At 68.6% G+C, this 113,895-nt stretch carries 103 protein-coding genes (2 of these 103 running past the window's edge); 63 read left to right on the top strand and 40 right to left on the bottom strand.

All coding sequences use genetic code 11. The features are described from left to right. Together DBV35_RS17915 and DBV35_RS17910 are read right to left on the bottom strand one after the other, a co-directional pair. Positions 1-957, bottom strand: partial view of an ABC transporter substrate-binding protein gene (locus DBV35_RS17915; protein ID WP_108661663.1) — the 5' portion only. 639 nt of this gene lie to the left of the window's left edge; only the first 957 of its 1,596 coding nucleotides appear in the window; the start codon lies at positions 955-957; its stop codon lies beyond the left edge, outside the window. A gap of 214 nt (positions 958-1,171) precedes the next feature. Continuing rightward, positions 1,172-2,149, bottom strand: a complete 978-nt coding sequence (locus tag DBV35_RS17910) for a response regulator (RefSeq protein ID WP_157961831.1) — start codon at positions 2,147-2,149, stop codon at positions 1,172-1,174. A gap of 874 nt (positions 2,150-3,023) precedes the next feature. Between DBV35_RS17910 and DBV35_RS30680 the strand changes: the two genes are divergently transcribed. Next, positions 3,024-3,170 carry a hypothetical protein gene (locus tag DBV35_RS30680; RefSeq protein WP_157961830.1) on the top strand — a complete coding sequence of 49 codons (147 nt, stop codon included), beginning with the start codon at positions 3,024-3,026 and terminating at the stop codon, positions 3,168-3,170. A gap of 2,159 nt (positions 3,171-5,329) precedes the next feature. Here DBV35_RS30680 and DBV35_RS17905 read toward each other — a convergent pair. Beyond that, positions 5,330-6,079 (bottom strand): response regulator transcription factor, encoded by a 750-nt coding sequence (locus DBV35_RS17905; protein ID WP_108661661.1) that lies wholly within the window; start codon positions 6,077-6,079, stop codon positions 5,330-5,332. A 375-nt stretch (positions 6,080-6,454) separates the two neighbouring features. On the opposite strand from DBV35_RS17905, the gene DBV35_RS17900 reads away from it, so the two are divergent. The 6 genes from DBV35_RS17900 to DBV35_RS17875 are packed head-to-tail and all read left to right on the top strand — an operon-like array spanning position 6,455 to position 14,036. Beyond that, positions 6,455-9,043 carry a PAS domain S-box protein gene (locus tag DBV35_RS17900; RefSeq protein ID WP_170134972.1) on the top strand — a complete coding sequence of 863 codons (2,589 nt, stop codon included), beginning with the start codon at positions 6,455-6,457 and terminating at the stop codon, positions 9,041-9,043. After that, complete coding sequence (locus DBV35_RS17895; RefSeq protein WP_108661659.1) at positions 9,040-9,510, top strand: response regulator; 471 nt, start codon at positions 9,040-9,042, stop codon at positions 9,508-9,510. Before DBV35_RS17900 ends, DBV35_RS17895 begins: the two co-directional genes overlap by 4 nt. Beyond that, a complete protein-coding gene (locus tag DBV35_RS17890) occupies positions 9,507-10,340 on the top strand; it encodes a response regulator (RefSeq protein ID WP_108661658.1) in 834 nt (277 codons plus the stop codon). Before DBV35_RS17895 ends, DBV35_RS17890 begins: the two co-directional genes overlap by 4 nt. After that, on the top strand, positions 10,337-10,642 hold the full coding sequence (gene kaiB / locus DBV35_RS17885) for a circadian clock protein KaiB (protein WP_108661657.1): 306 nt from the start codon (positions 10,337-10,339) through the stop codon (positions 10,640-10,642). Before DBV35_RS17890 ends, kaiB begins: the two co-directional genes overlap by 4 nt. Continuing rightward, a complete protein-coding gene (gene kaiC, locus DBV35_RS17880; RefSeq protein WP_108661656.1) occupies positions 10,642-12,171 on the top strand; it encodes a circadian clock protein KaiC in 1,530 nt (509 codons plus the stop codon). Before kaiB ends, kaiC begins: the two co-directional genes overlap by 1 nt. Positions 12,172-12,185: 14 nt before the next feature. Continuing rightward, on the top strand, positions 12,186-14,036 hold the full coding sequence (locus DBV35_RS17875; RefSeq protein ID WP_108661655.1) for an ATP-binding response regulator: 1,851 nt from the start codon (positions 12,186-12,188) through the stop codon (positions 14,034-14,036). Here DBV35_RS17875 and tpiA read toward each other — a convergent pair. Next, on the bottom strand, positions 14,027-14,770 hold the full coding sequence (gene tpiA / locus DBV35_RS17870; protein WP_108661654.1) for a triose-phosphate isomerase: 744 nt from the start codon (positions 14,768-14,770) through the stop codon (positions 14,027-14,029). The two genes, DBV35_RS17875 and tpiA, sit on opposite strands and share 10 nt — an antisense overlap. 112 nt (positions 14,771-14,882) lie before the next feature. Between tpiA and DBV35_RS17865 the strand changes: the two genes are divergently transcribed. The 5 genes from DBV35_RS17865 to lexA all read left to right on the top strand — a co-directional run bounded on the left by DBV35_RS17865 (position 14,883) and on the right by lexA (position 21,146). Beyond that, positions 14,883-16,766, top strand: a complete 1,884-nt coding sequence (locus DBV35_RS17865; protein ID WP_108661653.1) for a peptidylprolyl isomerase — start codon at positions 14,883-14,885, stop codon at positions 16,764-16,766. Between the two features lie 36 nt (positions 16,767-16,802). Then, entirely contained in the window at positions 16,803-17,825 is a 1,023-nt protein-coding gene (gene trpD, locus DBV35_RS17860; RefSeq protein ID WP_108661652.1) for an anthranilate phosphoribosyltransferase, read from the top strand. Next, positions 17,825-19,096, top strand: coding sequence for an indole-3-glycerol phosphate synthase TrpC (gene trpC / locus DBV35_RS31310; protein WP_108661651.1), 1,272 nt, complete (start codon positions 17,825-17,827; stop codon positions 19,094-19,096). The genes trpD and trpC overlap by 1 nt, the downstream gene beginning before the upstream one ends. Next, positions 19,093-20,262, top strand: a complete 1,170-nt coding sequence (locus tag DBV35_RS17850) for a molybdopterin molybdotransferase MoeA (RefSeq protein WP_108661650.1) — start codon at positions 19,093-19,095, stop codon at positions 20,260-20,262. Before trpC ends, DBV35_RS17850 begins: the two co-directional genes overlap by 4 nt. Positions 20,263-20,408: 146 nt before the next feature. Next, the gene (gene lexA, locus DBV35_RS17845; RefSeq protein WP_108661649.1) at positions 20,409-21,146 is read left to right on the top strand and encodes a transcriptional repressor LexA; all 738 of its coding nucleotides are present in this window, start codon (positions 20,409-20,411) and stop codon (positions 21,144-21,146) included. 416 nt (positions 21,147-21,562) lie between these two features. Here lexA and DBV35_RS17840 read toward each other — a convergent pair whose 3' ends face one another. The 6 genes from DBV35_RS17840 to parE form a co-directional block, all read right to left on the bottom strand. Next, positions 21,563-22,246: a ceramidase domain-containing protein gene (locus DBV35_RS17840; protein WP_108661998.1), complete on the bottom strand. Its 684-nt coding sequence runs from the start codon at positions 22,244-22,246 to the stop codon at positions 21,563-21,565. Positions 22,247-23,389: 1,143 nt separating this feature from the next. After that, positions 23,390-23,746 carry a transposase gene (locus tag DBV35_RS17835; RefSeq protein WP_157961829.1) on the bottom strand — a complete coding sequence of 119 codons (357 nt, stop codon included), beginning with the start codon at positions 23,744-23,746 and terminating at the stop codon, positions 23,390-23,392. Positions 23,747-24,192: 446 nt separating this feature from the next. After that, positions 24,193-24,345, bottom strand: a complete 153-nt coding sequence (locus tag DBV35_RS30285) for a hypothetical protein (protein WP_157961828.1) — start codon at positions 24,343-24,345, stop codon at positions 24,193-24,195. A gap of 438 nt (positions 24,346-24,783) precedes the next feature. Beyond that, entirely contained in the window at positions 24,784-26,619 is a 1,836-nt protein-coding gene (locus DBV35_RS17830; protein ID WP_170134971.1) for a tetratricopeptide repeat protein, read from the bottom strand. Between the two features lies 1 nt (position 26,620). Continuing rightward, positions 26,621-27,802, bottom strand: coding sequence for a radical SAM protein (locus tag DBV35_RS17825; RefSeq protein WP_157961826.1), 1,182 nt, complete (start codon positions 27,800-27,802; stop codon positions 26,621-26,623). Between the two features lie 263 nt (positions 27,803-28,065). Further along, a complete protein-coding gene (gene parE, locus DBV35_RS17820) occupies positions 28,066-30,135 on the bottom strand; it encodes a DNA topoisomerase IV subunit B (RefSeq protein WP_108661645.1) in 2,070 nt (689 codons plus the stop codon). Positions 30,136-30,243: 108 nt separating this feature from the next. Here parE and DBV35_RS17815 point away from each other — a divergent pair, with 108 nt between their 5' ends. Then, positions 30,244-30,789 carry a thioredoxin family protein gene (locus DBV35_RS17815; protein ID WP_108661644.1) on the top strand — a complete coding sequence of 182 codons (546 nt, stop codon included), beginning with the start codon at positions 30,244-30,246 and terminating at the stop codon, positions 30,787-30,789. 391 nt (positions 30,790-31,180) lie between these two features. On the opposite strand, the gene DBV35_RS17810 is transcribed toward DBV35_RS17815, so the two are convergent. Then, on the bottom strand, positions 31,181-31,531 hold the full coding sequence (locus DBV35_RS17810) for a DUF1428 domain-containing protein (protein WP_108661643.1): 351 nt from the start codon (positions 31,529-31,531) through the stop codon (positions 31,181-31,183). Positions 31,532-31,559: 28 nt separating this feature from the next. Next, a complete protein-coding gene (locus tag DBV35_RS17805; RefSeq protein WP_108661642.1) occupies positions 31,560-31,994 on the bottom strand; it encodes a VOC family protein in 435 nt (144 codons plus the stop codon). A gap of 77 nt (positions 31,995-32,071) precedes the next feature. Here DBV35_RS17805 and DBV35_RS17800 point away from each other — a divergent pair, with 77 nt between their 5' ends. Beyond that, on the top strand, positions 32,072-32,767 hold the full coding sequence (locus DBV35_RS17800; RefSeq protein ID WP_108661641.1) for a winged helix-turn-helix transcriptional regulator: 696 nt from the start codon (positions 32,072-32,074) through the stop codon (positions 32,765-32,767). A 144-nt stretch (positions 32,768-32,911) separates the two neighbouring features. Then, complete coding sequence (iaaH, locus tag DBV35_RS17795) at positions 32,912-34,315, top strand: indoleacetamide hydrolase (RefSeq protein ID WP_342752377.1); 1,404 nt, start codon at positions 32,912-32,914, stop codon at positions 34,313-34,315. Positions 34,316-34,736: 421 nt separating this feature from the next. Here iaaH and xth read toward each other — a convergent pair whose 3' ends face one another. Both xth and DBV35_RS17785 read right to left on the bottom strand, forming a co-directional pair. Further along, positions 34,737-35,576 carry an exodeoxyribonuclease III gene (xth, locus tag DBV35_RS17790; RefSeq protein WP_211099997.1) on the bottom strand — a complete coding sequence of 280 codons (840 nt, stop codon included), beginning with the start codon at positions 35,574-35,576 and terminating at the stop codon, positions 34,737-34,739. Then, a complete protein-coding gene (locus DBV35_RS17785; protein WP_108661638.1) occupies positions 35,530-35,862 on the bottom strand; it encodes a HesB/IscA family protein in 333 nt (110 codons plus the stop codon). Before DBV35_RS17785 ends, xth begins: the two co-directional genes overlap by 47 nt. Positions 35,863-35,936: 74 nt before the next feature. Between DBV35_RS17785 and DBV35_RS17780 the strand changes: the two genes are divergently transcribed. The 13 genes from DBV35_RS17780 to DBV35_RS17720 all read left to right on the top strand — a co-directional run bounded on the left by DBV35_RS17780 (position 35,937) and on the right by DBV35_RS17720 (position 50,463). After that, a complete protein-coding gene (locus DBV35_RS17780) occupies positions 35,937-37,112 on the top strand; it encodes a deoxyguanosinetriphosphate triphosphohydrolase (RefSeq protein WP_211100009.1) in 1,176 nt (391 codons plus the stop codon). Positions 37,113-37,194: 82 nt separating this feature from the next. Next, on the top strand, positions 37,195-38,922 hold the full coding sequence (gene argS / locus DBV35_RS17775) for an arginine--tRNA ligase (protein WP_108661636.1): 1,728 nt from the start codon (positions 37,195-37,197) through the stop codon (positions 38,920-38,922). Positions 38,923-39,036: 114 nt separating this feature from the next. Then, complete coding sequence (locus DBV35_RS17770; RefSeq protein WP_157961825.1) at positions 39,037-41,658, top strand: SPOR domain-containing protein; 2,622 nt, start codon at positions 39,037-39,039, stop codon at positions 41,656-41,658. 4 nt (positions 41,659-41,662) lie between these two features. Beyond that, a complete protein-coding gene (nagZ, locus tag DBV35_RS17765; RefSeq protein WP_108661634.1) occupies positions 41,663-42,664 on the top strand; it encodes a beta-N-acetylhexosaminidase in 1,002 nt (333 codons plus the stop codon). Continuing rightward, on the top strand, positions 42,661-43,494 hold the full coding sequence (locus tag DBV35_RS17760; RefSeq protein WP_245943973.1) for a segregation and condensation protein A: 834 nt from the start codon (positions 42,661-42,663) through the stop codon (positions 43,492-43,494). Before nagZ ends, DBV35_RS17760 begins: the two co-directional genes overlap by 4 nt. Continuing rightward, positions 43,487-44,140, top strand: coding sequence for an SMC-Scp complex subunit ScpB (gene scpB, locus DBV35_RS17755; protein WP_108661633.1), 654 nt, complete (start codon positions 43,487-43,489; stop codon positions 44,138-44,140). The genes DBV35_RS17760 and scpB overlap by 8 nt, the downstream gene beginning before the upstream one ends. After that, positions 44,115-45,209 carry an ABC transporter ATP-binding protein gene (locus tag DBV35_RS17750; protein ID WP_157961824.1) on the top strand — a complete coding sequence of 365 codons (1,095 nt, stop codon included), beginning with the start codon at positions 44,115-44,117 and terminating at the stop codon, positions 45,207-45,209. Before scpB ends, DBV35_RS17750 begins: the two co-directional genes overlap by 26 nt. A gap of 166 nt (positions 45,210-45,375) precedes the next feature. Beyond that, the gene (locus DBV35_RS17745) at positions 45,376-45,606 is read left to right on the top strand and encodes a twin-arginine translocase TatA/TatE family subunit (protein WP_108661631.1); all 231 of its coding nucleotides are present in this window, start codon (positions 45,376-45,378) and stop codon (positions 45,604-45,606) included. Positions 45,607-45,621: 15 nt separating this feature from the next. Then, positions 45,622-46,179: a Sec-independent protein translocase protein TatB gene (gene tatB / locus DBV35_RS17740; RefSeq protein ID WP_108661630.1), complete on the top strand. Its 558-nt coding sequence runs from the start codon at positions 45,622-45,624 to the stop codon at positions 46,177-46,179. Further along, the gene (gene tatC / locus DBV35_RS17735) at positions 46,176-46,979 is read left to right on the top strand and encodes a twin-arginine translocase subunit TatC (RefSeq protein WP_108661629.1); all 804 of its coding nucleotides are present in this window, start codon (positions 46,176-46,178) and stop codon (positions 46,977-46,979) included. Before tatB ends, tatC begins: the two co-directional genes overlap by 4 nt. A 188-nt stretch (positions 46,980-47,167) precedes the next feature. Next, complete coding sequence (serS, locus tag DBV35_RS17730) at positions 47,168-48,445, top strand: serine--tRNA ligase (RefSeq protein WP_108661628.1); 1,278 nt, start codon at positions 47,168-47,170, stop codon at positions 48,443-48,445. Continuing rightward, positions 48,442-49,092: a protein-L-isoaspartate(D-aspartate) O-methyltransferase gene (locus DBV35_RS17725; protein WP_108661627.1), complete on the top strand. Its 651-nt coding sequence runs from the start codon at positions 48,442-48,444 to the stop codon at positions 49,090-49,092. Before serS ends, DBV35_RS17725 begins: the two co-directional genes overlap by 4 nt. 246 nt (positions 49,093-49,338) lie before the next feature. Further along, positions 49,339-50,463 carry a peptidoglycan DD-metalloendopeptidase family protein gene (locus DBV35_RS17720; RefSeq protein ID WP_170134970.1) on the top strand — a complete coding sequence of 375 codons (1,125 nt, stop codon included), beginning with the start codon at positions 49,339-49,341 and terminating at the stop codon, positions 50,461-50,463. A gap of 95 nt (positions 50,464-50,558) precedes the next feature. On the opposite strand, the gene DBV35_RS17715 is transcribed toward DBV35_RS17720, so the two are convergent. From DBV35_RS17715 to folK, 3 genes are read right to left on the bottom strand one after another with little or no spacing between them, the layout of a single operon-like run. Further along, the gene (locus DBV35_RS17715) at positions 50,559-51,407 is read right to left on the bottom strand and encodes an ATP-binding protein (protein WP_108661625.1); all 849 of its coding nucleotides are present in this window, start codon (positions 51,405-51,407) and stop codon (positions 50,559-50,561) included. A gap of 30 nt (positions 51,408-51,437) precedes the next feature. Beyond that, positions 51,438-52,244 (bottom strand): dihydropteroate synthase, encoded by an 807-nt coding sequence (folP, locus tag DBV35_RS17710; RefSeq protein ID WP_108661624.1) that lies wholly within the window; start codon positions 52,242-52,244, stop codon positions 51,438-51,440. Beyond that, positions 52,241-52,729, bottom strand: coding sequence for a 2-amino-4-hydroxy-6-hydroxymethyldihydropteridine diphosphokinase (folK, locus tag DBV35_RS17705; RefSeq protein ID WP_108661623.1), 489 nt, complete (start codon positions 52,727-52,729; stop codon positions 52,241-52,243). The genes folP and folK overlap by 4 nt, the downstream gene beginning before the upstream one ends. A gap of 298 nt (positions 52,730-53,027) precedes the next feature. Between folK and yajC the strand changes: the two genes are divergently transcribed. From yajC to DBV35_RS17680, 5 genes are read left to right on the top strand one after another with little or no spacing between them, the layout of a single operon-like run. Beyond that, the gene (gene yajC / locus DBV35_RS17700; protein ID WP_108661622.1) at positions 53,028-53,363 is read left to right on the top strand and encodes a preprotein translocase subunit YajC; all 336 of its coding nucleotides are present in this window, start codon (positions 53,028-53,030) and stop codon (positions 53,361-53,363) included. Then, positions 53,363-54,982, top strand: coding sequence for a protein translocase subunit SecD (secD, locus tag DBV35_RS17695; RefSeq protein WP_108661621.1), 1,620 nt, complete (start codon positions 53,363-53,365; stop codon positions 54,980-54,982). The genes yajC and secD overlap by 1 nt, the downstream gene beginning before the upstream one ends. A 4-nt stretch (positions 54,983-54,986) precedes the next feature. Beyond that, positions 54,987-55,946, top strand: a complete 960-nt coding sequence (gene secF, locus DBV35_RS17690) for a protein translocase subunit SecF (protein ID WP_108661620.1) — start codon at positions 54,987-54,989, stop codon at positions 55,944-55,946. Continuing rightward, positions 55,946-56,335 (top strand): Mth938-like domain-containing protein, encoded by a 390-nt coding sequence (locus DBV35_RS17685; RefSeq protein WP_108661619.1) that lies wholly within the window; start codon positions 55,946-55,948, stop codon positions 56,333-56,335. Before secF ends, DBV35_RS17685 begins: the two co-directional genes overlap by 1 nt. Next, on the top strand, positions 56,335-57,189 hold the full coding sequence (locus DBV35_RS17680) for a squalene/phytoene synthase family protein (RefSeq protein ID WP_157961823.1): 855 nt from the start codon (positions 56,335-56,337) through the stop codon (positions 57,187-57,189). The genes DBV35_RS17685 and DBV35_RS17680 overlap by 1 nt, the downstream gene beginning before the upstream one ends. A gap of 6 nt (positions 57,190-57,195) precedes the next feature. Here the strand turns inward: DBV35_RS17680 and DBV35_RS17675 are convergent, their stop codons facing one another. Further along, a complete protein-coding gene (locus tag DBV35_RS17675) occupies positions 57,196-57,618 on the bottom strand; it encodes an acyl-CoA thioesterase (protein ID WP_108661617.1) in 423 nt (140 codons plus the stop codon). Positions 57,619-57,759: 141 nt separating this feature from the next. Between DBV35_RS17675 and DBV35_RS17670 the strand changes: the two genes are divergently transcribed. From DBV35_RS17670 to DBV35_RS17640, 7 genes are all read left to right on the top strand, one after another. Continuing rightward, on the top strand, positions 57,760-59,454 hold the full coding sequence (locus DBV35_RS17670; protein ID WP_108661616.1) for a thiamine pyrophosphate-binding protein: 1,695 nt from the start codon (positions 57,760-57,762) through the stop codon (positions 59,452-59,454). After that, entirely contained in the window at positions 59,451-60,581 is a 1,131-nt protein-coding gene (locus DBV35_RS17665; RefSeq protein ID WP_108661996.1) for an enolase C-terminal domain-like protein, read from the top strand. Before DBV35_RS17670 ends, DBV35_RS17665 begins: the two co-directional genes overlap by 4 nt. Then, positions 60,578-61,831, top strand: coding sequence for an NAD(P)/FAD-dependent oxidoreductase (locus DBV35_RS17660; RefSeq protein WP_108661615.1), 1,254 nt, complete (start codon positions 60,578-60,580; stop codon positions 61,829-61,831). The genes DBV35_RS17665 and DBV35_RS17660 overlap by 4 nt, the downstream gene beginning before the upstream one ends. Before the next feature lie 25 nt (positions 61,832-61,856). After that, positions 61,857-62,828, top strand: a complete 972-nt coding sequence (locus tag DBV35_RS17655) for a TRAP transporter substrate-binding protein (protein WP_108661614.1) — start codon at positions 61,857-61,859, stop codon at positions 62,826-62,828. A gap of 92 nt (positions 62,829-62,920) precedes the next feature. Continuing rightward, a complete protein-coding gene (locus DBV35_RS17650; protein WP_108661613.1) occupies positions 62,921-63,448 on the top strand; it encodes a TRAP transporter small permease in 528 nt (175 codons plus the stop codon). A gap of 5 nt (positions 63,449-63,453) precedes the next feature. Beyond that, complete coding sequence (locus DBV35_RS17645; RefSeq protein WP_108661612.1) at positions 63,454-64,773, top strand: TRAP transporter large permease; 1,320 nt, start codon at positions 63,454-63,456, stop codon at positions 64,771-64,773. 189 nt (positions 64,774-64,962) lie between these two features. Continuing rightward, entirely contained in the window at positions 64,963-65,943 is a 981-nt protein-coding gene (locus DBV35_RS17640) for a class I SAM-dependent methyltransferase (protein ID WP_108661611.1), read from the top strand. A gap of 58 nt (positions 65,944-66,001) precedes the next feature. On the opposite strand, the gene DBV35_RS17635 is transcribed toward DBV35_RS17640, so the two are convergent. From DBV35_RS17635 to ppc, 3 genes are all read right to left on the bottom strand, one after another. Beyond that, positions 66,002-67,555: a catalase gene (locus DBV35_RS17635; protein WP_108661610.1), complete on the bottom strand. Its 1,554-nt coding sequence runs from the start codon at positions 67,553-67,555 to the stop codon at positions 66,002-66,004. Positions 67,556-67,703: 148 nt separating this feature from the next. Next, on the bottom strand, positions 67,704-68,192 hold the full coding sequence (locus DBV35_RS17630) for a RidA family protein (RefSeq protein WP_170134969.1): 489 nt from the start codon (positions 68,190-68,192) through the stop codon (positions 67,704-67,706). A gap of 96 nt (positions 68,193-68,288) precedes the next feature. Further along, positions 68,289-71,033 (bottom strand): phosphoenolpyruvate carboxylase, encoded by a 2,745-nt coding sequence (gene ppc / locus DBV35_RS17625; RefSeq protein ID WP_108661608.1) that lies wholly within the window; start codon positions 71,031-71,033, stop codon positions 68,289-68,291. Between the two features lie 184 nt (positions 71,034-71,217). Here ppc and DBV35_RS17620 point away from each other — a divergent pair, with 184 nt between their 5' ends. The 6 genes from DBV35_RS17620 to DBV35_RS17595 all read left to right on the top strand — a co-directional run bounded on the left by DBV35_RS17620 (position 71,218) and on the right by DBV35_RS17595 (position 76,691). Further along, entirely contained in the window at positions 71,218-72,039 is an 822-nt protein-coding gene (locus DBV35_RS17620; protein ID WP_108661995.1) for an SDR family NAD(P)-dependent oxidoreductase, read from the top strand. Further along, positions 72,036-73,037, top strand: coding sequence for an NAD(P)H-dependent flavin oxidoreductase (locus DBV35_RS17615; RefSeq protein WP_211099995.1), 1,002 nt, complete (start codon positions 72,036-72,038; stop codon positions 73,035-73,037). The genes DBV35_RS17620 and DBV35_RS17615 overlap by 4 nt, the downstream gene beginning before the upstream one ends. Positions 73,038-73,047: 10 nt before the next feature. Continuing rightward, positions 73,048-74,283, top strand: a complete 1,236-nt coding sequence (locus tag DBV35_RS17610; protein WP_108661607.1) for an acyl-CoA dehydrogenase family protein — start codon at positions 73,048-73,050, stop codon at positions 74,281-74,283. A gap of 16 nt (positions 74,284-74,299) precedes the next feature. Next, positions 74,300-75,328 (top strand): phosphotransferase family protein, encoded by a 1,029-nt coding sequence (locus tag DBV35_RS17605; protein ID WP_108661606.1) that lies wholly within the window; start codon positions 74,300-74,302, stop codon positions 75,326-75,328. Positions 75,329-75,444: 116 nt separating this feature from the next. Beyond that, a complete protein-coding gene (locus tag DBV35_RS17600) occupies positions 75,445-76,278 on the top strand; it encodes an IclR family transcriptional regulator (RefSeq protein ID WP_108661993.1) in 834 nt (277 codons plus the stop codon). Next, on the top strand, positions 76,275-76,691 hold the full coding sequence (locus tag DBV35_RS17595; protein ID WP_108661605.1) for a PaaI family thioesterase: 417 nt from the start codon (positions 76,275-76,277) through the stop codon (positions 76,689-76,691). The genes DBV35_RS17600 and DBV35_RS17595 overlap by 4 nt, the downstream gene beginning before the upstream one ends. A 4-nt stretch (positions 76,692-76,695) precedes the next feature. On the opposite strand, the gene DBV35_RS17590 is transcribed toward DBV35_RS17595, so the two are convergent. Beyond that, the gene (locus tag DBV35_RS17590; protein WP_108661604.1) at positions 76,696-78,789 is read right to left on the bottom strand and encodes a 3-hydroxyacyl-CoA dehydrogenase NAD-binding domain-containing protein; all 2,094 of its coding nucleotides are present in this window, start codon (positions 78,787-78,789) and stop codon (positions 76,696-76,698) included. Between the two features lie 268 nt (positions 78,790-79,057). On the opposite strand from DBV35_RS17590, the gene DBV35_RS17585 reads away from it, so the two are divergent. Further along, complete coding sequence (locus DBV35_RS17585) at positions 79,058-80,215, top strand: patatin-like phospholipase family protein (RefSeq protein WP_108661603.1); 1,158 nt, start codon at positions 79,058-79,060, stop codon at positions 80,213-80,215. Positions 80,216-80,221: 6 nt separating this feature from the next. Here the strand turns inward: DBV35_RS17585 and DBV35_RS17580 are convergent, their stop codons facing one another. The 8 genes from DBV35_RS17580 to DBV35_RS17545 form a co-directional block, all read right to left on the bottom strand. Further along, the gene (locus DBV35_RS17580; RefSeq protein ID WP_425428483.1) at positions 80,222-81,349 is read right to left on the bottom strand and encodes an ABC transporter permease; all 1,128 of its coding nucleotides are present in this window, start codon (positions 81,347-81,349) and stop codon (positions 80,222-80,224) included. After that, positions 81,346-84,114 carry a ribosome-associated ATPase/putative transporter RbbA gene (rbbA, locus tag DBV35_RS17575; RefSeq protein WP_108661602.1) on the bottom strand — a complete coding sequence of 923 codons (2,769 nt, stop codon included), beginning with the start codon at positions 84,112-84,114 and terminating at the stop codon, positions 81,346-81,348. The genes DBV35_RS17580 and rbbA overlap by 4 nt, the downstream gene beginning before the upstream one ends. Further along, positions 84,111-85,181, bottom strand: coding sequence for an HlyD family secretion protein (locus DBV35_RS17570; protein ID WP_108661601.1), 1,071 nt, complete (start codon positions 85,179-85,181; stop codon positions 84,111-84,113). Before DBV35_RS17570 ends, rbbA begins: the two co-directional genes overlap by 4 nt. A gap of 108 nt (positions 85,182-85,289) precedes the next feature. Then, complete coding sequence (locus DBV35_RS17565; RefSeq protein WP_108661600.1) at positions 85,290-86,372, bottom strand: sensor domain-containing diguanylate cyclase; 1,083 nt, start codon at positions 86,370-86,372, stop codon at positions 85,290-85,292. A gap of 188 nt (positions 86,373-86,560) precedes the next feature. After that, a complete protein-coding gene (locus DBV35_RS17560) occupies positions 86,561-88,021 on the bottom strand; it encodes an amidohydrolase family protein (protein WP_157961820.1) in 1,461 nt (486 codons plus the stop codon). A 23-nt stretch (positions 88,022-88,044) separates the two neighbouring features. Further along, positions 88,045-88,833 (bottom strand): ABC transporter permease, encoded by a 789-nt coding sequence (locus DBV35_RS17555; RefSeq protein WP_108661598.1) that lies wholly within the window; start codon positions 88,831-88,833, stop codon positions 88,045-88,047. Next, the gene (locus tag DBV35_RS17550; protein ID WP_108661597.1) at positions 88,830-89,726 is read right to left on the bottom strand and encodes an ABC transporter permease; all 897 of its coding nucleotides are present in this window, start codon (positions 89,724-89,726) and stop codon (positions 88,830-88,832) included. Before DBV35_RS17550 ends, DBV35_RS17555 begins: the two co-directional genes overlap by 4 nt. Positions 89,727-89,780: 54 nt before the next feature. Continuing rightward, on the bottom strand, positions 89,781-90,893 hold the full coding sequence (locus DBV35_RS17545) for an ABC transporter substrate-binding protein (RefSeq protein ID WP_108661596.1): 1,113 nt from the start codon (positions 90,891-90,893) through the stop codon (positions 89,781-89,783). Between the two features lie 235 nt (positions 90,894-91,128). On the opposite strand from DBV35_RS17545, the gene DBV35_RS17540 reads away from it, so the two are divergent. Then, a complete protein-coding gene (locus DBV35_RS17540; protein ID WP_108661595.1) occupies positions 91,129-92,217 on the top strand; it encodes a LacI family DNA-binding transcriptional regulator in 1,089 nt (362 codons plus the stop codon). Between the two features lie 31 nt (positions 92,218-92,248). Here the strand turns inward: DBV35_RS17540 and DBV35_RS17535 are convergent, their stop codons facing one another. Then, positions 92,249-93,205 (bottom strand): isoaspartyl peptidase/L-asparaginase family protein, encoded by a 957-nt coding sequence (locus tag DBV35_RS17535; protein WP_108661594.1) that lies wholly within the window; start codon positions 93,203-93,205, stop codon positions 92,249-92,251. Positions 93,206-93,299: 94 nt separating this feature from the next. Beyond that, the gene (locus tag DBV35_RS17530; RefSeq protein WP_108661593.1) at positions 93,300-94,157 is read right to left on the bottom strand and encodes an isocitrate lyase/PEP mutase family protein; all 858 of its coding nucleotides are present in this window, start codon (positions 94,155-94,157) and stop codon (positions 93,300-93,302) included. A gap of 167 nt (positions 94,158-94,324) precedes the next feature. Between DBV35_RS17530 and DBV35_RS17525 the strand changes: the two genes are divergently transcribed. After that, positions 94,325-94,999, top strand: coding sequence for a GntR family transcriptional regulator (locus DBV35_RS17525; protein WP_108661592.1), 675 nt, complete (start codon positions 94,325-94,327; stop codon positions 94,997-94,999). Positions 95,000-95,002: 3 nt separating this feature from the next. Here DBV35_RS17525 and DBV35_RS17520 read toward each other — a convergent pair whose 3' ends face one another. Continuing rightward, positions 95,003-95,464 (bottom strand): PaaI family thioesterase, encoded by a 462-nt coding sequence (locus DBV35_RS17520; RefSeq protein WP_108661591.1) that lies wholly within the window; start codon positions 95,462-95,464, stop codon positions 95,003-95,005. A gap of 112 nt (positions 95,465-95,576) precedes the next feature. Between DBV35_RS17520 and DBV35_RS17515 the strand changes: the two genes are divergently transcribed. Beyond that, positions 95,577-96,029 carry an HIT family protein gene (locus DBV35_RS17515; protein ID WP_108661590.1) on the top strand — a complete coding sequence of 151 codons (453 nt, stop codon included), beginning with the start codon at positions 95,577-95,579 and terminating at the stop codon, positions 96,027-96,029. 60 nt (positions 96,030-96,089) lie between these two features. Here the strand turns inward: DBV35_RS17515 and DBV35_RS17510 are convergent, their stop codons facing one another. The 3 genes from DBV35_RS17510 to DBV35_RS17500 all read right to left on the bottom strand — a co-directional run bounded on the left by DBV35_RS17510 (position 96,090) and on the right by DBV35_RS17500 (position 99,124). Next, positions 96,090-97,577 (bottom strand): tripartite tricarboxylate transporter permease, encoded by a 1,488-nt coding sequence (locus DBV35_RS17510; RefSeq protein ID WP_108661589.1) that lies wholly within the window; start codon positions 97,575-97,577, stop codon positions 96,090-96,092. A gap of 7 nt (positions 97,578-97,584) precedes the next feature. Continuing rightward, the gene (locus DBV35_RS17505) at positions 97,585-98,058 is read right to left on the bottom strand and encodes a tripartite tricarboxylate transporter TctB family protein (RefSeq protein ID WP_108661588.1); all 474 of its coding nucleotides are present in this window, start codon (positions 98,056-98,058) and stop codon (positions 97,585-97,587) included. A gap of 79 nt (positions 98,059-98,137) precedes the next feature. Next, positions 98,138-99,124 carry a tripartite tricarboxylate transporter substrate binding protein gene (locus DBV35_RS17500; protein ID WP_108661587.1) on the bottom strand — a complete coding sequence of 329 codons (987 nt, stop codon included), beginning with the start codon at positions 99,122-99,124 and terminating at the stop codon, positions 98,138-98,140. Between the two features lie 413 nt (positions 99,125-99,537). Between DBV35_RS17500 and DBV35_RS17495 the strand changes: the two genes are divergently transcribed. The 6 genes from DBV35_RS17495 (at position 99,538) to DBV35_RS17470 (ending at position 104,647) form a co-directional block, all read left to right on the top strand. Continuing rightward, the gene (locus DBV35_RS17495) at positions 99,538-100,023 is read left to right on the top strand and encodes a 2,4'-dihydroxyacetophenone dioxygenase family protein (RefSeq protein ID WP_108661991.1); all 486 of its coding nucleotides are present in this window, start codon (positions 99,538-99,540) and stop codon (positions 100,021-100,023) included. Between the two features lie 19 nt (positions 100,024-100,042). Next, entirely contained in the window at positions 100,043-100,825 is a 783-nt protein-coding gene (locus DBV35_RS17490; RefSeq protein ID WP_108661586.1) for an SDR family NAD(P)-dependent oxidoreductase, read from the top strand. Beyond that, complete coding sequence (locus DBV35_RS17485) at positions 100,812-101,351, top strand: TRAP transporter small permease (protein ID WP_157961819.1); 540 nt, start codon at positions 100,812-100,814, stop codon at positions 101,349-101,351. The genes DBV35_RS17490 and DBV35_RS17485 overlap by 14 nt, the downstream gene beginning before the upstream one ends. Positions 101,352-101,353: 2 nt before the next feature. Further along, entirely contained in the window at positions 101,354-102,640 is a 1,287-nt protein-coding gene (locus DBV35_RS17480) for a TRAP transporter large permease (protein ID WP_108661584.1), read from the top strand. A 23-nt stretch (positions 102,641-102,663) separates the two neighbouring features. After that, complete coding sequence (locus DBV35_RS17475; RefSeq protein ID WP_170134968.1) at positions 102,664-103,683, top strand: DctP family TRAP transporter solute-binding subunit; 1,020 nt, start codon at positions 102,664-102,666, stop codon at positions 103,681-103,683. A 259-nt stretch (positions 103,684-103,942) separates the two neighbouring features. Then, positions 103,943-104,647, top strand: coding sequence for a GntR family transcriptional regulator (locus DBV35_RS17470; protein WP_108661583.1), 705 nt, complete (start codon positions 103,943-103,945; stop codon positions 104,645-104,647). Here the strand turns inward: DBV35_RS17470 and DBV35_RS17465 are convergent, their stop codons facing one another. Next, positions 104,648-105,508, bottom strand: a complete 861-nt coding sequence (locus tag DBV35_RS17465) for an NAD(P)-dependent oxidoreductase (protein WP_108661582.1) — start codon at positions 105,506-105,508, stop codon at positions 104,648-104,650. Between the two features lie 25 nt (positions 105,509-105,533). Then, complete coding sequence (locus DBV35_RS17460) at positions 105,534-106,463, bottom strand: amidohydrolase family protein (protein ID WP_245943971.1); 930 nt, start codon at positions 106,461-106,463, stop codon at positions 105,534-105,536. Positions 106,464-106,582: 119 nt separating this feature from the next. On the opposite strand from DBV35_RS17460, the gene DBV35_RS17455 reads away from it, so the two are divergent. The 6 genes from DBV35_RS17455 (at position 106,583) to DBV35_RS17430 (ending at position 112,737) form a co-directional block, all read left to right on the top strand. Continuing rightward, the gene (locus DBV35_RS17455; RefSeq protein WP_170134967.1) at positions 106,583-107,584 is read left to right on the top strand and encodes a TRAP transporter substrate-binding protein; all 1,002 of its coding nucleotides are present in this window, start codon (positions 106,583-106,585) and stop codon (positions 107,582-107,584) included. A 66-nt stretch (positions 107,585-107,650) separates the two neighbouring features. After that, a complete protein-coding gene (locus DBV35_RS17450) occupies positions 107,651-108,229 on the top strand; it encodes a TRAP transporter small permease (RefSeq protein WP_108661580.1) in 579 nt (192 codons plus the stop codon). Between the two features lie 53 nt (positions 108,230-108,282). After that, positions 108,283-109,557, top strand: coding sequence for a TRAP transporter large permease (locus tag DBV35_RS17445; RefSeq protein WP_108661579.1), 1,275 nt, complete (start codon positions 108,283-108,285; stop codon positions 109,555-109,557). A gap of 49 nt (positions 109,558-109,606) precedes the next feature. After that, the gene (locus DBV35_RS17440; protein ID WP_108661578.1) at positions 109,607-110,800 is read left to right on the top strand and encodes a CaiB/BaiF CoA transferase family protein; all 1,194 of its coding nucleotides are present in this window, start codon (positions 109,607-109,609) and stop codon (positions 110,798-110,800) included. Continuing rightward, positions 110,797-111,573, top strand: a complete 777-nt coding sequence (locus DBV35_RS17435; protein WP_108661577.1) for an enoyl-CoA hydratase/isomerase family protein — start codon at positions 110,797-110,799, stop codon at positions 111,571-111,573. The genes DBV35_RS17440 and DBV35_RS17435 overlap by 4 nt, the downstream gene beginning before the upstream one ends. A gap of 132 nt (positions 111,574-111,705) precedes the next feature. Continuing rightward, entirely contained in the window at positions 111,706-112,737 is a 1,032-nt protein-coding gene (locus DBV35_RS17430; RefSeq protein ID WP_108661576.1) for a L,D-transpeptidase, read from the top strand. On the opposite strand, the gene DBV35_RS17425 is transcribed toward DBV35_RS17430, so the two are convergent. Then, positions 112,734-113,297 carry a DUF2239 family protein gene (locus DBV35_RS17425; protein WP_108661575.1) on the bottom strand — a complete coding sequence of 188 codons (564 nt, stop codon included), beginning with the start codon at positions 113,295-113,297 and terminating at the stop codon, positions 112,734-112,736. The two genes, DBV35_RS17430 and DBV35_RS17425, sit on opposite strands and share 4 nt — an antisense overlap. Before the next feature lie 80 nt (positions 113,298-113,377). Between DBV35_RS17425 and DBV35_RS17420 the strand changes: the two genes are divergently transcribed. Continuing rightward, entirely contained in the window at positions 113,378-113,713 is a 336-nt protein-coding gene (locus DBV35_RS17420) for a GIY-YIG nuclease family protein (protein ID WP_108661574.1), read from the top strand. Position 113,714: 1 nt separating this feature from the next. Here the strand turns inward: DBV35_RS17420 and DBV35_RS17415 are convergent, their stop codons facing one another. Next, a protein-coding gene (locus tag DBV35_RS17415; protein WP_108661573.1) for a polyhydroxyalkanoate depolymerase crosses the window boundary here: on the bottom strand, positions 113,715-113,895 show its end. The gene runs 1,034 nt beyond the window's last position; 181 of the gene's 1,215 nt are visible here — the last part of the coding sequence; the start codon falls outside the window, past its right edge — the gene reads right to left on this strand; its stop codon occupies positions 113,715-113,717.

The raw sequence follows: 113,895 nt of genomic DNA, 5'->3' as shown, positions 1-113,895 counted from the left end.
GAGGATGGCCTCCTTGTTGATCGCCATGTTGAGGGCCTTGCGGACCTTCGGATTGTCGAACGGGGCCTGCTTGGTGTTGTAGGCGAGGTAGCCGACGTTGAGGCCCTGCTGCTCCATGACGTTGAGCTTGTCGTTCGCCTTCAGCGCCTCGATGTCGGCCGGGGCCGGATACGGCATCACCTGGCACTCGCCCGCCTCGAGCTTCTGGCGGCGCACGCCCGCATCGACCGTGATCGAGAAGACGAGATTCTTGATGGGCTGCTCGCCCTTGAAATAGTCCGGGAAGGCCTGGTAGCGGATCGCCGCGTCCTGCTGGTAGGCGACGAAGTTGAAGGGGCCCGTGCCGATCGGCTGCTGGTTGAGGAGCTCCATCGAGCCGGCCGCTTCGAGCTGGTCGGCATATTCCTTCGACAGGATGGACGCGAAATCCATCGCCATGTTGGCGATGAAGGGCGCTTCGGGGCGGTTCAGCACGAACTTGACGGTATAGTCGTCGACCTTCTCGATGCTCTTGATGAGATCGGGCATCGACATGCTATTGAAATATTCCCACGAAATGCCGGGGCTGTATTCAAACCAGGGGCTGTCTTTGACGCGCTGGCGGTCGAAGGTGAAGATGACGTCGTCGGCGTTGAAGTCGCGCGTCGGCGTGAAATAGCTGGTGGTGTGGAAGGGAACACCTTGGCGCAGCTTGAAGGTGTACTCGGTGCCGTCCTCGGAGACCTCCCAGCTCTCGGCGAGGCCGGGCTCGGTTTCGGACGTGCCGCGCTTGAACTCGACGAGGCGGTTGTAGATCGGCTTGGAGGAGGCGTCGAAGGTGGTGCCGGCGGTGTAGGGCGCCGGGTCGAACCCTTCAGGTGAGCCTTCCGAACAGTAGACGAGCGTTTGGGCGAAGGCCGAACCCGACGCGGCCCATACGAAGGCGGCGCTGGCCAGCAGCAATGACGTTCTGCGCATTATTGTTCATCCCTAAAAGTTGCTCCCCCTCCTGCCGATCGGCTTAACGCAGCGTCACAGAAGCGGTCTCTTGGGATGCAAACAGCAATTGATCCGAGCGTCAATCTAACCGTTCAGGTGACACGCGGTCGGACGGCGGGCCGCGGTGTCGCGGGGGATCGGCGCCGGCACGCGCGCGTTTGTGCGCCCGCGTGGTGCGCCGATCGTGCACCCGTCAGTTGATCGCGCCCGAGGGCGATCGCAGCGCTTCACGCACCTTTGTGGTCAGCTCCTCGCGCCGGTAGGGCTTCGGCAGGAGGAGGCTGAACGGGTCGAGGTCGAGATCGTCCCCGATCCGCTCGTCGGCGAAGCCGGAGGTGAAGAGGACGGGGATGTTGGGGCGGCCGGCGCGCACCGCGTCGGCGAGCTGCTTGCCGTTCACCCCGCCCGGCAGGATGAGGTCGGTGAGGAGGAGGTCGATTCGCTCCGCCGATTCCAGCACGTCGAGCGCGTGCGGGCCGCTCACCGCGTCGATCACCGCATAGCCCTGGCTCGTCAGCGCGTGGCGCGTGTAGTGGCGCACCGCGTCGTCGTCCTCCACGAGGAGGATGGTCTCGCGCACCGGCTCGCTCGCGGTGATGGAGGAGGGCGTCGCCTCCAGCGCGCGGGGCAGGAAGAGGGAGTGGCCGAGCCCGTGCGTGTGCGCCGGGTAGAGCGCGAAGGCGGCGCCGATCGCGATGAGGTGGCGGGCGGACGGGGGGATGGCGCGCGCGCCGGGGCGCGGGGGCGCCTCGGTGCGCACATCGACCCGCACATAGTCGCCGGGCGGGATGCCGAGCCGGGCGGCCTCGGACGTCGGCTCGATCGGCGCGTTGGTCGCCTCGATGCGGTGGGTGGCGTCCGGATCGTCCGCGGCGGCGATCGCGTCGAGCGTGACGGCGAGGATCGCGTCCTCCACCGGGATCGCGCCGCACCCCGCGGCCCACAGCCCGGCTGCCGCCGACTGGCGCGTGACGATGTGGCGCCCGATGGTGTGGCTGAGAAGGGTCGCGATGTCGCCGAGGAGGAGGCCGAGCTCGGCGCAGGGTGCGGGGTCCTGAGAGGGCGCCGGCCGGCGGGCGGCTGCGTCGCCCTTGCGGGGCGCGTGGCGGCCTTGCGGGGCGGGGGACGCTGCGACGGCGTCGCCTGCAGTTGCGGCCGGCGTGGCTGACACGGGGCCGCGCGGTGGGGTGGGCGTGCCCCTCGCGTCGCGCCGTGGGGTGTGCGTGCCCTGCGCGCCGGGTGATGAGGCGGGCGTGCCCCACGCGTCGCCCAGAGGGGTGGTCTTCCCCCGCGCGTCGCGCGGTGTGGTGGAGCTTCTGGCATGCTGCGGGGTGGCGACGCCCGGCGCACTGCGGGATGAGGCGGAGCCTGGGGCGTGCGGGGATCCGGCGATGCTCGGCGCATGCCCTGCCGAGGAGGAGCTGGGTTCTTGCGACGGCGGGGCGACGCCGGGCGCATTGCCCGGTGAGGCGGTGCCACGTCCATCCGGCGCGGTGGTGGAGGAGGCGAGGCCGTCTGTGCCCGGCGGGCCGCCGGCTGTGGTGGAGGCATTGCTACGCCGCTTCGCGGACCCTGAGGCGGGGTTGCTCCGCGGGGCGGATGCGGAGGCGGCGGTGCCCCGCAGGTCGCCTGACGGGGTGGGGCAGGATCCGCGCGGCGTGGCCGAAGCGGCCGCCGCTTTGCCCACCCACGCGCCGGGTATCGCGGACTCGAAACCACCCAGCAAGGTGACGGCGGAAGGGACGTCGCGCCGCGACGGGGATGCAGCGCCGGCTTTGCCCGGCGGGTTATCAGACTCGGTGAGACCGACAGGCGTGGCCGAGTTGCTCGCGATGTTGGCGGGAGCGGCAGGCTCGAGGCCAGCCAGTGAGATGGCGGCAGATGGGGTTCCACGCCGCGGCGTGGACGCGCCCGTGGCAATGCCCGGCCGGTTGCCCGATCCGGCGAAACCGCGAGGCGCGGCCGAATAGCTCGCGCGCTCGCTGGGGGCGGCTGGGTCGGGGGCAGCCAGTGAGGTGGCGGCCGATGGGGTTCCGCGCCGCGTCGTGGACGCGCGCGTGGCATTGCCCGGCGTGTTGTCCGATCCGACGAACCTGACCGGCGTGGTCGAAACGTCGACCGCGGCGCCCACCAAGTCGCCGGGCGTGGAAGAGGCGGGGCCGTCCGGCTGGATCAAGCCGGAGCCGAGATGAGGGATGCTCGGCGGGGCGGAGACTGAGCCGCCATGCGTGGCGCAGGCCGAGGCGGCGGGGACCGCGGCGTTGCCCGACGCGAAGGAGGCGCGGCCGCGCTGCTGGGTGGAGGCGGGGTCACGTCTGCGCTGCGATGTCGATGCGGAGGTGGGCTGAGGGGCTCCCGGCGCGGCCATGCCGGCGCCGTTCGGCGCGGCAGTGGCGGTGGCCGTCGGGCACACCCGGATGCCGGACGCGGACGCGGCGGCCGCTTCGCTGGATGCGGGGGAGGCGGGGCGGTGCGCCTGTGGGGCGCCTTTCGCGGCGGCGCCCGGCGTGCCGGCCAGCGGGCCGGCCGGGGGGCGGGTGTGCGGGGGGGCGGCCGCGTCGCCGTCGGGTGTTTCTGCGGCCTCGGCCCGTCTCGCGGCCTTCATCTTGTCGAGGAGGTCGCGCGTCTCGTCGAGGGTGCGCCGGAGGATGCGGTTGATACGGGAAACCGTCTCATCGAGTTCTTCGGTGGCGAGCGTCACGTCCTGCTCCACAGTTCGAATCGCATGTCTTCGCAGCGCCCGAGCGAATTCGATAGGGAGAAAAGCAGATTGTCGCCGGATGATCAGTCGTACAAATGTTGATGTTGTCCAGAAATTGTCGGGGTGTATTTTGGTAATGGAAGATAGACCGTAATGAATATTCAAAATTAGTTCAATAATATCGAGATAAGCGGTCGTATTGAGGGGAATAAAAACGAAGGGCCGATCCGATGCGCGCACCGCGCACGATGAATGCGGCGTCGCTTTGCATTGGTCGGGCCGTCGCCGTTTCGCTCGATCACCCCGTCGCACTCGCTAGGCGCGCCACCCGATCGCGTCAGGTATCGCGGCGCGCGCCCCGTTGCGCCGCGTCGCGCCCAAGCCTCATGTGCGGGCCGTGCCGCGTGCCGTGACGCCGAACAAGCCGGCGGACCAATGCTTCGTCGAGGCACGTGCCGCCGTGCTGCGAGCGTCACCGGGGTGCATCCGCCAACGGCGGAGACGCCGCCGGGCTGCCGGCACCGCCACTGCGTGCACGCCGCGCACTCGCGAACGCCGCACGCATGCAGGCCGCCGCGGGACCGTGTGCGCCGCCGGTTTCGATGCGCCGCGAAGCTGGTTGCTGTACCGTGCGTGAGCGGACGAGCCTCGACTTTCGCTGATCGTGCGCGCCTCTGCTCGAATTTTCAGCGTGCGAGCGCAATGGGCTGTGTCCGCGGCCAGGCCGCATACACCGCCGGGGCGATCGGTCGCCCAAGCGCAAGGCCTCCGGGCCGTGCGAACCTGCCAACGTCGTCCCCGCGAAGCCATCGTCGGTAGGGACCGTCTCCGGCGAAGCCAGAATCGATGCCGCTATAAGCGAGCCTCCGGTTTGCAAGTGCGCCGCCTGTGCTTCCACTTGGCGGTCGCCGCCGGTCGCCGCCGGTCGCCGCCGGTCGCCGCCGGTCGCTGGCGTCGCCGCATCGCATCCGTGGTCGGGGCGCTTCACGCGCGGACGTCGCCAGTCCTGCGCGAGGTGCCAGGCTTCCACCGCGTCGCCGCATCGCGCGAAGAGACCAGCGGCGCCGAAAGGCACATGTCCACTACCGTGCATCCACTGCGGCGTCAGGGGGAGGCTGTCCCACCGCCTCGACCGAATGTATGGCGTCTCCGACGCGGGGGACTGTGCGGAGTGCATGGCGCGGGAAGACCCGCCGTACCCACTCGCACGCGCGCGGCACCGACGCGTCCGACGGCAACGCGACCTCCGGCCCCCGCGCGCCACCTCAGTCGATCGTGTCTCCGAGCGTTGGGCGGTGCGGAACGCATGGCGCGCGACGTTCCACCGTGCCCACAAGCACCCGCGCCCCTCCGTCGCCGCGGTCGACTGAGGTCCCTCCGTTCCCCACGCACCGCAGCAATCGGTGGCGTGTCCGACGCGATGGACCTTGCGGAATGCGCGGCGCCCGAAGATCCGCCGTGCCCACAAGCATTCGCGTCCCTCAGCCGCCGCTCCCGACCGGAGCACGCTCATCCAACACGACCCGCCTCCATCGAAGTCGCAGCCGACGCGGTGGACTTTGCGGATCGCACGGCACGGGAAGATCCAACGTCCTTACAGGCGCCCGCGCCCCGCCGTCTCCGGCGGGAACCCGTCCCTCGCACTCCGCCTCAATCGATGATGTAGCCGACGCGGTGGACCGTGCGGATGCCGTCATTGTTCGACAGCTTTAGCTTCTTGCGGATGCTGGAGACGTGGACGTCGATCCGGCGGTCGAGCGGGTCGCGGATGCAGGGGCCGACGACGTGGGCGAAAAGCTCGTCGCGTGTCATGACGCAGCCGCGATGGTGGAGGAGGCAGGCGAGCGTCCGGAACTCCGAATCGGAGAGGTTCGCCGGGATGCCGGCCGCGTTCACCATCGCGTGGCGTGCCTCGTCGAGCGTCCACTGGCCGAGGCGCAGGCCGTGCTGCGTCGCGGGGCGGCCGCCGCGCGTGTCCCGGATGGTGCGGATGCGGGCGGCATGCCGCTTCACCCGCGCCACGAGCTCGCGGCTGTTGAAGGGCTTCGTGATGTAGTCGTCCGCCCCGATCTCGATCCCGATGATCCGGTCGGTCGAATGGGTCTTGCCCGACATGATGACGACGCCGGTGGTGGGCGTGCCGGCAAGGTTGCGCACGAGCTTCATCCCGTCCTCTCCGCGCAGGAGAAGGTCGACGATGACGAGCATCACCTCCGATTTCGCGAGGATCGCCTCGGCCGCCTTCAGCGAACCCGCGACCTCGACGACGAAACCCTCGCGCGCCAGCATCATGCGCACGGTCTCGCGCACATCGTCATCATCCTCGACGACGAGGATCCGTTCCGCCGGTAGGTACGTCCTGTCCTGCTCTGCGAGGAACTCGTGATTTGTCATCTGCATCGCAGCGCATCTTCCCCATGATCGCCTGTCGCCGGGTCAATTCCGCTGCCGCGTGGCATCGCGGCGATGCAATCTTAGAGAGAAATGATTCGGATTGCTAGTCCAGCGTGAGGAAATTGCGGCCGCCCGCGCGCCCGTCGCGCGTCTCGTGCCGAATCCGACCACAGGCCGCGGCAACCTTGGCGCGCGATGCTGCATCGCCCCTCCCGTGCGGCGTGAACGCACATCCCAACGCCTTGGATTCACCTTCTGATTGGTGTTATGTCAGTTTGTCGTCTTAGGATGTAAACGAATTGAGGAGAGTAGTCGGGAGTCGGCAGCTGGCATTGGATCCGCAGGGGACGAAATCGAACGATGTATTTGTCAGCCCGATTGATGATATCCCTGATCGGGATGGTCCTCGTTACATCGATCTCGGTCGGTGTTCTGGTCTATTCCAGCGTGATCCGCGCCGTCTCTCCGCAAGGCGCGCTGCGGATCCAGGCGAACGTGGAGCAGCTCGCCTCGATCATCGACGGGCGGACCTACGGAATACGGTATGACGTCGAGGCGTTGCGCGGCACGCGCGTCGTCGAGTCCTTCCTGAGATCCATCGAGGCCGGTGACGACCCTGCGAACGGGGACGAGGCCGACTCGCCGCGCGGCATCCTCTCGGACCTCTTCCTGTCGATCCTCGCCGCGAAGCCGGACTATCTGCAGTTGCGCATCCTCGGCACCGACGGGCGCGAGCTCGCGCGTGTCCACCGCACGGGCGCCAACCCGACGCCGGTGGTCGTTCCGCTAGCCGCGCTGCAGGACAAGGAGGCGCGCGACTATGTGAGCGCGACACGCGCGCTGCCGCCGGGCGGGGTGTACGTGTCGCCGATCGACCTCAATCGCGAGTTCGGCGTCGTGGAAGAGCCGCACATGCCGGTGCTCCGCGTCGCCGCGCCGCTCGATCTCGACGGGGAGCGGGTCGGCCTCCTCATCATCAATGTCGACATGCGCTCCATGCTGAGCCGGATCCGGGACGGCACGCCCGATGACGGGACGCTTTTCGTCCTCAACGACACGGGCGGCTTCCTCCTCCATCCCGACCCGGCGCGCGATTTCGGCTTCGATCTCGGCGACGCGGCGTCCTTCGCGGACGACCATCCGAACCTTGCCGCCATCGTGCCGGAGGAGGGGGCGGGGTCCTCGCTTGCGTTTGCGGGCGACGATCAGGAGGTTGCGGTCGCCTGGGCCGGGGCGCGCCTTGCGGGCGGGCCCCGGGTGCGGGTGGTGGAGGCGGTGCCGACCCATGCGCTGAACGCCGAGAGTGCCGTCGGGTGGCCCGCGCTGATCGGCGCCGCGCTCGCGACGGGCGTCGCGATCGTGCTCGCCGCCCTCCTGTCGCGCGCGATCGCCCGCCCGATCGCGCAGATGACCGACGCCGTGCGCGATCTCGAGGATGGCGGTCCTGCCGAGCTGCCGGTCACGAGCGGGGGCGAGGTCGGCGTGCTCGCAAACGCGATGGCCGCCTATATCGAGCGCGAACGCTGGCACGTCGCGGTGATCGAGACCACCTCCGACGCCGTCATCGCGACGCGCATGGACGGGACGATCATCCAATGGAATGCGAGCGCGGCGGAGCTCTTCGGCATCCCCGCCGAAGACGCGATCGGCCATGCCTTCGAGGCCGTCATCTCGGAGGAACTCAGCCCGGAGTTGTGCGAGATCCGGCGCCGCGCGACGGCCGCCGAGTTCGTCGGCAACACAGAGATTGCAATCCAGACGGGCGTCGACGTCCTCCTCGATCTGTCGGTTACCGCGTCCCAGGTTTTCAGCGCAGACTGGGAGCCTATCGGGGTTTCCCTCATCATGCGGAACGTCACCGACCGGAAGGTCGCTGAGGAAATGTTCCGACTTTCGGTTGAGCAGTCACCAGCCGGAATGCTATTGGTGGATCGAAGCGGGGCCATCGTGTTGGCTAACGGGGAGGTTGAACGCCAATTCGGCTATGCGAAATCCGAACTTATCGGGTCACCGGTAGAGATGCTGGTGCCTGCAAACATCCGCGCCCAGCATCCGACGCTGATGGAGGGCTTCTTCGCCGCCCCCCAACGGCGGCCGATGGGGGCCGACCGTGAGCTGCTCGGCGCGCGCAAGGACGGGGACCATTTCGACATCGAGGTCGGGCTGACGCCGGTCCCGCACCGCTCGGGCCTCCTCGTGCTCGCCGCGATCGTCGACATCACCGAGAAGAAGAAGGCCGAGCGCGAGCTCGCCCGCCGCACCCTCGACCTCGAGCGCTCGAACGCCGACCTCGAGCAGTTCGCCTATATCGCCTCGCACGATCTCCAGGAGCCGCTGCGCATGGTGGCGAGCTTCACCCAGCTCCTGTCCGACCGCTACAAGGGCCAGCTCGACGAGCGGGCCGACAAGTATATCCACTTCGCCGTCGACGGCGCGAAGCGCATGCAGCAGCTCATCAACGACCTGTTGATCTATTCGCGCGTCGGCTCGGAGGCGAAGCCGCTGGCGCCGGTGGATCTCAGCCACGTCTGGATGATCGTCGCCGCCGAGCTGTCCGGCCTCATCGAGGATGCGGGGGCGGAGGTGACGGCGGGACCCCTCCCGGTCGTCCTCGCCGACCAGGCGCAGCTGACGCGCCTCCTTCAGAACCTCCTCAGCAACGCGCTGAAATTCCGCGGCGAGGCCGTGCCGCGCGTCCACCTCGACGCGCACCAGGACGGCGAGACGTGGGTCCTCTCCCTCACCGACAACGGGATCGGCTTCGAGACGGGCGAGCGGGAACGGATCTTCGAGATGTTCCAGCGCCTGCACGAGCGCGGGAGATATGGCGGGACCGGGCTCGGGCTCGCCATCTGCAAGCGCATCGTCAGCCAGCATGGCGGCCGGATCTGGGCCGATTCGACGCCGGGCGAGGGGAGCACCTTCCACTTCACCCTCCAGGCGGTGCAGCACAGCGAGGTCCCGGCATGAGCCTTCACCAGCACATGGACCGGCCGCTGCGCGTCCTCCTCGTGGAGGACAATCCGGCCGATGCCGAGCTGACGCGCGAGGCGCTGGAGGAGAACCGGATCAGTGTCGACCTCTCGGTCGTGTCGGACGGGGTGAAGGCGGTCGAATTCCTCCACCGCAGGGGCCCCTTCGTCGCGGCGCGGCGGCCCGACCTCATCGTCCTCGACCTGAACCTGCCGCGCCTTCACGGCAAGGAGGTGCTCGCGAGCGTGCGGGCGGCGGACCATCTGCGCGTCGTCCCCGTCGTGATCCTGACCTCCTCCTCGGCCGCCAAGGACGTGCGCGAAAGCTACGAGCTCGGCGCGAACTGCTACGTGACGAAGCCGCTTGAGCTCCACGCCTTCCAGAGCATCGTGCGCACGCTGGAGGCCTTCTGGTTCAACGTCGTGCGCCTGCCGCCCTATGACGAGCCCGGAGGGCGCGCATGAACGTCCCGCCGATCGCGACCCGCGTCCTTCTCCTCATCGAGGATAACGAGGCGGACGCGGAGCTGGTGCGCGCCTACCTCTCCGAGAGCGCGCGCGACCACTATGAGGTGCACCACGTCTCGCGCATGTCGGAGGCGATCAAGGCGCTGAAGTCGCTGAATGTCGACGTCGTGCTCCTCGACCTGCGCCTGCCAGACAGCGTCGCGACCGAGGGCGTCGGCACCATCCGCGACGAGATCGGCGACATCCCGATCCTTGTGCTGACGGGCATGACCGACGAGGATCTCGCGCTCGAATGCATCAATGCCGGCGCGCAGGATTATCTCTTCAAGAACGAGATGCAGCCGAATGGCCTGCGCCGCGCGATCGGCTACGCGATCACCCGCAAGCGCGAATCGGAGCTGCGCGAGTTGCAGCAGACGATGGCGCGCTATCGCAGCCTCGCCTCGGACGCCTCGTCGACATCGGTGACCGCCGGCGTCTTCGGGCTCGGCCCGGTGAAGGCGCGGATGCCGGCCGAGTTCGACGATTGCGTCGGGAGCTATGGCCGGCTCCTGCGCACCTATGTGCGCCAGCTCATGGCCGAGGAGATCCGTCCGCGCGAGGCGATGGAGCATCTCGTCACGCGGCTCGGCGATCTCGGCGCGGGCCCGAAGGACGTGATCGACGTCCACACCGCCGCCCTCGACGAGGCAGCGGGAGAAGTCAACGCCAAGAGACAGCACACGCTCATCGTAGAAGGACGGTTGTTCGCGCTGGAGATGATGGGACTACTGGTCGATTACTACAGAATCGGACATCGGCGCCGCTTCGAAGGAAATTTTCCATGAGTTATCGGCTACGCCTCTATGTCACCGGTCGCACCGCCCACTCGCAAAGGGCGATCCGAAACCTGCAGGAAATTTGCGAAAACGAATTGCGCGACCGGTATCAGATCGAGGTGATCGACGTGCTGGAGAATCCACGTCTCGCCGAGAATGAGAAAATCATGGCGACGCCGACATTGGTGCGACAGCTTCCGGAGCCGGTCCGGAAGATCATTGGTGATTTGAGCGATCGCGAACAGGTTCTTCTTGGCCTCGACATTGTTCCGACAATCTCCGAGGGCGGAGGACGGGGCGGAGCAAAGTGATGGGCGAAGCGCGACATCCTGAACTTGAGAAGTTGCCGACGGGCGTTCCCGGTTTTGACGAAATTGCGAATGGCGGGCTTCCCAAGGGCCGCTCGACCCTGATCGCGGGCACGGCCGGCAGCGGCAAGACGGTGCTTGCGCTGCAATTCCTCCTCGCCGGGGTGCGCTGGTTCGACCAGAACGGCGTCTTCGTCACCTTCGAGGAGACGCCGAGCGACCTGATGCTGAACGTCGCCTCCTTCGGGTGGGATCTCGACACGCTGGTCGCCGAGAACAGGATCGCGGTGGTCGACGCGACGGCCGATCCCGGCGAGGAGCTGTGGCAGGCGGGCGCGTTCGACCTGTCGGCGCTGATGGCCCGGATCGAGGCGGCGGTGCGCCGCGTCGGCGCGCAGCGCGTGATCCTCGACGCGGTCGGCGCGCTCTTCCCCCAGTTCACCGACGCGAACGTCGTCCGGCGCGAGCTGCACCGCATCCTCGCGGGCCTGCGCCGTCTCGGGGTGACGACGCTCGTCAACATGGAGCGGACGGAGGAGGAGGGGGCGGTTGGCCGCTTCGGGGTGGAGGAGTTCGTCGCCGACAATGTGCTCGTCGTGCGCAACCGCCTCGAGCACGAGAAGCGGCGCCGCACGATCGAGATCCTGAAATTCCGCGGCGCGACGCACCAGAAGGGCGAATATCCCTTCACCATCGACGCCGATGACGGGGTGACGGTGATCCCGCTCTCGGCGACGGAGCTGCAGCAGAAATCGTCCGTCGTGCGCGTTTCCTCCGGTGTCGAGGAGCTCGACCGGATGTGCGGCGGGGGCATGTATCGCGACTCGATCATCCTCGTCAGCGGCGCGACCGGCACCGGCAAGACGCTGATGGTGACCGAGTATGTGAAGGCGGCGATGAAGGCGCAGGAGAAGGTCCTCCTCTTCGGCGCGGAGGAAAGCCGCGAGCAGCTGACGCGCAACGCCATCGCCTGGGGCGTCGACTTCGAGAAGGCCGAGCAGGACGGGCTCCTGCGCATCATCTGCCGCTATCCGGAGGTGATGGGTCTCGAAGACCATCTCATCCAGATGAAGCGGGACATCCAGGCGTTCAAACCGCACCGCGTCGCGGTCGACAGCATGTCGGCCTATGAGCGCGTGTCCACGGCGAAATCCTTCCGCGAGTTCGTGATCGGCCTCACGAGCCACATCAAGCTCCTCGAGACGACGGGGCTCTTCACCAACACCACCTCGATGCTGGTGGGCGGCGAATCGATCACCGAGACGCACATCTCCACCATCACCGACACGATCATCCTGCTGCGCTATGTCGAGCTCTTCGGCGAGATGCGGCGCGGGCTGACGGTGCTGAAGATGCGCGGCACATGGCACGAGAAGGAAATCCGCGAATACGTGATCGACGGGAGCGGGATGCACATCAAGACGCCGTTCAAGGGCGTCACCGGCATCCTGTCCGGCATGCCCACCTACAGCTTCTCCTCCGAAGCGGAGCGCCTCGACCGTATGTTTGACGCGCCTCGCCCGGAAGCCTGACATCCCGCCGCTCCATGGAAGCGACCGGTGAGATCTGCAACCTGCTCCTCGTCGAGGACAATCCGGCAGATGCCGCCCTCACCGAGGCGATCCTGGAGACGGCCAACTTCGTCCCCTTCGAGACGACGACGGCGGGCTCGCTGCGCAACGCGCTGTCGCTGCTGCGGCAGAACGATTTCGACGCCGTCATCCTCGACCTCAACCTGCCCGACAGCCGGGGCATCGATACGCTGATCGCCTTGCGCGAGGATTTCCCGCGCATCCCGGTGGTGGTCGTGTCGGGGGCCAATCCGCTTGGCCTGCGCGACGAGGTGCTGCGCCACGGCGCGCAGGAATATATCTGGAAGAACGAGCCGGACGCGCACTTCCTCGCCCGCTGCATCCTCTACGCGGTCGAGCGCTTCCGCGCCCAGGAGGCGCACCGCCAGGTCCGCCAGCTCATCGACGCCAACCCCGATGCCGTGATCGTCGTCGACCGCCACGGCAAGGTCCGCTACGTGAACGAGGCGGCGTCGCAGCTCTTCGCCCCCTCCGGCGATACGCTGGTCGGCGACTGGCTCGGCTTCTCGATCGAGCAGGGCACGACCTCGGAGATCGAGATCCTCGGCCACGGCCATCCGGTGACGGCGGAGATGCGCGTCGCCGACATCGAGTGGCAGGGCGAGCCGGCGATCCTCGCCTCGATCCGCGACGTCACCGAGAACCGGATCCTGTCCGACCAGCTCCGCGAGGCGCAGAAGATGGAGGCGGTCGGCATCCTCGCCGGCGGCATCGCGCACGACTTCAACAATCTCCTCGTCGTCATCATGGGCAACACCGAGTTCCTGATCGACGCGTGCGAGGAGGGGGATCCGCGGCGCGAGATGGCGCAGCGCATCGATTCGGCGGCCGAGCGCGCGCGGCACCTCACGCGCCAGCTCCTCGTCTTCTCCCGCCGCCAACCCTCGCGCCCGCTGGTGCTCGACCCGAACGACGCCGTCTTCCGCCTCTACAACATGCTGCGCCGCAGCTTCCCGAAGGACATCGAGTTCGTCTTCCTGCCGGCCGAGGAGGGGGTGTGGCCGATCTGGGCCGACCCCAACGAGCTCGACCAGATGCTGATGAACCTGATGCTGAACGCCAAGCACGCGATGCCGGACGGGGGACGCCTCCTCGTCGACATCTCGAACGCCACGCTGGAGCGGCCGAAGGGGCGGGCGCTGCCGGGCGACTATGTGCGCCTGCGCGTCACCGACGATGGAACGGGGATCGCGCCGACGAATCTGGCGCGTATCTTCGACCCCTTCTTCACGACGCGACCGGTCGGGGCGGGGAGCGGGCTCGGCCTCTCGATCTGCTACTCGATCGTGGCGCGGGCCGGGGGCGACCTCTCGGTGGAGAGCGTCCTCGGCGAGGGGTCGGTCTTCACCGTCCTGTTGCCGCGCGCCGAGGAGGCGCCGGGCGCCGAGATCAAGATCGGCGATTTCGCGACGCGCCCGCGCGGGACCGAGACGATCCTCGTCGTGGACGACGATCCCGCGGTCTCGGCGGCCGTGTGCCAGACGCTGACCTCCGCCGGATTCACCGTCCTCACCGCCTCCAACGGCGAGCAGGCGCAGCGCATCATCCTGCGGGAGGCCGACACGATCGACCTCGTGCTCAGCGACATCGTGATGCCGCAGATGAGCGGGCAGGAGCTCGCGGCCTGGCTCGACGGCGCCTATCCGCAGATGAAGCTCCTCCTGATGACCGGCTATTCGGAGAATATGGAGGCGCTCGAAAGCGTCGGGAGCGCCACGCGCGGCTATGTGCTGAAGCCGTTCATGCCGACCCAGCTCCTGCGGGCCGTGCGCGATCTCCTCGACAAGGCGGCCGATCAGCCGTGATTCGGCGCGGCGAGCGCGATGCCGAGAAAATCGTCCGCCTTGAGGCTCGCGCCGCCGACGAGGGCGCCGTCGACATTGTCCACCGCCAGGATCTCGGCCGCGTTGCCGGGCTTCACCGAGCCGCCATAGAGGATGAGGACCGGGACGGCGGGGAAGCGCGATTCGAGGAGGGCGCGGATGTGGGCGTGCATCTCGGCGATGTCGTCGATCGAGGGCGTCTTGCCGGTGCCGATCGCCCAGACGGGCTCATAGGCGAGGACGAGGCCGGCGGGGTCGAGCGTCGCGGGCAGCGACCCCTCGATCTGCCGCTTCACGACGGCGAGCGCGTCGCCCGCGTCGCGCTCGGCCTCGGTCTCGCCAACGCACACGATCGCGACGAGGCCGCCCCGCTGCGCCGCCTCGGCCTTTTTCGCGACGAGCGCGTCGGTCTCGCCATGGTCGGTGCGGCGCTCCGAATGGCCGACGATCACGTAGCGCGCGCCGCAGGCGGCGAGCATCTCGGCGGAAATGTCGCCCGTGTGGGCGCCGCTCGGGTCGGGGTGGCAATCCTGGCCGCCGACGGCGATCATCGAGACGGTCGCCCGGTCGGCGCATTTGGCGATCAGCACGGCGGGCGGGCACACGACGAGGTCGACACCTTTGGCCGCAGCCTCGGGCGCGCGGGCGATCATGCGGCCGAATTCCTCCAAGGAGGACGGGTCACCGTTCATTTTCCAGTTGCCAGCAATCAGCATCCCGTGCCCTTTCCTGCCGTGCCTTGCGAGCACACCGCCCGCTACCTATCATCCGGCGGCGTTGGCCAAGCCGGTCCGCCCCCATATCAACCACGGCAAGCCTTAGTCCATTATGCTCGAAGCACTCCGCCGCGGCGCCAAAGGGATCTTTGCGAAGATCCTCATCGCGCTTTTGATCCTGTCCTTCGCCGTCTGGGGGATCTCCGACTTCGTCAACCAGATCAACCCGTCGGAGGTTGCACGCGCCGGTGACACATCCGTCAGCGCGCAGGAATTTGCCCGCGTCTACCAGATGCAGAGCAACCGCCTGTCCCAGCAGCTCGGCACCAGCCTCACCCCGCAGCAGGCCCAGGCCTTCGGCCTCCCGCAGCAGGTCCTCCAGTCGCTCGTCACCGACGCGCTCCAGGTCGACGCGGCCCACGCGCTCGGCGTCGACCTGACCGACGAGGCGCTCGCCGAACGCATCCGCGACAATCCGGCCTTCGCCGGCGCCAACGGCGCGTTCGACCGCAACCGCTTCAACCGTCTGATGGCCGACAATGGCTATTCCGAGGCCGAGTTCATCGAAATCCAGCGCGACGCCGCCGCGCAGGAGATGTGGGTGAACGGTCTCATCGGCGGCGTCACGGCGCCGCTCCCCTATCTCGAAGCCTTCAACCGCTACGCCAACCAGACGCGCACGGTGGAATGGTTCGCGCTCGATGCCAGCGTTCTCGACGTGATCGAGGACCCGACCGAGGGCGAGCTGCGCGACTTCTATGACGGCCACAAGGGCGAGTTCCGCTCGCCCGAGCGGCGCACCTTCTCGCTCGTGCGCCTCAGCCCGGACGCGATCGCCGAGCCCGACGCCGTCAGCGCCGACGCGGTGCAGCGCGCCTATGACGTCGCCGGCGCCTACGGCAAGCCGGAGCGGCGCCAGGTGCAGCAGGTGATGCTCGACAGCATGTCTGTCGCCGAATCGGCCGCCGAGGCGCTGAACAACGGCAACGCCTTCGCCGCGATCCTGACCGAGCTCGAACGCCGCTTCGAGGATGTCGATCTCGGCTTCGTCGAGCGCGGCTCGCTGGTCGATCCGGCCGTCGCCGAGGCCGCCTTCACGCTCCCCGAGAAGGGCGCCGCGGCGGTGAACGGGCGCTTCGGCCCGGTGCTGGTGCGCGTCGGCGCGATCGAGCCGAGCGCCAAGCGCCCGCTCGAAGAAGTCGAGGCCGAGATCCGCGACACCCTCGCGCGCGAGGAGGCGACGGTCGAGATGCGCACCCTCCACGAGAATATCGAGGACGCGGTGGCCGGCGGCGCGAGCATCGCCGAGATCGCCGAGCGCTTCGACCTGCCGACCGCGACATTCGACCTCGTCGACCGTGCCGGCCGGGCTGAGGACGGCACGCAATCCGAGATCCCGATGTCCGAGCAGGTGCTGAGCGTCGCCTTCAACACCGGGATCGGTGATGATGCGGCCCCCGTCACGGGCGAGGGCGAATATGCCTGGGTCCAGGTCGACAGCGTCGTCGAGGCGGCCGAACTCCCCTTCGAGGAGGTCACCGGCGACGTGCTCGTCGCGTGGACGGCGGCCGAGCGTGCCGAGCGCCTCGGCAAGATCGCCGAGGAGGCGCTGAGCGCGGTGGAGGGCGGCACGTCGCTCGCCGATGTCGCCGCGAAATACGGGGTGAGCGTCGCGACGAGCGCCCCCTTCTCGCAGGGCCAACCCCCCGAAGGCCTGCCCCAGCCCGCGCCCGCGGCCGCCTTCGAGGGGCCGGTCGGCCACACCGCCTCGGTCATCGCCGAGGACGGGCGGCACATCATCCTCAAGGTCGCCGAGGTGTCGGAGCCGGTCTTCTTCGCCGAGGCCGCCGACCTCCAGCAGATCCGCACCACGCTGAATGACGGGATGGCGAACGGGGTGCTCTTCGACCTCGTCACCGCCTGGCAGGCGCGGGTCGGGGCCACCGTGAACCAGCCGGTTCTGCAGCAGATAATCGGCCTCTCCGAAGGCTCGTGATGGACGGCGCGAACGCAATGCGGCAAGAGGGGTCTTATGTCTGACTTGAGATCCCTCATTGCGAAGGTCGCCTCCGGTGCGCCAATGTCGCGCACCGAATCGGCGAGCGCGTTCGGCGTGCTGATGTCGGGCGAGGCGACGCCGGCCCAGATCGGCGGCCTCCTCATGGCGATGCGCGTGCGCGGGGAGACGGTCGAGGAGATCGCCGGCGCGGTCGAGGTGATGCGCGCCAAGATGACCCGCGTCACCGCGCCGGAGAACGCGATCGACATCGTCGGCACCGGCGGCGACGCCTCGGGCAGCTACAACGTGTCGACCTGCGCGGCCTTCATCGTGGCGGCGGCGGGCGTGCCGGTCGCCAAGCACGGCAACCGCGCGCTCTCCTCGAAGTCGGGCGCGGCCGACGCGCTCTCCGCGCTCGGCGTCAGGATCGACCTGTCGCCGATCGGGATCGCCGCCTGCATCGAGAAGGCGGGCATCGGCTTCATGTTCGCCCCGGCCCACCACGCGGCGATGAAGCATGTCGGCCCGGCGCGCGTGGAGCTCGGCACGCGCACGGTCTTCAACCTCCTCGGCCCGCTCTCGAACCCCGCAGGCGTGAAGCGCCAGCTCCTCGGCGTCTATGCGCGCGAGTGGGTGGAGCCGCTCGCCGAGGTGCTGGCGACGCTCGGCGCGGAGCGGACCTGGGTCGTCCACGGCTCCGACGGGCTCGACGAGATGACGACGACCGGCACGACCTATGTCGCCGCCGTGGAGGAGGGCGCGGTGCGCACCTTCACCGTCGATCCGGGCGATGTGGGCCTCCCCATCTCCAAGCCGGAAGACCTCATCGGCGCCGACGCGGAGCACAACGCCGCCGCGTTGCGCGATGTCCTCGCCGGCAAGAAGAGCGCCTATCGCGACATCGCCTGCCTCAACGCCGCCGGCGCGCTCGTCGTCGCCGAGAAGGTCGAGACGCTCGGCGAGGGCGTAACGCTGGCGGAGGCGCTGCTCGACGATGGGAGCGCCGCCCAGCGCCTCAAGTCGCTCGTCGCCGTCTCCCAGGCGGTGGCCCCCTGATGGACACCGCGCCGCCCGACATCCTCGCCAAGATCGAGGCCTACAAGCGCGAGGAGATCCGCGCCGCCCGTCTCGTCGAGGACGCGGCGCAGTGGCGTCACCGGGCCGAGGCCGCCGCGCCCGCCCGCGATTTCGTCGCGGCGCTGCGCAACGCGACGCAGCAGGGCCGCCCCGGCCTCATCGCCGAGATCAAGAAGGCGAGCCCGTCGAAGGGCCTGATCCGCGCCGATTTCGACCCGCCGGCCCTCGCGCGCGCCTACGCCGATGGCGGGGCGACGTGCCTCTCCGTCCTCACCGACGCGCCGTCCTTCCAGGGCAGCCCCGACTATCTCGCCGCCGCGCGCTCGGCCGTCTCGCTGCCGGTCCTGCGCAAGGACTTCCTCTATGTGCGCGAGCAGGTGTGGCAGTCGCGCGTCTGGGGTGCGGACTGCATCCTCGTCATCATGACCGCCGTCGACGACGAGACCGCCTACACCCTCGTCGAGACCGCGCGCGATGTCGGCATGGCCGCGCTTCTCGAGGTGCATGACGAGCGCGACATGGAGCGGGCGCTGAAGCTCGGCTCGCCGCTCATCGGCGTCAACAACCGTGACCTGCGCACGTTCCGCACCGACATCGCCGTCACCGAGCGCCTTGCCCCGATGGTGCCGGACGGCGCGATCCTCATCTCCGAATCGGGCATCGCCTCGAACGCCGACGTGCAGCGCCTCCAGGGCTCCGGCGCGCGGGCCTTCCTCGTCGGCGAGAGCCTCATGCGCCAGGAGGACGTGACGGCCGCGACGCGCGCGCTCCTCGGCACGCTGCTGACCCATCTCGACGTGCGGGGCGCGGCCCACATGGTAGATGTCGGCGCCAAGGCGGACACCGGGCGCGAGGCGCTGGCGGAGGGGTTCGTGACGATGGACGCCGGGACCCTTGCCGCGATCGAGGCGGGCAACATCAAGAAGGGCGACGTCGTCGGCGTCGCGCGGATCGCCGGCATCATGGCCGCCAAGCGCACCGCCGACATCATCCCGCTCTGCCACCCGATCCCGATCGACGGGGTGAGCGTGGAGCTGACCCCGGTCTCGACGCTCCCCGGCTACCGCGTCACCGCGCGGGCGAAGACGCACGGCAAGACCGGCGTCGAGATGGAGGCGCTGACCGCCGTGAGCGCGGCCTGCCTCACCCTCTACGACATGGCGAAGGCCATCGACCGCGGCATGACGATCGGCCCGATCCGGCTTCTGGAGAAGTCGGGCGGCCGGTCGGGAGACTGGCGCGCCCCATGATCAGCGTCGACGAGGCGCGCGCGCGGCTTCTCGCGGCGGCGCCGGTCCTGGAGACCGAGAGCGTTCCGCTCGCCGAGGCGTGCGGGCGTGTCCTGCGCGCGCCGGTGGTCGCGGAACGGACGCAGCCGCCTTTCTCCTCCTCCGCCATGGACGGGTACGCGGTCCGCGCGGCCGAGATCGCGGCCGGCCCCGTGCGCGTCGTCGGCCAATCGGCGGCGGGGCGGCGCTATGGCGCGCCGCTCGGCGCGGGCGAGGCGGTGCGCATCTTCACCGGCGCACCCGTGCCGGACGAGGCCGACAGCGTTCTCATCCAGGAGGACGCCGTCGTCGAGGGCGACAGGCTGTCGACCGCCGAGCGCGTCTCCCCCGGCGACAATATCCGCCGCATGGGCCTCGATTTTGCCGCGGGCGAGACGCTGTTCCCCGCCGGCACGCGGCTCCAGCCGCGCCATCTGGCGCTCGCCGGGGCAGGGGGACACGCGACCCTCACGGTCGGCCGTCGCCCGAAGATCGCCTTCCTCGCGACGGGGGACGAACTCGTCCCGCCCGGCTCTCCGACCGGTCCCGACCAGATCGTCGCCTCCGTCACGCCGACGCTCGCCGCGATGGTGGCGTCCGTGGGCGGGGAGAGCATCGATCTCGGCATCGCGCCCGACATTCAAGCCGAGATCGCGCGCCGCGCGCGCGAGGCGCTGGACCGGGCCGACATCCTCGTCACCCTCGGCGGCGCCTCGGTCGGCGACCATGATCTCGTGAAGCCCGCGCTCGGCGATCTCGGCATCGGCCTCGATTTCTGGCGCGTCGCGGTGCGTCCCGGCAAGCCGCTGATGTTCGCCTCCGACCCGCTGGTGCTCGGCCTGCCGGGCAATCCGGTCTCGGGCGTCGTCTGCGCGGTGCTCTTTCTCCTCCCCCTCATCGAGGCGATGCAGGGTGCCGCGTCACCCGGTCCGCGCGTCGAGACGGGGGTCCTCGGCGCGGCGGTCGGCCAGAACGGCCCGCGCCGCGACCACATGCGCGCACGGCTCGACGGCGGACGAATCATCCCGTTTGACGTGCAGGATTCGTCCATGCTGTCGATCCTGTCGCACGCCGACGCGCTGCTCGTGCGCGAGCCGCACGCCCCCCCGGCCGAACTTGGCGAGCCCTGTCAGTACATTCGCCTGTAGCGCCTGCCTGAGACACTCTATGTTCCGGTTTGCCGTGGGTTGTAGAACACACGACGAACGTGTATAAAGTGTTCACCGATTCGTCGGAAACGATTCGCTAACATGACGGCGCGGCGCACACGCCCTGCGGAGACCGGAAGTCGCATATGCTGACCAAGAAGCAATACGATCTCCTGATGTTCATCCATCAGCGGATGAGCGCCACGGGCGTCCCCCCCTCGTTCGAGGAGATGAAGGACGCGCTGGACCTCAAGTCGAAGTCCGGCATCCACCGCCTCATCACCGCGCTGGAAGAGCGCGGCTTTATCCGCCGCCTGCCGAACCGGGCCCGCGCGCTCGAGGTGCTGCGCCTGCCCGACTCGGTCGGCGCACAGCCCGCCCCGCCGCCCCGCCTCAAGGGCTTCTCGCCGTCGGTGATCGAGGGGTCGAACCACCCCCCGCGCGAACCCGTCACGCCGAGCTTCAAGCGCCCCCCGCTGCGCCCGGTCACCGCCGCGCAGGACATTGTGGACGTCCCGATGATGGGCCGCATCGCCGCCGGCGTGCCGATCGAGGCGATCCAGCAGAAGAGCCACGCGATCCACCTCCCGGCCGACATGCTGGGCCCTGGCGAGCATTTCGCGCTGGAGGTCCGCGGCGACTCGATGGTCGATGTCGGCATCCTCGACGGGGACACGGTGGTCATCAAGCGGACCGACCGCGCCGAGACGGGCGAGATCGTGGTCGCCCTGATCGACGACGAGGAGGCGACGCTGAAGCGCCTGCGCAAGCGCGGCAACACGATCGCGCTGGAGGCGGCCAACCCGCAATACGAGACCCGGATCTTCGGCGCCGACCGCGTCCGCATCCAGGGCCGCCTGACGGCCCTGCTGCGCCACTACTGACGGGGCGCTGCCGCGGCGGCGTCACCTAGGGCATTCCGGCGCGGCGCCTCCGCAATCTTGCCGGAGCCCTGACCGTGCGCCGGTCATCCCTCCGCTTCTTAGACGGCCCGGACAGTGCTGGCGCTTCTGCCTCTCGCGCGGACGCGGTCGCGGCGCTGCCGTCGCGGGGCTTCCGGCGCTGGTGCCGTTATCCTGACGCTGCGGCGATGCACCTGCCGCGCACGCTCGTGCCGCATGGCACTGCGGCCGCAGCATCTACGGTGCTGCCGCGGCGCTCCCGACGGCGGTACGGGGATCTCCACCGCCCCGCGCTGGCGCTGTTGCGGCGGGACGGATGGCTTACCGCGGTGCTTCAGGCGATCCGCCTGTGATTTCCGACCCGGCGCGGCGACGTGCTCCCGGGCTCCTCGCACGGGTCAGCCCGCGACGCCCTCGCGTCCACGCAAGCGCCCAAACCGCGCCATCGCGATCATCAGATAGCCGAGGAGCACGCCGTTCAGCGTGTGCCACAGGAAGTGGGTGCCGCGTGGGAAGGTGGGGCAGACGGCCATGTCCACCGTGCGGAAGGTGAGGGAGAGGGCGAAGATGCACCCGGCGATCATCAGCGCGGTCCCGGCCGATTTGTGGACGGTGGCGCGGATCGCAAACCCCACCACGAAGAGCGCGGCGAGTGGCGGCAGATAACCCTCCGACCCGTTGAGGACCGGCCCGAGGACCGGGTCGAGCACCCGTCCGCCCACGATGGAGAATGCCACGAAGCCGACCGTCGCGAGCCCCGCGCCCCACCACGCCATCCCCGCGAACCGTCGCACCGCAAGGACGAAATAGGCGAGGATGAAGAGCTGGATTGGGATGACGTCGGCCATCACCGCCCACCGTGTCGCAAAGGTGTGAAACAGGAACGACCCGACCCCGACGAGCGCGGTGATGGTGATCAGCACCCAGATCGCCGGGTCGAGCCGCCCCCGCCGGTGCGCGACGACGATCGCGATGATCGCCGCGATCACGAACGCCGCATTGGTCACCGCATTCCAGGGCTCCGCCCAGAATTCCGGCCCGAGCCGCTCGCAATAATTGTCGATCGCCTCGTTCCAGTTCACAGCCCCGACCTCCAACGCCTCACGCGATCAATCCGCCCGCCCACGCACCCATCGAGCCGTGCCGCCGCCCCGACACGCGACCCCGATCCGCAGGGACGACCCGGCCATTCTTTCCCCGGCCCCGACCCGCCGCCCTCCCTCATATCGTCGCGGCCCGACCCGCGGCAGACGGCGGCGCGCGAGTGAGGGGAAGCGAGGCACCCGCAATGGCGGGCCTTGCCATCGTATGAGGACGGATTCGGGCGTTCCGAGCAGGCTGGAGGAAGGTCTGCGATCGTCCGCACTTGGAGATCCGGGCTCGCCATGCGGCGCGGTCGATTGGGCCGCGTTCGCGGGCGATTGGCAAGGCGTCGCACGCACGCAAATGCGGGTCCGATCGCCCCAGCCGCGGTCGGTTCATCAACCGCCCTTCGCGTCGCCCCCTGGGTGTACTTTGCCAGTGAGAGCGGCACGTCATCTGCCGTCTGTCTGCGGCCTCGGCCATTCGATCATCGATACCCCGCGTAGGGTCGGCGGAAAGTCTATGCTCGGCGACGCGGTCAACGGGCCCACCCGATAGTTAGGTCGGATCGCCCCAGCCGGGCTCGGGTTCTCAATCGCACTTCGCGTCGGACCAGAGGCGAGGTTTGCGATAGAGCGACACTTCGTCTGCCGTCTGTCACCGGCCCCGGCCATTCGATCAACGGATCCCCACATAGGGTCGACGGACATTCCATGCCCGCCAACGGGGTTGGAGCGGGCGGCACCTCCGAGATCGCCCTCAGAATGTCGAGCATGACGGAGTTCGCGTCAGGCGCTCTGCCGGACGCATCTACCGCGCGCCGGTCGAGCATTGGTCGGATCGAGGACGACGACCAGATAAATCCCACTATTGGCTCAGAATGAGCCGCCCGCTTTGTCCGTCGAGTGAGGTCGTCGAAAACGAGCCGGTCGGGCAGGTCGGGTTGGACAGCCACGAGCAGATGACAGGTTGTCGGTGGGATCACCTGGACGCGCTGTCGGCCGTCCAGATGTCACGATATGCCAGCCCGCGCGCGAGATGCGGCGAGCCGTTTCGGACGCCGCGGGTGAAGCTCTGCGCTGAATGCGGATGGTTGCCCAATGGGATCGTTGCCGGCGTGTTGGGGCAACTGTGTTGTCGGGTCATGTCGCGATCGGCTTCCCGTTGCGCTCCATCGCGTGGTGGGTGACAAGACGTTGGCGGGCGAGGGCGATGAGGATGGTCTTCGCGCCTGGCCCTCCGGGCGCATCCGGTCGCGCATTGCAAAGAGGCTCGGAATCCGTCGCGACGCCGTGATGGCTGCGATGGAGAGCGCCTCGCGAACCTTGCTGCGACCGCCCCCGATGCGACGGGTGCCCGCGCCAGGTGCCGCTCTCCCGGACGTGCGGTGCAAGCCCGGCGGACGAGGCGATGCGACGGCGATCGAGCGCGCCGAACTCCGGACGTTCGCCGAGAAGAGTGGCGTGGACCGTCGGGTCGATGCCGGGGACGGTGCGCATGAGCCGGGCTTGTGAGAAGAGTGTCCCATCCTCGTCCATGAGGCGTGCCATGGCGCGCGAGTTCGGCGACGTGGCGGGTGAGGCGCTTGATCATCGCCATCATCTCGCCAGCGATCTCACCTGCCCGACGTTGTGGTGGCGGGGTGTCCCGGCCTTGCGGATATCGACCAGCGGCCCCCGACGCCTGAGGAAATCGGAGAGACGGGCGCCCGCTGGAGATATTGGTATCGTGATCGCGAGGCCGAAAACCGAGCTCATCTGTGCCAGTACCCGGGTATCCACCCGATCGGTCTTGGCGAGGGTGCCAGTGGCCCGTGCGAAGTCGCGGGCCTGTTGCGGAATGGTCCGAGAAGGCGAGACCGCGCTCGGTCAGAGTGGCGATGCGCGGCCCGTCGCAGTCGCTGGCCGCTTCGAATACGACGAGGGCATCGGGTTCGAGAGATGACCTAAGCGATCGCCTCAAGGGCGTTCGCCACCTTCGACGAGGTGGCGGTCGTCCGGCTGAGGAGGTCGAGGACGACGCGCGAGAGGTCGCAGCCGATGACGGTGTGCGACGTGGTGTGGATCCCGTCCACGTCCTGCGGGGCCGGCAGTCTCAAGCAACTGTTAAGGGCTCAAAAGCGAGGCGGACGGGACCCATGCTCCCTAACCGGCGGTGACTCTCGGGGAGAGGCCGTCATCTGCGGCTCCGCGGCGGCCACCTCGGCAACAAGCAGAGGGAGGTCGGCCACGAGCAAGCGGCTGCCGGCTGCCCGTCGTGGGCTCGTGGCAGGTGAGCGACGCACTCGTCGGGGACGGAACGCGCCGGCGTCTCGGTGAGGAAAGAGGGGGCTGCCACGGCGACGCACCGTCCGCGATGCGCTCCGGGATGGTGCAGGCGCGGGCTGCACGGCGAGTTGGCGGCCTCGGCACGCACCGCCCACAGTCCGCGGTGCCACCGCACGGCCCGGCTGGACGCCTGGTTACCGGCCGCGCCGCCCCATCGACCCGCGCCAGGGAGACCCCGATCCGGCCCGGGGGCCGGATCGGGAAAGGCGTCAGCTTGCGAGGGCGTCCGACAGGAACTCGTCCACCACGCGGGTGAACTGGCCGGTGCGCTCCAGGTAGCCGGCGGAGGCGTGGTTGTCGTGCGGCCAGGGTGTGTTGACCACGTTCGACAGGTACGCCGAGCGTTCCGCGCTCGCGACGTCGGCGACGCTGCCCGAGCCGTAGTGGTTGTGCACCACGAAGTCCGGGCGCTGCTCCAGCATCGGGGCGAGGTCGAGGTCCGGGTCCGGGATGATGCTGCGCAGGTAGCTGAGGTGCGCGCGGCCGCGATCGTCCGGCAGATCCTCGAGGCGCGGGATGCGCGTGCCGCCCGAGAAGGAGAGGGCGCCGAGCCCGCCGGTCTCCAGGCCATAGAGGATCGCCGTGTAGCCCGCGAGCGACTCGCCGACCGCGAGGTGATTCTTGTAGCCCTGCGCGAGGATCAGCTCGTGCAGCGCCTTGTTGAACTGGGTGCGGGCGGGGAAGAACGGATCGATGCCGCCGAGCGCGGAGAGGCGCCGCGGGTCGTCGACCGTCACCACCGACACGCCACGCTCGCGCCAGATGTCGATGATGGTGCGCCGGCGCGTCTCGGCGCGCAGGAAGCCCACGAACGGCCACACCACGCAGGTGTCGCCGGCCGTCTTGTAAAGGCGCACCGCCCCGTCGAAGAAGGTCATGTCGGGCGGCATGTCGTCGATCACGCCGAGCCGCTTCGCCCGCGAGGGGGAGACGAGGCGCGACAGGATCGCCTGCTGCTCCATGGTGAGGCTCGCCTGGTTCTCCGCGAGCATCTCGTAGTAGCGGTCGGCCCGCTCCTGCGACCCGGTCTTCAGCGCGGTGATCGCGGCCTCGAGCGCGACCTCGCGGCGCTGCTTCACGTCGCTCGATTCCTCGAGGATCACGTCGAACGCGGCGAGCGCCTCGTCGATGTCGCCGATATTGGACAGGTTCGTCGCAAGGCCGAAGCGCAGGCGCTGGTCGCCCGGATTGGCCGCGAGCGCCTCCTGCATCGCCGTGATCGCCGCCCGCGGGTCGCCGTCGCTCGTGAGGTCGGCGTGGAGGGCGATGAGGTGCGGGTTGGTGATCGACTCGTTCTTGGCGAGATAGTCGAGGTGCTTGGTCAGCGTCGTGCGGTCGGTGTCGGCGCGCTGGAAGGCGTACGACACATAGTAGGTGCGCAGCCGCACCGCGGTCGGGTCGCGGTCGAGGAGGAGGTCCACGATCGAGCGCAGCGCCGCGTCGTCGCCGCGGTTGGCGATGGCGGCGATCTCCTGGAAGCAGATCGTCTGCACCGGCTGGCTGAACGGCGTCTCGAAGGCGGCGATGTCGGCCTTCAGCGTCTCGGTGTCGGCGCCGGCGTTGATGTGCGCGCTGAGGCGGAGCGCCTTGGCCCGCTCCAGGTCGACCGTCTCGCCGTCCTCGCCGTGCTGAACCGCGGCGTCGAGATCGGCGATCGCGTCGTCGGTGCGGCCTTCCGCGATCGCGAACTGCGCCCGGCGCAGCCGCGCCCGTCCCCGGAAGGTGGGGTCGTTCGCCGTGATGATGTCGTCGACCGCCGACTTCACACGGGCCTCGTCGGTCTCCGTCTGGGCGGCGAGGAAGGCGAGTGTCGCGTTCTCGGGGAAGAGGGCGCGCCCGTCGCGCAGCGTCGCGAGCGCCTCATCGTCCCGGCCGAGCTGACGCAGCGACTGCGTCGTCACCCGGTAGGCCTCGGGCGCATGGACGCGACGCGCCTCGAACGCCTTTACGACGCCCGCGAAATCACGCGCGCGCCACGAATTGAACAGGGCTTGCCGCGGGGTCAGACCCGACTTCGGCGCATCCTCTTGGGAACCGTCCTCCACGTCAGGCTTCGGCGTAGACGGACTCTGGTCGGCTTGCATACTCACCAGCCATCTCTTCTTTCTGATGATCGTAGATGAAAATCCGAGCGAGCGTGTTCATCGCCTCGATCCAGTCTTTGAGACCGTCGACGGTCTGAACGAGCTCCGCAGGGGGTGCGAGGAGGGTGGACCACCCGGCACCATAGATGCGGCACTCGCTACAATCCACGTCCGGCGTACAGCACTTGACGTTCTGTTTCTGCAAGTCCGGGCTGTAATAGCCCGAAAAGCCGGTCTCGGTGCCCTTGAGGCGGTTGCGGCAGCCTTCCGCGAGGCCCGTCTCCGGGTCGAGCTCGAACATCCGCCTGCCGCTGGTCGCGAGGCGGTTGTAGGCCTCGCAATAGATGACCGTGTCCGGGAAGTCGGCAAGCAGCTCTGACGCCGTATCACGGATGTTCATGAGGTCATCCGTGCTCATCAACATGTTGCTCTCCGCATCGCTGATGCGGAAGAACTTCTTGTCGTTCGGCATGAACTGCCGAAGCTTGTCGAGATAGGTGGTGGTCGGCGAGAAAATGTTGAACGTGATGGGCAGGCCGGCATCGGCGCACATCTCAGTGATCTGCCGCGCGTGCTTCACGTTGTACGGATTGAACGTGAAGAGGGCGAGGGCGCGCGGGTCGCCGGCATAATTCTTCAGCGCCTTGCGGAAGACGGCGCCGCCGCGGAGTTTCTTGTCGGTCGCCTCGTCGCCCCAGATGGAGATCTGGATGCGGAAGGGGACCTCGTTGGGGATCTTCTTCGTGCCGTTGGTGCCGACATTGCCGTGCGGGATATATTTCGCACCGGCGACCAGGCGCTTGGGCTCCATCGACGGCTCGGCGCCGAGGAAGTAGCCCATCGTCACGCCGCGATCGCGCTCGCCGCGAAAGAAATCTTCCCAGCGCGCGATGTCGTTCTGTTCGGGCAGGTCGCGGGGCTTGTCGCCCTCGAAATAATAGCAACCCTCGCAGAAGAGGTTGCAGCGCTGGGTGACTTCGTAAAAGGCGCTGTTTGCGAAGGTCCGCGGGACAGCTTTCGCCTTGTCGAAGGCGGGCTTCAGCTCGGGGTGTTCCTTGAGATGCCGGATCACCGATCCCATGGCAGCGCGGTAGTCGTAAACAGCGGGAAACACGAACGGTTTGGCGTCAGGCGAACTAGCCATGGGTCACATTCAGCCTTTTGCAAATTTTCACAACCTGCGTGTATCAAGCAATGCACTTGCCCTCAAGGTCAACGCTGAAATTCGGAAACATGTGGCGACCGAATGTCATGATTGGCCAACAATCATACAGATTGGCGGGGCAAATTGATTTCGATCAAAATTCCTTCCAAGTCAGGCGCTTGGCTGGTCGGCGCGGGTTCAAACCCGCGCTTGATATAGTGGGTGCCTTTTACTGACACTCAGAAACAGAGTGGATGCCTACCTTAGATATCGAGCGCGTCGGCGGAAGCGAAGGCCGCATTTTCCTGAATGAATGCGAATCGTGCTTCTGGTTTGTTTCCCATCAGGCGTTCGATGGTGGTGCGGGTGACGTCTGGCTCGGAGGCGATCACGACGCGCAGGAGCGTGCGGGTCGCCGGGTCCATCGTCGTCTCCTTCAACTGCGCCGGCATCATCTCGCCGAGGCCCTTGAAGCGGCCGATCTCCATCTTCTTCTCGCGGTTGAACTCCGTCGCCAGGAGCTGCTCGCGGTGCGCATCGTCCCGTGCGTAGAGCGTCTTGGTGCCCTGGGTGAGCTTGTAGAGGGGCGGGACGGCGAGGAAGAGGTGGCCGGACTCGATGAGGCCCGGCATCTCGCGGAAGAAGAAGGTGATGAGGAGCGAGGCGATATGCGCGCCGTCGACGTCGGCGTCGGTCATGATGATGACGCGCTCATAGCGGAGCTTGCCGACATCGAACTCCTTGCGCACGCCGCACCCGAGGGCGAGCACGAGGTCGGAGAGCTGCTGGTTCGCCATCACCTTGTCGCGCCCGGCATTGGCGACGTTGAGGATCTTGCCGCGCAGCGGCAGCACGGCCTGGGTCGCGCGGGCGCGGGCCTGCTTCGCAGAGCCGCCGGCCGAGTCGCCCTCAACGATGAAGATCTCGGTGCCGCCCGGCTGGGACTGGGTGCAGTCGGCGAGCTTGCCGGGCAGGCGCGTCTTGCGCGTCGCGGACCGGCGGGCGACGTCCTTCTCCGCGCGGCGGCGCAGGCGCTCGTCGCACTTGTCGACAATCGCGTCGATGACGAGGCCGGCGCGCGCCGGATCCTGGGCGAGCCACTCCTCGAAGCTTTCCCGCAGCGCTCCCTCCACCTGGCGCGTCGCCTCGGTGGTGGAGAGCTTGTCCTTGGTCTGGCCGACGAATTCGGGCTCACGCACGAAGACGGAGAGGACGGCGGCGGCCGTCGCCATCACGTCGTCGGCGGTGACCTGGGCGATCTTCTTGTTGCCGATGCGCTCGCCGTGGGCCTTCACCGCCTTGTAGAGGGCGCTGCGCAGCCCCTGCTCGTGGGTGCCGCCCTCTGGCGTCGGGATCGTGTTGCAGTAGGAGCGGGTGAACTCGTCGACCGGCACGAAGCCGACCGCCCACTCGACCGCCCCGCGGCGGCCCGCCTCGCCGGCGCGGCCGGCGAAGATCGCGTCCGTCACCTTCGGGCGGCCGGAGATCTCGCTCGTCAGGAAGTCGGCGAGGCCGCCGGGGAAGCGGAAGGTCGCTTCGGCGGGCGGCGCGTTCTCGCCGGTGAGGAGGGCGGGGTCGGCGCGCCAGCGCAGCTCGACATTGGCGAAGAGATAGGCCTTCGCGCGCGTCTGGGCGAAGAGGCGCTTCGGATCGAACTTCAGGTCCTTGAAGATCAGCGGGTCGGGCCGGAAGGAGGTGGTCGTGCCGCGCCGGTTCGGCGCCGCGCCCACTTCCTCGAGCGGCCCGTCGGGGATGCCGCGGCAGAAGCTCTGGCGGTAGAGCTTGCGCCCGCGCGCGACCTCGACGACGAGCTCCTCCGACAGCGCGTTGACGACGGAGACGCCGACACCGTGGAGGCCGCCAGAGGCCTCGTAGGCCTTGGAATCGAACTTACCGCCCGCGTGGAGCGTCGTCATGATGACTTCGAGGGCGGACTTGTCCGGAAAGCGCGGGTGCGGCTCGACCGGGATGCCGCGCCCGTTGTCGATCACGGTGATGCGGCCTTCCTCGAAGCGGACCTCGATGAAGGAGGCGTGGCCGGCGACCGCCTCGTCCATCGAGTTGTCGAGGACTTCGGCGAAGAGGTGGTGGAGCGCGCGCTGGTCGGTGCCGCCGATATACATGCCCGGCCTGCGGCGGACGGGCTCCAGCCCCTCGAGAACCTCGATGTCGGCGGCGGTGTAGCCCGCCTCGCCGGAATCGTGCGGGCCTGGTGTGGGGGCGACGGCGGCGCGTGCGTTGGCTCGGGACTGCTTCGACTGGGGCCGCGACTGGCGCGTGTCGGCCTTGCGGCCGGGCTCGTGACGGTCGCTGAAGAGATCCTTGTCTGCCATTCTCACCCTCGCACTGATCATTGCTAAGTACAGTGTCGATGCCCCAAATGCGACGGCCTTGGGTCAATTGACCCCAGAAACGGCCGCGACCTGAGGAGAACTCATCCCATGTCGTCTTCCGAAACCGGCCTTGGCGCCTCCGCGCCCGACTTCACGCTCCCCGCGGTGGACGGGCGCGAGATCTCCCTCTCGGACGTGATGGGGGAGAACGGGGTCGTCGTCGCCTTCATCTGCAACCATTGTCCCTACGTCGTGTCGGCCATCCGCCGCGTCGTCGCCGATGCGGCGGCCCTTGCCGACGAGGGTGTCGGCTTCGTCGCGATCTGCGCAAACGATGCACTACAGGTGCCGCAGGATTCCTTCGATCGGATGAAGGTCTTCGCCGAAAGCTACGACCTGCCTTTCCCCTATCTGCAGGACGAGAGCCAGGTGGTGGCGCGCGCCTATGACGCCCGCGTCACGCCCGAATTCTTCGGGCTCGACCACGCGGGCCGGATTCTTTACCGCGGCCGGCTCGACGAGGGGGGAACGGGGCACCTGCGCCAGGATGCGCCGCGTGAGCTGCTCGAGGCCATGCGCGCCATTGCGGACGAGGGGGAGGGGCCGGCGGTGCAGCATCCCGCGGCGGGATGCACGATCAAGTGGAGGAGATGATCGTCCTATTTCGGGCGGCGTCGCGGCGCCGCCCACGAAAAGGCGCCGAACGAAGGAGGGCAATCCTTCGTCCGGCGCGCGAGGCAATCCCCCGGGTGGGCGACCCTACCGATCGCTCTCCGCAAGAGGAGGCATTTCTGCCAGAGATGCCCTTAGGATTTGGGCTTCTGGTTGCTCTGCGGAGACGGCTTCTTCGGCGGGTTGGTCTTCTGAGGTTTGCCAGCCATTGGCGTTGTCCTAGCGCGGAAGTGGTCCGCGGACTTCACGGCGGGGATCGCCGTGAAGTAGGAAAATTGTACGCCTCGATGCGCTCGGCAAGAGGAAAATGCGGCTGTTACGGAATGTGATCGGACGGGGTGCGGGGCAGGACCCCGACGCCCCGCCGGCGGCCCTATTCCTCGACGATCGCCTGGAAGCCGCCGAACACCATCCGCTTCCCGTCGAAGGGCATTTCGGGCATCTCGCCGGCCTCGAAATCCTCCATCGAGGCCTTCATCCCCTTGTCGCGCGTCGCCTTGTCCGGCCACGTGATCCAGGAGAAGACGACCGTCTCGTCGTCCTTGCGCTTGACCGCCATCGTGAAGGACGTGACCTCGCCCTCCGGCACGTCGTCGCCCCAGGCCTCGACGACGCTGAGCGCGCCGTGCTTCTTGAAGATCTTGGCGGCCTTCTGGGCGACCGCGAGATAGGCCTCGCGCTTGGCCGTCGGCACCGGCACGAGGAAACCATCAACATAGTTCATGAGCGTCTCTCCTTGGGTGATCCGAGGCTCAGGCCGCGGAGTTGTTCTGGGGCATCTCGGCGAGGAACGCCTCGACGTTCATCCACATGATCTCCCAGATGTGACCGTCGGGATCCTCGAAGCTGCGGCCGTACATGAAGCCGTAATCCTGTACCGGTCCCGGATCCGCGACGCCGCCGGCGGCCTCGGCCGTGGCGATGAGGGCGTCGACCTCTTCGCGGCTGTCGGTGGAGAGGCACAGGAGCACTTCGGTGCTCGTCTTCGCGTCCACCACCGTCTTTGGCGTGAAGCTTGCGAACTTCTCGTGCGTCAGGAGCATCACGTGGATGATGTCGGTGAGCACCATGCCGGACGCCGTCTCGTCGGAAAAGCGGTCATCCTTGGTGAAGCCGATCGCCTCGTAGAAGGCGGTTGCCTTACCGAGATCGCCAACGGGTAAATTAACGAAGATCATCCGTGCCATGAGGTTCCTCCGCGTTTGCTTGCCTCACTTGGCGCAAGGTGTCACTAAAAGCAACTAGGAAGTTACAAAAACTAACTATGAGGCCCGATACGGATACGGACGACAGGCGGCGGTACAATGACGCATGCGCGGCGGCGCACGCGCTCGACCTCGTGGGCGAGCGCTGGGCGCTCCTCGTGATGCGTGAATTGATGACGGGGCCGAAACGTTTCAGCGACCTGCGCGCGAACCTGCCGGGGATCAGCGCCAACATCCTGACGCGCCGCCTCCACGGGCTGGAGGGGATCGGCGTCGTCGAGCGGCGCGAGCTGCCGCCGCCGGCCGCCTCGAAGGTCTACGCGCTGACGGCCTGGGGCTATCAGGCCGAGCCCATCCTGCGCGAGCTTGGACGGTGGGCCGCCCGCTCGCCCTGGCACGACCCGACGATGCCCTTCTCGTCGGCCTCGCTCCTCCTGTCGCTGCGCACGATGTTCGATGCCGGGCGCGCCGCCGCGACGGGGGTCGACGCCCGCGTCGGCTTCGCGGTCGGTCACGACCGCTTCCTCGCCCGCATCAGCGGGGCGGGGATCGACGTCGACCATGGCGACCTCGACCTTGCGGACGTGGTGCTGACGGGGGCGCCTGAAGCGGTCGTCGGGCTCCTCTATGGCGGCGTCCCGCTCGCGGATCTCGAAGCCTCGGGTGCGCTGTCGGTGGACGGCGACCGGGCGCTCGCGGCCGCGCTTCCCGGCCTCTTTCCGCTGCCGCCCAAGGCGGAGGTCGCGTCGGATTGAGGCGTCCCCACCGTCACGCCCCTGTGTCCCTTCCGCCGATATGATCCATATGTGGGGAAAGAGAATCGGGGAGGGCTTCAGATGGGTGTGCATGGATGGAGCACGACGGCTGCGCTGCTTAGCGTCGCACTTGCGGCGGCGCCGGTGCATGCGGCCGATCCGACGGCGATGACGGCGACGGAGACGGTCGGCGCGATCACGGACCGTCAGGTGAGCGCGCAGGAGGTCACCGAGGCCTATCTCGCGCGCGCTGAGGAGAAGGCGGGCCTCAACGCCCTCATCACGCTCGACAAGAGCGGGGCGCTCGCCGCGGCGAAGGCCATCGATGCCCGCATCGCCGCCAGCGGCGCGGCGGGCCCGCTCGCGGGCGTGCCGATCGTCATCAAGGACAACATCACCGTCTCGGGCCTGCGCACCACCGCCGGGACGCCCGGCCTCGACGCGTTCGTGCCGAACAAGACGGCGCCGGTCGCGAAGGCTCTCCTCGACGCGGGGGCGGTGCTGATCGGCAAGGCCAACATGCACGAGCTCGCCTTCGGCATCACCTCCAACAACGTCGCCTACGGACCCGTCGGCAACGCGCTGGCGCCGGACCGGTTCGCCGGCGGCTCCTCCGGCGGCACCGCGGCGGCGATCGCTGCGGGCATGGCCGAGGCGGGGCTCGGCACCGACACGGGCGGCTCGGTGCGCATTCCGGCCGCGCTCAACGGCCTTGCCGGCTTGCGGCCGACAACGGGGCGTTATCCCGGCGCCGGCATCGTGCCGATCTCGGCGACGCGCGACACGGCCGGCCCGATCGCGCGCACCGTCGCCGACGTCGCCCTCCTCGACGCAGTGATCACCGGCGCGGACGCGGCGCTGACGCCGGTGGACCTCTCCACCGTGCGCCTCGGCGTGCCGAAGGAGATGACCGACAATCTGTCGCCCGGCGTGAAGGCCTCCTTCGACGACGCCCTCGCGACGCTGGAAGAGGCGGGCGTCACCCTCGTCCCCGTCGAGATGGGCGAGATCCTGCGCATGAGCGGGGAGGCGGGCTTCCCGATCGCGCTTTACGAGGTGAAGCGTGACCTTGCCGCCTTCCTCAGCGAGAACGTCCCGAACCGGACGCTGGAGGCGATCGTCGCCGCGATCGCGAGCCCGGACGTGAAGGCCGTGTTCGACAACGCGGTCATGGGCGACAAGGGCGTGCCGGAGGAGGGCTATCGCGAGGCGGTCAACACGATCCGCCCGGCGATGCAAAAGGCTTACGCAACCCTTTTCGAGGAGAATTCGCTCGCGGCGATCGTCTTCCCGACGACCCCGCTCGAGGCGCAGCCGATCGAGGGCTCGGACGAGTTCGTGATGCTGAACGGAGAGAAGGTGCCGACCTTCCTGACCTTCATCCGCAACACCGATCCCGGCAGCCTTCTCGGCGTGCCGGGTCTCACGCTGCCCATCGATCCAACGCCCGAGGGCCTTGCAGTCGGCCTCGAGATCGACGGTCTCGCCGACACCGATCGCGACCTTCTCGCCGTCGGTCTCGCGCTGGAGGCGGCGGTCGGGGAATGAGGGCTGGCGGCGCCTGTCCGGGCCGCCCGTTGTGGCGGATCAGCCACGGATCCGGCCGGCGCCGTCGCGGGGCTTGCGTCGAAGTGGACAACTATCAGGCACGAGACTTGCATTCAGATCGAATCATGTCACCATCCTGAGTGTGTTCAACACAGCGAAAGGAGGTGATCCAATGTCGAGTGGGATTTCTGAGCGGACGTCGGCGTCTGGATCAGGATGTGAACTTTGGGGCAGCCTCTGGGGCTTCGCTGACTGATCGGGGTTTGCCGGACGGCCACGTCCGCCAAATTTCCACGGAGGGCCGCGAAAGCGGCCCTTTTCGTTGTCTTGAGGCAATTTCCCGCGACGCGTCATCCACTGGCGCAAAATTGTGCAGCCGGTGAAGAGCGGGGATAGTCCGGCCGCCGGCCGGGTCGCGCGCTCAGACGTCGAGCGCCACCACCACCGGCACATGGTCGGACGGCTTCTCCCAGCCGCGCGTGTGCTTGTGGACATCCACCGTGACGAGGCGGTCCGCTGCCACCGGTGACAGCATCACGTGATCAATCCGGATGCCGTTATTCTTCTGCCAGGCGCCGGCCTGGTAGTCCCAGAAGGTGTAGATCCCGTCCGCCGCGCTGACCGCGCGCTGCGCATCGATGTAGCCGAGATTGACGAGCGCGCGGTGGCGGTTTCGGCTTTCCGGCTGGAACAACGCGTCGTCGACCCAGCGGTCCGGATGGCGCGCGTCGATGGGCTCGGGGATGACGTTATAGTCCCCCGCGAGGATGATCGGCTCGTCGGTCGCAAGCAGCGCCTCGGCGCGGGCGAGCATCCGGTCCATCCAGCTCAACTTGTAGGGGAATTTAGGCGTGTCGATCGGGTTGCCGTTCGGGAGGTACAGACTCACCACCCGCACCGCACCCGTCTCGGTCGACACCGTCGCCTCGATCCAGCGGGCGTGCTCGTCCGCCTCGTCACCGTCGAGGCGGATGGTCACATCCTCCAGCGGGCGCTTTGAGAGGAGGGCGACGCCGTTGAAACCCTTCTGCCCGTGCGTCGCGACATTGTAGCCGAGCCGCTCGATCGGCTCGGCCGGGAACTGCTCGTCCTGCGACTTGATCTCCTGCAGGCACACGATGTCGGGCGCGGCCTCTTCGAGCCAGCGCGTCAGGCTTTCCTGGCGCGCTTTGACGCCGTTGATGTTCCAGGTCGCGATTCGCACGGGGGTCCGATCAGAGAAGCGAGAAGGACGTGCCGCAGCCGCAGCTCGACTGGGCATTGGGGTTCTTGATCTGGAAGGACTGGCCCATCAGATCGTCGACATAGTCGAGCTCGGCCCCGGCGAGGAAGGGGAGGGAGACCGGGTCGACCACAACGGTCGCCGTGTCACCCGCGATCACGAGGTCGTCCCCCTCGGGACCCTCCACGAGATCGTAGCGATATTGGAAGCCGGAGCATCCGCCCCCCTCGACCGAAACGCGCAGCGCGCCGGCGTGTTCGCCGGCGAGAATCTTCGCCACTCGGGTCAGGGCACGGGGCGTCACTTGAAAGGATGCGTCAGACATAGCGCCTCCTGCAAAGAAAGGTGTTACGCCCTTGATATAGGGTGCCTGCGACCGACGCCAGAATCAGGAGAGGGATCCTCGTGCGAAACGTGCGCCCATCCCCGCGCCTTCTCGCTCCCTATGCGAGCGACCCGACCAGGAGCCGCGGCCGGCGCCTGGCGGAACCCGCGTCGGCGACGCGCACGCCCTTCCAGCGCGACCGGGACCGGATCGTCCATTCGGCCGCCTTCCGCCGCCTCACCCACAAGACCCAGGTCTTCATCACCACCGATGGCGACCACTACCGCTCGCGCCTCACCCACAGCCTGGAGGTGGCGCAGATCGCGGGCTCGATCGCGCGCGTCCTGTCGCTCGACGAGGATCTGTCCGAAGCGCTCGCCCTCAGCCACGATTTCGGCCACACCCCGTTCGGCCACGAGGGGGAGAATGTGCTCGCCCGCCTGATGGCGCCCTATGGCGGGTTCGACCACAACGCCCAGGCCTACCGCATCGTGACGCGCCTCGAGCGCCGCTACGCCCACTTCGACGGGCTGAACCTCACCTACGAGATGCTCGAAGGCCTCGTGAAGCACAACGGGCCGCCCGCCGCCGACAGCGAATCGCCCTTCCTGCGCGATCCGGAGCTTGCCGACCTCGATCTCGTCTCGCAGGCGAGTCTCGAGGCGCAGATCGCCGCGATCTCCGACGACATCGCCTACGACGCGCACGACATCGATGACGGCTTGCGCGCCGGCATCCTCAATTTCGAGGGGCTGCGCGAGGTCGGCCTCGTCGCCGACATCCTCGACGAGGTGGAGCGAGAGGCCCCGCGCCTCGACCCCGCCCGGCGCACGCACGAGCTGGTGCGCCGCCAGCTCACCCGCATGATCGAGGACGTGATCGGGGAGACGGTGCGGCGCGTCGCGCGCGCCGGCGTCGCGACCGCCGCCGACGTCGCCGCGCAGCCGGGGCCGCTCGTCGCCTTCTCGCCGGAGATGGCGCGCTCGGAGCGGGCGCTGAAGACGCTCCTACACCGCGACCTCTATCGCGATCCGGACGTGCTCGCCGCGCGGGTGAAGGCGGGGCAGGTGGTGGAGGATCTCTTCGCCGTCTTCGCGAGCGACCCGCAGCTCCTGCCCGAGGCCTGGCGCGACACCAGCGACGAGGGGAGGCGCCTGCGCCGCACCTGCGACTATATCGCCGGCATGACCGACCGCTTCGCGCTCGGGGAGCACCGCCGCCTCGTCGGAAACACGCCCGATCTCGGCTGATCTGCGCGGAAGGATGGCTCGCCCCCTCGCGCTTGGCGTCGGTCGGCGCTAAGGAGGCGCCACTTCAGGATCAAGGGACGTCATGCATCTCGTCGAGACACTCAAACAGGCCGTCGCCGCCATCGTGCAGGAGGAGGGGCTGACCGACGGGCTGGACCGTATCGCCGTCGAGACGCCGCGCGACCCCACGCACGGGGATTTCGCCACCAACGCCGCGATGGTCCTCGCCAAGGCCGCAAAGCGCAATCCGCGCGAGCTGGGCGAGTTGATCGCGCGCCGCATCGCGGAGAGCCCGCTCGTGGAGAGCGCCTCCGTCGCGGGACCGGGCTTCGTCAACATGACGATCTCGAACGCAGCGGTGGCCAGCGTCGTGCGCGCCGCGCAGGACGGGGCCGCCTTCACCGCGCTCGGGCGGACCGACGCGCCGCAGAAGGTGAATGTCGAATACGTCTCGGCGAACCCGACCGGGCCGCTCCATGTCGGCCACGCGCGCGGCGCGGTGGTGGGCGACGCGCTCGCGAACATCCTGGAGCTGCGCGGCCACGAGGTGACGCGCGAATATTATATCAATGACGCCGGGGCGCAGGTCGACGTCCTCGCCCGCTCCGCGTTCCTGCGCTATCGCGAGGCGCTCGGCGAGACGGTCGAGATCCCCTCCGGCCTTTATCCTGGCGACTATCTCGTCCCGGTCGGCGAGGCGCTGGCGCGCGAGCACGGGTCCGCCCTCCTCGAGGAGAGCGAGGCGGTGTGGCTGCCGATCGTGCGCGAGACGGCGATCGCGATGATGATGGACGCGGTGCGCGAGGATCTCGCCGTGCTCGCCATCACGCACGAGACCTTCTTCTCCGAGAAGAGCCTCCAGGCGCCCGAGGACATCGTCGCCCAGACGATCGCGCACCTCGAAGGGGACGGGCTCATCTATGAGGGCGTCCTGCCGCGCCCGAAGGGGCAGGCGGACGACTGGGAGGACCGGGAGCAGACGCTCTTCCGCTCCACCGAGTATGGCGACGACATGGACCGCGCGCTGAAGAAGTCGGACGGGTCCTACACCTATTTCGCCTCCGACATCGCCTATCACGACCACAAGATCACGCGCGGCTATGACCGGCTGATCGACGTGCTCGGCGCCGACCATGGCGGCTATGTTAAGCGGATGACAGCGGCGGTCGCGGCGCTCAGCCACCGCCGGGTGCGGCTCGATTGCCTGCTTTGCCAGCTCGTGAAGCTCTACCGGGCCGGCGAGCCGGTGAAGATGTCGAAGCGGTCGGGCGACTTCGTCACGCTGCGCGAGGTCGTCGACGAGGTGGGCGCCGATCCGGTCCGCTTCATGATGCTCTTCCGCAAGTCGGACGCTCCGCTCGATTTCGACTTCGCGAAGGTGACCGAGCAGAGCCGGGACAACCCCGTCTTCTACGTCCAGTACGCCCACGCCCGGTGCGCTTCGGTGAAGCGGCAGGCGGTGGAGGCGTTCGATGCGGCGATTCTGGAGGATCTATCCAGTGCGCCCGTCGAGCGGCTGACTGATTCGGGGGAGCGGGCGCTCGTCGTGACGCTGGCACAATGGCCGCAATTGCTGGCGTCTGCGGCCGACGCGGCCGAGCCGCACCGCGTCGCCTTCTACCTCCACGAACTTGCCTCGGCCTTGCATACGCAATGGAACAGAGGCAAGGATGACGTCACGCTACGGTTCGTTAACACCGAGGCGCGAGACTTGACGCGGGCGCGCCTCGCGCTCGTCGAGGCTGTTCAGGCGGTGTTGCGCCATGGGCTCTCGGCGTTGGGCGTCAGTGCGCCGGATGAGATGCGATAGTCGGCACAGGATCTGTGGTCTCGCCCGCAACGGGCCCCGCAGCGGAGTGCATGTTTGAGTGGCGGGCGAACCATGAACGGTCCGACGCGATCCAACTCGTTTGATCGACCCGCCGTGTTGGGGGCGGACGGTCGGCGCTCGTCCGAACCGGACGACGTATTCGATGAGCTGGATCAGTTCGTCGATGCGGACCCGGTCGGCTGGGCGGCGCCGAGGACGAAGGCGCGCGATCCCGAACACGATTATGACGACGCGCCGGAGGACGAGCGTCCCGAGGACGTGACCGACGATTCGCCCCTCTATGACGAGGCGCTGGAGCGCGACGAGCGCGCCCCGGCCTACGCCGCGTACGACGAGGACGAGCCGCCCTTCGAGACCGAAGACGAGACCTTCGCCGACGCGTCCGACGAGGATGTCGACGACACGCTCGCGGCCGCCTTCAGCTCCAGCCACGGCAAGTCGGCCCGGCGCGACGCCTTCGCGCGGCGGCTGAACGAGGAGCTTTCGCGCCCGGCCGTCGCCGCCGAACCCGAGCCCGAGCCTGAAGCCGAGCCCGAACCCGTCATCGTGCCGCCCGCGCCGCGCGCGATCGCGCCGCCGGTCCTCGCCGAGCCCGAGGACGACGACGACGACAGCGACGAGACGTTCGAGGACGAGATCCTGGCGGCGATCCCCGCGCGGGTCATTCCGCGCGCCGAGATCGCTCCGCGCCCCGAGGCCACTCCGCCCGTGCGCGAGGCGCGCCCCGTCGAGGCGCCCGCGACGCGTCCCCTTCCGCCGCGCGCCCCTGCCGCGCGTCCCGTCACCACCCCGACGAGCCGATTCGCGCCCGAGGAGCAGCCGGGGCCGAAGCGTGCGCAGCCCGAGGCCGTCCCCGCGCCGATCCGCCCCCGCGAGCGGGCGGCCGAGAGCGCCGCCGCCGACGAGGCGGAGGCCGTGCAGCTTCCCGCGCTGCCCGACACGGGGCCGGCCGACGCGCTCGACTGGGAACTCGACAACGCCATCAGCGCGATCGTCGCGAACGGCCGGGCGAAGACCGCTCCCGCCGCGCCGACCCCGGACCTTGATGAGGATGAGCTGCTGCCGCCCGTCCCGAAGGCCGCGCCCTATGTGCCGGTGACGACTGCGCGCACCGCGCCCGCCCCGGCGCAGCCCCAGCTTCCGGCCCGCCAGCCCGCGCCCGCCCCGGTTCCGGCCCCCGCCGCGCCGAGCGCGAAGGCCGCGCGGGCCGATGACGGCGCGAAGGCCGTGCCGGCGCCGCCCGCCGCCCTTCCGCCGCTCGCATCCCCCGGCGGCCTCGGCGCGAAACGCCTGCGGCCGATCCCGACCTTCCGCTTCGAGCGGCGCGAGGAGGTGAACGAGCCGTTCCCCACCGCTCCGCCCGATATGGACGACCCGCTCGTCGGTGTCTTCTTCCCCGAGGAGCTGGAGCGGCGCGGCGAGGGCGACGCCTTCGAGGACGACGAGGAACTCGACGTCACTCTCGGCGAGTATGACGAGGACGAGGACGACGACTACCGCGACCCGCGCGCCTATGACGAGCTGCCGCCCTCGCTGAGCCGTGCCGCGCAGACCGGCCGCCGCGACCGCCGCAACTCGCGCTTCCTCGGCTTTGCCGCGATGGGCGGCGGGGTGATGATCCTCGCGCTCGGCGGCTATCTCGCTTACGGCCTGTTCTTCGGCGGCCCGACCGTGCCGACCGGCGAGCCGCGCGTCATCCAGGCCGACGCGCGCAACGTGAAGATCCGCGCCGAGGAGACCGAATCGGACGCGCGCCCCGACATCGCGGAGCGCACCGCGCTCGGCGACAATGACCGCCTCGTGATGCCGGACCGCGTGCGCATCGACAACGCCGCCGCCGACGAGGATGACGACGACACCGACGGCAACGGCCTCACCTCGCGCCAGGTGCGCACGGTGGTGGTGCGCCCGGACGGGACATTCGTGTCGGCCGACCAGATGGGGAGCGGCGGCCAGGCTGCGCGCACCGCGAGCAGCGCCCAGCAGGCCCGCAACCCGGCCGACGCCGCGACGGTCGGCGTCGCCCCGGAGGCTGAGCCCGGCGTGCGCGACGTGCCCTCGCAGCTTGCCGCGAACTCCTCGACCAATGCCGCGAGCAGCATCGGCGCCGCCCCGTCGGCGGGCGTCTCTCCCGGCAGCACGCTGGAATCGCTTCTCCCGTCGAGCGGGGAAGGCGAGGCGGTCGGGCTCGACGGGACCGAGCCGGGCCTCGACGCCGCCGAAGCGACGCCGGAGACCGGCACCGCGGTGCAGATCCCGCAGCGCCGGCCCCCGCCGCCGCCGCGCTCCACCTCGGTCGCGAGCGTCTCGACCCAGCGCAGCGAACCCGCGCCGAGCCCGTCGGCCTATGCCGAGACGGCGCCGGAGCGGCCGACCCGCGTCACCGCGATCGACAACAACATCGTCCGTCCCGGCTCCAGCCAGCCCTCGCCGCAGGCCGCCACCGTCTCGGCGGCGCCGCTTGCGAGCGCGCCGTGGGGCGTGCAGGTCTCCTCTCAGCGCAGCCGTCCGGACGCGGAGGCCTCGTTCCGCGCCCTCCAGGCGCGCTATCCGTCTCTCCTCGGCGGCGTCGAGCCGCTGATCCTGCAGGCCGATGTCGGCGAGCGCGGGCTCTTCTATCGCGTGCGCATCGCGGCGCAGTCGCGCAACGAGGCGAACAGCCTTTGCCAGCGGCTGAAGTCGGCCGGCGCGGATTGCTTTGTCGGACGCAATTGACACGATGACAGCCCCCCTGATTGTCGGACTCGCCGGTGTGAGCCTGACCGATGACGAGCGCGCCTATCTGCGCGATGTGCGCCCGCTCGGTATCATCCTCTTCGCCCGCAATATCGGCGACGCCGCGCAGATCAGCCGCCTCACCGAGGAGGCGGCGGCGCTCTCGGGGGCGGGCCTCGTCTTCATCGACCAGGAGGGCGGCCGCGTGCAGCGGATCCGCCCGCCGCTGGTGCCCCGCTATCCGCCGGCGGCGACCATCGGCCGGCTCTATGCGCGCGACGTGGAGGCGGGGCGGCGCGCGGCCCATCTCGTCGGCCTGCTGATCGCCTCCGACCTCCTGCCGCTCGGCATCAACGCGCCGTGCCTGCCGGTCGCCGACGTTCCCGTCCCCGGCAGCCACGACGTCATCGGCGACCGCGCCTACGGGACGACGCCCGAGGCCGTCTCGGTGCTCGCAGGCGCGGTGGCGGACGGCGTGCTCGAAGCCGGCGCCTTCCCGGTGGTGAAGCACATTCCGGGGCACGGCCGCGCGATGGTGGACAGCCACGTCTCGCTCCCCGTCGTCGAGGCGACGCGCGAGGCGCTGGAGGTCGATTTCGCACCCTTCCGTGCATTGTCCGCGCTGCCGATGGCGATGACGGCGCATGTGCGTTACACCGCCCTCGACGAGACGCGCTGCGCGACGCTGTCGCCGCGCGTGATCTCGCTCATACGCAACGAGATCGGGTTCGGCGGGCTGTTGATGAGCGACGACATTTCCATGGGAGCCCTCGGCGGGGATCTCGCGGACAATGCCGCGGCGGCGCTCGCGGCGGGCTGCGACTGCGTGCTCCACTGCAACGGCGACATGGACGAGATGCGCCTCATCGCCGATCGCCTGCCGCCGATGGCGCCATCCGCCGCGACGCGGCTCGCCGCCGTCCTTGCGCGCCGCAACAAGGCGCCGGCCGGCGACATCGCGGCACTGCGCGAGGAGTTCTCCGCCCTCACGGAGGAGCCGGCGTGAGCGGGGAGGACCCCTCCGCGCCACCGAAGCTCCGTCTCGTCGACGATTTCGAGGATCCCCCCCGCACGCCGATCCGCGACGAGGACATGCTGCATGTCGACGTCAACGGGTTCGAGGGGCCGCTCGACCTTCTCCTCGCCCTCGCGCGGCGCAACCAGGTGGATCTGACGCGGATCCAGATCCTCCCGCTCGCCGAGCAATATCTCGCCTTCATCAAGCGCGCGAAGGATCTGCGGATCGAGCTCGCCGCCGACTTCCTGGTGATGGCCGCCTGGCTCGCCTTCCTGAAGAGCCGTCTCCTCGCCCCCGCGCCCGACGACGAGGGGGCGGACGGGGAGGAGCTTGCCGAGGATCTCGCCTTCCGCCTGCGCCGGCTCGAGGCGATGCGCGAGGCCGCCGACGCGCTCTTCGCGCGCAACCGGCTCGGCCTCCACGTATTCGCCCGCGGCGCGCCCGAGGCGCCGGTGATCCACCAGGAGGTCCACTACAAGGGCTCCCTCTACGAGCTTCTGTCCGCGTACGGCACGGTGCGTCAGGGCGAGATCGTGCGCGAGACCACCATGGAGAAGCGGCCCTTCTTCTCCCTCGTCGACGCGCGGCGGATCATGGAGCGCATCGTCGGCGGCCACGCCGAGTGGCTGCCGCTCGAAGCGCTGATCGCCGCGATGCCCTCGCACGAGAGCCGCAAGGCGGTGATCGCCTCGACCTTCGGCGCCGCGCTCGAGATGGCGCGCGAGGGGAAGATCGCGGTGCGGCAGAGCGCGCCCTTCGCGCCGCTTTATCTGCGGTCGACCGACCCCGACCGCGCAGGAACGAACGGCGATGGCTGAACCCGTCACACTCTTTGGCGGCGGACCGGGGCAGGGGGAGGCGCTCAGGCGTCTCGAGGCCGTGCTCTTCGCCGCGAGCCAGCCCCTCACCGAGGAGGCGCTGTCCGCGCGCCTGCCCGAGGAGGAGGATCTGCCGCGGCGTCTGCGCCAGCTCCAGACGATCTACGCCAATCGCGGGGTCAATCTGGTCGAGGTCGCGGACGGGTGGGCCTTCCGCACCGCGCCCGACCTCAGCGACCTGATGTCGGCCGAGCGGATCGCGGAGCGGCGCCTGTCGCGCGCGGCGATGGAGACGCTCGCCATCATCGCCTACCACCAGCCCGTCACGCGCGCCGAGATCGAAGAGATCCGTGGGGTTGCGGTCGCGAAGGGGACGCTCGATATCCTGCTCGAGACCGGATGGGTCCGCCTGCGGGGTCGCCGGCGGCTTCCGGGGCGGCCCGTGACCTTCGGCACCACGCCCGCTTTTCTGGACGCGTTTTCGCTCGCCTCGATCACGGACCTGCCGGGGCTCGACGACCTCAAGGGCGCCGGGCTTCTGGAGGGGACGCCGCCGGCCGGCTTCTCCGTGCCGCTGCCGCGCGACGACGACGCGCTCGACGCCGATGAGGACCCGTTGGATGCAGATGACGGCGAGGAGACCTGAGGACGACGGCGAGCCCGGTCCCAAGGGTGAGGCCGTTCCCCTCTCGATGGACGGCATTTCGTTCGCCATCGCCGGCAAGCCGATCCTCAGCGACGTGTCCCTCACGGTCCGCCCGCGCGAGATCGTCTGCCTGCTCGGCCCGTCCGGTTGCGGCAAAACGACGCTTTTGCGGATCGCCGCCGGAATCGAGCGTCAGGACCAGGGAAGCGTGGTGGTCGGCGGGCATGTCGTCGCCGACGCGCGCCACTTCGTCCCGGCGGAGGCGCGCAAGCTCGGCCTCGTCTTCCAGGACCTCGCGCTCTTCCCGCACATGCGGATTGCGGAAAATGTCACCTACGGGGTGAACAAGCTGCCGCGTTCTGAGGCAGCCCGCCGCGCCTCCGAGGCGCTGTCCCAGGTCGGCCTCGCCGGATATGAGCGCGCCTATCCGCACGAGCTCTCCGGCGGCCAGCAGCAGCGCGTCGCGCTGGTGCGCGCGCTCCTGCCCGCGCCGAGCGTCGTTCTCTTCGACGAGCCCTTCTCGGGTCTCGACCGGGGCCTGCGCGCGACGGTGCGCGAGGACACGCTCGCGCTCCTGCGCGAACGGGAAGCGACGGCGGTCATGGTGACGCACGACCCGGAGGAGGCGCTCGCGGTCGCCGACCGGATCGCGCTGATGCGGGCCGGGCGCATCGTGCAGACGGCGACGCCGGAGGAGATCTGGCGCTGGCCGGTCGACCTCGAAGCGGCGAAGGTCTTCTCCAGCCTGAACATTTTCCGCGGCCGGGCGGGGGGCGGGATGCTCGTCACGCCGATCGGGCGCGTTCCGGTGGGGCCGAACCGGGAAGGGGAGGCCGTGACGGTCGCCTTCCGGCCTGACGCGATCCGCGTTTTCCCGATGGACCGCGATGTCGGCGTGCCGGCCAAAGTGGTGCGACGTCGTTTCTTCGGCACCCATATGGAATTGACGGTGATCGTCGATGATATGGCACTGTTGTTGCGTGCGGAGCCGTACCTGGTGCCGCAGGCGGACGGTGTCCGCGTGCAAGCCGATTTTCGCCAGGCCATCGTGTTCGACGGGGAACAATAGCCATATGCGCGGGCGTTTCGGCGCGTTATAGGTGGCACTCAGCCGTCGTGGCACCCATCCGGGTCAGGGTTTCGATCCTATCGGGCGGGGGCGACACGCAGGCCCAACAAATCCGATCGACACGCAGCGTGCCGGTCAAACGAGAATGAAACAGAGGTAGTGAGACATGGGTATCAGCGTTTGGCAGATCCTCATCATCGGTGTGATCCTTGTCCTGCTCTTCGGACGCGGCAAGATCTCTGAGCTGATGGGGGACGTCGCCAAGGGGATCAACAGCTTCAAGAAGGGCCTCGCCGAGGACGACGAGAGCGCCCGCAAGGAAGCCAACCGCACCATCGAGCATACCCCGGCATCCACCGTGAACACGAAGGATGCTGAGAGAAGCCGCAACGTCTGACCCGAGCGATCTCGAGTGTTTGACATTGCCTGGTCGGAGATCCTCGTTGTCGCGGTGATCGCGATCATCGTGGTGGGGCCGAAGGAACTGCCGGGCATGCTGCGCGCCTTCGGCAGAACGTTCGGCCAGGTCCGACGGACGGCCCGCGAATTCCAGAACACGTTCAACGACGCCCTGCGCGAGGCGGAGCGTCAGGCCAACCTCGACGATGTGAAGAAGGACATGGCGGGGGTGACGAAGTCGCTCGACACCGCGAAGTCCCTCGACCCGACGAAGAGCCTGCGCAAGAGCCTCGACGACGCCAAGAAGTCGCTGACGTCCAGCGCGGGCGCGACGAAGGACGAGAAGCCGGACGTGGTGCCCCTGAAGAGCGCCGCCCCCGAACCGGTCGCCGAAGCGCCGGTCGCCCCATTGCCGGCTGCCGCAGCGCCGGTTGCCGAAACGGCGCCGACCCCCGTTCCGCCGCCCGCGGCGGAGCCAGAGCCGGTCCCCGCCGCACCGACGAGCACGCCCGAAGCCGCCGCCACCGAAGACTCGCCGCGCGCAGCCGCTGCCGGAGCTGAACGTCGATGACGCACGAGGACATCGAGGCCTCCAGCGCCCCGCTGATCGATCATCTGATCGAGCTGCGGTCGCGCCTCATCAAGTCCATCATCGCGATCGCGATCGCGTTCGTGGTGTGCTTCTATTTCGCGTCAGACATCTTCAACATTCTCGTCATTCCGTACGAGCGTGCTGCGGGCAATCTGCGCGAGATCCAATTCATCTACACGGCGCCGCAGGAATATTTCTTCACCCAGCTGAAGCTCGCCCTCTTCGGTGCGCTCTTCCTGGCGTTCCCGGTGATCGCGTCGCAGATCTACATGTTCGTGGCGCCCGGCCTCTACCACAACGAACGCGGCGCATTCCGCCCGTTCCTGGTCGCGACGCCGATCCTCTTCGCGCTCGGCGCGGCGCTCGTCTATTTCGTGGTGATGCCGCTCGCGATGGGCTTCTTCCTGTCGATGGAGCAGCAGGGGACGGGCGACCAGGCCTCGATCCAGCTTCTGGCGCGGACCAGCGAATATCTGAACCTCATCATGGTGCTGATCTTCGCGTTCGGCATCGTGTTCCAGACGCCGGTGATCCTGACGCTGCTCGGCCGGGCCGGCCTCGTGACCGCGGCGGACCTTCGCAAGAAGCGCAAATATGCGATCGTGATCGCCTTCATCATCGCCGCCGTGCTGACCCCGCCCGATCCGATCAGCCAGATCAGCCTCGCAATTCCGGGTCTCATTCTCTACGAGATCTCGATCCTCGCGGTGCGGCGCATCGAGCGCCAGCGCGAAGCGGCCGCGGCGGCGGAAGCCGCGGAAGAGGCGGCCGAGACCTGAGGCTCGGCCCGCCAAGTCCGCGAACCTCTGAGGCCAGCCGTGCGCATCGCGCGGCTGGCCTTTTCGTTTGCGCGCCTCCGCGTCCCGCCTGCGCCTATGGTGAATGCGGATGTCGGGCTGTATAGGTCCACCAGCCTGGAGGATGGGGAGCGCCCGGTTCTTCCGACAACCACCGCTGAGTAGGACCTATGTTCGATATTCGCGCCGTTCGCGACGCGCCCGACGCCTTTGACGCCGCGCTGAAGAAGCGCGGGCTTGAGCCTGCGGCCGCCCGTCTCCTCTCCCTTGACGATGCCCGCCGCTCCGTCATCTCGCGCCTCCAGGAGGCGCAGACGAAGCGCAACACTGCGTCGAAGGCCATCGGCAAGGCGAAGGCCTCCAAGGACGAGGCGGAGGCGCAGCGGCTCATCGACGAGGTCGCGACGCTGAAGGCCGAGATCCAGGCTGGCGAGGACGCCGAGCGTGAGGCGAACGAGGCGCTGCTGACCGAGCTTTCCGCGCTCCCCAACATGGTGCTCCCGGAGGTCCCGGAGGGGGCGGACGAGAGCGACAATGTGGAGCTGCGCCGGGTCGGCACGCCGCGCACCTTCGCCTTCGCCCCCAAGGAGCACGACGCGATCGGCGAGGGGCTCGGCCTCATGGACGTCGAGAAGGCGGGGATGCTCGCCGGCGCGCGCTTCACGATCCTGACGGGCAAGCTCGCCCGCCTGGAGCGCGCGCTCGGCCAGTTCATGATCGACCTCCACACGCGGGAGCACGGCTACACCGAGGTGAGCCCGCCGCTGCTGGTGCGGGACGCGGCCGTCTTCGGCACCGCGCAGCTGCCGAAATTCGCCGACGACCTCTTCAAGACCACCGATGGGCGCTGGCTGATCCCGACCGCGGAGGTGCCGCTCACCAACCTCGTGCGCGAGCAGATCCTCGACGCGACGGCGCTGCCGCTGCGCGTGACGGCGCTGACGCCCTGCTTCCGCTCCGAGGCGGGCTCGGCCGGGCGCGACACGCGCGGCATGCTGCGCCAGCACCAATTCTCCAAGTGCGAGCTCGTGGCGATCACGACGCCGGAAGAGTCGCTGAACGAGCAGGAGCGGATGGCCGCCTCCGCCGAGGCCGTCCTGCAGGCTCTGGGGCTGCCCTATCGCGTCGTCACCCTCTCGACCGGCGATATCGGCTTCGCCGCGCAGCGCACTTACGACATCGAGGTCTGGCTCCCCGGCCAGAACACCTATCGCGAGATCTCGTCCGTGTCGGTCTGCGGCGACTTCCAGGCACGCCGGATGGAGGCGCGCTATCGGCCCGAGCCCGACGCGCATCCGCGCTATGTCCACACGCTGAACGGCTCCGGCGTCGCCGTCGGCCGCGCGCTCATCGCGGTCATGGAGAACTACCAGGAAGAGGACGGCTCGATCCGCATCCCGGACGTTCTCTTGCCGTATACCGGGTTCGACCGCATATCGGCTGAATGAGCGAAGACGAGGAGGCGATCGCGCGAGCCGAGCTCGCGATGCACCTTCGCCGGCAGAACGTGGCCTCACGGGCCACGCTGGCGGTCCTCGAAAGCGTGCCGCGATCGCTCTTCCTCAGTGCGCCGCACAAGCGCCTGGCCTACCAGGACCGTGCGGCGCCCATCGATTGCGGGCAGACCATCTCCCAGCCCACCGTCGTCGCCATGATGACCGATGCGCTGGAGCTCGAGCCGACGATGACCGTCCTCGAGATCGGCACGGGATCGGGATACCAGACGGCGATCTTGTCCCGCCTTGCCCACCACGTCTACTCGGTGGAGCGCTATCATCTCCTGTCCGAGCTCGCCGCCGAGCGCCTCAGGGTGCTGCGGATCGACAACGTGTCGCTCTGCGTCGGCGACGGTCATGACGGCTGGCCCGAGCACGCCCCCTATGACAGGATCATCGTGACGGCGGCGACGCCGGCGGTGCCCGAGGCGCTCGTCTCTCAGCTCAAGTTGGACGGCATTCTGGTAGCCCCGATCGGCGATCAGGAGCACACGCAGGAGTTGCTCAAATGCCGCCTGACCGCCGACGGGCTCGAGGGCGAACGGATCGCCGATGTGCGATTTGTGCCGATGGTCGCAGGTGTCGCAGACGTTCTGTGACACGCCTGCAACACTTCCCGCGGATGGAGAAAAGCAACTCAAAATCCAAGAGTTTGCGGGCAATTCTGACCAGGATCTTAAAGTTTCGTTAGCGTCTCGACGCGCCTTATTGGGCCTGTAATTTCCTGGCGCAGAGGGGTGCGAGTGATGCGCGATAGGCTGCAAAGTTTCGGGCATTCAGCCGCTGCAAGGATCGTCCTGGTTGCGTCCCTCGCCGGTCTCGCAGCCGGCTGTTCCTCGGGGGCGATGCGGCTCACCGAGGGGCCGCTCTTCGCCGGCTCGGCGGCGAAACAGACCGCGGCCATCGAGTCGAGCGACCTCAGCCCGCTCGGCGGCCCGAACGCTCTCGCCGCGGCGGACACCAGCGGCAACATCCAGACTCCGAAGACGCTGCGTGATCGCGGCTGGAGCGTCGAGGGTGCGCCGATCGTCGAGGTGACGAGCGCGGACAACGCCCAGACGCTGAGCAAGGGCTTCGGCGTTCCCGTGAACGTGATCCTGGAGGCGAACGGCCTTACCAACGCGTCCCAGATCCGTCCGGGCCAGCGCCTCGTCATTCCGACCTACGTCTATCGCGACCAGCCGGCGACGACGACGCCCGAGGTCGCGACCGAGACCGTGATGGCGGCCGAGACGGTGACCGGCGCGCCGGCGATGACGCTGAACGCGCAGGCCCAGGAAGGCCGCTATGTCGTCCAGCCCGGCGACACGCTCTATTCCATCGCCACCAAGCACGGCGTTTCCCAGCAGGAGGTCGCGCGCCTCAACAACCTGCCCCCGACGGGCACGGTGATGACCGGCACGACGCTGCGCATCCCGTCCGCGGGTGCGGCGGGCCCGGCCGCCGCGCAGGAGACGCAGGTCGCCTCCCTGCCGCCGGCCCAGTCCCCGACCCCGACGATGACGGACGCCGCCCCCGAGGCCGCGCAGGAGCGCGCCGCCACCGCGAACGCGACGCCTGACGTCTCGGGTGGCGCCGACTCCGGCGGTGCCGAGGGCTTCCGCTGGCCGGTCCGCGGCCGCATCATCGCCGGCTTCGGCATCCAGGCCGACGGCGCCCGCAATGACGGCATCAACCTCGCGGTCCCGGCCGGCACGCCCGTCCACGCCGCCGAGGAGGGCACCGTGATCTATGCCGGCAACGAGCTGGAGGGCTACGGCAACCTGATCCTCGTCCAGCACAAGGACGACTGGGTCTCCGCCTACGCCCACAATGAGGAGCTGAAGGTCTCCCGTGGCGACAAGGTGAAGCGCGGCCAGCTGATCGCGAATGTCGGCAAGACCGGCTCCGTGGAGCAGCCCCAGCTCCACTTCGAGCTCCGCCGCAAGTCCAAGCCCGTCGATCCGCTGCCGCACCTCTCCGGCGCCTGATCGACCCCATCGCACCCCGCACGAAAAAAGGCCCCCGGACAGACGTCCGGGGGCCTTTTGCGTTGGGGGGCGTCCCGCGCGGCAGCGGGTGACTGTCAGAGGGTGATCGGCACGCCGAGGCGGCCGGCGAGGTCCTGCACGAACTGCCAGGCGACGCGGCCGGAGCGCGAACCGCGCGTCGTCGACCATTCGAGCGCCTGGTGGCGCAGATCGTCCGCCGCGACCTCGATCCCGAACGCGTTCACATAGCCGTTCACCATCGCGAGATATTCGTCCTGCGAGCAGCGGTGGAAGCCGAGCCAGAGGCCGAACCGGTCGGAGAGGGAGACCTTCTCCTCGACCGCGTCGCCCGGATTGATCGCGCTGCCGCGCTCGTTCTCCACCATGTCGCGCGCGAGGATGTGGCGCCGGTTCGAGGTGGCGTAGAAGAGGACGTTCTCCGGCCGCCCCTCGACGCCGCCATCGAGGACCGCCTTCAGCGACTTGTAGGACGTCTCGCCCGCGTCGAAGGAGAGGTCGTCGCACAGGATGATGAAGCGGTGCGCGGTGGGGCGCAGGATCGTCATGAGCTGCGGCAGGCTCGCGATGTCCTCACGGTGGATCTCGACGAGCTTCAGGCCCGGGATCGAGGCGTGGGCGGCCTTCACGAGGGAGGACTTGCCCATCCCGCGCGCGCCCCACAGGAGGGCGTTGTTGGCCGGCAGGCCCGCCGCGAAGCGCTGCGTGTTCTCCAGCAGGCGGTCGCGGTTGGCGTCGATCCCCTTGAGGAGGTGGATGTCGACGCGGCTGACGGCCGGGACGGGGGTCAGCTCGCCGCGCTCGGCGTGCCACATGAAGGCGTCCGCGGCATCGAAATCCGGCTTGGGGCGGGCGGGCGGCGCCCAGCGCTCCAGCACGGAGATCAGATGGTCGAGGCGCGCGAGGAGGTCTTCGTTCGTGGACATGGCCGACTCTTCAGGCTCTTCTTGAGGCGGCTAGGAAGCGGCCGCCGGTGCGAGGGGAGATAGACGATCGCGCAGCGCCTTGTGGCGCGCGATATCGTGGACGCGCAGATAGTCCACATTCGCGGCGAACAGGAAGGCCGACAGCGCGAGCGTGACGTCGTCGCGCTCCGGTGCCGGGCGATCGGTGAACAGGGTCAGGAAGGATTTGCGCGAGTGACCGACGAGGATCGGGCACCCGAGCGCGCGGAATTCGCCGACCCGCGCGACGATCGCGATCGCCTGGTCCGGCGAGGGGCCGAAGCCGAGGCCGGGGTCGAGGATGACGCGGCCGGCCGCGATCCCCTCGCGCGCCAGCGTGTCGAGGCGGTCGCGGAAGAAGGCGAGGATCGGGGGGAACGGGTCGCCGGGCGGCAACTTGATCTTCGGATCCACCGGCACCGTCAGCGAGTGCATGAGGACGAGGGGGCACGTGTGGCGCGCGACGACCGCGCGCATCGCGGGGTCGGCAAAGCCGGTGACGTCGTTGATCCAGTCGACGCCGAGATCGAGGGCGCGCGCCGCCGTCCCGGCATGGCGCGTGTCGAGGCTGACGGGGATGCCGGCCGACCCCGCCATGCGCACGATCGCGTCGAGCGTCGGGGCGAGGCGCTCCCATTCGGCCTCGGGGGAGAGGGCGACGCCGTTCGGCCGCGTCGATTCGGCGCCGACATCGATCACGTCCGCCCCGTCCGCGATCAGCCGCTCGGCGTGGGCGAGCACTGCGTCGGCCGCGACGCGCGGCGCCGCCTCCGCGAAGGAATCGGGCGTGATGTTGAGGATGCCGACGAGCTTCGTCATGACCGGTCGAGCGCGTTCTTCAGTTCGAGGACGGTCTTGCCGAGCACGGGATGGCGCCAGTCCGGCGCGATCTCGGCCCAGGGGTCGAGCACGAAGGCGCGCGCGGCAAGGCCCGGATGGGGGATCACGAGATTGTCCTCCCGGATCACCGAATCGCCATAGCTCAGGATGTCGATGTCGATGAGGCGCGGGGCCCAGCGCTCCGCCGGACGGCGGCCGAGCGCGGCCTCGATCGCCTTGGTGCGCGCGATGAGCGCGGCGGGGGCGAGCGTTGTCTCGATCGCGACCACCTCGTTCAGATAGTCGATATTCCACGAGGGCGGGGCCCCGTCCGGCAGGAGCGCCGCGGTCGCGTAGCGGCTGGAGCGGGCGGTGACCGTGATGCCGGGCGTGTCGCCGAGCGCGGCGACGGCCGCATCGATCAGCGCGTCACGGTCGCCGAGATTGCTGCCGAGCGCGATATGGGCGCAGACGGGCGTTGTCATCGATCGAACGGCATTCCTGAAGACTATCGGGCAGACTTCGCCGCAGCGACGGCTGGTCGCGGGCGACCGTCAACACGCGGCGGGGAGGGGATCGTCTCCTCCTATGAAGCGAGTGATCCGTCTTTGCAAATGCGGCGGTCTGCCCTTTGTTCGCCACAGCTATCTGTCAAGAAGGACTGTTGCGCGCACCACGGGCGCGTTGCAATCGGGCGGCGGAGAGGTTACGTCCGCACGACTGGCGGCTGGCTGTGCGCGGGGGACTGCGTGCGTCGGCCGCGCCCACTTCAAAGGTTGTCCCATGCTCGTCACCGAAGCCTTCGCTCAGGCTCCTGGCGCCGGCGACGGCGGTGCAGGTTTCATAATCTCGCTCGCCCCGTTCCTGCTGATCTTCGTGATCATGTACTTCCTCATCATCCGCCCGCAGCGGCAGCGGATGAAGTCGCACCAGGCGATGATCGCGGCGTTGAAACGCAACGACACGGTCGTCACTGCCGGCGGCCTGATCGGCAAGATCGTCAAGATCGTCGATGACAACGAGGTTGAAGTGCGTTTTGGCGAGAACCAGCCGGTTCGGATCGTGCGCTCCACGATCACGGAAGTGCGCACAAAGCCCGAACCCGCCGCCAACGACTGATGCTGCACTTCGCCCGCTGGCAGACGACCGCGATCGTCCTCGTCATCATCATCGGGGTGGTTGCCCTCATCCCGAACCTCGTCCCTCGCAGCATGGTCGACGCGATGCCGTCGTGGCTGCCGAAGGAGCGCATCGTCCTCGGTCTCGACCTGCAGGGCGGCGCGTACCTCCTCTATGAGGTCGACCGCGAGGACTATATCGACAAGCGGCTTCGTTCGCTGACGAGCGATGTGCGACAGGCGCTGCGGACCGAACCGCGCATCGGCTATACCGGCCTCGGTGTGGTCGATGGCGGCGTTCAGGTCCGCGTGCGCGACGCCACCCAGTTCGACCAGGCGCGCCAGCGCCTGTCGGAGCTGACGAACCCACTCGCCGGCGGCCTCTTCGGCTCCGGCGCGGTGGATGAGTTCCAGCTCACCGAGGGGTCGAACAACACCCTTCGCCTGAGTTTCACCGAGGAGGGGCTTGCCCAGCGCATCCGCTCCATCGTCGACCAGTCGATCGAAGTCGTCCGCCGCCGCATCGACGAGCTCGGCACGACCGAGCCGAACATCCAGCGCCAGGGCGAGGACCGCATCCTCGTCGAGGCGCCCGGCGGCAATCCCGAGCAGCTGAAGGGCCTCGTCGGCACCACCGCGCAGCTCACCTTCCATCTCGTCGACACCTCGATCTCCGGGGAAGAGGCGCTGCGCACACGGCCCCCCGCGGGCACGATGGTGCTGTCGACCTCGGAGGACGATCCCGTCGAGCCGATGCGGCCCTACGTCGTTGAGGAGCAGCCGCTCCTCTCGGGCGAAGACCTCGTCGACGCGCAGCCTTCGTTTCAGCAGCAGACCAACGAGCCCGTCGTGACCTTCCGGCTGACGACCGCCGGGGCGCGCCAGTTCGGCCAGGTCACCTCCCAGAATGTCGGCCGTCCCTTCGCCATCGTCCTCGACGACGAGGTGATCTCGGCCCCCGTCATCCGCGAGCCCATCACCGGCGGCTCCGGCCAGATTTCCGGCTCCTTCACCGTCCAGTCCGCGAACGACCTCGCGATCCTGCTGCGCGCCGGCGCGCTGCCGGCCGCGTTGACGCTCGTCGAGGAGCGGACCGTCGGCCCCGGCCTCGGCGCCGACTCCATCGCGGCGGGCGAGATCGCGGCGATCGTGGCGGCGGTGCTCGTCGCCGGCTCGATGATCGCCGTCTACGGCCTCTTCGGCGTCTTCGCGAACATCGCCCTGGTCACCAACGTCGTCCTGATCCTCGGGCTCCTGTCGATCCTCGGCGCGACGCTGACCTTGCCGGGCATCGCGGGCATCGTCCTCACCATGGGCATGGCGGTCGACGCGAACGTGCTGATCTACGAGCGCATCCGCGACGAGGGGAGGGCCGGACGAACGCCGATCCTTGCCATCGACGCCGGCTTCAGCCGCGCGCTCGGCACGATTCTCGACGCCAACATCACGACGCTGATCGCGGCCGTCATCCTGTTCCAGCTCGGCTCCGGCCCGATCCGCGGCTTCGCGGTGACGCTTGCCATCGGCATTCTCACCACCGTCTTCACCGCCTTCCTGTTCACGCGGTTGATGGTCGCCCTCTGGGTCCGCCATCGCCGGCCGACCACGATTCCGGTGTAAGCCGATGAAAATGCTCTCTCTTCCCAGCGACACCAAGATCCCGTTCATGCGCTATCGCAAGACTGCGATGGTGTTCTCGATCGTGACGTCGCTCCTGTCGCTCGCCCTCTTCGGCGTGTTCGGCATGAATTACGGCATCGACTTCCGCGGCGGGACGATGATCGAGCTCCGCTTCCAGGAGCCCGTGAACGTCGCGGACCTGCGCCAGGAGATCGGCACGCTCAATCTCGGCGACGTGCAGATCGTGGAGTTCGGCGAGCCGACCGACGTCATGATCCGTATCGAGCAGCAGCCGGGCGGCGAGGAGGCCCAGCAGCGCGGCGTCATCCTCCTGCGCGACATCTACGGCGAGGCCGCGGACTTCCGCCGCGTCGAGGTCGTCGGCCCGCGCGTCTCGGGCGAGCTTGCCCAGGCGGGCGCCATCGCCGTCGTCGGCGCGCTCCTCGCGATCATGGCCTATATCTGGCTGCGCTTCGAATGGCACTTCGCCGTCGGCGCCGTCGTCACCACGATCCACGACGTCATCCTGACGATCGGGCTCTATTCGGTGACGCAGCTCGAGTTCAATCTGACATCGATCGCGGCGGTGCTGACGATCGTCGGCTACTCGCTGAACGACACGGTCGTCGTCTACGACCGCGTCCGCGAGAATTTGCGACGATACAAGCGTCTGCCCCTGTCCGAGCTGATCGACCTGTCGATCAACCAGATGCTGTCGCGCACCTTGATGACCTCGATCACCACGGTGCTCGCGCTGATCGCGCTCGTCATCTTCGGCGGCGAGGTGATCCGCTCGTTCACGATCGCCATGATCTTCGGCATCGTGGCCGGCACCTACTCGTCGATCTTCATCGCGGCCCCGCTCCTCATCCTCCTCAACCTGCGCCGTGGCGCGGCGCCGACGGGCGGGGACGAGGACACGGACGAGACGAGCGAAGAAGGGGCGGAGCCCGCCGGGGCCTGATGGCGGCCGGGCTCGTCATCCGCGACGCGCACTTCCCCGGCCGTTCGCCGATCGATGCGTACGGCAATGGGGGCTTCCGCTTCGCCGAGATGAGCCATGTCGGCTCGATCCTGTGCCTGCCCTCCGGCATCTACGGCTGGGCGCCGCGCACGATCGAGGAGATCACTCCCGACGCGCTCCAGCGCGTCCTCGAGGAGAAGGCGGAGATCGACGTCCTCCTCCTCGGCGTCGGCACGGTGCCGGTGCCGCCGACGACCGCGATCGTGCGCACCATGCGGGCCGCGGGCCTGCGCTTCGACACCATGACGACGGGCGCCGCCGTGCGCACCTTCAACGTCATGATCTCCGAGGAGCGGCGCGTCGCGGCCGGTTTCCTCGCGGTCGCGTGATGGACCTGTCCGCCGACGTCCGCGCCGGGGACCGCGTCCAATTCCTCGCGACTCTCTTCGCGCCCGAGCCGGTGCGCCCCGCGCTCCACGCGCTCGCCGCCTACCGGATCGAGCTCGGCCGCGTCGTCGCCACCGCGCGTGATCCGCTGGCGGCCGAGATCCGCCTCCAATGGTGGCGCGACGCGATCCGCGACCAGGGCTTCGGGGAGGGCGCGGCGGTGCCGCTGGTCCTCGCGCTGCGGGAGGCGATGGCGCGCTATGGCTGGCCCGCCGACACGCTCGTCGCGATGAGCGAGGCGCACATCCACGACCTCTACGCCGACCCCTTCGCCGATTTCGACGCCTTCGACGGCTATGCCGGCGAGACGCACGGCGCGGCCGTCCAGCTCACCGCGATGGCGCTCTCAGTCCACGCGCTCGGGGAGGGGGCGGGGTATGATGCGGCCCGCACCGCCGCGCGCGCGGCCGGCTATGCGGGCGTCGCGCTAACCTCGCTCGCCGCCGCCCGGCGCTTCGTGCCGCGCTTCCATGCGGGCCACACGCTCGCCCCCGAGAGCGTGCTGCGCGAGACCGTCGACGGCGACATCGCGCAGCATCTGACGGAAGGGACGCTGCCGGAGCGGGCGGAGGCGACCGTCATCGCCCTTCTCGACCATGGCGAGGCGGCGCACGAGGCGATGCGCGGCCTTCTGCCCGGCGTCGCCGCCCCGGCACGCGCCGCGTTCCTGACGGCCATCGCCGCGCGGCAGCCGCTCGGCGCGATCCGCCGCCGGCCGCTCGCCCCGCCGGAGTCCGGCGGATGGCGCGAGCAGTTCGCCCTGTGGCGCGCCGCGCGGACCGTCAACCGTCTCTGACGCCCCTCAGGCTGGGGTGAGGTAGGGGGTGAAGAGGGCGCGGATCGCCTCCGGGATCGGCGCCTTTTCGATCCCCTTCTCGCCGAGGCGGACGAAGACGCGCGTCTCGAATCCCTCCGCAGCCAGCACGTCACCGCGCGCAAAAACGTAGGCGAGGCGGAAGCTCGTGTTGCCGAGATGGGTGATCGTGGAATCGATCGTCAGCTCGTCGCCATAGCTCGACGGGGAGCGGAAGCTGCACCCGGTGTCGACGAGCGGGGTCGCGAGAAGGCCGAAATCGCTCTGCAGGCGGCGCTGGTCGAACCCCAGCGTGTTGGTCAGCGCGTGGTAGTGCGCATCCATCCACCGATAGAAATTCGGGTAGAACACGATCCCGGCGGCGTCGCATTCGCCCCATTCGATCAGCCGTGTCCGGCGGAAGATGGTCATCCTCGTCTCCAACCCTTTTGACCTCGCGCGGACATTCGCAGCCTCTGGTGGGCCTCGCTCCTTGACAGGGTCGTCCGCGTCGCGGCTCGATATCGCATCACTCCATCCGACCCAACCACAAGAAACACAAGACGGAACCCCATGACGGCACGCACCAATGAAATGACTGGCGCCGAGGCGATGGTGCGCCTCCTCCAAGCCTATGGCGTCAAGCACATGTTCGGCCTTTGCGGGGACACCACGCTGCCCTTCTATGACGCTCTGGCTCAGCTCGATCACGGCATCGAGCACATCCTGACGCGCGACGAGCGGCACGCGGCCTACATGGCCGACGCCTATGCCCGCGTCACCGGGCGGCCGGGCGTGTGCGAGGGGCCGTCGGGGGGCGGGGCGACCTACATCCTCCCCGGCGTCGTGGAGGCGAACGAGAGCTCCATCCCCATCATGGCGATCACGACCGACGTGTCGACGACGGCGCGCGGCAAGTATCCGCTGACCGAGCTCGACCAGGTGGCGCTGTTCCGTCCGCTGACGAAGTGGAACGCGACGCTCGACAATTCGGAGCGGCTCCCCGCGATGGTGCGCGCCGCCTTCCGCGCGATGACGACCGGCCGTCCGGGCGCGGTCCATCTCGCCTTCCCGTTCGACACGCAGAAGGGCGCGGTCTCCCAGTCCGAGATCTGGGCCGACCCGCGCCACCAGACCTTCCCGTCCGAGCGCGCCGGGCCTGACCCCGACGCGATCGAGGCGGCGGCGGACATCCTCGCGAAGTCCCGCGCGGCCGTCATCGTGTGCGGCGGCGGTCCGGTGATCGCCGGCGCGTTCGAGGAGCTCGCCGCCGTGGCGCGGGCGCTCGACTGCCCGGTCGCGACCACCGTCTCCGGCCAGGGCGCGATCGCCGAGACCGATCCGCTCGCCCTCGGCGTCGTCGGCTCCAATGGCGGCGCGCCCTCGACCCGCGCCGTCGTCGACGCGGCGGACGTCGTCATGTTCGTCGGCTGCCGCGCCGGTTCGGTGACGACGGAGCGCTGGCGCTCGCCCCCGCCGGGCCGCACGATCATCCACATCGACAGCGACCCGATGGTGATCGGCGCGAACTACCAGACCGAGGTCGCGATCGCGGCCGACGCGAAGCTCGCCCTCGGTGCGCTCGCGAAGGCGCTTGCGACGCGCACCCTCACCGGGCAGGGCGGCGCGGCCCGCGCGGCCGAGGCGTGGCGGGCGAAGCGCGAGGCGTTCGACGCGCTCGCCCTCAGCCACGACCGGCCGATCCGTCCGGAGGTGGCGATCAAGGCGCTGATGAACGTCCTCGACAAGGACGCGGTGATCGTCGCCGATCCCGGCACGCCGTGCCCCTATTTCTCGGCGCACTATCGCTGGCCGACGGCCGGACGCAACTTCATCACCAACCGCGCCCACGGCGCGCTCGGCTACGCGCTCGCCGCCTCGATGGGCGCCCATGTCGGCCGTCCGGACGTGAAGACGGTCGCGGTCATGGGCGACGGCTCGTTCAATTTCTGCTGCGGCGAGTTCGAGACGATCGTGCGCCACCGGATGCCGATCACCGCGATCGTCTTCTCCAACTCGACCTTCGGGTGGATCAAGGCGGGGCAGAATGCCGGCTTCGGCCAGCGCTTCTACAACGTCGATTTCGGCCGGACCGACCATGCCGCCGTCGCGAGCGCGTTCGGCGTCAGGAGCTGGCGCGTCGAGGATCCGGAGGAGCTTCCGGGCGTCCTGCGCGAGGCGGTCGCCCACGACGGCCCGACCCTCGTCGACATCATCTCCCAGCCGCTCCACGAGGCCGCCGCTCCGGTCTCCGAGTGGATCGCGTGAGCGCCGACGAACGCATCGTCGCGCTCGATCTCTGGCTCCTCAAGCTGCCGGTCGCCTCCCAGCGGGACCATGGGATCGGCAGCGTGGCGGGGGCGGTCGAGGTGGTCATCGTGCGCCTCACATCCGAGAGCGGGGCGGTCGGCTATGGCGAGGCCTCGCCCTGGTCGGTCTTCACCGGCACGCCCGAGGCCGCCTACGCCGCGCTCGACCGCTATATCCGCCCCTTCGTCGTCGGCGCGCGAGTCGGCGACATCGCCGCCATCATGGAACGGGCCCGCAAGGCCGTCGCCTTCTGCACCGACGCGAAGGCGGCGCTCGAGACCGCGCTCCTCGATTTGTCCGGACGCATCGCCGGCGTGCCGGTCTGGCTCCTCCTCGGCGGGCGCTGCCGGGACCGCATTCCGCTCTCCTGTTCGCTCGCCGACCCCGATTTTGGCGCGGACCTTGCTCTCGTCGAACGCTTGAAGGCGGACGGGGTCGGGATTGTGAAGTTGAAGGCCGGGGTGCGGGACCATCCATTCGACATGATGCGACTGGAGCGTCTCGCAGCCGAACATGGCGATCTCGACGTGCGCGTCGACTACAACCAGGGCCTTTCGCCGGGAGAGGCGTCCCGTGCCGTGCGCGATGTCGCCGACATGGGCGTGACCTTCATCGAGCAGCCCGTGCGGCACGACCAGTTCGCGCTGATGGCGCGGCTGCGCGACGAAATCGATGTCCCCCTCATCGCCGACGAGAGCGTCTTCGGGCCGGAGGACATGATGCGCGCGGTCGCGGAGGGGATTTGCGACGGCGTGTCCGTCAAGATCATGAAGTCGGGCGGCCCGCGGCGCGCGCTGACGGTGGCGGAGATGGCGGCGGCCGCCGGCCTCACCGCCTATGGCGGGGACATGTTCGAGACGGGGCTTGCCCATCTCGCGGGCGTGCACACCATCGCTGCGGCGCCGGCGATCACGCTCGGCTGCGAATTCTATCAGGCGAAATATTATCTCGTGGACGACATCCTGACCGAACCCTTCCCCATCGAAGGCGGCGACGTGGTGGTCCCCGACGGACCCGGCCTCGGCATCCTCCCCGACGAAGGCAAGCTTGCCCACTACGCGACCGCGTCGACGGTGTCCGCATGACCAAGGTGGCGGTGATCGGCGCCGGCATCGTCGGCGTCTCGACGGCGGCGTGGGCGCTGCGCGACGGGCACGAGGTCGTGCTGATCGACAAGCAGGGGCCGGGCGAGGGGACGAGCTACGGCAATGCCGGCATGCTCGCCTCCTGTTCGATCGTGCCCGTCTCGGTGCCGGGCCTTGCCCGCAAGGCGCCGAAGATGCTGTTCGACCCGCGCCAGCCTCTCTTCCTGAAGTGGGGGTATCTGCCGAAGGTCGCGCCCTGGCTCATCCAGTTCCTGAAGAACGCCAATCCGGCGGACACGCAGCGCATCGCCGCCGCGCTCGCCGAGATCACGGCCGACAGCATCGGCGAGCACCGGGCCGTCGCCGAGGGGACGCCGGCGGCCGACTATATCGTTCCCTCGGACTATGTGTTCGCCTATCGCGACCGCGAGCACTATGCCGGCGACGCGTTCGGCTGGGGCATCCGCAAGAAGCACGGCTATGAGTGGGAGGTGCTGGAGGGCGACGCCGTCCAGGCCTACGACCCGGCGCTTGCGAAGGACATTCGCTGCCTCGTGCGCGTGCCGGGGCACGGCTTCATCAGCGACCCCGGCGCCTATGTGAAGGCGCTCGCCGCCCATGTGGTCGGCGAGGGGGCGCAGCTCGTCACCGGCACGGCGGAGGGGATCGTCCAGGAGAACGGGCGCGTCACCGGCGTGCGCGTCGACGGGGAGACGATCGCCGCCGACGCCGTGGTGATCGCGCTCGGCGCCTGGTCCGCCCCGCTCGCCCGCTCGCTCGGCCTCACCGTGCCGCTCGAGAGCGAGCGCGGCTATCATCTGGAACTCTATGGCGTGAACCAGATGCCGAAATCGCCGACCTCGGTGATCGCCGGCAAGTTCGTCGCGACGCCGATGGCGGGGCGGCTCCGCCTTGCGGGCATCGTGGAATTCGGCGGGCTCGACGCGCCGCCCTCACGCCGTCCGGTTGCGCTCCTCGAGGAGAATATCCGCACCGCCATGCCCGGTCTCACCTGGACCGAGCAGCGGGAATGGCTCGGCCACCGTCCGAGCCTTCCCGATTCCCTGCCGATGATCGGGGAGGTGCCCAAGGTGAAGGGCGCTTTCCTCGGCTTCGGCCACCAGCATGTCGGCCTGACGTGTGGACCACGAACAGGCCGGCTTCTCGCGCAGCTGCTGTCGGGACGAAAACCCAACGTTGACATGGCTGCGTTCGCCCCATCACGCTTCACCACAGGTGCGCAACCTTAGACCGAACCAAAAAAGGAGACTTGGGATGAGCAAGACCGCGTTGTTCGTTGCGACCGCGATCGCGACTGTCTGGTCCGCGTCCGCCTACGCAGAAAAGTGGGACATGCCGATGGCTTATGCCGCGAGCAATTTCCACTCCGAGACCGCAGCGGCGTTCGCCGAATGCGTCACGACCGGTACCGGTGGCGACATCGAGATCGTGACCCACGCCTCCGGCTCGCTCTTCCCGGGCGACCAGATCAAGCGCGCCGTGCAGACCGGGCAGGCCCCGATCGGCGAGCGCCTCCTCTCCGCGCACCAGAATGAGAACGCGCTGTTCGGGTTCGATTCGATCCCGTTCCTCGCGACCTCCTTCGCCGACCATGACAAGCTCTGGGAAGCGGCCAAGCCCGCCTTCGAGGAGCTTCTGGAAAGTCAGGGCCTCACGCTCCTCTACTCGGTGCCGTGGCCGCCCCAGGGCATCTACTTCAAGAAGCCGGTCAACTCCGTCGCCGACATGGAAGGGGTGAAGTTCCGCTCCTACAACAACGCGACGGCCCGCCTTGCCGAGCTCACGAAGATGCTGCCGGTGCAGATCGAGGCGGCGGAAATCTCGCAGGCCTTCGCGACCGGCGTCGCCGATTCGATGATCTCCTCCGGCGCCACCGGCTATGACCGGAAGGTGTGGGAGAGCCTCACCAACTTTTACACGGTCGATGCCTGGATCCCGCGCAACTACGTGTTCGTGAACAGCGACATCTGGTCGGGCGTGTCCGAGGAGAACAAGAACGTCATCCTCGGCTGCGCGAAGCTCGCCGAATATGCCGGCTACTGGCGCGCGGTGCAGTACACCGACTTCACCCTCGGCGAACTCGCCAAGAACGGCATGAGCGTCGAGGCGCCGTCCGACCAGCTCGCCTCCGACCTTCGCGCCATCGGCGACACGATGACCGAGGAGTGGCTGAAGGATGCCGGCGAGACCGGTCAGGCCATCGTCAAGGCCTACAGGGGCAACTGACGAGCGTCGCCGGGCGGACACCCCGCCCGGCACCTTCCCCGACGTGAAGCCGGGTGCCTCGGCGCCCGGCGCTCTCCAGCCGCCGGACGCTCATGGTCAAGACAGTTCGCTCGATCCTCGACGGGATCTATTTCGGCGCCGCGATCCTCGCCGCGCTCTGCCTCATCGCCATTCTGGTGCTGATCGTTCTCCAGATGCTGGCGCGCTGGACGGGCGAGGTGTTTCCCGGCGCCCCCGACTATGCGGGCTACGCGATGGCCGCCGCCTCCTTCCTCGCCTTCGCCCATGCGCTGAACCGGGGCGCCCACATCCGCGTCTCGCTGCTCCTCTCCTCCGTGCCGCCGAAGGCGCGGCGGATCGTGGAGATCTGGTGCTTCGGGATCGCGACGGCGCTGATGTGGTATTTCGTCTATTACGGCGTGCGCTTCATCTACTGGTCGTGGAAGTTCAACGACATCAGCCAGGGGCCTGACGCGACGCCGCTCTGGATGCCGCAGTCGATCATGCTCCTCGGCGCCTTCATCTTCGCGCTGGCGCTGACGGACAGCCTCATCGCCCTTTTCACCGACGGCAATCACCGCGTTCAGCAGAACGTCGTCGAGCAGAGCCACGGGGAGTAGGGGCGATGCAAGACGTCTCGATCATCGCGCTGTTCCTCTTCATCCTCTTCCTGCTCCTCGGCACGGGCGTCTGGATCGGGCTCGCCCTTCTCGGCGTCGCCTTTGTCGGGATGGAGCTCTTCACCACGCGCCCCGTCGGCGACGCGATGCTGACGACGGTGTGGTCCTCGTCCTCCTCGTGGACGCTGACGGCGCTGCCGCTCTTCATCTGGATGGGCGAGATCCTCTACCGGACACGCCTGTCCGAAGACATGTTCCGCGGCCTCAGTCCGTGGATGCGATCGCTCCCCGGCGGCCTCATCCACACCAACATCGTGGGCTGCACGATCTTCGCGGCCGTCTCCGGCTCCTCGGCCGCGACGCTGACCACCGTCGGCAAGATGTCGATCCCGGAGCTGCGGCGCCGCAATTATCCCGAGCGCCTCGTCATCGGGACGCTGGCGGGCGCGGCGACGCTCGGCCTCATGATCCCGCCCTCGCTCACGCTGATCGTCTACGGCGTCACCATCAACGAATCGATCACGCGTCTCTTCATGGCGGGCGTGCTGCCGGGCCTGGTGCTCGCGGCGCTCTTCATGGCGTACGTCGCGATCTATTCGAAGATCGCGAAGAACTACAATCCGACGCCCGAACCGTCGATGTCGCTGCGCGAGCGTATATCCAATTCGCGCTTCCTGATCCCGGTGCTGATCCTCATCAGCGTCGTCATCGGGTCGATGTATCTCGGCTACGCGACGGCGACGGAGGCGGCGGCGTTCGGCGTGATCGGCGCGCTGGTGCTCGCCGCGACGCAGCGCTCGCTCACCTGGTCCACCTTCACCGCCTCGCTGATGGGCGCGACGCGGACCTCGGCGATGATCGCGCTGATCCTCGCGGGGGCGGCCTTCCTGTCGCTCGCGATGGGCTTCACGGGGCTGCCGCGCGGGCTCGCGAACCTCATCGCCTCGTGGGAGTTGTCGCGCTTCGAGCTCCTGATGGTGCTCCTCGTCTTCTACATCGTCCTCGGCTGCTTCCTCGACGGCATCTCCTCGGTGGTGCTGACGATGGCGGTGGTGGAGCCGATGATCCGCCAGGCGGGGATCGACATCATCTGGTTCGGTATCTTCATCGTGGTGGTGGTCGAGATGGCGCAGATCACGCCGCCGATCGGCTTCAACCTCTTCGTCCTCCAGGGGATGACGAACCACGAGATGACGTTCATCGCGCGCGCCGCGTTCCCGATGTTCCTCATCATGGTGCTGATGGTGTTCGTGCTGATCGCCTTCCCCGAGCTCGCGACATGGCTCCCGGACAACATGCGCGCCGCGGTGCGGCCGACCGGCTGATGTGACAATCTTAGGCCGTGCAATGCGGCCTGAACCGCGATAAGCCTAAATCCTAATTTTCGTGGGCGTTGACCCTCGGCGCGGCGTTGGCCGCGACCGAGGGCGGCGTTTGATTTTTGACCGATGAGTTTGCCGCCTGCGGTTCGGAGCCGCCGGCGGGCCACTTATTTCGAGATAAGGAATTGCGTGATGGGGGATATTGCGCCCGCCACGATGCTCGCCGAGTCGCTCGTGAAGAGCCTTGGCTGCCCCGCCCATTCACCGCTGGACCGCGCGGCCGAGCTGAAGGGGCTTCGCTCGCAGACCTCGCCCTTCGAGCGCGAGGCGCTCTACGCGCTCGGCCGCTACGCCTATAGCGGCGCGGGGGACATCTGGGACATCGGCTGCGCCGGAGGCGGCTCCAGCTACTGCCTCGCCGCGGGTGTCGCGGATGGTGAGGCCGCCGAGAAGGCCGGGCGCGTCGTCTGCTTCGACCGGTTCGACGGGCACGCCAAGAAGGCCTTCACGAGCCTTGCCGAGGAGGCGGACGATCTCGCGATCTTTCACCGGCAGACCGCGCCGGTCGCCGCCATCGTCAAGCCCGTCCGGCTCGACCTCCTGAAAGACCTCGCGAGCTTCCCGGCGCCGCGCGGCGTCGAGATCGCGCACATCGATGCGGCGAAGTCGCTGGCGCTGTGGAAGGCGATCTTCGCCAAGCTCGCCGCCAACATCATCCCCGGCAGGACGGTCTGGATCTGGCAGGATTTCAACCGCGCGCGCCTGCCGTTCCAGGCCTACGCGCTGCCGCTCCTCCTGGAGCATGGCGAGATCATCGGCGGGGCCAAGGACTGCACGCCTTTCCTGCGCTTTCGCGAAGAGATCGCGCCCGCCACCGTGCGCAAGATCGCGGCCGACGCGTTCACGCTGGAGGAGCGCATCGCCAACGTGCGGGCGACGTTCGCGATGCTGGACCGCGATTTCTCCGAGCTGTTTGCGCGGAGGGAGACGCTGAGCCGCGATCTCGCTGAGGCCTCGGTCGCCTACTGCCACCTGATCGCCGGCGACTTCGACGGCGCGGTGCGCGCCTATGAGGCGGTCGGCGCTGCGTTCCGCGCCCGCAAGGCGAGCCGCATCTACGAACGCGAGCTTCATGGCGGGGAGGCGGAGCGGCGCAGGGTGCTCGGCGAATAGACCCCGCGCCGCCGAAGGGAGGAGGCGGCAGCGGGTTCGCCGCCGCCGCCAGTGTGGCTTACTCCGCCGCTTCGGTGACGGGCTTGCCGTCGCCGGCGTCGCCGGAGGTTTGCTGCGGGGTCTTGTCGGTGACGGGGGCCGCGTTCGGCTTGTAGCCGCCCTCCGCCTTCACCTTCTCCCAGGCCTTGCGCACGCCGGCCTCGTAGTCCGGGTGGACCTTCTTGAACTCGGCGAGCTGGCGCTCGCAGATCACCTCCGGCACGGCGCCCCAGGTGCCGGCGATGTTCATGAAAAGGCGTTCCTTCTCGTCGGCCTCCAGCACCTTCACGAACAGCTCGCGCACCTGCTCATAGTCGTCATAGGCGCGGTGGTCGTAGCGCGCCGCGTCGCCGGAGACGCGCAGCGGCGGCTCCTGCGCCGTGCGGTCCTCGAACGCGCCATTGAACGAGTTCGGCTCGTAATAGGCGTTCTCGTTGCCGGTGGTGATGCCGCCATAGACGTTCATCTCACCGTCCTTGTGATAGTGGTGCACCGGGCATTTCGGCCGGTTCACCGGGATCGACTCGTAGTGCGTGCCGAGGCGATAGCGGTGCGCATCGGCGTAGGAGAAGATCCGCGCCTGGAGCATCTTGTCCGGCGACCAGGAGATGCCGGGGACGATGTTCGAGGGCGAGAAGGCGGCGTTCTCGATCTCGGCGAAATAATTGTCCGGGTTGCGGTTCAGCTCGAACGTGCCGACGTCGATCGGCGGGAAGTCGGCGTGCGGCCACACCTTGGTGAGGTCGAACGGGTTGAACGGCTGGTTGAGGGCGTCCGCTTCGGCCATCACCTGGATCTGCATCGTCCAGCGCGGGAAGTCGCCGCCGTCGATCGCGTTGAAGAGCGCCTCCTGGTAGCCCTCGCGCGTCCTGCCGACGACCTCTTCGGCCTCGGCATTGGTGTAGTGCTTGTGGCCCTGCTGGGTCTTGAAGTGGAACTTCACCCAGTAGCGCTCGCCGGCATCGTTCCAGAGCGAATAGGTGTGCGAGCCGTACCCGTTCATGTGCATCGGTGAGACCGGCAGGCCGCGGTCCGACATCAGGATCGTGACCTGGTGCAGCGATTCCGGCGACAGCGACCAGAAGTCCCACATCGCGGTCGGCGAGCGCATGTTGGTCTTCGGGTGGCGCTTCTGGGTGTGGATGAAGTCCGGGAACTTGTAGGGGTCGCGGACGAAGAAGACCGGCGTGTTGTTGCCGACGAGGTCCCAGTTGCCGTCCTCGGTGTAGAATTTCAGCGCGAAGCCGCGCACGTCGCGCTCGTGGTCGGCGGCGCCGGCCTCACCCGCGACCGTGGAGAAGCGCGCGAGCATCGGCGTCTCGGCGCCGGGCTGGAGACACTTCGCCTTGGAGTATTTCGAAATGTCGCCCGTGATCTTCAGGACACCGTGCGCGCCCCAGCCCTTGGCGTGGACGGTCCGCTCCGGGATGCGTTCACGGTTCTGGTGGGCGAGCTTCTCGATGAGCTGATAGTCCTGCATCAGCAGGGGGCCGCGCTCTCCGGCGGACATCGAGTCCTGGTTGTTGGGGACCGGGGCGCCGGCGGTCGTCGTCAGTCTGGGCCGATCAGCCATTGCGATACTCCATCCTTTTCTAAGTCGAGATAGAGGGCGCTCGACCCCGGACGTCCAATCGCAAATTCTGGGTTTCGTATAGATATTTCCTATAGATCGTGTGTTTGAGAGAAAGCGTCGGCCTAAAAATGGCCGACGCCCTGCGCTTCTACTGGTCGGCCGCGACGGCGGCGACCACGTCGACCTCGAACATCATGCCGGGCCGGGCGAGCGAGTTGATGTGAAGGAAGGTGTGCGGGGGGAGGGGGATGCCCTCGAACGTCTCCGTGCGGCAGTCGCGCATTTCCTGGCGGTAGCGGATGTCGGTCACGTAGCTCGTCGCTTTCACGATGTCGGCGAGCGTCGCGCCGTTCGCCTCGAGCGCGCTCTTCACCTTCGACCAGGCGAAGCGGCACTGCTCGAGGAAATTGTCGGCGTGGCGGACGGAGCCGTCGTTCGGATCCTCCGAGCCGATGCCGGCGAGGTAGATGAACTTCGCCGGGCCGGTGACGACCACTGCCTCGGAGAAGGCGTTCTTCGCGAATTCGCTGTAGTTGTAATTTTGCTTGCTAAACTCCTGAGCGTGACCGAGCGTGGTCGCGCCGATCAGGAACGCGGACGCCGCCAAGGCAGCGCGGAAGCCGTTCGACTTGAGCATGGGTGTCCCCTCGATGACGTGCCGCTCGACCATCGGAGCGACACGTTTTTGCATCGATGCAGGGGGTGTGCCATGCCACGCATTCGGCGTCGCGGGTCAGCCCGAGTTGCGCAGGCCCGCCGCGATGCCGTTGATCGTGAGCTTCAGCCCGTGGCTGACGCGGTCGTCGGTGTCGCCTTCGCGCAGGCGCTTCATCAACTCGATCTGCAAATGGTTCAGCGGGTCGAGATAGGGGAAGCGGTTGCGGATCGAGCGGGCGAGCAGCGGGTTCGATTCCAGCAGCTCGGACTGGCCGGTGATCTCGAACAGCATCTCGCGCGTGAGGTTCAGCTCCTCGCGCACCCGCGGGAAGACGCGGCGGCGCAGCTCCTCGTCGGTGACGAGCTCGGCATAGCGCGAGGCGATGGCGATGTCGGTCTTCGACAGCACCATGTCGAGGCTCGACAGGAGCGTGTCGAAATAGGGCCAGTCCCGGCCCATCGCCTGGAGGGTGTGGAGGCCGCTCTCGCCGTGGGTGTCGAGATAACCCTTCACCGCGGTGCCGAAGCCGTACCAGCCGGGCAGCATCAGGCGGCACTGCGACCAGCCGAACACCCACGGAATCGCCCGCAGATCCTCGATCGCGCGCGAGTTCTTCCGCGAGGCGGGGCGCGAGCCGATATTGAGGTTCGCGATCTCGCCGATCACCGTCGACGACCAGAAATAATGGGCGAACCCCTCGGTCTCGTAGACGAGGTGGCGGTAGGCGCGGAAGGCGCGCTCAGACAGATCGTCCATCGCCGACATGAACTCGGGCGAGGTGTTCGCCTCGACGGGGGGCAGGAGCGTCGCCTCCAGCGTCGCGGCGGCGATCGCCTCCAAATTGCGGCGGCCGAGCTCGGGGTTCGAATATTTGCCGGTGATCACCTCGCCCTGCTCGGTGATGCGGATCTTGCCGGCGACGGCGCCCGGCGGCTGGGCGAGGATCGCCTCGTAGCTCGGCCCGCCGCCGCGGCCGACGGAGCCGCCCCGGCCGTGGAAGAGGCGGATCTGCACGTCATGCCGGTCGAACACGTCGACGAGGGCGTGCTCGGCCTTGAACACCTCCCAGCGGGAGGTCAGGAAGCCGCCATCCTTGTTCGAGTCGGAGTAGCCGAGCATCACCTCCTGCATCCGCCCGCGGCTCTGGAGGAGGGGCTTGTAGGCGGGCAGGTTGAAGAGGCGGTCCATGATGGCGGGACCGGCCCTGAGGTCTCCGATCGTCTCGAAGAGGGGGATGATGTTGAGGGCGAGCGTCTGGTCCGTCGGCCGCATCAGGCCGACCTCCTTGAGGAGCAGGGCGACCTCCAGGATGTCCGACGCTGCGCTCGCCTGCGAGATGATCGTGTTCTCGATGACGGCGTTGCCGTAGCGCTTGCGTGCCGCGGCGGCGTGGCGAAGGATCTTCAGCTCCTTCTCCGCCTCCTCCGAGTAGTCGATATAGGGGCTTGCGAGGAGGCGGGCGGTGGCGAGCTCGCGCGAGAGGACATCGATCCGCTCGTCCTCAGAGAGGCCCGCATAATCCTCCACCACGCCGGCTTTCTGGAGAAGCTCGCCGACGACGCGCTCGTGGACGTCGGAATTCTGCCGCAGATCCAGCGTCGCGAGGTGGAAGCCGAAAATGTCGGCCGCGCGGCGGAGCTGGCGCAGGCGCCCGTTCGCGAGCCGCGCCGACCCGTTCGCCGCGAGCGAGCGGTGGAGCGCCGCGAGGTCCTCCTGGAAGGCGGCGGCGTCGGGATAGGGGTGCGCGCCGCTCGTGGGAGCCGCGCCGTTCAGGTGGCCGAGCGCGCGGCGCGTCGCGGCGAGGCGGTTGCTCACCCCGATGAGGGCGCGACGGTAGGGCTCGCCCCGGCGGTGCGGGCTCGAATCGTCGGCGTCGTCCGCGAGCGCGGCGACCTCGTTGCTGACCGAGACGAGCCGCTCGTCCAGGGACAGCTCGCCCGCGAGCGATTCCAGCTCGCTCTGATAGTGGGTGAGGATCTTGTCGCTGTTCAGCGTCGTCGCCTCGTCGAGGACGTCGGCGGTGACGAAGGGATGCCCGTCGCGGTCGCCGCCGATCCAGGTGCCCATGCGGAAGAAGGCGGGCAGCGGCTCGTTCGACCCGTTGCCGTGCTCGGCGAGCGCGTCCTCCAGCATGTGGTAGAGGCGCGGCAGCTCGTTGAGGAAGGTGTAGTCATAATAGGCGAGGGCGTTCATCACCTCGTCGCCGACGCCGAGCCGGTTCCGCCGCAGGATCGAGGTCTGCCACAGCGTCAGGATCGCGCGCTCGAGCTCCTCTTCGCCGACGGCCCGCTCCTCCGGCGTCAGCCCGCCGCGATCGCGCTCGGCGAGGAGGGCGGCGATGTCGCGCTCACGGTCGAGGGTGGACTTGCGGCGCACCTCGGTCGGGTGCGCGGTGAGGACGGGGCTGATCAGCGCCTTGGCGAGCGCCTCGCGCAGGCCCTTCGCGTCGGTCCCGTTCGCGAAGATGCGCTTCAGGGCGAGGGCAAGGCTGCCGTCGCGCGGTGCGGTCTGCGCGATCTGGTGCGCGCGGTTGCGGCGGATATGGTGCTGGTCCTCGGCGATGTTCGCGAGGTGGGAGAAGTAGCTGAAGGCGCGGATCGTCTGCGTCGTGCCGTGCCGTGAGAGGCCGGAGAGGATCTGGCCGAGCTCGTCGCGCGCGCTCGGATCCTCGTCGCGGTGGAAGCGCAGGGCGGTCTGCCGGACCTGCTCGATGCAGGCGAAGATCTCGCCGCCTTCCTGGTCGCGGACCACCTCGCCGAGAAGGCGGCCGAGAAGGCGGATGTCCTCGCGCAGCGGTGCGTCCTTGTCGTCTGCAGCCATGTGCCAACCCCTCATCCATCGTCCGTCGCGGGCGATGCAATTCCCTCGCCAAAGTGGTCCGCCGATGGCGTTGCACGCCGGCATCGCAGATCGATGTCGATCGAGGCTGGCCGCGATCAATGGTGGCCAGCGGAGCGCGCGAGCGATACCGATGGAGGCGCCGAACTCTGACGTGTGGACCGAGATGACACCGCTATCCCTGTTCGACCTGACCGGCAAGACCGCGCTCGTGACGGGCGGCGCGACCGGCATCGGGCGCATGGCGGCCGAGGCGCTGGTCCTCGGCGGCGCGCACGTGATGATCGCGAGCCGCAAGGGCGAGGCCTGCGCGGAGGCGGCCGAGGCGCTGAACGCGCTCGACGCGCCGGGATCGGCGGAGGGGTTCGGCGGGGACGTCGGCTCGCAGATCGGGGTCAACGCGCTCGTCGAAGCGGTCGGCGCGCGGTGCGGCCGGCTCCACATCCTCATGAACAATGCCGGGCGGAGCTGGGGCGAGCCGCTCGACGTCTTTCCCTATCATGCGTGGGAGAAGGTGCTGACGCTGAACGTCACCGGCCTCTTCGCGCTGACGCAGGGGCTTCTCCCGCTCATGGAGGCGGCCGCGAGCAGCGAAGACCCCGCGCGGGTCGTCAATGTCGGCTCGGTGATGGGCGAGATCCCGATGGGGGACGGGGCCTATTCCTATTCCGCCTCGAAGGCGGCGGTGCATCACCTCACCCGCATCCTCGCGAAGGAACTCGCGCCGCGCCGCATCACCGTGAATGCGCTGGCGCCGGGGCCGTTCGTGAGCCGGATGACGGCCTTCGCCACCGCGGACGAGGAGACGCGCGCGAAGGTCGGCGCACAGGTGCCGCTCGGTCGCGTCGGCCGTTTCGAGGACATCGCCGGCGCGCTCCTCTATCTCTGCGGCAAGGGCGGCGCGTACGTGACGGGCGCGATCCTGCCGCTCTCGGGTGGCATCAATGTCGAGACCGGCCCGCCGATCTTCCAGGAGGCGGAGGCGTGAGCGTGCGCGCGCTGCCGCCGGTGCTCGCGAACCTCGCGCTGCCGGTGATCGCCTCGCCGATGTTCCTCATCTCGGTGCCGAAGCTCGTCATCGCGCAGTGCACGGCGGGGATCGTCGGCGCGTTCCCGGCGCTGAACGCCCGGGAGGCGGAGGGCGAGCCGCCTCTCCTGGAGCGCTGGCTGACCGAAATCAGCGAGGCGCTCGACCGGCACAACCAGGCGAACCCGGACCGGCCGGCGGCGCCCTTCGCGGTGAACCAGATCGTCCACCGCACCAACACGCGCCTGGAGCGCGACCTCGAGATCTGCGTGCGCCACAAGGTGCCGATCTGGATCACCTCGCTCGGCGCGCGGCCGGAGGTGAACGAGGCGGCGCACGCGGCCGGCGGCATCGCCCTCCACGACGTCATCAACAACACGTATGCGCAGAAGGCCATCGACAAGGGGGCGGACGGGCTGATCGCGGTGTGCGCGGGGGCGGGCGGCCACGCCGGGCCGCAATCGCCTTTCGCCCTCGTCGCCGAGATCCGGGAATGGTTCGACGGGCCGCTCGTCCTCTCCGGCGCGATCGCGACCGGGGCCGCGCTCGTCGCCGCCCGCGCGCTCGGGGCCGATCTCGGATATGTCGGCTCCCCCTTCATCGCGGCGGAGGAGGCGAACGCCGATCCCGCCCACAAGGCGATGATCGTGGAGGGCGGGGCGGAGGACATCGTGACGACGAACGTCTTCAGCGGCATCTCCGCGAACTATCTCGGCGCCTCGATCCGCCGCGTCGGGCTCGATCCGGCGGCCTTCGCCACCGCGCGCGGGGAGGCCGAATATCAGGCGCTCGACAAGCGCCCCGCCGCCTGGCGCGACATCTGGAGCGCGGGGCAGGGGATCGGCGCGGTGAAGCGCATCGAGCCGGCGGGAGAGATCGTCGCACGGATCGGGCGGGAGTATCGCGCCGGCCTCGCGAACATGGCACGCTTGGCGCAACAACAAGAACACGCCTTCTGAGGAGACAATCATGGACCTCGGCATCAGCGCCCGCGTGGCACCGCTCATCGACGCGGTGCGCCAGATGGTGCGCGACGAGATCGCCCCGCTCGACGCGGAATTCCACGCCGAGGTCGGCCGCCACCCGTCCGGCGACCGCTTCCTGCGCACGCCCCGCCAGATCGAGATCATGGAAAGCCTCAAGGCCGAGGCGAAGCGGCGCGGGCTCTGGAATTTCTGGCTGACCGATTCGACGCGCGGCTACGGCCTCACGACGGTCGAATACGCTTATCTCGCGGAGGAGATGGGCAAAGTCTCGATTGCGGCGGAGGTGTTCAACTGCAACGCGCCCGACACCGGCAACATGGAGGTGATCGAGCGCTACGGGACCGACGCGCACAAGGCGCGCTGGCTGGAGCCGCTCCTCAACGGCGAGATCCGCTCCGCCTACCTGATGACGGAGCCCGACGTCGCCTCCTCCGACGCCACCAACCTCGTCTTCTCCGCCGTGCGGGACGGGGACGAGTGGGTGCTGAACGGGGAGAAATGGTGGTCCTCCGGGGCGGGGGACGAGCGCTGCAAGCTCTATATCGTGATGGCCTGCACCGACCCCGAGGCGCACAAGCACAAGCGCCACTCGATGTTCTTCGTCCCGGCCGACGCGCCGGGGATCACGGTCCTACGCGCGATGAACGTCTTCAACCATGACGACGCACCGCACGGCCACATGCACATCCGCTTCACCGACGTGCGCGTCCCGGCGCAGGACCTCGTCCTCGGCGAGGGGCGGGGCTTCGAGGTGGCGCAGGGCCGTCTCGGTCCGGGCCGCATCCACCACTGCATGCGCGCCATCGGTCAGGCCGAGCGCGCGCTGGAAATCCTGTGCGAGCGCGCCCTCTCGCGCCAGGCCTTCGGCAAGCCGCTCGCCGAACTCGGCGGCAACTACGACATCATCGCCGACGCGCGGATCGAGATCGAGATGGCGCGCCTCCTGTGCCTGAAGGCCGCCTACATGATGGACACGGTCGGGGTGCGCGAGGCGCAGGTCCATATCAGCAAGATCAAGGTCGTCGCCCCGCTGGTCGCGCTGAAGGTGGTGGACGAGGCGATCCAGATGCACGGCGCGGCCGGCATCAGCCAGGACACACCGCTCGCGCAGATGTGGACGCACCTGCGCACGCTGCGCCTCGTCGACGGGCCGGACGCCGTGCACCGCCGCCAGATCGCGCGTGCGGAGCTGAGGCGCTACACGCGCGAGCGTCACTGAGGCGGGGAGGCGAGCCATGAATGGGCACGCCGCCGACCTCGACATCGCCGCGATCGCGCGCTGGATGGAGGGCGCGGTGCCCGGCTTCCGCGGGCCGTTGATGGCGAAGAAGTTCGAGGGCGGCCAGTCGAACCCGACCTTCCGCCTCGACACGCCCGGCCGTTCCTATGTGCTCCGGCGCAAGCCGCCCGGCGTGCTCCTGAAGTCCGCCCACGCGGTGGAGCGCGAGTTCCGCGTCCAGCGCGCGCTCGCGGGGACAGCGGTCCCGGTCGCCGAGATGCTGGCGCTCTGCGAGGACGAGAGCGTCACCGGCTCCACCTTCTTCGTGATGGCCTATGTCCCCGGCCGCAGCTTCGACGATCCGAGCCTGCCGGACCTCGCCCCGCCCGAGCGCCGCGCGATTTATGACACGATGAACGCCACGCTGGCCGCGATCCACGGTGTCGACATCGCGGCGGTCGGCCTCTCCGATTACGGCAAGGCCGGCAACTATTTCCGCCGTCAGATCGACCGCTGGAGCGCGCAATATCGCGCGAGCGAAACCGAGACGATCCCGGCCATGGAAGAGCTGATGGTCTGGCTCGACGCGAACGTCCCGCCCGACGATGGCCGCGTCACCCTCGTCCATGGTGATTTCCGGATGGACAATCTCCTCTTCGATGAGGCGAGCCCGCGCTGCGTCGCCGTGCTCGACTGGGAGCTCTCGACCCTCGGCCACCCTTTCGCCGACCTCGCCGGCATCCTGATGCAGTGGCGCATGCCCGTCGGGCGGGAGGAGCGCGGCCTTGCCGGGCTCGACCGCGCGGCATGGGGCCTTCCCTCGGACGAGGCCTTCATCGCCGACTATTGTCGGCGGACCGGGATCGCGCCGATCGAGGATTTTTCCTTCTACGTCGCGTTCTGCTTCTTCCGCATGGCGGCGATCATGCAGGGGGTGCGCAAGCGCGGGCTCGACGGCATTGCCTCGAACCCGGAACGCTCGCTCACCATGGGTGCGCTCGCGCCGCTCTATGCCGCGCTCGGGATCGACGCGATCGCCGCATAGACGAATATTTTCAGAAGCGCGGCAACGCGTCTTGTGGATTTGTCCGTGATTCGCTGCCTTGATGTCGGGAGCACATGGCGGACATCCGCTGAATCGGTGGCGGGGAAGAAATCTTGGTGTCGACGTCTCAGGAAGAACAGGACACGCTCCCCGGGGACCGGAACTTCATCGTTGCGCTGGCCCGCGGTCTTGAGGTTCTGCGCTGTTTTCGACCCGAAGAAGCCTCTCTGTCGAACCATGAGATCGCCTCGCGCACCGGCCTTCCGAAGCCCACCATCTCCCGCCTGACCCACACGCTGTGCCGCCTCGGCTACCTCGTCCACCTCGAGGAGACGGGCGCCTACCGGCTCGGCCCCGGCGTGCTGGAGCTCGGCTACGGGGCGCTCGCGAGCATGGACATCGGCTCCCGCGCCGCTGCAGAGATGCAATCGCTGTGCGGCGGCGCGCGCCCGCAAGTGACCGCGGCCCTCGCCGAGCGGCACGGCTTCGACGCCCTCCTGATGGTGATCCACCGCTCCGAGCAGGCGATCACCTTGCCGATGAATGTCGGCTCCAAGCTGCCGCTCTTCGAATCGGCGATGGGCCGGGCGATCCTCGCCGGCATGACGTGCGAGGCGCGGGAGGCGGTGGTGGAGCAGGCCTGCTTCGCACGGCCGACCGAGACGACGGCGATCCGCGCCCAGGTCGCGGAAGCCCTCTCCGACTTCGCGCGCCTCGGCTACTGCACCTCCTTTGGGGAGTTCGTGCCGGAAATGAACGCGATCGCGGTCCCGGTGGTGTCCCTCAACGGGGAAAGGGTCTATGGCCTCAATCTCAGTGGACCATCCTTCATCCTGTCGGCCGACGCCTTGCAGCGGGAGTATGGCGAACGGCTGAAAGAGGCGGCGCGCGCGCTGGGGCCGAGTGCTCCGGTGACGGCCCGCGTGAATCGACGAGAGGCCCGCGCGTGACCGAATGGCACCTGGATCCGGCTCTTGAGGAGCCGCACTACGCCCTGCAAGCCCATCTCGGCTTCAAGATGGTGGCGTGGACCGAGGATTTCTCCGCCTTCGAGCTGCCGCTCGCCCCGCACCTCATGAACCGCTACGGCATCCCGCACGGCGGCATCTACGCGACGATGCTCGACACGGTGATGGGCTATGCCGGCTGCTATACCGGCGACCCCGAGGACGTGCGCCTCGCGATGACGCTGTCGCTCACCACCAATTTCCTGAGCCGCCCGCGCGGCGAGCGCCTCATCATCGAGGGCCGCCGGATCGGGGGCGGGCGCACGACCTTCTTCGCCGACGGCACGGTGGTGGACGAGACGGGCGAGCTCGTCGCGACCGGTAGCGGCACCTTCCGCTACCGGGCGCGCAAGTAGAGCCTCAGCCCTCGTTCCGGTCCGCGAAGGTGGAGCCATCCTTCGCCATCGCGGCGAGGAGGGCGGGGACCTTCCAGAAATACGGATCTTCCTTCGCGTAATGCGCGATGCGGGCGACGAGCGCGTCCGCGCCGATCGTGTCGGCATAGTGCATCGGCCCGCCGCGCGTGCGCGGGAAGCCGTAGCCGAAGAGGAAGACGGCATCGATGTCGATCGGGCGGAGGGCGATCCCTTCCTCCAGCACCCGCGCGCCCTCCGAGATCATCGCGGTCATGTAGCGGTCGACGATCTCCTCGGCGGAGAAATTGCGCGGGGCGATGCCGGCCTTCGCCTGCTCCTCGGCGATGATTTTGGCGACGGCGGGGTTCGGCTTCGGGTCGCCCTCGCCATAGACATAGTAGCCCTGTCCCGACTTGCGGCCGAACCAGCCGGCCTCGCAGATCCGGTCGGCGATCGGGATGTAGCGCTCCTCCGCCGGGCGCGTCGCGGCGAGGCGCTTGCGCGAGGCCCAGGCAATGTCGAGCCCGGCAAGGTCGCCGACCTTGAAGGGCCCCATCGCGAGGCCGAAGCCTTCGAGCGCCCGGTCGATCGCCTCCGGGCTCGCCCCGTCCATCACCAGATAGTCGCCGACCTTGCGGTAGTGCGACATGATCCGGTTGCCGATGAAGCCGTCGCACACGCCCGCCCGCACCGCGATCTTGCCGAGACGCTTGGCGAGCGCGAAGCCGGTCGCGACCACATCGGCCGTCGTCTCGCGCGCGACGACGACCTCCAGGAGCCGCATCACGTGGGCGGGGGAGAAGAAGTGGAGCCCGATCACGTCGCCGGGGCGCGTGGTGGCGGCGGCGATCTCGTCGATGTCGAGATAGGAGGTGTTTGTGGCGAGCACCGCGCCGGGCTTCATCACGCTGTCGAGCGTCGCGAAGATCTCCTTCTTCACGCCCATGTCCTCGAACACCGCCTCGATCACGAGGTCGGTGTCGGCAAGGTCTGCGAGATCGGTCGTGATGCGGAGCGCGCTCGCGAGGATCTCCGCCTCCTTCGCGGCGGTGAGCTTGCCCCGCTTCACCGCCCCGGCGAGGTTCTTCTCGATCGTGGCGCGGCCGCGGGCAAGGCTCGCCTCGTCGCGTTCGGCGAGGATCACGGGGAAGCCGGCGAGGAGGGCGGCGGTGGTGATGCCGGACCCCATGGTGCCGCCGCCGATGACGCCGATCGCCTCCAGCGCGCGCGGCGGCGTGCCCTTCTCGGGGATTTTCTCGACCGCGCGCTCGGCGAAGAAGGCGTGGACGAGGCCGGCCCGCTGCGGGCTCGCCTGGCATTCGAGGTAGAGCGCGCGCTCGGCCGCGATGCCCTCGGCGAGCGGCAGCGTGCTCGCGCGCACCGCCTCCACCGCCTTGTGGGGGGAGAAGAGGTTCGGGGCGGAGGCCTTCAGCTTCGCCGCCGTCTCGGCGAGCGCCTCGGGGTCGGGCGTCACGTCGAGCGCACCGACGCGACGCGTCGCGAACGCGCCGGTCAGCACGGCGCCCGCGGCGGAGAGTGCGACGTCGCGCGGGGTGCCGGACGCAATCTCGTCGATGAGGCCGAGTTTCAGCGCCTCGTCGGCGCCGATGCGCTTTGCCGTGGTGATGAGGTCGAGCGCGGCGCGGAGGCCGGTGAGGCGCGGGGCGCGCTGCGTCCCGCCGCCGCCCGGAATGATGCCGAGCGTCACCTCCGGAAAGCCGACGATCGTGCCTTCCAGCGCCACGCGGCCGTGGCAGGCGAGCGCGATCTCGAGACCGCCGCCGAGCGTCGAGCCGTGCATCACGACGACGATCGGCGTCTTCGCCTGCTCGATCGTGTCGCACACGTCGATCGTGAAGGGCGGGGCGGGGGGCTTGCCGAACTCGCGGATGTCGGCGCCGGCGATGAAGGTGCGGCCCATGCCGTAGAGGGCGATGACCTCGACCGCCGGGTCGGAATCCAGCGTCTCGACCGCTTCGGTGAGGCCGATCCGGACGGCCTGCGAGATCGCGTTGACGGGCGGGTTGTTCACCGCGATCAGCGCGATGTTGCCGGCCCGTTCGATGGTGACCACCGATCCCTCGCGAGGCTCTGTCATCCCCGTCCCTTTCTCGTTCGCATCGGGCGGCACCGCAGAGTCGCGCCCGCTTGGCTTGTAGGACACGTGGGCGCGCGGGAGCCAGAGGGGCGCGCCGAAATCGGCGACCGCGCCGCCGCCGCCCGCGTCCGCCTGCGGCTCCTCGGTCGGCGTTTCACTGTGGCGGACTGGTCACGCGGCGGCAAATAGTCGGCGACGACGAATATTGGGCTGGCCCGTCTCAATATTGGTCGGCACAAGAGAGCAAATTTCCGCGTCGAGGTGGGTAATGTCTGCGCCTTTTGTCCGTGTGATGGCGCTGTTCTTGGCGCTTGTGGTCGCCGCGTGTGGTTCTGTGGGGCCGCGCATCGAGTATTCGGCGCAGGATCAGCTGAACGCCAACGTCGTCGGCATGCCGGAAGATATTCGCATGTGGGCCGACGCGCCGCTCAGCGAATATAAGCCCGGCATCCGCCTCCTCGTCCAGAACTGGCGCCGCACCGGCATCGCGCCCAAGCTCCTCGCCCTCTCCGGCGGGGCGGACGACGGGGCCTATGGGGCAGGATTCCTGCACGGCTGGTCCGAGGCGGGCGACCGGCCGCAATTCTCCATCGTCAGCGGCATCAGCACGGGCGCCCTCATCGCGCCCTACGCCTTCCTCGGCTCGCACTATGACGACAAGCTGCGCGAGATCTTCACCGAGATCGACCGGGGCGACATCTTCGTCCTGCGCGGCCTTTCCGGGCTTTTCGGCTCCGGCGTCGCCGACAGCACGCCGCTGAAGAACATGATCGCGAACCACGTGACGCCCGCGCTGATGGCCGAGATCGCCAAGGAGCACGCCAAGGGCCGCCGCCTCCTCGTCGCGACCACCAACCTCGACGCCCAGCGCACGATGGTCTGGGACATGGGCACCATCGCGACGATCGGCACGCCCCGCGCGCTGGAGGTCTTCCGCCAGGTGCTCCTCGCCTCGGCGAGCGTGCCGGGCATCTTCCCGCCGGTGCTGATCGACTCCCAGGCCGCCGGGCACCGCTTCAACGAGCTGCACGTCGATGGCGGGGCGACGGTCCAGGTCTTCACGCTGCCGACGGCGGTGCTCGTCTCGCGCAACGAGCACATGCTGCCGCGCGGCAGCGCCATCTACATGATCATCAACAACAAGCTCGCGCCCGATTTCGAGGTGGTGCGCGCCTCGGCGCTGCCGGTGGCGAGCCGCTCCTTCTCGACCATCATCAAGTCGAGCGCCCGGCAGACCGTGGTCGAGACCTTCAACTTCGCGAAGGAGCGGGACACCAAATTCCGCCTCACCTATATCGGCAACAATTTCGACGCGGAGTCGAAATACCCGTTCGACCGCGAGTACATGAACAAGCTCTACGATTATGGCGTGGAGCGCGGCCGCAGCGGCACGGCCTGGCTCGACCGCCCGCCCTTCGAGCGCTGAGGCGGCTCAGCCCATCGTCGTGATCGTCCTGCGGAAGCGGACGAGGGCGAGGGTGAAGAGGGCCGCGCCAATCGCCGCGATCGCCAGGAATTGCGGCCACACCACGTCGAACCCGGCGTTCCGGTAGAGGATCGCCTGTGCGAGCGTGACGAAGTGGGTCGTCGGCGCGACCTGCATGATCGTCTGCACGAAGACCGGCATGCTCTCCTGCGGCGTCATCCCCCCCGACAGCATTTCCAGCGGCAGGAGGGTGATGATGATCAGGAGCCCGAACTGCGGCATCGAGCGAGCGAGGGTCGCGAGGAAGATCCCCATCGAGGTGGTCGCGAAGAGGTGCAGCGCGGTGCCCGCGAGGAAGAGGCCGATCGAGCCCTCGATCGGCACCGCGAGCCAGCGCTCGATGACGAGCGCGATCGAGAGGGCGGCGGCGGCGAGGACGACGAGCGCCATCGCCCAGATCTTGCTCACCATGATCTCGAACGGGCGCAGCGGCATGACGAGGAGGTGCTCTACCGTGCCGTGCTCGCGCTCGCGGATGAGGGCGGCGCCGGTGAGGATGATGGAGAGCATCGTCACGTTGTTGATGAGCTCCATCACCGCGCCGAACCAGGCCTCCTTCAGCGTCGGGTTGAAGCGCGCGCGCATCACGAGCTCGACCGGCAGGTCCGGCAGCGCGCGGTAGCGGGCGACGAAGGCGGCCACCTCCTGGGTGACGATCTGCTGGATGTATCCCGCGCCGGTGAAGGCCTGGGAGATGCGCGTCGCGTCGACATTGAGCTGGATCGACGGGTGGCGCCCGGCGAGGAGGTCGGCCTGGAAGTCGGGCGGGATGACGAGGGCGAAGGTGTCGCTCCCCTCGTCCATCCGCCGGTCCATCTCGCCCGTCGAGATGAGGACGGGGGCGGTGAAGTAGGGCGGATAGAATGCGTCGGCGATGCGGGTGGAGATCGCCGAGCGGTCCTCGTCGACGATCGCGATCGGCGCCTTCGCGAGGGAATCGGGCAGCGAGGTGGCGGCGGAATAGATCGCGACGCTGAAGGCCCAGATGACGAGGATCAGCATCGCTCGGTCGCGCCTGAGGCTGCGCAGCTCCTTCACGCCGAGATGGAAGATGTTGGCGAGGGTGCGCATCATTTGTCCTGCTTTCGCAACAGGAGCGCGGCGGCCCCGATCGTCACCGGCACGGCGATCAGGAGGGGGACGAAATAGGGTGCGAGGTCGGCGAAATTCATGCCCTTCGCGAACACGCCGCGCGTGATGATGAGGAAGTAGGTCGTCGGGTAGATTTCGCCGATGAAGCGGCCGATCCCCTGGAGCGAGGAGACGGGGTTGATCATCCCCGAGAAGCTCACCGCCGGCAGGAGGCTGAGGAGGGCGGTGCCGAAGATCGCCGCGATCTGGCTCCGCATGAAGGTCGACATGAAGAGGCCGATGCCCGTTGCCACCACGACATAGAGCACGGCGGCGCAGAAGAGCGTCAGGAAGCTCCCCGTCAGCGGCACGCCGAACATGAAGACGACGAGGAGGACGAGCGACACGAAGCTCACCGACGAGAGCACGATATAGGGGAGCTGCTTGCCGATGAGGAATTCGAGCCGCGTCGTGGGCGTCACGTAGAAATTGACGATCGATCCGAGCTCCTTCTCGCGCACGATGCTGAGCGCGGCGAGCATCGCCGGGACAAGCATCAGGAGGAGGGGGATCATCGCCGGTCCCATCGCGACGATGCTCTTCACGTCCGGATTGTAGCGGTAGCGCGTCTCGATGCTGGCGAGGGCGGTGAGGGCGTCGGCGTGTCCGGCCTCGCGCGCCCGCGCCTGGAGCCACAGGACGTGCATCCCCTCCACATAGCCCTTGATGGTCTCGGCGCGCGTGGGCATCGCGCCGTCGACCCAGGCCGCGATGGCGGGACGGCGGCCGCGGGCGACGTCGCGCGCGAAGCCCGGCGGAATCTCCACCGCGAGGCTGATCTCGCCCGCCCGCATCCGCCGGTCGAGGTCGGCATAGCTCGTGAGCGGCGGCGCCTCGATGAAGTAGCGCGAGCCGGCAAGGTTGATCGCGTAGTCCTGGCTGACGGTGGTCTGGTCGCGGTCGAGGATCGCATAGCGCAGCCCCTCCACGTCGAGGCTGATGCCGTACCCCATCACCACGATCAGGATGAGATTGCCGAGGAGGGCGAGGGTCAGGCGGATCGGGTCGCGCTGAAGCTCCAGCGCCTCGCGGTGGGAGTAGGAGGCGAGACGGCGCAGGTCGAAGGACCGCCGCACCGGGGCGGGCTCGGCGTCGGCCTCGCTCGCGGCGAGCATCTCGCCCGCGCTCTGCGGCGGGGCGGTGTCGCGCGCGCTCGTCGCCTCCTCCAGATAGGCGATGAAGGCGGCTTCCAGCGTGTCCACGCCGCGCCGCTCCACGAGGCGCGCCGGGGTGTCGGTGACGAGGACCTTGCCCGCGTGCATCAGCGAGATGCGGTCGCAGCGCGCCGCCTCGTTCATGAAGTGGGTGGAGATGAAGATCGTGACGCCCTCGTCGCGCGAGAGCTCGGCGAGGATGCGCCAGAAATTGTCGCGTGCGACCGGGTCGACGCCGGATGTCGGCTCGTCGAGGATCAGCATGTCCGGCTTGTGGATCATCGCGACCGCGAGCGAGAGGCGTTGGCGGATGCCGAGGGGCAGCGCGTCGGGGAGCGTGTCGGCGACCTCCTCCAGCGAGAAGCGCGTCATCATCTCGGCCACGCGCGCGGCGAAGATTTCGTGCGGGACGTGGAAGAGGCGGGCGTGCAGCTCCAGGTTCTGCCGCACCGTCAGCTCGGTGTAGAGCGAGAAGGACTGGGACATGTAGCCGACGCGCTTGCGCGTCTCCATGTCGTCCGGATCGACGCGGGCGCCGAAAAGGAAACCCTCGCCCTCGGTGGCCGGCAGGAGGCCGGTCAGCATCTTCATCGTCGTCGTCTTGCCGCAGCCGTTCGAGCCGAGGAAGCCGAAGATCTCGCCGCGCGGGATCTCGAGATCGACATGGTCGACCGCGGTGAAATCGCCGAACCGCTTGGTGAGGCCGCGGGCCTCGATCGCCCACGGCCCGTCCCCGTCCGGGACGCGCGGCGGAATCTCGACCGGCCGGTAGGCCGCACGCTTCTCGTCCGGCAGAAGCGCGATGAAGGCGGCTTCGAGGGATGGGGTGCCGGTCCGCGCGAGGAGGTCTTCGGCGCGGCCCTCGGCGAGAATGCGGCCGTCGTCCATCGCGACCAGCCACTCGAAGCGGGCGGCCTCCTCCATGTAGGCGGTCGCGACGAGGACGGTCATCTCGGGCCGCGCGCGGCGGATGTCGTCGATGAGATCCCAGAACTGGCGGCGCGAGAGCGGGTCGACGCCGGTGGTCGGCTCGTCGAGGATCAGGAGGTCCGGGTCGTGGATCAGCGCGCAGCAGAGGCCGAGCTTCTGCTTCATGCCGCCCGAGAGCTTGCCGGCGGGCCGCTCGGTGAAGGGGGTGAGGCCGGTCGCCTCGGTGAGGGAGGCGATCCGCGCCTCGCGCTCGGCCCGGCCGTGGCCGAAGAGGCGGGCGAAGAAGTCGATATTCTCCCGCACCGAGAGGGTCGGGTAGAGGTTCTTGCCAAGACCCTGGGGCATGTAGGCGATGCGCGGGCAGGCGGCCTGGCGGTGGGCGGGGTCCGCCATGCTGCCGCCGAGGACGACGATGTCGCCCGTCTGCACCCGCCGCGCGCCCGCGATCAGCGAGAAGAGGCTCGACTTGCCGACGCCGTCCGGCCCGATGAAGCCGACGATGCGGCCGGGCGGAATGTCGAGCGAGATGTCGCGGAGCGCGGTGACGCGGCCATATTTCAGCGAGACGCCGGCCAAGTGGACGACGGATGGGGCCGGCCCGGCGGACGGGTCGGCCGCGCTCACTCCGGCAGCCTCACCGTGAGGTTTTCGGGCCAGGGTGCGTCCTTGTCGACCTGGACATAGGCGACGCCCGGCAGGCCGGTCTTCACGTAGCTCACATAGCGTTCGAGGAGGCTCGGATCGACGCGCGCCTTGATGCGGAACATCAGCTTCTCCCGCTCCTCCTGCGTCTCGACCGTGCGCGGGGTGAATTGCGCGACGTCGGCGACATAGGAGATCGAGGCGGGGATCACATATTCGGGCGCGGCGTCGAGGACGATGCGCGTCTCGTTGCCGATGGAGATGCGGCCCGCCGCCGAGGTCGGCAGGAAGAAGGTGATGTAGACGTCGCGCAGGTCCATGATGTTGAGGAGGACGCCGCCCGCGCTCACCACCTCGCCGGGCCGCGCGACCACATATTGCACCCGCCCGACGCGCGGGGAGGTGAGGGTGCTGTCGGCGATGTCGGCCTTGATGCGCTCGATCGCGGCCTCCACCGCGCCGACCCGGGCTTCCGCCGAGATGACGCCGGCATTGGCGGCGCTGACATTCGCCTCCGCCGCGGCGAGCTGCGCCTCGGCCGCGTTCAGCACCGCCTTCGCCCCTTCGAGGACGGCGGTCTGGTCGTCGAGGCGCTGGATGGGTGAGGTCTCGCGCTGGACGAGCTGCTGGACGCGCTCGAAGGTCTTCTGCGCGACGTCGAGCTCGGCCTGGCGCTGGGCGACGACGGCCTCGGCGGCGCGATGGTTCGCCTCGGCCTGCTTGACCTGGCTCTTCGCCGTGTCGATCCCGATCTTGGCTTCCTTGAGGTTCGCCTCCGCCTCGCGCAGCTGCGCCTCGAGGACGAGCGTGTCCATCCGCGCGAGCTCCTGGCCCGGCTCCACGAAGTCGCCCTCGTCGACGAGGAGTTCGGCGACGCGGCCGGCGGTCTTTGCCGCGATGTCGATCTCGACCGCTTCCACGCGCCCGTTCGCCGAGGCGAAGCCGTCGGGAAGGCCCGCCGGACGCAACGCCCACCAGACGCCATAGGCGGCGAGGGCGAGGAGGACGAGGATGCCGAGGCGGATGAGGCTCTTCCGGGGAATGTTCATCGCAGCGCGCTCCAAGCGTGAGGCCTCTGGCCCACTCTTAAAGCGAGTGCATTTCACATTCCAGGTCGCGAATCGCGGCGTCCCGGCCTTACGGGCCGGGGCGGATCGTCAGAAGACGGCGGTCGCGATCGCGGCTTCGACGACGGGCAGCTCGTCCGCGTCGGGATCGGCGATATAGGGGACGGCGAGCGCCGTGATGTTCGCCACCACCGGCACGGAGGGTCCGGCGACGACGATCTGGTTGCGCCCGCCCTTCTTCGCCGCGTAGAGCGCGACGTCGGCGACCTTGCACCAATGCGAGACGTCGGCGATCCAGTCGCCGAGCTCGGCAAGGCCGAAGCTTGCCGAGACGCGCAGCTCGGGGATGTCGAGGAACTCGATCGAGGCGATCGCCTCGCGCGTGCGCTCCAGCGAGCGGTGCGCGTCGTCGATCGCGAGGCCGGGGAGGCCGATCGCGAACTCCTCGCCCCCGAGGCGGCCGAAATGGGCCTTGTGGCCGAGCGTGTTGCGGCAGGTCTCGGCGACGGCGGACAGCACCCGGTCGCCGACATCGTGACCGAACCGGTCGTTGATCGACTTGAAATGGTCGAGGTCGAGGATCGAGAGCGCCGCCGGCTCGCCGCTCCGCGCGAACGCGTCGACCGACCATTGGAGGCGCTTCAGGAAGGGATGGCGGCACATGAGGCCGGTGAGCGGATCGAGCGAGGCGCGCTGGCGCAGCTCCATCTCCTGCACGACGCAGCGAGCGAGCTGGCTCAGCACCGACAATTCGAACTCGGAGAAAGTGCGCGCCTCGTCCCCGATCGCGCACAGCGCGCCGACCTGGTAGCCGTCCGGCATGACGAGCGGCGCGCCGGCATAGGAGCGCACGAAGGGCGCGCCCTGGACGAAGACATTGTCGCGGAAGAGGGGGTGCTCCAGCGCGTTCTCCACCACCATCGGCTCGCGCTGGCGGATCGTCACCGTGCAGAACGAATCCTCGCGCGCCGTCTCGCACGCATTGATGCCGACCGTCGACTTGAACCACTGCCTGTCGTGGTCGATCAGCGTGACCGCCGACATCGGCACGTTCAGCGTGGCGCGCACCAGGTTGGTGATGTGGTCGAACGCGGCTTCTTGCGGTGTGTCGAAGATATCGAGGCGCCGGACCGCAGCAAGACGACCTTCCTCGTCGATGAGCTTGGTATCCATGGACTCCGACCGGGTCACGCGAAGGAACTGCCCTTCATACTCAGTGAGACCTATAGCCTCTCACTACCGAGGTACACCGCCAAGGAACGATTTTTTGAAACCGAAGGTGTGGCAACGTTTCCCCGCCTGACGGCCGGTCATTCCTGCAACCGGCCGCGCGTCGGGGTGGGCGCGTCAGGCCGCGCGCTTCACCACTTGGCGAAGGCGGGCGGGGCGATCGCCTCTGCGGGGCGGCCCTTGAAGTCGTAGTCCGGGTAGGCGCGGTAGACGGCATCGCCGCCCTTGCGGACCTCGGCGAGGAGGGCGTCCTCGTCCACCATCGTGAGGCGGCCGTCCTCGACCACCACGCGGCCGTCCACCATCACATGCTCGACGCACTGCGAATTGCCGATGTGGATCATGGACTTGATCGGGTCGAGCATCGGGCCGAACGCGTACCGCCCCATGTCGACGACCAGGAGATCGGCCTTCGCGCCGGGTGAAAGCTGGCCGATATCGGTCCGGCCGAGCGCCTTCGCGCCGTTGATCGTCGCCGCGTTGAGGACGTCGCGCGCGGGGGCGGCCTTGAAGTCCTGCTCGTAGATCTTCCCGAGGATCGAGGCGAACTTCATCTCGTTGAACATGTCCTGCGGGTAGGAGTCCGTCCCGATCGTGATGTTGATGCCGTGCTCGGTGTAGGAGCGGAAGCCTTCGAGGCTGATGCCGCGGCGCGAGAAGACGAATGGCGAGTGGGAGACGTGCGCCCCGCTCTCGGCGATGAGCTCCAGGTCGTTGACGCGCGGGAAGCCGGTCTGCGAGTGGCCGCCATAGAAGAGCATGTGGCCGAGGATCACGTCCGGGCCGAGGAAGCCTTCCTCCGCAAGGACGCCGAGCGGTGTGTTCCCCTCGCGCCGCACGGTCTCGTGGAACTCCCAGATCGTCTCGGCGACGTGGAGGGTGATCGGCAGGCCGAGGCGCGTCGCCTCCTCGCGGGTGCGGCGCAGCAGCCGGCGCGAGGTGAGCACCGCCTCGACCGGGACGAGGATGCCGCGGATGCGGTCGTCATATTTGCCGTTGTTGCGCGCGGCGGCCTCGCACGCGGTCTCGAACTGCGCCTCGCCATCGTCGGGGAGCCATTCATAGCGAAGGCGGCCGTTGGTGTCGTAGTGGTAGTGGGCCGAGGCGTAGCCGGGGGCGAGATAGCCGCGGATGCCCATCTCGCCGGCGATGTCGACCATGATGTCGGTGTTGCCGCCGACCTCGCCGCCCATCTCCACGACCGTGGTGACGCCGCTCTTCAGAAGCTCGCCGATCGCGTAGCGGATGCCGACTTCCGGATCCTCGGGGGCGAGGAAGTTCGCCCCGTCCTTGCCGGCCGGCAGGTAGTTGAGGAAGCCGCAGGAGAAGAGGTCGTGCCGGCCGGTGTCGGCCATCATGCGGTCGCCGACATGGCTGCACAGGTGCGCGTGCGAGGAGATGAAGCCCGGCAAGAGCATCCCTTCGGGGAAGTCGCGCACGGCGACGCCGTCGGGCGCAGAAGCCCGGCGCGGGCCGACATAGGCGACGGTGCGCCCGTCGATCTCCACCTCGCCGTCCTCGATGAGACGATGGGCGCCGTCCTTGAAGCCGAGCACCCATTTGGCCCGGTAGATGGCTCGCGCGGTGGACATCGTTGAAACTCCTGTCGGGTTGGTCATCGGGCGCGGGCGCGCCACGCCGAGCGGAAAGCGAGAAACAGAAGGCCGATCGCCACCGTGCCGACCACGACGACGGTGGAGGCGGCGGCGACGGTTGGGTCGAACTCGGAGCGGATGCCCTCCCACATGCGGCGCGGCAGGGTCCGCGTCGTGGAGTTGCCGACGAAGAGGGCGATGAGAAGCTCGTCGAAGGAGGTGAGGAAGCCGAGCGTCGCCCCGGCGACGATGCCGGGTGTCGCGAGCGGGACGGTGATCGTGAGGAGCACCCGCACCGGTCCCGCGCCGGAGGCCTGCGCCGCGCGGGCAAGGCTCGGGTCGATGCCCTTCAGCGAGGCGAGCGTCGTGAGCAGCACGAAGGGGAGCGCGAGGCACAGGTGCCCGAGGATGATCGCGAGCTCGGTGCCGACGAGGCCGAGGCCGGAGAAATTCATGTACATCGCGAGCGCGAGGACGATCGGTGGCATCAGGATCGGGAGCGTCGCGAGCGCCGCGCCCGTCGCCCCGAGTCGGCGCGGAAGGGCGGCGAGGGCAAGCGCGCCCGGCACCCCGAGCGCCACCGCCGCCGCCGTCACGATCAGCCCGATGCGGATCGAGCGGCCGAGCGCCTCGGTCCAGTCGGCGCGGGAGAAGAAGTTCAGGAACCAGCGCAGCGAATAGCCGGGCGGCGGGAAGCGGATGAACTCGCTCGTGGAGAAGGACATCATCACCACGACCGCGATCGGCGCGAGCACGAAGAGGAGGACGAGGCCGGCGACGAAGGCGGGGAGGGGGCGCACGCGGTTCATGCCGTCTCTCCCGCCGGGCGCAGGCGCCCGACGAGCGCGCCGATCGCGAGGAGGGCGGAGACGAGCGCGACGAGGATGACCGCCGCCGCCGCCGCGTTCGGCCAGTTCAGCGTCACGTTGACGATGGTGTCGACATAGACGGCGAGCATCATGTTCGTGCGCCCGCCGAGCATCAGCGGCGTGATGTAGAAGCCGAGCCCGATGACGAAGACGATCAGCGCGCCCGTCGCGATGCCGCGGCTGATGAGGGGCAGGATGATCGTGAAGAAGACGCGGAGCGGCGGTGCGCCGAGCGACTGGGCCGCACGCACCAGATTCTGGTCCATCGCGCTCACGGCGTTGTGCACCGGCAGGATCATGTAGGGCAGGAGCACGTGGACCATGCCGACGGCCACCGCGCCCCAGTTGAAGAGGAGCGGCACCGGCTCGGCGATGAGCCCCGTCGCCATGATGGCGCTGTTGAGCACCCCCTCACGGCTCAGCATGTAGAGCCAGGCATAGGTGCGCACGAGCGAGGAGATCCACAGCGGCAGCACCGCGGCGAGGAGCACGATCCGGCCGAGCGTCTGGGGGAGGGCGCGCACCGCGAGGCTGAAGGGGATCGCGATGAGGGCGGTGATGAGGGTGACCGCCGCCGCGATCAGCACCGTATTGCGCAGCACCGTCGTCGCCGCGGGCGAGGCCATGAATTTCTCATAGCTCGCGAGCGGCGTCGGACCGCCGAAGGAGGTCGCGACCATCGCCGCGATCGGCACGACGAAGAAGACGAGGAGGACGAGAAGCGCCGGCCCGCCGAGCGCGATGGCGAACCAGTCGCGCTTCGGCGGGGCTACGGGGTAGCGCTTCGGGGCCTTGGCGCGCCGGGCGCCGCGGCCGATGGAGAAAGAGGCCATTCCAGCCACATCGACTGACTTACGGGGTGACGGGCAGGGAACGGCGCCGGCCGATCAGAGCAGGGACCACTCGTGGAAGCGGTCGACCACCGTGCCGAAATTGTCGGCCCACCAGCGCGAATCCTGCACGTACATCTTGGAGAGATTGGCCGGGTCGCTCGGCAGCACCGCGGCACGGCCGGGCTTCAGGCCCGCGAGCACGTCGGAATTGGCGGGGCCGCCGGCATACTCGTTGAAGATCGCGATCTGCGGCTGGACCTTCAGAAGCGCGTCGAGGAGCTTCATCGCCGGCTCCATCGGCGCGCCCTTCACGACCATCAGATAGTCGAGCGAGGCCTGGCCGTCGTTCCAGGAGAGGTCCACCGGGGCGCCCTCGTCCTTCGCGGTGAGGATGCGGCCCGAATAGGTCGACCCGGTCGTCACCTCGCCCGAGGTGAAGAGCTGGACGACCTCGCTGCCCGAGCTCCACCACTTGGCGACGGACGGCTTGATCTTGTCGAGCGAGGCGAACGCGCGGTCGATGTCGATCGGGTAGAGGTCTTCCTTGGCGACGCCGTCGGCGAGGAGGGCGAATTCGAGGTTCGGATACTGCCCGTCATCGGCCGAGGTGAGGGTCCGCTCGCCGGGGAACTTCTCGGTGTCCCAGACATCGGCCCAGCTCTGAGGGCTCGCGCCGCCGAATTTGTCGGTGCGGAAGCCGATATTGTAGGACCAGTAGAAGTAGCCGACGGCCTTATCCATCTTGAGCTCGTCCGGAATGCCGGCGAGCGCTTCGGGCGAAAGCATCGAATAGTCGATCGGCTCGAAATACTCGCCCATGTCTTCGAGCGTCAGCTGGGTGAGAAGGTCGGTCTCGACGACGTCGAACTCCAGATTGCCGCTGTCGACCATCGCCTTGATGCGGCTCGGGAAGGGCAGCGAATCCTCCACGACGCGGATGCCGGAGGCCTCCTGGAAAGGGGTGAGGACGTGCGTGCGCTGAAGGTCCTGCAACGCGCCGCCCCAGGAGCAGAAGCGTATGGTGTCGGCCTGCGCGAAGGCGCGGCGGGGCAGGACGAGGCCGGCCGAGGCGGCGGCCGCCGCGAGGCTCGTCGAGCCGGCGAGAAAGCGCCTGCGGCTCATCTGGTCGAGGAAGGACAGTCGCATCTTCTCGCGATCAACGCTCATGGTGGCTCCTCAGCACGCCAATTGTCCGGGTGTCTCGAGCGCCGCCGCGAGGATACGCCTGCCTCCGGTGGCAGACGATCTCTTTTGCAGCGGATGCGTTCGAGGTGCTTAAACGTTAAAGCATAGGATCCGCACTGTCCAGACAGCGTGGATCCCGCGAAGAGTCTCGCAAGCTTCGTGCCAGTGTGATCGAACGGCATGGACCGGCCGCGGCGCCGGCAAGGATGGAGCGGACGTGGGACAGAGGGACGACGGCGAACGCCCGCTGCGGCGCAAGCGGATCGGCATCAAGGACGTCGCGAAGGCCGCGAACGTGTCGCCGACGGCCGTCTCCTACGCGCTGAACGGGACCGGCCGCCTCGACGCGGAGACGCGCAAGCGGGTGATCGCGATCGCGGCGGAACTCGGCTACCGCGCGAACCACAATGCCCGCCGCCTGCGCAACGGCCGCACCGGGGTGATCGCGATCGCGGCCTCCGTCCGCCCGAGCCTCGCGACCATGCTGCCGATGATGGACTACCTCACCACCATCTGGCAGGCGGCGGCCGCGACGGCCCTTGCGCGCGGCTACATGCTCCTCCTTCTCCCCTTCGGGGCGGGAGTCTCACAGCTCGCCAACGTGCCGCTCGACGGCGGCATCGTCGTCGACCCCATCGCGGGCGACCCGATGCTCGACCATTTCGACCGCCAGTCGCTCCCCGTCGTCACCATCGGCCAGGACATGCGACACCGGCCGGAGGAGGGGTGGTGGGTCGACAACGACCATGAGGGTCTGACGCGCCAGGTGCTCGACCATCTCACCGAGCGTGGCGCGCGGCGGATCGGAGCGATCCTTGCCGACCCGCACTACGAGTATACGATCGCCGCGCGCCGGGCGATCGAGACCTGGTCGGCCGAGCACGGGGTGGCGCCGCTGATCGCCTCGCTCGACGAGCTGCCGACCGAATCGGCCGCCTACAACGCCGCGCTGAAGATGCTCGCCGACCGCGAGGCGGCGCCGGACGCGATCTTCGCCCACATCGACCGCTTCGCCGTCGGCACGATGTTCGCGGCGGCGGCGGCGGGCTATGTCGTCCCGCGCGACCTCATGATCGTGTCCGGCAATGACGGGCCTACGACGAGCGGGGCTACGGTGCCCATCACCGCGCTCGATCTCGGCGCGGAGGCGCTGGGCCGCGCGGCGGTGGAGATGCTGATCGACCGGATCGAGCAGCGCGAGACTGCGCGCCGCCGCATCATCCCCGGCCGCCTCATCGTGCGCCTCTCCACCGAGCCGCAGCAGGACGGCACGCGCGACCGCCGCAGGCGGGCGGTGGTGAACTAGCCGAAGCGTCCGGCGTGCGGCGCGACCTTCCTCAGACCGGCTCGGAGACGAGCTCCTCGTAGATGCCGACATGCATCATGCCGTTGGCGTCGATCGCGCCGCGATACATGCCCGCGCTCGAATAGGGCATCGAGACCATGCCGGCCGCGTCCACCGCGACGAGGCCGCCATTTCCGCCGAGCGCGTCGATCTCCTCGAAGAGGACGGCGCGGGCGGCGGCGTCGAGGCCGTCGCCGCGATAGGCGATGCGGGCGGCGATCTCGTGGCTCGCGCACACGCGGATGAAGACCTCGCCCGAGCCGGTGCAGGAGACCGCGCACACCCCGTTGCGCGCGTAGGTGCCGGCCCCGATGATCGGGGTGTCGCCGACGCGGCCGGGCCGCTTGTAGGTCATGCCACCGGTCGATGTCGCGGCGGCGAGGTTGCCGTGCCGGTCGCGCGCCACCGCGCCGACCGTGCCGTGGCGCTCGGCGTCGCTGACGGGGCCGGAATCTTCGCCGAGATGGCGGGCGCGCGCCTTCGCGAGATTGCGCTGCTGGCGCTCGGTGTGGAAGTAGCTCTGCGGCTCCTGCGCGATCCCCTCGGCGGTGGCGAACGCGTCCGCCCCGTCGCCGGAGAGGAGGAGGTGGCCGGTCCGCTCCATCACCGCGCGCGCGGCGACGACCGGGTTGCGGATCGTGCGCGACGCGGCGATCGCGCCGGCCGCGAGCGTCTTCCCGTCCATGATCGAGGCGTCGAGCTCGTGGATGCCGTCGGCGTTGAAGCAGGCGCCGCGCCCGGCATTGAAGAGCGGGTTGTCCTCCAGCGACATCACGGCCGCCTCCACCCCGTCGAGCGCGCTCGCGCCGGCGCTGAGGCGGGCCCAGCCGGCGAGAAGCGCCTCGCGGAGCCCGGCGAGCGCGGCCTCGTAGCCGTCCGGCCCGAGCTTCTCGCGCTGGATCGCCCCGGCGCCTCCATGGATGGCGATGACCGCGCCCGTGTCGCTCATGTCGTCCCGCTCCCTCGATGGCGCGTCGGCGCGCCGGGGCCGATCTGGCACACGCGCCCGTGCAGGCGCAACGGGCGCGTCGTCCGCGCGGGGCTCAGGAGGTGTAGCGCTTCTCGAATTCCCAGACGTCCTCGAAGCCGATCAGCTCGTTGAATTTCTCGAAAGAATAGAGCGGCGTACGCTCGGTGGTCCGCCCGTTCTCCTTGAGGTCGCCATAGGCGTTGGTGAGGGCGGCGGCGGTGGAGAGGAAGCCGGCGGCGGGGAAGATCGCGAGCGCGTAGCCCATCGCGGCGAGTTCGGCCGCCGACTTCACCGGCGTGCGCCCGCCCTCTACCATGTTGGCGAGGAGCGGCTTGTCGATCGTCTTGCAGACGGTCTCCATCTCGGCCTCCGTCTCGGGCGACTCGATGAAGATGATGTCCGCGCCCGCCTTGGCGTACGCCTCCCCGCGCTTCAGCGCCTCGTCGAGGCCGAGGGCGGTGCGGGCGTCGGTCCGGGCGATGATGAGGAAATCGTCGCTGCGGCGCGAATCGACCGCGACCTCGATCTTGCGCACCATATCGTCCATCGCGATCACGCGCCGGTTCGGCGTGTGGCCGCACTTCTTCGGGAATTCCTGGTCTTCGAGCTGGATCGCCGTCACTCCGGCCGCCTCGTAGCCCCGCACGGTGTGGCGCACATTGAGAAGCCCGCCATAGCCGGTGTCGGCGTCCGCGATCACCGGCGTCTTCGTGCGCGCCACGATCGTCTCGACCCGCTCCAGCATGTCCCGGTAGGTGGCGAGCCCCGCATCTGGCAGGCCGAGATAGGAGGCGACGGTGCCGTAGCCGGTGACGTAAAGGGCGGAGAACCCCATCCGGTCGGCGATGAGGGCCGAGATGAGGTCGTAGACCCCGGGGGCCGTGACGAAGGCGCGACGTGCGAAGGCGGCTTTCAGCGACGGGTTGGCCATGGATCTCCTCGATCGTGGGCGCGCGGGTGCGCCGGGCTGGTGTCGGTCATGCGGGCGGCCGCGCGCGCGGCGTCCATCGTGTCGGGTACGACAATGGCATTCGTGGATTGTATGCGATATGTCAATTTACAAGAGAATTTCGACAGCCAGATGATCGATTGGATACAATGGGCATCGAGCGACGCCTGACCGCGACGGACCGCGTCCACGAGGCGCTGCGCAACGCGATCGCGCGCGGCGAGATCGGGGTCGGCGACCGTCTTGTGGAGGAGGGGATCGCCGAGCGCTTCGGCGTGAGCCGCACGCCGGTGCGCGAGGCGCTGCGGCGCCTCTCGGCCGAGGGCTTCATCGACTTCACCCCCCACGCGGGCGCGGTGGTGAACGGCTGGTCGCGCGAGGATGCGCGCGAGATCTTCGAGGTGCGGGCGGAGCTGGAGGCGATGGGGGCGCGGCTCGCGGCCGAGCGGGCGCGGCCGGCCGAGATCGATCGCCTCGCCCGCATCTGCGACGAGATGGAGGCGGCGGCGCGCGGGGACGGGGTGATGCGCCTGTCGGAGCTGAACCTCGCCCTCCACCACGGCATCCTCGCGGCGTCCGGCCACCGGCGGCTTGAGGCGCTCGCCGCCAATCTCATCGAGGTGGGCTTCCTCGTGCGCTCCTACGGCACCTTCTCGGCCGAGGACATCGCGCGCAGCCTCTCGGACCATCGCCAGCTCATCGAGGCCTTCCGCCTCGGCGACGCGCGCTGGGCGGAGGCGACCATGCGCAGCCACGTGCTGGCGGCCGCGCGGATCATGTCGGCCGCGCCGGAAGAACGCGCGGCGACGTTGAAGGTCGTCTGAACGTCAGGCCGCGACCGGCTCCTCCGGCGGGCGCACCGTCTTCCACACCCCATCGGCGGTCGCGACGATGCGCTTGCCGACGCGGAAGGTGCCGCGCACGAAGATGATCTGCCGGGTGCGGCGCACGACCTCCACGTCCGCCTCCACGAACTCGCCGATCTGGACGGCGTCGATGAAATGCACGTCGAGCTGCACGGTCGCCTGAGGCCGTTCGCCGTTCACGTACCAGGCGGTCATGCCCATCGAGCGGTCGGCGAAGGTCATCATCATGCCGCCCTGGAGGACGCCGCGGCGGTTGTGGTGCTTCGGTTCGGCGAGGAAGGCGAAGTGCGGGGCCGGGCCCTCGCCGGGGCGTGTCCAGAACGGGCCGACGAGGCCGATGAAGCCTTCGTCGGCATAGGGCGACCATCCATGCGCCTCGGGGTCGAAGGCGAGCGGTGAGGCGATGGCGGTCGAGTCCGACATGAAAAGCGTCCTGGCGATTTCGGTTGGCGTGGTGATGGCACGGGTTCGCGTGGCATAGCAAACACCGTCGGCCGGTCCCGCGTCGACTGCGACAAGGTGGAGGAAACGAAGGATGGAAGCCGCAGGTTGTCTTTTCTGCAGGATCGCGGCCGGCACGGTGCCCTCGCACCGCGTCCACGAGGACGACACGCTCGTCGCCTTCCTCGACATCGGCCCGATCCGCACCGGCCACGTGCAGATCGTGCCGCGCGCGCACTATCCGACCTTCGAGACTTGTCCGGACGAGGTGCTGATGGCGATCACGCGTCTCGGCAAGCGCATCGCGCGGGTGCAGAAGGGGCTCTACGGGGTGCCGCGCGTCGCCTTCTTCTTCACCGGGACGGACATCGCCCACACCCACGCCCATCTGGTGCCGATGGTGGCGCCGACGGACGTGACCTCCCGCCGCTACATCCAGGAAGAGGATCTGACCTTCGCGCCGCTTCCCTCACCGACGGCCGCCGAACTGGCGGCGGTCGCCGCGACGCTCGCGGCGGGCCTCACGGCCGAGGGGGCGGACGGTTAGGGCCTGTCTGACGCGCGCGATGGATCATCCCGCCATGATGTCATGGCGGGATGACGCGCCCTACGCCGTTCGCCGTCGGCGCAGGAGGAAGAAGACGAGCGGGAGGAACCAGACCGCGATCGTGAAGATGCCGAGCCCGGCCGAGATCGGCCGCTCGAAGAAGGCGAAGAAGCTGCCGTCCGCCTTGATCATCGAGGTGATGAAATTCTGCTCCAGCATCGGCCCGAGGACGAGGCCGAGAATCGCCGGGGCGATCGGGATGTCGTTCTCCTCCATCAGGAAGCCGAGCACGCCGAAGATCAGCATCAGGATGATGCCGAAGGGCGAGTTGTTGATGGCGAAGGAGCCGATGATGCAGAACATCAGGATGATCGGCATCAGCATCTTCTCGGGGATCGACAGGATCCGCCGCGCCGCCTTGATGGCCACCCAGCCGAGCGGCAGCATGAAGATGTTGGCGACGAAGAAGACGATGAACACCGCATAGATCATCTGCGGGTTGTTGATGAACACCGTCGGCCCCGGATTGATGCCCTTGATGTAGAGGACGCCGATCACGATTGCGGTGATCGAATCGCCGGGGATGCCGAAGACGAGGGCGGGGATCCATGCGCCGCTGACGGCCGCGTTGTTGGACGAGCCCGCCTCGACGAGCCCCTCGATGTGGCCGCGGCCGAACTTCTCCGGCGTGCGGGAGAATTTCTTGCTGACGGCGTAGGAGATCCAGGCGGCGATGTCGGCGCCGGCGCCGGGGAGCGCGCCGATCGCGGTGCCGAGCGTGCTGCCGCGCAGGACCTGCACCGGGTAGCGCTTCAGGTTCGCCCACTGGGCGTGGAAGATGCTCTTGATCGGTGCCGGCTCCATCGGCGGGCGGTCGGTGCCGCGCACCAGCGAGCGCAGCACCTCGGAGACGGCGAAGAGGCCGATCATCGCGGGGATGAACTGGACGCCCGCCAGAAGCTCGACATTGCCGAACGTGTAGCGCGGCTGGCCGGCCGGATTGTCGATCCCGATGGTCGCGGCGAAGAGGCCGATGATGAGCGACAGGATGCCCTTCGAGACCGAGCCCGGCGAGACGAAGATCGCGCACGAGAGGCCGAGGAGGACGAGCCAGAAATACTCGAAGGAGGAGAATTTCAGCGCGATTTCGGCGAGCACCGGCGAGGCGGTGACGAGGACGACGGTGCCGAAGAGGCCGCCGATCATCGAGAAGATGAGGACCGCGCCGAGCGCCTCCTCCGACTTGCCCGCGCGGGTGAGGCGGTAGGCGTCCTCCACATAGGCCGCGCTCGCGGGGGTGCCGGGCATGCGCAGGAGGACGCCCGGAATGTCGCCCGCAAAGATCGCCATCGCGGTCGCCGTGACGATCGCGGCGATGGCGGGGACGGGGTCCATGAAGAAGGTGATCGGCACGAGGAGCGCCGTCGCCATCGTCGCGGTGAGGCCCGGAATCGCGCCGACGAACATGCCGAAGCAGCCCGCGCCGAGGATGACGAGGAGGACGTAGGGCTGGAAGACGAGGCCGAAGGCCTCCGCAATCACGTTCATGGACGCATCACCAAAGGAAGCCGAAGGCCGCGTTGCGGGGAAGCGGGACGAGAAGGATCCGTCCGAACGCCTGCTGGATGACGATGGTCGCGACGATGGAGACGATCACCGCCGGCACGAGCCGCACGCCGCGCAGGAGCATCAGCGCGAGCTGCAGGATGAGCGCCGTGATGACGAAGCCGAGGCTCGGCGAGAAGATGATGTAGAGAATGACGAGGATGATCGCGACGATGAGGTTCGCGATCGCGCGCGGCGAGCGCGCCCAGGGCTCGATCGAAATCGCAGGCACGCGCACGCCCGCGACGAGGCTGCGCCCGATGAGGACGAGGCCGAGAAGGATCGCGCCCGCGCCGATCACGCGAGGCATCGTGTCCGCGCCATAGGCCTGCCCCGGAATCGGGGAGAATTGCAGGGCCGAGACGAAGATGGCGATCCCGCAGGCAAGGACGATCAGTCCGAGGCAGATGTCGTTGAGCTTCATGGAAGCGGTCGCTCTTTGACGCAAAGGGACGCGGGGCGGAGCCTCGCGGCGCGCTCACGCGCCGCGAGGGGAGACGGGCTCAGTTCGCCGCGAGCCCGGCTTCCTTCATGACCTTGCCGAGATTGGCGTCGTCTTCGCCGATGGCGGCGGTCGCGTCCGCGGGGCCGGCCCAACGGATGCCGAAGCCGCGTTCCTTCATGAAGTTCTGGTACTCGTCGCTGTTGAAGGCCTTCTCGACCGCGGCGGCGAGCTTGGTCTTCACGTCATCGGGCAGACCCGCCGGGGCGACGATCGTGCGCCATGCGGCCATCGTCCAGTCGACGCCGGTCACTTCCTTCAGCGTCGGCACGTCCGGGAAGAGGGCCTGACGCTCGGTCGACATGGAGGCGAGCGGGCGCACGCGGCCGGCCTCGATCAGCGAGCGGCCTTCGGCGAGCGAGGAGGGGACGATGTCGACACCGCCGGCCACCATGTCGGTGAGGCCGGGCGCGGCGCCCTGGCTCGGCACCCAGGTGACCTGGTCGGGCGGCAGGCCTTCGGAGATCAGCCAGCCGGCGAGCGCCAGGTGCCAGATGCCGCCCTGACCGGTGCCGGACGCCTTGAACGTGCCTTTCGGCTCGGTCTTGATCGCCTCGAGCAGCTCCTGGAGCGTGTTGTAGGGCGAATCGGAGGACACCATCACGCCCGCGGGGTCCGCGTTCACGAGGGCGAGGATGTCATAGTCCTTGTAGGTGAGCTCGGTGAGGCCCTGCCAGTGCATCATGTCGATCTCGATCGTCATGGTGCCGATGGTGTAGCCGTCCGCCGGGGCGGTCGCGATGGCGCTGTGGCCGACGACGCCCGAGCCGCCGGTGCGGTTCACGACGTTGACGGGCTTGCCGAGTTCTTCCTGCAGGAGGGAGGCGAAGATGCGGCCGACCGCGTCGGTGCCGCCGCCGGCGCCCCAGGGCACGATCATCTGGATCGGCCGCTCCGGGTAGCTCGACTGGGCCATCGCCGTGCCAGTGCCGACGAGGCCGAGGGCCGCGATGGCGGTCGCGGCGGTCAAAAGGGTACGTCTCTTCATGGGGCTCCTCCAGCGGGTCGTGTTCTCGTTCCGCGATTTTCGCGTTGTGTGTGTCCGCTATCGCGGGCGTTTCCTCAGTTGCAGACTAATCAGTCCAAACCGAGCGTTGTCAACGCTGGCGCTGAGGCTGTGGATGCCGCGCATTGCCTGAATGAGATCGATTAAGTGGATCGGTGCGTGGCGGGACGGCGTGCGGTCCGATTTGATATTTGCAGGCGGCCGGTCGGCCGGTGTTGCCTTGGGCGGAAAAGGGAAGGAGTATCCGGCGCAGAAGATGGCCGGGTATACCGGCCACGGGGGGAGGATCGCGGCACACACGCCGGCGCTGCCACCGCTGGTGGCCCGGTCGTCGCCGGGCGTGCCGTCGCGCCGCCCCCGGCCAGATCGAGGAGGCGGTGGCCTTGTACGACAATATGAACCAGTCCGCCCACAGGCTCGCGGCGGCGGAGATCGCGATTCCCGCGCTGCCGGACGATGAGCGCGTCTGGGTGCCGCAGGCGAAGGATGTCTGGTTTCGCCCGCTGATGCTGAACACGCTCCAGGGGCAGTGGTGCAATCTCCTGCGCGTGCGCAAGTCCGGCATCCTGTCGAAGCACCTGCACCCGAACCCGGTGCACGGCTACGTCATCCGCGGCCGCTGGCACTATCTGGAGCACAGCTGGATCGCCGAGACCGGCTCCTACGTGTTCGAGCCGCCGGGCGAGATCCACACCCTGGTGGTGCCGGAAGATACCGAAGAGATGATCACCTTCTTCAATATTACCGGCTGCATGTATTATCTCGACGAGAACAACAAGAATATCGGCTTCGAGGACGTCTTCACCAAGATCGATATGTGCCGCAAGCACTATATCGAGGTGGGCCTCGGCGCGGATTTCGTCGACCAGTTCATCCGCTGATCCCATGACAGGCGAAGCCATGACACCCGCGGCCGAAGCGACGGCCGCGGCGGGGGAGGGCGCTCACTGGGCCGCTCCCTGGTATACCGGATGCCGCGTGCTCGTGACGGGCTCCACCTCGGGGATCGGCGCCGCCATCGCGCGCGGCTTCCTCGCCGCCGGCGCCGCCGTCACCGCGACGGGTGCGACGGCGCGCGAGGTGGAGGCGGCGAAGGCCGACCCCGTGCTCGGCAAGGCCGACATCGCGATGCTCGACGTGCGCGACGGGGAGGCCGTGCGCGGCCTCGTCGAGAGCCACGACCGGCTCGACGTGGTGGTGAACTGCGCCGGCGTCATCCGCCGCCAGGAGGAGCACGATCCGGAGGTGTTCGCCTCCGTGATCGACATCAACCTCACCGGCAGCATGCGCGTGTGCGCGGCGGCGCGTCCGCTTCTCGCGAAGTCGCCGATCCGCGCGATCGTCAACACCGCCTCGATGCTCTCCTTCTTCGGCGGCGGCCTCGTGCCGGCCTACTCGGCGAGCAAGGGCGGCATTTCGCAGATGACGAAATCGCTCGCGATCGCGTACGCGGCCGACGGCATCCGCGTGAACGCGATCGCCCCCGGCTGGATCGCGACCGCGCTCACCGAGGCGCTGCAGAAGGACGAGACGCGCGCCTCCGCGATCCTGTCGCGCACGGCGCTCGGGCGGTGGGGGCAGCCGGACGACCTTGCCGGGCCCGTCCTCTTCCTCTGCTCGCCGGCCGCCGCGTTCGTCACCGGCGCGATCCTGCCGGTTGATGGCGGCTATGCCATTGTCTGAGCCGGTGCGCGGGCGTTCCGTCCTCGACCGGATGGACGACGCGGTCTGCCGCCTCAACCGCTGGCTCGTTGCCGCGATGCTCGCGGCGACGTTCATCATCGTCTTGGCCAACGTGGTGCTGCGCTACATCTTCGGCTGGTCGCTGACGTGGGGGGAGGAGGTCGCGCGCTATCTGATGGTGGCGGGCGCCTTCCTCGGGGCGGGGCTCGCGCTGCGCGAGGGCCGGCTCGTCGCGATCGAGTTCCTGCAGGACATGCTGCCCCTCCAGGGCCGGCGGGCGATCCGCCTTTGCATCGCGATCGCGACGCTCCTCTTCATGGCCGCGCTCGTCTGGTTCGGCACCGAATTCGTCATCTTCGGCTGGCGCCGCAGCACCGTCGCGACCGACATCCCGCGCGGCATCCCTTATCTTGCGATCCCGGTGGGGGCGGGGCTCTTCGTCATCCACCTCCTCTTCTTCCTGCGCCGCTATGTCGACGGCGCGTTCGTCCACGACGACGAGCCCGGCGAAGCGCAGGGGATCTGACGATGGCCGTGATTCTCCTCGCCGTCTTCGTCGCGACGCTCATCCTCGGCGTGCCGGTCGCCTTCACCATGGGGATGGCGGGGCTCGCGGCGGTGCTGTGGGACGGCTCGCTCTCGCCGCTGATGGTGGCGCAGCGCATCTTCGGCGGGATCGATTCGTTCCCGCTGATGGCGGTGCCCTTCTTCATCCTCGCGGCCGATCTCATGACGGCGGCGGGGCTGACGGGCGCGCTCCTGCGCCTCGCGAACGACCTCGTCGGCCATGTGCGCGGCGGGCTCGGCCACGCGAACGTCGTCGTCTCGATGCTCTTCGCCGGCATCTCCGGCTCCGCCCTCGCGGACGCGGCCGGGCCGTCGGCGATCGTCATGCGCATGATGCGGCGCGCGGGCTATGACGCGAACTATGCCGGCGCGCTCTCGGCCGCGACGGCGACGATCGGGCCGATCATCCCGCCCTCGATCCTGATGGTCGTCTACGCGATCTCCGAGACGAGCGTCACCGTGTCCGGCCTCTTCCTCGCGGGGATCGTGCCGGGGATCCTGCTGGGCATCGCGCTTTCGGCGGCGAATCACATCATCTCCGTCCGGCGCGGCTATCGCGGGCGCGAGCACCGGGCGAGCGCGCGCGAGCTCGGCCGCAGCGGCCTCCTCGCCGTGCCCGCGATGGTGATGCCGATCATCATCCTCGGCGGCATCCTCGGCGGTGTCTTCACCCCCACCGAGGCGGGGGCGGTCGCGTGCGCCTACGCGCTCCTCCTCGGCTTCGTGATGCGCACGCTCTCCTGGGGGATCCTCGTCGGCGTCTTTTCCCGCGCCGCGCTCACGACGTCCTCGGTCCTCCTCATCGTCGCGATGGCCTCGATCTTCTCCTGGCTGCTGACCTATCTGCAGATCCCGCAGACGCTCGCCGGGATGATCGCCTCCCTCACCGACGATCCGCTCCTCGTCCTCTTCCTGCTCAGCGGCTTTGCCCTCGTGTGCGGGCTCTTCATCGACACGCTGCCCGCCCTCATCATCCTGACGCCGGTGCTCGCCCCGATCGCCGCCTCGTTCGGCATCGACCCGCTTCAATTCGCGATGATGCTCGTGCTCAATCTGGCGATCGGGATGGTGACGCCGCCGGTCGGGCCGGTCCTCTTCGTGGTCTCGACCGTCGGGCGCCTCCGCCTCGAGGCGCTCTCCAAGGCCGTTCTGCCGCTTCTGGCGGCCGAGCTTCTGGTGCTCCTGCTCGTGATCCTCATTCCCGCGCTGAGCACCACCGTGCCGAGCCTCTTCGGCTACACACACTAAGAACAACAAACGGAGGAAACACGATGCGGACGACCTTCAAGACACTCGCCGTTTCCGCGCTCGCGATGGCGGTCGCGGCGCCGGCCCTCGCGCAGAGCCCCAAGGTGCTGCGCTACGCCCACTTCCAGGCCGCGAATCTGGCCGCGCCCAAGCACGCCGCCGCGCTCGCCTTCGAGGGCTGCGTGGAGGCGAAGACCGCCGGCTCGATCGACGTGCAGATCTTCCCGGCGAGCCAGCTCGGCGACGGCAACCAGGTGCTGGAAGGGCTGGAGCTCGGCTCGATCCAGATGGGCGTCGTCCACGACGGCCCCGTCTCGGCGATGTACAAGCCCTTCTCGGTGCTGGCCCTCCCATATGTCTTCACCGACCAGGCGATGGCCTGGGACATCATGGACGGTCCGTTCGGCGACGCGATGGCCGAGGACATGCTGAACGAGACCGGCATCCGCGTGCTCGGCTACGCCGACAACGGCGTGCGCAACTTCACGAACTCCAAGCGCGAGGTGTCGAGCCCGGCCGACATGGCGGGGATGAAGATCCGCGTCCAGCCGAGCCCGGTCTATGTAAAGCTCGTGGAATCGCTCGGCGCGTCCGCGACGCCGGTGCCGTGGCCTGAGCTCCCGACCGCGCTCCAGCAGGGTGTCGTCGACGGGCAGGAGAACGGCGTCACCAACATCGTCGACGCCTCGCTCTACCAGCACCAGAAATATGTGACGCTCGACGGTCACGTCTTCTCCTGGCACGTCTACCTGATCAGCGACCAGTTCTACGGCTCACTCTCGGCGGACGAGCAGGCAGCGGTCGACGAGTGCGCCATGATCGCGAAGACCATCCATCGCGGGATGACCGCCGCGCAGGACGCCAACGCCTCCACGATCCTCTCCGATCTCGGCATGACCGTGACGCCGTTGACGCCCGACCAGCAGGCCGCCTTCCGCGACGCCGCGCAGGGCCCGGTGCGCGAGTGGATCGTCGGCGAGATCGGTGCGGAATGGCCCGACCGGCTCGACGAGGCTGTGAAGGCCTACGGCACCGCCGACTGACGCGCCTGGCTCGGGGCGCAGAGGCGTCCCGAGCCCCGTCCGCCGCCGCGCGGCGATCTTTGCAGGTGCAGCGGCGCGCGAATGTGGTATACCAGATCTTGCGCGGGCCGTTTCGCGCGGTGGGGATTCTGACCCGCCGCGCGAGGCCCCGCCGGCCGCAACGGCATGACCCACGCGCCGCTCCCGCCCTTCGCGGCGCGGCGCAGAGGGCCGGGTGGCCGCGAGCGGAGCGTGACACCAGACGAAGAGCCGGCCAGCCGTGGACCTTCCCACCAGCACCTACGAGGGGCAGCCCGATAGCGGGCTCAAGCCCGAGCGCGTCGCGCAGCTGATCCGCGAGCGGATCCTGGAGGACAAGCTCCAGCCGGGGATGCCGATTCGCGAGCGCGCCCTTGCGGCCGAGCTCGGCGTCTCACGCACGCCGCTGCGCGAGGCGCTGAAGATCCTGTCGGCGGAGGGGCTCGTGGAGCTCGCGCCGCGGCGCGCGGCGACGGTCGCCTCGCCCTCCGACAGCGAGATCCGCGAGATGCTCCAGGTGCTCGGCGCGCTCGAAGGGTTCGCCGGCGCGCTCGCCTGCGCGATGTCGACGCCGGAGGACGTGCGCCAGCTTCGCGCGATCCACTACGAAATGCTCGCCGCCTACATGCGCGGCGACCGGCTCGCCTACTTCCACCGGAACCAGGAAATCCACGCGAGCCTCGTCGCGATCACGAAGAACCGCGTGCTCATCGAATATCACCGGCGGCTGAATGCGCAGGTCTACCGGATGCGGTACCTGTGCAACCTCAAGACCGAGCGGTGGGAGAGCGCGATCAAGGAGCACGAGCTGATCCTCGATCTCCTCGAAAAGCGGGACGCGGAGGCGATCCGTCCCGTCCTCGAAGGCCATGTGCTCAAGGCCTTCGACCAGATGATGCGCCTGGCGGCCGCCCTCGCCGCGGAGAGGGAGACCGCCGAGGCCTGATCAGTGCGGCTCGGGCAGGAGCGTGACGACGGCCGCGCCGTCGAGTTCACCCTTGCCGTCAGCGACGAGCATCCGGAAGAGCGACGTCGCCTGGAAGCACATCGGCAGCGAGATGTGTTTCTCGCGCGTCGCCTCCATCAGCATCTCGAAATCCTTCAGCACCTGGCGCGCATAGCCGCGCGGGGCGAAGTCGCCCTCGACCATGCGCGGATAGATCGCCTGGAGCACGGCCGAGTTGCCGAGGCCGGGGGCGAGCGCGTCCGGGATCTTCGCCGCGTCGACGCCGAAGGCCTGGGCGATGCGCAGCCCCTCCGCGACGATCGCATAGTTGGTGAGGCAGAGGGCCTGGTTGACGAGCTTCGTCGCCTGGCCGGCCGTCACCGGCCCCATGTGCGTCACCTTGCCGAGATGTTCGAGTGTCGGCCGCGCGGTCGCGATCGCCGCCTCGTCGCCGCCCGCCATGATGGCGAGCGTGCCGGCCTCGGCCTGGCCGGGGCCGCCGGAGACGGGCGCGTCGATGAACGCGCCGCCCTTGTCCGCGACCATCTTGGCCGCGGCCTCGGTCGCCGGGATCTCGCAGGTGGAGAAGTCGACGACGATCTTGCCGGCGAGCGAGCCTGCCGCGAGTTCGCCGACCACCGCCTTCATGGCCTTGGTCGTGGTGACGCAGATCATCACGATGTCGGCGTCCGCCGCGGCCGCCGCGACGGAGGCGGCGGGGGTGACGCCCCACGCGCCGGCGGCCGCCAGCGTGTCGGGCGCGATGTCGTAGCCGGTGATCGTGTGGCCGGTGGCGCTGAGGCGGCGGGTGAAGCCCGTCCCCATCAGCCCGAGCCCGATGAAGGCGATCTTGGCCGTCATGGTCGTTTCCTCGTTCGTTCTTGTCTTAAAGCCGGTAGATGGCGATCGCGTTTTCACGCAACAGTTTCGCCCGGTCGGCGTCGGGAAGGTCTTCCACGGATTTTGCGAAGCCTTTGAAGATGGTCGCGTAGTCGCCGATCAGGCTGTCCACCGGGAAGTTGCTCGCGAACATCGTGCGGTCCGTGCCGAAGATCGAGATCGTGTCGCGGATGATCGGCCCGTTGTTTTCCACAGTCCACGCCTGGTTGGCGAGGCCGATGCCGGAGATCTTGATCGCGACGTTCGGCTCCCGCGCCACCCGCTCCAGCCCGGCACGCCAGCCCGCGAGGCCCTCGGCGCTGCGGTCGGAGGGGAGGGCGGTGTGGTTGATGATGATCTGCGTCGTCGGGAAGTCCCGCGCGAGCTCGGCGGCCGCGTCGAGGTGCCACCAGGGGGTCTGGAGGTCGAAGGAGAGGCCGTTCGGCTTCAGCGCGGCATAGCCTTCGCGCCAGGCCGAATCGTCCATGGAGCCGGGCTCGCCACGCCGCGCGGAGCGGGGGTCGGTCGTCGAGGCCGGCTTGCAGCGGATGCCGCGCACGAGCGGGCTCGCCGCCTGCTCTGCGATGATGTCGGCCGCATCCGGCGCGTCGAGCTGGGCGAAAGCGACGCAGGCCGTCGGCAGGCCTTCGCGGGCGCTGAGCGCCTCCAGCCATTTCGTCTCGGCGACGGGGGAGGCCCGATCCCACTCGGCCTCGATGTGGACCGTCTTGTCGACGACGATCCCGTCGCCCCAATCGCGCCGGAAATCGGGCGGCAGATAGTTTTTGCAGATCGGCGAATAGTCGCCGTAGCGGAAGGGGATGCGCTCGGGCCCCTGAAGCCAGGGATAGGGGTTTTCCGCCAGATTCCAGAAGTGCTGGTGGGGGTCCACGATGTGGAGGACGGCGTCGCCGTCGCGGTCGCTCAGAGAGGTCACTTCGATCCTTTCCCCAATCGGGCACTTTTCAACGGCCCTTTGGTATGCCACCGTATTTGAGCACTCAACCGCCCATTTGTCGACAAGAGGCGGAACGAGAGACTGGGGAAGGACAGACAATGAAATCATCAATCGATAGGATTCTCGGCGTTGTTGCCGCTTCGGCGATCGCGCTCGGCGCCGGCGCCGCGGCCGCGCAGGACGTCACTTTGCGATATGCGCACGTCGGCTCGGAAGGCGACATTCAATATTGGTATGCCGAACAGGCGGCCGAGCGCATTCCGGAAGCGACCGGCGGCCGCGTCGCCGTCAACGTGTTCCCGAACTCGCAGCTCGGCGGCGTTCAGGAGCTGATCGACGGCGTGCGCTCCGGCTCCATCTCGATGGGCCACCACGAGTTCGCCTCGCTCGCGCAGCTCGCTGACAACATCGCCGTCTTCAACGCGCCGTTCATCTATCGCGATGGCGCGCACGCTCTCGCCGCGACCGATCCGCAGAATTCGGCGGTCCTGCAGGAGTTCAATGAGACGCTGACCGACGAAGGCGGGATGCGCATCATCGGCCGCCTCTTCCGCGGCGCGCGTCAGATGACGGCGAAGCAGGCTGTCTATTCGCCCGATGATCTGGCGGGCAAGCCCTTCCGCGGCGTCCCCCTCCAGCTCTGGACGACGATGATCCGCGGCTTCGGCGCGATCCCGACCCCGGTCGAGGTGAGCGAACTGCCGACCGCGCTGATGACCGGTATGGTGATCGGCCAGGAAAACCCGCTGACCATGATCAACGCCAACAAGCTCTACGAGGTGCAGAGCCACGTGATGCTGACTGGGCACATGCAGAACGTGCTGCCCGTCTTCATCAACGAGAGCACCTGGGAAGAGATCACGCCGGAAGACCAGCAGGCCATCCTGGACGTGCTGGACGAGCTTGCCCAGGAGACCTACGCCAAGGCCTCGCAGGCCGAGAAGGACCTGATCGGCGAGCTCGAAGGCAAGGGCATGACCTTCATCACCCCCGATGACGGCCTGAAGCTCGACGCCTTCCGCGAGAGCGTGTCGGCCGAGGTCGCCAAGGACTTCCCCGACTGGAAGCCCTACATCGACAAGATCGCCGAAATTCAGTGATCGCGTGATGCGGGCCCGCCCGGCTGACGGTGCCGGGCCCGCATCCACAATGCCTGGCGTTCATCCGTGACCGATACCCATCCCCCTTCCGCGCTCGTCGCCGACGACGAGGCCGAGACGACCCTCGCCGACCGCATCCTCGCGCCGGTGCGCTGGGTCTTCCGCCGCCTCGCCCTCGTGCTCCTCGCTGTCCTCGTCGCGATGCCCGCGATCCAGGTCGTGCTGCGCGAGATCCTGCGCCAGCCCTTCGTCGGGGCCGAGGAGCTCGCCCGCTTCATGCTGATCTGCGTCGTCTTCGTGACGTTGCCGACGGTCGTGGCATCCGGTGCGAATGTGCGGATGGAGGAGGTGCTGAACGCGATGCCGCGCATGCTGAAGTCGAGCCTGCGCACGATCATCGCGCTCACCGGGACGCTCGCGTTCGGGGTCGCCGCGATCTCGGTCGCCGTCGCGACGCTGCGCAATCTCAACAACGCCACCCCGACACTTCAGATTCCCTACTGGGTGTTCTTCTCGGCCGCCTTCCTCGGACTGGCGCTCTCCGCGCTCGAGTGCGCGATCCAGCTCGCCAAGGGGCTGATGGGGCGGCCCATCTACGTGCTGACCGCCGAGGAGCGGGAGCCCGACCCGCTCGAGGAGCTCTGATCCGTGCCCGCGATCCTCACCCCGCCGCGCCATCCTGAGGCGGAGCCCCGCGCATGAGCGGCGCGATCCTCGGCGCCTTCGGGCTCACCTTCCTGTTCGGCTGGCCGGTGGTCCTGTCGATCATGGTCCCGGCCATCATCTACATCCTGTGGAGCGGGTTCCCGATCGAGCTGATCGGCCAGCGCATGACCTATGCGCTCGATTCCTTCCCGCTCGTCGCAGTGCCGGTGTTCATCTTCGTCGGCAACCTCATGAACAATGCCGGCATCACCGAGCGCATCTTCACATTCGCGAACACCCTCGTCGGCCGCGCGCCGGGGGGCCTCGCGCAGGTGAACATCTTCTCGAGCCTCATCTTCTCCGGCATGAGCGGGGCCGCCCTCGCCGACGTCGGCGGGCTCGGCCGGATCGAGGTGAAGGCGATGGCCGCGCGCGGCTTCCGCCGCGATTTCGCCGGCGCCGTCACCGTCTCCTCCGCGGTCGTCGGGCCGATCTTCCCGCCCTCGATCCCCCTCATCATCTACGGCTCGGTGACGAGCGTCTCGATCATCCAGCTCCTCCTCGCCGGCATCATCCCCGCGCTCATCTGCGTCGCCTTCCTGATGATCACGGTCGCCGTCCTCGGCCGCTGGAACCACTATCCGCGCTCGGACCGCTGGCCGCGCCTGTCGGAGATCTGGCGCGACTTCCTGCCGGCCTTTCCGGCGCTGCTGACGCCGGTGCTCCTCGTCTCTGGCATGCTGATGGGCTTCTTCACGCCCACCGAGGCCGCCTCGGTGACGGTGGTGTACGTGCTCCTCATCAGCGCCGTCTTCTATCGCACGCTGACCGTCGCCCACCTCGTCCACGCCGCGATCGAGACGGTGAAGAGCACGTCGGCGATCCTCATCATCGTGTCGGCCGCCGCGATCTTCGGCTGGATCCTCACCGTCGAGCAGATCCCGCAATTCCTGGCGCGCGAGCTCCTGTCGCTCTCGACCGACCCCTTGATGCTCCTCCTCATCGCCAACGTCATTCTCCTGATCGTCGGCATGTTCCTCGATTCCACGACCGCGACCCTCCTCGTGATCCCGATCATCGCGGGGCCGCTCCACATGGCGGGCGTCGACCCCGTCCATCTCGGCATCGTCGCGATCTTCAACCTGATGCTCGGCCTCCTCACGCCGCCGATGGGGCTCGCCCTCTTCCTGATATCGGACATCGCGAACGTGCCGATGAAGGCGATCCTGCGACAGCTCCTGCCGTTCTACATCCCGCTCTTCGCGACGCTCGCGTTGCTCACCCTGGTGCCGGAGATCTCGCTCTGGCTGCCCAAGATGATGCGCTGACGGCAACCGCCGGCGCCTCATCCACAAGAATCCCAAGAAAGGTCAGGCCATGAACCAACCGCTTTCGGACCTGCGCGTCCTCGACCTCAGCCAGGTCATGGCGGGCCCGTTCGCATGCATGCTCCTCGGCGACATGGGGGCGGACGTGGTGAAGGTCGAACCGCCCGGCGTCGGCGACCAGACGCGCAGCGCGATGGAGTATCGCTACAAGGGCACCGACAGCCCCGGCTTCCTCGCCCTCAACCGCAACAAGCGCAGCATCGAGATCGACCTCAAGAACGAGGCGGGGCTCGAGACCTTTTACGCCCTCGTGAAGACGGCCGACGTGATCATCGAGAACAGCCGGCCGGGCGTGATGAAGCGCCTGAAGGCCGACTACGAGACGCTGTCGGCGATCAACCCGCGCCTCATCTATGCGAGCATCTCCGGCTTCGGCCAGACCGGGCCGTGGGCGCAGCGGCCGGGCTTCGACCTCATCGCCCAGGCGATGAGCGGCATCATGAGCGCGACCGGCACCGAGGACGGCGAGCCGGTGAAGGCGACGACGCCGATCGCCGATCTCGGCTCCGGCCTCTTCGTCGTCTACGGCATCCTGTCCGCCCTCCACGGCCGCGAGCGGAGCGGGAAGGGGCAATATGTCGACACCTCGCTGTTCGAGGCGGCGCTCGGCCTCTCGATCTGGGAGACGACGGAGCTTTGGGCGAGCGGGGAGGCGCCGCGTCCGATTGGCACCGCGAACCGGATGAGCGCGCCCTATCAGGCGGTCCGCTCCAGCGACGGGCACTTCGTCTTCGGTGCCGCGAACGCGCGGCTGTGGGCGCGCCTGTGCGACATGCTCGGCCGGGACGACCTGCGCAACGACCCGCGCTTTGCCGACAACACCGGCCGCATGAAGAACCGCGAGGCGCTGATCGAGGCGCTGGAGGCGGTGTTCGCGACGAACACGACCGCACACTGGGTGGAGGCGCTGCTCGCCGCCGGCATTCCCGCCGGCCCCATCAACGGCTTCGACGCGGCGACCCAGTCCGACCACGCGCTCGCCCGCAACATGGTGATGGACGTGCCCCACAAGGTGGAGGGGACCTACAAGTCGCTCGGCTTCGCGGTGAAGCTCAGCGGGACGCCGCAGCAGGTGCGCTATGGCGCGCCGCTCCTCGGCGAGCACACGCGCGAGGTCGTCGATTCGCTCGACCTTCCCCAATCCTATGACAGCCTGAAAGAGGCCGGAGCATTCGGACGATGAGCGAAGGCAGCGTTCACTTCACCCGCAAGGACGGCATCGCCGAAATCGTGTTCGACCGCGTCGAGGCGATGAACGCGCTTACCTGGTCGATGTACGACCGCCTCGCCGCGATCGCGGACGAGCTTGCCGAGGACCGCGAGACGCGCGTCGTCATCTTTCGCGGCGCCGGCGGCAAGGCGTTCATCGCGGGCACCGACATTCGCGGCTTCGCGGCCTTCACCAAAGGTGCCGACGGCCTCGCCTACGAGGCGAAGATGGACGATTATGTGGGGCGCCTGGAGCGGCTCCCGCAGGCGACCATCGCGGTGGTCGAGGGGTATGCGGTCGGCGGTGGCCTCGCCATCGCCGCGGTGTGCGATCTGAGGATCGCGACGCCGGAATCGAAATTCGGCTCTCCGCTCGCCCGCACGGTCGGCAATTGCCTGTCCGCCAAGAGCTATGCGCGGCTGCAGGACGCGGTCGGCACCTCCTGGGCGAAGCGGATGCTGATTCTGGGCGAGATGATGTCGGCGGCCGATGCGCATGCGGCCGGCTTCCTCACCGATCTCGTTCCGGCCGATTCCATCGCGGCGAAGGCGGACGAGATGGCGCAGCGGCTTCTGCGTCATGCCCCGCTCACGATCGGGGGCAGCAAGGAAGCGCTCCTGCGCCTGCGCGACGCGAACCTTCCCGATATCGAGGACATCGTGGAGCGCATCTATGGCAGCAACGATTTCCGCGAGGGGGTGCGTTCGTTTCTCGCCAAGGAAAAGCCGAACTGGACCGGCACCTGAGCTGACCCGCCACCCCGCTGTGTCCGCCCGGCCGCAAGTCGTGTGCAAAGGCGGGCGCGCCACCCGCCACGCTTGCCGGGGCGGGGCCTGCCCGCCAAGGTCGTGGCGGCGGGATGCTCGGGGAGAATCGGAATGGGGCAGACGGGTTGGACGACGCGGCGCACACTTCTCGTCGCCGGACTGGGTGGCCTCTCGCTGACGGTCGCCGACCGCGCGTGGACGCAGATCCCGCAGGCCCCGCCGAAATCGGCGCTCCTCAACACGGCGAACCTCGCCCCCGGCAGCTACCTCTGGCACCCGGAGCTGTCGCCCGAGGGGCCGGTCGCGATGATCGTGTCGATCCCCGACCAGCTCGTCCACGTCTACCGCAATGGCGTCGAGATCGGCGTCTCGACCTGTTCCACCGGCAAGCCCGGCCATGAGACGCCGACGGGGGTGTTCGTGATCCTGCAGAAGGATCGCGACCACCATTCCTCGACCTACAACAATGCGCCGATGCCGAACATGGAGCGCCTCACCTGGAGCGGCATCGCCCTCCACGCGGGCAAGCTCCCCGGCTTCCCGGCCTCGCACGGGTGCGTGCGGCTGCCGCTGGAATTCTCGCGCCTCATCTTCGAGATCACCCATCTCGGCATCCCAGTGATCATCGCCGACGAGAAGAGCGCGCCGGAGACGGTGGTCCATCCGGGCTTCATCCTCCCCGCCGAGGCGGAGAAGGAGGCGAACGAGGCGGTGCTGAATGCCGCCAAGAGCGCGCACCACAAGCCCGACGCCACGACCGAGACGGACGACGTCATCTCGATCGTGATCTCCGGCGCGGACCGCAACATCATCATGTTCCGCGACGGGGCCGAGTTCTGGCGCTCGGCGGTGGAGATCCGCGGCGACGGTCCGCTCGGCAACCACGTCTACAAGCTGCTCGCGACCGACCCGGACAGCACCGAGGTGACCTGGCTCGCCCACCGCATCCAGGTGGCGGACGCGGGCGGGGCCTCGCCGCACGACGTGCTGTCGCGCATCGTGATCGTCGACTGGATCCCGGCGGTGCAGGCGCTCGCCGACCTCCGGCCCGGCTCCACCCTCGTCGTGACGGACCTGTCGGCCGGCGAGGAGACGCGGTCCGGCCCCGACTTCGTGATTTTCCGCGACGAGGCGGGCGTCTAGTCCGGGTCGATGTCCGCCGGGTCGGGGTGCGCGAGCGCCCACGCGTAGGCGGCGAGATCGGCGGGCCAGTCGCGCATCTCCTGGCCGAACGCGTCGGCGTCGCTCGCGAAGAGGGCGCGCGTCGCCGCCTCGAAGCGGGGGAGGTCGCCCGCGAGCGCGTTCATGAAGGCGAAGGCCGCCGCCTGCGCCGCCCGCCGGTCGGTCGCGCCGCCATCCTCGCGCCGCGCCTTGTCGACGAGACGGCGCAGCGCCTGCGAAGCGCCGCCCGGCTGTGCGGACAGCCAGTCCCAGTGACGCGGCAGCAACGTCACCTCGCGTGCGACGACGCCGAGCTTCGGCCGCCCGCGCCGCCGCGGGCCGTCCTGGGCCGCGCCTGAGGTGGGTGGGGCGCTGCCTGGGCGGAGGTCGAGATCGACGACGCGCCCCGTCCGGTCGTCGAAGACGAGCACCTGATCTTCGGGCGCGGCGGCGCGGACCGGTCCCAGAATGTCGTCCATCGTGCCGGCCGCGATGCGCCGTGTCCCGGCGAAGGCGGTCAGGCGGCGTGTGTCGTCGTGCATTGGTCGTCCCCTGTTGCACGGGGTTTTATCCGGGTGTAATGAACGCCGCAATACATCCGGGTAAAAATAGAGTGGGGACCATGGACCGGTCGGAACGCAAGGCTGCGATCGAGGCCTACAAGCAGCGCAAGGACCCGGCGGGGGTCTACGCGATCCGCTGCGCGCCGACGGGCGCCTGCTGGGTCGGCAAGACGCACGATCTCGACAAGATCTGGAACCGCCTGACCTTCTCGCTCGGCCAGTCGGTCAGCACGCACGTGAGCCTCCAGGCCGCGTGGGACGCGCACCCGGTGAGCGCCTTCGCGATGGAACGGCTGGAAAAGCTCGACGAGGATATGACGGGAGGCGAGCGCGACAGGGCGCTGAAGAAGCGGCGCGCCTACTGGGCCGAGCGGCTCGGCGCGGAGATGATCTGACCTACTCCATCGCCAGGATCATGTTGCGCACGACGGGGTAGATCTCCTGCTCCCAGCGCTTGCCGTTGAAGACGCCATAATGGCCGACATTGGCCTGGAGGTGGTGGCGCTTCAGATGCGGGCGAAGGGAGCGGCAGAGATCGTGCGCGGCGGACGTCTGTCCGAGGGCGCAGATATCGTCG

The sequence above is a fragment of the Acuticoccus kandeliae genome (genome assembly GCF_003073115.1).
The sequence above is the reverse complement of the archived record's forward strand: the minus strand, read 5'-3'. Positions and strand labels throughout refer to the sequence as shown.

Coding starts and splice junctions, on each gene's coding strand:
- DBV35_RS17905 (WP_108661661.1), bottom strand. CDS start 6,079: ATGCAGATGACAAATCACGAGTTCCTCGCAGAGCAGGACAGGACGTAC.
- DBV35_RS17900 (WP_170134972.1), top strand. CDS start 6,455: ATGATATCCCTGATCGGGATGGTCCTCGTTACATCGATCTCGGTCGGT.
- DBV35_RS17895 (WP_108661659.1), top strand. CDS start 9,040: ATGAGCCTTCACCAGCACATGGACCGGCCGCTGCGCGTCCTCCTCGTG.
- DBV35_RS17890 (WP_108661658.1), top strand. CDS start 9,507: ATGAACGTCCCGCCGATCGCGACCCGCGTCCTTCTCCTCATCGAGGAT.
- kaiB (WP_108661657.1), top strand. CDS start 10,337: ATGAGTTATCGGCTACGCCTCTATGTCACCGGTCGCACCGCCCACTCG.
- kaiC (WP_108661656.1), top strand. CDS start 10,642: ATGGGCGAAGCGCGACATCCTGAACTTGAGAAGTTGCCGACGGGCGTT.
- DBV35_RS17875 (WP_108661655.1), top strand. CDS start 12,186: ATGGAAGCGACCGGTGAGATCTGCAACCTGCTCCTCGTCGAGGACAAT.
- tpiA (WP_108661654.1), bottom strand. CDS start 14,770: ATGCTGATTGCTGGCAACTGGAAAATGAACGGTGACCCGTCCTCCTTG.
- DBV35_RS17865 (WP_108661653.1), top strand. CDS start 14,883: ATGCTCGAAGCACTCCGCCGCGGCGCCAAAGGGATCTTTGCGAAGATC.
- trpD (WP_108661652.1), top strand. CDS start 16,803: ATGTCTGACTTGAGATCCCTCATTGCGAAGGTCGCCTCCGGTGCGCCA.
- trpC (WP_108661651.1), top strand. CDS start 17,825: ATGGACACCGCGCCGCCCGACATCCTCGCCAAGATCGAGGCCTACAAG.
- DBV35_RS17850 (WP_108661650.1), top strand. CDS start 19,093: ATGATCAGCGTCGACGAGGCGCGCGCGCGGCTTCTCGCGGCGGCGCCG.
- lexA (WP_108661649.1), top strand. CDS start 20,409: ATGCTGACCAAGAAGCAATACGATCTCCTGATGTTCATCCATCAGCGG.
- DBV35_RS17835 (WP_157961829.1), bottom strand. CDS start 23,746: ATGCGCACCGTCCCCGGCATCGACCCGACGGTCCACGCCACTCTTCTC.
- DBV35_RS17825 (WP_157961826.1), bottom strand. CDS start 27,802: ATGGCTAGTTCGCCTGACGCCAAACCGTTCGTGTTTCCCGCTGTTTAC.
- parE (WP_108661645.1), bottom strand. CDS start 30,135: ATGGCAGACAAGGATCTCTTCAGCGACCGTCACGAGCCCGGCCGCAAG.
- DBV35_RS17815 (WP_108661644.1), top strand. CDS start 30,244: ATGTCGTCTTCCGAAACCGGCCTTGGCGCCTCCGCGCCCGACTTCACG.
- DBV35_RS17810 (WP_108661643.1), bottom strand. CDS start 31,531: ATGAACTATGTTGATGGTTTCCTCGTGCCGGTGCCGACGGCCAAGCGC.
- DBV35_RS17805 (WP_108661642.1), bottom strand. CDS start 31,994: ATGGCACGGATGATCTTCGTTAATTTACCCGTTGGCGATCTCGGTAAG.
- DBV35_RS17800 (WP_108661641.1), top strand. CDS start 32,072: ATGAGGCCCGATACGGATACGGACGACAGGCGGCGGTACAATGACGCA.
- xth (WP_211099997.1), bottom strand. CDS start 35,576: ATGCCCAGTCGAGCTGCGGCTGCGGCACGTCCTTCTCGCTTCTCTGAT.
- DBV35_RS17785 (WP_108661638.1), bottom strand. CDS start 35,862: ATGTCTGACGCATCCTTTCAAGTGACGCCCCGTGCCCTGACCCGAGTG.
- argS (WP_108661636.1), top strand. CDS start 37,195: ATGCATCTCGTCGAGACACTCAAACAGGCCGTCGCCGCCATCGTGCAG.
- nagZ (WP_108661634.1), top strand. CDS start 41,663: ATGACAGCCCCCCTGATTGTCGGACTCGCCGGTGTGAGCCTGACCGAT.
- scpB (WP_108661633.1), top strand. CDS start 43,487: ATGGCTGAACCCGTCACACTCTTTGGCGGCGGACCGGGGCAGGGGGAG.
- DBV35_RS17750 (WP_157961824.1), top strand. CDS start 44,115: ATGCAGATGACGGCGAGGAGACCTGAGGACGACGGCGAGCCCGGTCCC.
- DBV35_RS17745 (WP_108661631.1), top strand. CDS start 45,376: ATGGGTATCAGCGTTTGGCAGATCCTCATCATCGGTGTGATCCTTGTC.
- tatC (WP_108661629.1), top strand. CDS start 46,176: ATGACGCACGAGGACATCGAGGCCTCCAGCGCCCCGCTGATCGATCAT.
- serS (WP_108661628.1), top strand. CDS start 47,168: ATGTTCGATATTCGCGCCGTTCGCGACGCGCCCGACGCCTTTGACGCC.
- DBV35_RS17725 (WP_108661627.1), top strand. CDS start 48,442: ATGAGCGAAGACGAGGAGGCGATCGCGCGAGCCGAGCTCGCGATGCAC.
- DBV35_RS17720 (WP_170134970.1), top strand. CDS start 49,339: ATGCGGCTCACCGAGGGGCCGCTCTTCGCCGGCTCGGCGGCGAAACAG.
- DBV35_RS17715 (WP_108661625.1), bottom strand. CDS start 51,407: ATGTCCACGAACGAAGACCTCCTCGCGCGCCTCGACCATCTGATCTCC.
- folP (WP_108661624.1), bottom strand. CDS start 52,244: ATGACGAAGCTCGTCGGCATCCTCAACATCACGCCCGATTCCTTCGCG.
- folK (WP_108661623.1), bottom strand. CDS start 52,729: ATGACAACGCCCGTCTGCGCCCATATCGCGCTCGGCAGCAATCTCGGC.
- yajC (WP_108661622.1), top strand. CDS start 53,028: ATGCTCGTCACCGAAGCCTTCGCTCAGGCTCCTGGCGCCGGCGACGGC.
- secD (WP_108661621.1), top strand. CDS start 53,363: ATGCTGCACTTCGCCCGCTGGCAGACGACCGCGATCGTCCTCGTCATC.
- secF (WP_108661620.1), top strand. CDS start 54,987: ATGAAAATGCTCTCTCTTCCCAGCGACACCAAGATCCCGTTCATGCGC.
- DBV35_RS17685 (WP_108661619.1), top strand. CDS start 55,946: ATGGCGGCCGGGCTCGTCATCCGCGACGCGCACTTCCCCGGCCGTTCG.
- DBV35_RS17680 (WP_157961823.1), top strand. CDS start 56,335: ATGGACCTGTCCGCCGACGTCCGCGCCGGGGACCGCGTCCAATTCCTC.
- DBV35_RS17675 (WP_108661617.1), bottom strand. CDS start 57,618: ATGACCATCTTCCGCCGGACACGGCTGATCGAATGGGGCGAATGCGAC.
- DBV35_RS17670 (WP_108661616.1), top strand. CDS start 57,760: ATGACGGCACGCACCAATGAAATGACTGGCGCCGAGGCGATGGTGCGC.
- DBV35_RS17660 (WP_108661615.1), top strand. CDS start 60,578: ATGACCAAGGTGGCGGTGATCGGCGCCGGCATCGTCGGCGTCTCGACG.
- DBV35_RS17655 (WP_108661614.1), top strand. CDS start 61,857: ATGAGCAAGACCGCGTTGTTCGTTGCGACCGCGATCGCGACTGTCTGG.
- DBV35_RS17650 (WP_108661613.1), top strand. CDS start 62,921: ATGGTCAAGACAGTTCGCTCGATCCTCGACGGGATCTATTTCGGCGCC.
- DBV35_RS17645 (WP_108661612.1), top strand. CDS start 63,454: ATGCAAGACGTCTCGATCATCGCGCTGTTCCTCTTCATCCTCTTCCTG.
- DBV35_RS17640 (WP_108661611.1), top strand. CDS start 64,963: ATGGGGGATATTGCGCCCGCCACGATGCTCGCCGAGTCGCTCGTGAAG.
- DBV35_RS17635 (WP_108661610.1), bottom strand. CDS start 67,555: ATGGCTGATCGGCCCAGACTGACGACGACCGCCGGCGCCCCGGTCCCC.
- DBV35_RS17630 (WP_170134969.1), bottom strand. CDS start 68,192: ATGCTCAAGTCGAACGGCTTCCGCGCTGCCTTGGCGGCGTCCGCGTTC.
- ppc (WP_108661608.1), bottom strand. CDS start 71,033: ATGGCTGCAGACGACAAGGACGCACCGCTGCGCGAGGACATCCGCCTT.
- DBV35_RS17620 (WP_108661995.1), top strand. CDS start 71,218: ATGACACCGCTATCCCTGTTCGACCTGACCGGCAAGACCGCGCTCGTG.
- DBV35_RS17610 (WP_108661607.1), top strand. CDS start 73,048: ATGGACCTCGGCATCAGCGCCCGCGTGGCACCGCTCATCGACGCGGTG.
- DBV35_RS17605 (WP_108661606.1), top strand. CDS start 74,300: ATGAATGGGCACGCCGCCGACCTCGACATCGCCGCGATCGCGCGCTGG.
- DBV35_RS17590 (WP_108661604.1), bottom strand. CDS start 78,789: ATGACAGAGCCTCGCGAGGGATCGGTGGTCACCATCGAACGGGCCGGC.
- DBV35_RS17585 (WP_108661603.1), top strand. CDS start 79,058: ATGTCTGCGCCTTTTGTCCGTGTGATGGCGCTGTTCTTGGCGCTTGTG.
- DBV35_RS17580 (WP_425428483.1), bottom strand. CDS start 81,349: ATGATGCGCACCCTCGCCAACATCTTCCATCTCGGCGTGAAGGAGCTG.
- DBV35_RS17570 (WP_108661601.1), bottom strand. CDS start 85,181: ATGAACATTCCCCGGAAGAGCCTCATCCGCCTCGGCATCCTCGTCCTC.
- DBV35_RS17565 (WP_108661600.1), bottom strand. CDS start 86,372: ATGGATACCAAGCTCATCGACGAGGAAGGTCGTCTTGCTGCGGTCCGG.
- DBV35_RS17560 (WP_157961820.1), bottom strand. CDS start 88,021: ATGTCCACCGCGCGAGCCATCTACCGGGCCAAATGGGTGCTCGGCTTC.
- DBV35_RS17555 (WP_108661598.1), bottom strand. CDS start 88,833: ATGAACCGCGTGCGCCCCCTCCCCGCCTTCGTCGCCGGCCTCGTCCTC.
- DBV35_RS17550 (WP_108661597.1), bottom strand. CDS start 89,726: ATGGCCTCTTTCTCCATCGGCCGCGGCGCCCGGCGCGCCAAGGCCCCG.
- DBV35_RS17545 (WP_108661596.1), bottom strand. CDS start 90,893: ATGAGCGTTGATCGCGAGAAGATGCGACTGTCCTTCCTCGACCAGATG.
- DBV35_RS17535 (WP_108661594.1), bottom strand. CDS start 93,205: ATGAGCGACACGGGCGCGGTCATCGCCATCCATGGAGGCGCCGGGGCG.
- DBV35_RS17530 (WP_108661593.1), bottom strand. CDS start 94,157: ATGGCCAACCCGTCGCTGAAAGCCGCCTTCGCACGTCGCGCCTTCGTC.
- DBV35_RS17525 (WP_108661592.1), top strand. CDS start 94,325: ATGGGCATCGAGCGACGCCTGACCGCGACGGACCGCGTCCACGAGGCG.
- DBV35_RS17520 (WP_108661591.1), bottom strand. CDS start 95,464: ATGTCGGACTCGACCGCCATCGCCTCACCGCTCGCCTTCGACCCCGAG.
- DBV35_RS17515 (WP_108661590.1), top strand. CDS start 95,577: ATGGAAGCCGCAGGTTGTCTTTTCTGCAGGATCGCGGCCGGCACGGTG.
- DBV35_RS17510 (WP_108661589.1), bottom strand. CDS start 97,577: ATGAACGTGATTGCGGAGGCCTTCGGCCTCGTCTTCCAGCCCTACGTC.
- DBV35_RS17505 (WP_108661588.1), bottom strand. CDS start 98,058: ATGAAGCTCAACGACATCTGCCTCGGACTGATCGTCCTTGCCTGCGGG.
- DBV35_RS17500 (WP_108661587.1), bottom strand. CDS start 99,124: ATGAAGAGACGTACCCTTTTGACCGCCGCGACCGCCATCGCGGCCCTC.
- DBV35_RS17495 (WP_108661991.1), top strand. CDS start 99,538: ATGAACCAGTCCGCCCACAGGCTCGCGGCGGCGGAGATCGCGATTCCC.
- DBV35_RS17490 (WP_108661586.1), top strand. CDS start 100,043: ATGACACCCGCGGCCGAAGCGACGGCCGCGGCGGGGGAGGGCGCTCAC.
- DBV35_RS17485 (WP_157961819.1), top strand. CDS start 100,812: ATGCCATTGTCTGAGCCGGTGCGCGGGCGTTCCGTCCTCGACCGGATG.
- DBV35_RS17480 (WP_108661584.1), top strand. CDS start 101,354: ATGGCCGTGATTCTCCTCGCCGTCTTCGTCGCGACGCTCATCCTCGGC.
- DBV35_RS17475 (WP_170134968.1), top strand. CDS start 102,664: ATGCGGACGACCTTCAAGACACTCGCCGTTTCCGCGCTCGCGATGGCG.
- DBV35_RS17465 (WP_108661582.1), bottom strand. CDS start 105,508: ATGACGGCCAAGATCGCCTTCATCGGGCTCGGGCTGATGGGGACGGGC.
- DBV35_RS17455 (WP_170134967.1), top strand. CDS start 106,583: ATGAAATCATCAATCGATAGGATTCTCGGCGTTGTTGCCGCTTCGGCG.
- DBV35_RS17445 (WP_108661579.1), top strand. CDS start 108,283: ATGAGCGGCGCGATCCTCGGCGCCTTCGGGCTCACCTTCCTGTTCGGC.
- DBV35_RS17440 (WP_108661578.1), top strand. CDS start 109,607: ATGAACCAACCGCTTTCGGACCTGCGCGTCCTCGACCTCAGCCAGGTC.
- DBV35_RS17435 (WP_108661577.1), top strand. CDS start 110,797: ATGAGCGAAGGCAGCGTTCACTTCACCCGCAAGGACGGCATCGCCGAA.
- DBV35_RS17430 (WP_108661576.1), top strand. CDS start 111,706: ATGGGGCAGACGGGTTGGACGACGCGGCGCACACTTCTCGTCGCCGGA.
- DBV35_RS17425 (WP_108661575.1), bottom strand. CDS start 113,297: ATGCACGACGACACACGCCGCCTGACCGCCTTCGCCGGGACACGGCGC.
- DBV35_RS17420 (WP_108661574.1), top strand. CDS start 113,378: ATGGACCGGTCGGAACGCAAGGCTGCGATCGAGGCCTACAAGCAGCGC.